Here is an 86,584-nt window from a genome sequence, read left to right as displayed (position 1 = left end):
TGGCAGGTGAGAGTCGTCTGAAGCATCCATCAAGATAACATTCACCTGCTATTTTACCACTGCCATATTTAAATATAGGAAAACGATATTGCAACTGAACATCTGTTTTCAGCAGGTGAGGGTTTTGTGGTATAAAAGATAAAGCTTATTTACAATGTGTATAGTTACGATCAATGTCATCACAAGAGGTTTTATTTAAAAAATGAAAAAATATATATTATTTTTAACTCAACAAAATTTGAGATAATAGAAAATAGAGGGGATGAAATTATATATAGAAAAGACATTGATAAACTCATGTTATTTGTGCATACTAGGCGTTAATGGCTTAGGTACTTTTGGAGCTATTACATACTTAATATAGTAAACAAAAATGGCCAGCTTCCATCTGGAAACCGGCCATTTTCAATTTAGGCAAGATGATTATTCGCCTTTCTTTTTATTATCCTTCGGCTCATCGTCGCTCGGCTCAGGTGCTTCCTCTGGCCGTTCGTCGCTGGCAAGGTTTTGCGGTTCTCCACTCTTGCTTACGGCGAAGGTCAGTTCATCAGCTCCGGCTGCGTAGTCGGCCGTGATGACATCGCCCTGCGCAATTTCTGCTTTCAGGATTTCCTCCGCAATGGGGTCTTCGATGTACTTCTGGATGGCACGGTTCAGCGGACGCGCGCCATATTTAGGATCGTAACCCTTCTCGGCCACAAAGTCCTTAGCAGCATCGGTGAGTTCCACGCGGTAGCCCAGGGTCTGGATGCGGCTCAGCAGTTTGTGCAGGCTGATATCGATGATGCGGTGGATGTCGGCCTTCTCCAGGGAGTTGAAGACAATCACATCATCCAAGCGGTTGAGGAATTCAGGCGAGAAGGTCTTCCGCAGGGCGTTGGTGATGGTGCCCTTGGTCAGTTCGTCCATATTTTCCTGACGAGCCTTGGTACCGAAACCAATGCCAGCCCCAAAGTCCTGCAAATCACGCGCCCCAATATTCGAGGTCATGATGATGATGGTGTTCCGGAAATCCACCTTGCGGCCCAGGCCGTCGGTCAAGATACCGTCATCCAGCACCTGCAGCAGTAGGTTGTACACATCCGGGTGCGCCTTCTCAATTTCGTCCAGCAGGATAACGGAGTACGGCTTGCGGCGGATTTTCTCCGTCAGCTGACCACCTTCTTCGTAACCCACGTAGCCGGGAGGCGCGCCTACCAGACGCGAGATGCTGAACTTCTCCATGTACTCCGACATGTCAATCCGCACCAGCGAATCTTCTTTGTCGAAGAGGTAGGTAGCCAGCACCTTGGCCAGTTCCGTTTTACCTACGCCAGTTGGGCCCAGGAACACAAATGAGCCAATCGGCTTCTTGGGGTCTTTCAAGCCCACGCGGGTGCGCTGGATGGCCTTCACCAATTGCTTGATAGCTTTGTCCTGGCCAATGACCTTGCCCTGCAGCTCCTCACCCATGTTGAGCAACTTGTGGCTTTCCTTCTGGGCAACGCGCGAAACGGGAATGCCAGTCATCATGGCAATAACCTCAGCCACGTTCTCCTCCTTCACCGTGTAGCGCTTCTTCTTGGTCTCCTCTTCCCAATCCTTCTTGGCCTGGTCGAGCTGATCAATGAGCTTCTTCTCAGTGTCTCGGAGCTTGGCGGCTTCCTCGTACTTCTGCGACTTCACCACGCGGTTCTTCTCCACCTTGATGTTCTCAATCTGCTCCTCGAGCTTGAGAATATCTTCGGGTACCACAATGTTGTTGATGTGCACGCGCGCACCGGCCTCATCGAGAATGTCGATGGCCTTGTCCGGCAGGAAACGGTCCGACATGTAGCGGTCCGACAGCTTCACGCAGGCCTCAATGGCCTTGTCAGTGTACAGAACGTGGTGGTGGTCCTGATACTTGTCCTTGATGTTGTTCAGGATTTCGATGGTTTCCTCGGGGGTAGTGGGGTCAACCATTACCATCTGGAAACGACGGGCCAGGGCTCCATCCTTTTCGATGTACTGACGGTACTCATCAAGAGTAGTAGCACCGATGCATTGGATTTCGCCGCGGGCCAAAGCTGGCTTGAACATGTTGGAGGCGTCCAGCGAGCCGGAAGCACCACCCGCACCTACAATCGTGTGCAGCTCGTCGATGAACAGGATAACGTCGGGCGACTTCTCCAGCTCGTTCATCACGGCCTTCATGCGCTCCTCAAACTGGCCGCGGTACTTGGTGCCAGCCACCAGCGAAGCAAGGTCCAGCGTAACTACGCGCTTGCCGAACAGTACGCGGGATACCTTCTTCTGAATGATGCGCAGGGCAAGGCCTTCGGCAATAGCCGTTTTACCAACACCGGGTTCACCAATCAGGATGGGGTTGTTCTTCTTGCGGCGCGACAGGATTTGGGCTACGCGCTCAATCTCCTTCTCGCGGCCCACAATGGGGTCGAGCTTGTCTTCCTCAGCGAGCTTGGTCAGGTCGCGGCCGAAGTTGTCGAGCACGGGCGTGCGCGACTTCTCGTTGCCTTTCTTCGGCGCCGCACCGGCCCCGGCGCCACCACGGCCCTGTCCGCCGCCGCCAAAGAGGCGGTCGTTGTCGTCGTCATCGGCCTCGGGGCCGTTGGTGGGGTTGTTCGCCGTGTTACCGTGGTAGTCCAGCGAATCGCGCACAGATTCGTAGTTCACGTTGAATTTGCTCAAAATTTGGGACGAAATATTATCCTCATCGCGCAGGATCGACAGCAGCAGGTGCTCGGTGCCGATGATTTCGCTCTTGAAGATTTTGGCCTCGAGGTAGGTGATCTTGAGAACCTTCTCGGTTTGTTTGGTGAGCGGGATGGAGCCGGTAATGCTCGTGCCCTGCGTGGCCGTGTTGCGGGTAGCTTGCTCCAGGGCGTACTTGAGCTCGTCCACCGATACACCCAATTTCTTGAGCAAACCAATGGCCGTGCCTTCCCCTTCGCGAATCATGCCCAGCAATAAGTGTTCGGTACCGATATAATCGTGCCCGAGCCGGATGGCCTCTTCCCGGCTCAGGGAGATGACCTCCTTGACTCGATTTGAGAATTTAGCTTCCATGCAGATAAGGTAGTGAAGAAAAACGGAACCCCGCCAGGGTAAAAGAAGCCACTAAAACGGGTTTGGCCGATGTAACCTGAAAACAGATTGTGTCGGGCGATGGTTCGGAGGCGGCAATAGCACTACGCAAGAAAACTGCCGGCGGCCGGGCCCTGCATAAATAGCAGGTCTAAGATGCTGAGTCCCGGTACAAAATCTTTACCAAAGGACTGCGGGTAGGGCCGAACCGACTTCCTGTCAGGTCCGGGGGGCGCTAGGTCCTTTGGTGTCAGCCAGTCGCGCCGGTCACGCACTGAATCGGGGGCTAAGGGTGAAACAAAAGCGGGTGAAAGGGGAGAAGCGTATTCCGCCGTCAGGTGGATGGGCAACCGCAACCGCAGGCAGCGCAAGTAAAACCTGATCAGCAGCAAGTTGAGGTCAAATAAAAGCAGAGGTTTCTGTACGTAGATGTCGTGCAGATAGTCGGCATAATATTCAAAATACGGCGTACCACCATACGCGGTTTGCAAGGTGCGCCAGTGTCGGTGTACCCAGTTCTGACGGTAATCAATTTCGATGGCTGAGGTCAGGACTTTTTCGCTGCGGTTGCCATCAACTACTGGCACTGTAAGAGGCTGCACGCCCTGAGCGGTCAGAATCAGGCAACGGTTGCGGTAGGTTTGCTTGCGGTAGTTGTCGTGGGCTTCCAGCCAGAGGGCATCGGCCCCCAGTAATTCAGCGAAAAAAGCGGCCGGTGGGTGGTATTGCGACTCTAGTAGGACGGAAGGCATGCAGAAAGGAAACGCGAAACGGAAAGCCCGGAAGCACGAGCTGATCAGCCAAGCAGAATAAAGTAGATGAACAAACCAGGCCGAAAGTTGCAGCAAGTCCGGCTGAGGTGGGTTTCATTCCAAATATGGGCCCAGTAAGGACAAAACTGGGATGAGACAATTGAAACGCGGCCGGGAGCCCGCGCGTTTGGCCATACACGCTTTACCCGAACTGCCGTTTGGGAAATAAGTTCTGCCTGTTACTCTGACACTATGTCGTTTTTATTTCGTGTTCTACTGACCCTAGGAATCCTGGAGTTAGGGGTAAGTTCTGTTACCGCCCAACATCAGGTGCATTTGGATGTGGCTTCCTTTCGCAACGATGATATAGCCGTGAAGGGAGGCGTGGTAGAAATGTACGTGACGGTTTCCGGCAAAAATCTTACCTACCAGCGGCGCGGGCCCAAACTGTTTCAGGCCGCGGCCAACGTAACCCTGGAAGCCGTGCGCAACGATGGCACGGCCGTTTACCAGGAAACCCTGACGCTAAAGCCGCCGGTGCTGCGCGATACTACGGCCGTTATCAAAAATCCGTTGAGCTTTCAAAAGCGCATCAATCTGCCCGAAGGCCGCTATACAGTGCGGGCCCAGATGCGCGACCAGTACCGCGCCACCAACGTAGATATTGTGGAAGTGCCTCTGACAGTGGAATTTGGAACGGGCAAGCCGCTGCTCAGCAGCGTGGTATTACTCAGCCGGCCCGCCAGCCGCTCGGCGGTAGAGGCCAATAATTTTATCCGCAATGGCTTGAGTTTGACAAGGGCGGCCGGCGGATTGTATGCGCGCGGCATGGATAAACTGTATTTTTACGCCGAGCTCTACAATGCTCCGGTCGGGCAGGCCCTGAACGTGCGCTACCGGCTCCGGACCCCAAAAGGCTCGAAGGATGTAGCTACCGGCCAGACTACCGCCACGGCCGCCCAGGGTAAGCCCACAGTAGTGACCGGGGAGCTGGACCTAAGCAAAGTGCCTGCTGGTGACTATAGCTTGACCGTCGAAATTCGTAATTCCAAAAACCAAGTGCTCAGTACCCAAACGACCTCCTTACGCCGGAACCCGGCCGATTACGCGCCCGCCGGGGCGGTGATGCCCCGATGAAAAAAGCACCTGTTCTGAAGCCCTACCCGTGGTATTACCGCCCGCTGGAGTGGCTGCTGCTGGGCCTGTCTAGCCTGCCTTTGTCGGTGCTGTACGGGGTTTCCTACGGCCTGTACCTGCTGATGGTGTACGTGGTGCGCTACCGGCAGCGGGTGATGCTCGAGAACTTGCGCAACTCATTTCCAGAGAAGTCAGAAGCTGAAATTGCGCAACTGGCTCGGCGGTTCTACCGGCATTTTTCGGAGGTAATGGTAGAGATACTGAAGCTGGCTACCATGCCCGCCGCCGAACTCAAACAGCGGGTGTTGTTTCGCAACGTGGAGGTGATGGAGCGGCACTTTGCCCAAGGGCGCACGGTGCTGGGGCTTTCCTCGCACGCCGGCAACTGGGAATGGGTCCTTACCTCGGGGGCTACCTGGCTGTCGGCTCACACCGATGGGGTATATAAGCCCCTGAGCAACCCTTTCTTCGAAAGCTTCCTGTACCGGCTCCGGACCCGCACGGGCTCCGGCCTGATTCCGATGCGGGACACGTTGCGCGACATGGTGCAGCGCAAGGGCGAAGTTCGGGTAGTGAGCATGCTCTCCGACCAAGCCGCTGGCCCTGAAGATCGGCCGTATTGGACAAGTTTCATGAACCAGGAGTCGGGATTTTACACCAGCGCTGAGCGGCTAGCCTCCCGGTTTCATTGCCCCGTGGTGTACGTGAGCATTCAGCGGCTGCGGCGCGGCTATTATGAAATTATCCTCACTGAGCTGTACGACGGTGACGCGCCGCTCCCGGCCGGCAGCTTCCCCATTACGGACGCTTTTGTGCAGCAGCTGGAGCGGGACATCCGCCTTTTTCCCGCCGATTACCTGTGGACTCACCGCCGCTGGAAGCATAAGCGGCCGGCGCTGGAAAGCAAAGCCTAGCACCGCCAAAAAGAAGCGGGCGCATCCTACTGAAAGGATGCGCCCGCTTCTTTTTGGTGCCTGGAATCCGACTACAAATACTGCTCAATATCTCCGACACCCTGCCGGACAATGTCAAAGTCCTCATTCGTGCAGTCAACAACGGTGCTGGCCACATTATTGCCGAAGCCCCCATCAATCACCAGGTCCACCAGCGGCCGATACTTCTCGAAAATCAGGTCGGGGTCGGTGCTGTACTCCAGAATTTCGTCCTCATCGTGAATGGACGTCGAGACGATGGGGTTGCCCAACTCCCGCACCAGGCCCGTGCAGATGTTATTATCGGGTACTCGAATGCCAACGGTTTTGCGCTTCACACCGCCGTAGCGGGGAGCTTTCGTGCTGGCCTCGAAGATGAAGGTAAACGGCCCGGGTAGGGCTTTTTTCAGCACCTTATATACGGGCGTCGTAATGCCGGTAGCGTAGTCGGTGATGTGCGATAGGTCGGAGCAGATAAAGGATAGATTGGCCTTTTCAGGCTGCAAGCCCTTGATACGGCAGAGCTTCTCTACGGCGCGGGCGTTATGAATGTCGCAGCCCAAACCGTACACCGTGTCAGTTGGATAAATAATGACCCCGCCTTTACGGAGGATCTCGGCAGCTTGCGCCAAGCGGTTTTGGGGCGGATTGTCGGGGTGAATGCGAAGCAAGGTTGCGGACATAGCAGAAGCGTGGGTTGGATGAGCAGTCAGCCCGGGGCCAGTCGGCGGCGGGGCGGTCAAGGTACAAGCGGAAGCAGAAACCTGCTACTCTTTTCGATAAAAACACCGGCGAGGTTGCCCCTTGACAGTAAGTAGCGCAGTAGCCCCAACAAAAAAGCTCCGGCACCTAAGTACCGGAGCTTTTTTGTTGGGGCATGGTAGCCCTATTGCTTGGTTACCTTGTGGGTCGTGAACGTGTCGCCGTTCTGCACCAGCAAAATGTAGTTACCAGCCTGTAAGGAACGTAGGCTGAAAGTACCATCGGCCGCAGCGGTGCCGCGCAGCACTACCCGACCCGTCAGGTCGGAAACGGTTACGGCGGCCTTTTCAGCGCGGCCTGCCACCTGAATGGTTACTGCCTCCGCCGTGGGGTTCGGGAAAACGGCTACGTTGCCCGCACCACTTGCCTTGCGGCTGCTCAGGGTAGTCGTGCCGGTGGACAAAGCGAAATCATCAACGGCCAATAAGGCATCGGAACCACTTTCATTGGTATCCTTCCAGCGAATCCACATAGTAGCTCCAGCGGGCCAGTTAAGGGTAATGGAGCCAGCAATGGCAGCCCGGTTGGCTGCGTCGTTGCCATTGAGGGCAGCGTTGGTGGTAATAGCATTGGCTACTTCCGTCACGTTGAGGCCGGTAGCAGCAACCCAAGTGCCGGTAGTAAGGTTAGTTGCATCCAAGCTGTACTCGAAAGCAAGCACTTCATTCTGATCGGTAAAGCTTCCCGACCGCCACTGCTCACCACGTAGCGCCACGTTTACGCGCGTTACGGCAGCACCAGTACCATTGATGAATACCGCCCCGAAAGCGGGCACTGTGGAGCCCGACGCTATGCTGCCCATAGCCCGGTCAGTAGCGTTCGTGGTACCAACACTATATACTGCTCCTGAGTTGGCGCTGCCATCCGTAATAGCTAAAGTTGCAAAGGCTTCGTTAGCAGTTCCGGTGCCAGAAAGCCGCACGCCAGCCCAACCAGCAGGATAGGCCGTAGTAGTGGCAGTACCGGTAGTAGCTGTCCCATCAAAATTCTGGGAGTAAACAGCGCCGGCAGTAACACTGATGGGAGTGGGCCCGGTGGGGGTAGTGGTTTGGGCCGAGGCCGAAACGGCGCTGGCGCTTAGGGCCAGGCCCAGCAGGCCGCGCATAAAGAAACCAAAAGAGTAAGAGTGTGCCATAGGGATGAAAGGAGAAAAAGGAGAATGAAGAAGCTGTACTTTTGAAGCTCAAAACTAGCTCGAATCTGTTGGCCAAGCCAGTTTGGTCCCGGCGAGCCATGTTACCGTTTTGTTACCACCCTCTGAGCTCATGGCTAAAACCCGCATCGACTACAAAGCCAAGGCCACGCGCCGGCGCAACCGTTTTGCCTACGTTACCGGCGTTATCGGGTTGCTGCTCATTACGTTCTCGTATTATTTCTATCAGGTTTTCTTCACGCCGAATGTGGAAACCAAGGGCCGGCCTACCTACGTGGTGGTGCGCCGCGGCGAAACGGCCAAAGCAGTACTCGATTCCATTGAGGCGACCGGCGTTATTGTCGATAAGCTGAGTTTGCACTTTGTGGCTCGCCTGCTGAAGTACGACCAGCTGGTGAAGCCCGGCCGCTACGAGCTCAAAGACGGCTACACCAACCGCCAGCTTATCAACGACCTGCGCACGGGTAGCAACAAGCTGCCCTTGATTCTGACTTTCCAGAACATTCGGCTGCGGGAGGACTTGGCCCGCAAGCTGAGCACCACCATTGATGCCCAGCCCAGCCAGTTCGACTCGCTGCTCAGCTCACCCGCGTACACCAAAAGCCTGGGCTTCGATACTACCAGTATTCTGACGATGTTTATCCCGAACACGTACGAGCTGCTCTGGAACACTTCCGCCGACAACCTCATGCGCCGCATGAAAAAGGAGTACGAGAAGTTCTGGACACCGGAGCGCGACGCCAAGCGCAAAAAGCTCGGGCTCAGCCGGGCCGAGGTAAGCGTGCTGGCCAGCATTGTGGAAGCCGAGCAGCAGCAGCACGCCGATGAGCGGCCCCGGGTAGCGGGGGTGTACCTCAACCGCCTCAAGCGGGGCATGAAGCTACAGGCCGACCCCACGGTGGTGTACGCCAACCACGATTTTACCATTAAGCGCGTGCTCAACGTACACCTAGCCAAGGATTCGCCTTACAACACGTATAAGTATGCCGGTCTGCCGCCTGGCCCTATCAATCTGCCCAGCATTGCCAGCATTGATGCCGTGCTGAACCCCGAAAGCCACGACTACCTTTATTTCTGCGCCAAGGAGGATTTCAGCGGCTACCATGCCTTTGCCCGCAACGAGCAGGAGCACCTCGTCAATGCCCGTCGCTACCAGGCCGCCCTCAGTCGGGCCGGTATCATGAAGTAAGCTTAGATGTGAAAAATGTGGTAATGATGTGAGGAACGTGCCACTGTTCCAGTCGTTGACATTTCGCGCTCCGTTACACACTTCATAACACATTCAGCCCATTTCTTCCATTACGCACATTAATCAGAATGTATCAGTCCGACACCCATATCCGCGTGCGGTACGCCGAAACCGACCAGATGGGCTACGTGTACCACGGCAATTACGCCGCCTACTTTGAGGTGTGCCGCACGGAGGCGTTCCGGCAGCTGGGTATTAGCTACAAGGATTTGGAGGCCGATGGAGTAGGAATGCCGGTAGGAGAAATTCGGACCCGTTTCCGCCGCCCCGCCCGCTACGACGATTTGCTGACGGTGCGCCTGTTGCTGAAACAGCCCGCCGAGGGCTCGCGCATCCTGTTCGAGTATGAAATCTACAACGAGGCTCAGGAGCTACTCACCGAAGGCCACACCCTGATGGTGTTCGTGAGCATGGCCACGGGCCGCCCGGTAGCTATTCCATCCGACATTCAGGCCAAGCTGGCCCCGTACTTTACGGACGACGAAACGGCCGGGCCCCTGACCCCACCCAAAGCCCCGGTAAACCCGCCCGCCCCGGCCGCTTTCCTGAAATAGAGCCGGGGAGGGGTGGCCAAGCCATAAGCCCGCCCGGAACCACTTCTCACGCCGGCGTAGTTTAGTAGCTACCCACCCTTACTTCCTGCCCCTTCACTTATGCGCCTTCCCGTTCGTCGCTACCGAATGCCCGATGTGCGCCGGCGGCGAAGCTACCGCCGGTTTATCGTGTGGCTGAAGCAGCTCCGCTTCCACGGCGGCCAGGCTTCGGTGTACGATGTGGTGGATCGGCTGCTGCAGGAAATCAAACTCGATGGTATTGCGAAACGGGCCAGCTACATGGCCTTCAACTTCACCATTGCCATCTTTCCCACCATCATTTTCCTGTTCACCCTCATTCCCTACATCCCCGTCCCGAATCTGAACCTGGACATCCTCCAGTTTCTGTCCGATTTGATTCCGCGGGAAATGTACCTGGCCGTTTCGGGCACTATTGAGGACATTGTGAACATTCCGCACGGCGGGCTGCTGAGCTTTGGTTTTGCTACCGCCCTGGTGCTCAGCTCCAATGGCATTATGGCCCTGCTGGACGCTTTCGAGAAAAAGTACCCCTCGTTCAAAAAGCGCACTTACGTTAGGAAGCGGGTAATTGCTACCCTACTAACGGTGGTGTTATCCTCGGTGCTATTGTTTTCCGTGGCCGGCATCTTCTTCGGGACCTATATCATCGACGCGCTGGTCTACCACGAAATTGTGCCCGAACACCTTACCGATCAGCTGATTGCCTTACTGCGCTACGGCTCCGTAGTCGGCCTTTTTCTGCTTACTACCTGCCTGGTGTATTACTACGTGCCCCCCGTGCACGATAAATGGCCGTTTCTATCGGCGGGTTCCGTGGTGGCCACTCTGCTTATCTTTCTGGTGTCCTTTCTCTTCATTCTCTACGTGAAGATTTTTGACAGCTACAACCACTTTTACGGCTCCATCGGCACGCTGGTGGGGTTCATGGTGTGGCTGGATTTCGTGTGCATGACCCTGATTTTGGGCTTCGAGGTGAACGTCAGCATTGATGCCGTAACGGGCCGGCTGAAGCGCCAACTGCCAGTGCCCACTGCTAAGTAAAGCCTTAATAGCTGGCAATGAGCGAGTAAGGAAATTATCGAAGAAATTTTTCAGCCGTCGTATTGTCCATTAGATGTTGATCAATACTTTTGCCATCCCAAACCACTCGGTTGGGACCCGTTAGAGAGGTGGCAGAGTGGTCGAATGCGACGGATTCGAAATCCGTTATACCTGCAAGGGTATCGGGGGTTCGAATCCCCCCCTCTCTGCACTGGTTTTTTCAAAGCGTGAAAAAGCCTTTTTTGCTTGCTGTATTCTGCAACGATGCATGTAGCTTAACTCTAGAGGAGTGGCAGAGTGGTCGATTGCGGCGGTCTTGAAAACCGTTGAGGGTTAAACCTCCGGGGGTTCGAATCCCTCCTCCTCTGCAACCGGTGCAGAAGCCAGCAAGAAAGTAACAGCCTCCTAGCCTTTGGGCCGGGAGGCTGTTTTGCTATATTTACTATTTGTTCCCAAGGACAAGAGTATCTTTCCCTTTGGTACATATTTTCTTGGTTAGTTGCTATAAACAAGCCTGTGGCGTAGTATTTGTTGAGCTTACTGCCGTACCTTTATGGTGTCTATGTCTGAACTGCTTTTCGACGTTAACCTGCAGCAACTGCCCGACGATTTTCTAACCGGGGACTGGCACGTAGCTAATCGGGTGCTCAACCGTACCAATCCGGCCACTACCCTGGCCCGCGCCGAGCGTTTTCACCTAGAGCCCGGCCGGGTAGCTATTCAGGCACCGGGGCAACAGGATGTGGGAAACTGGCAGGTGCAGCGAGACACGCTGCTGAACCGCCCGTACTTAGAATTAAATATGGAGCAGGAGAAAACCCGCGCCCTGGTTACCCGTTTGCGCCGCTCCCGCGACGGTAGCAGCAGCCAACTTTCCCTCTATTTCCAATCGGGGATGGAAATGCAGCTAACCCGCCCGTAACTCCCTTATCACCTCTGCTAACTGTATGTTTTCGTATGGCCTTTGCCAATTCTGAAACTCCGAACAGTACTTCGCGCCCCGAAGAGAACTATCAGCCCACTACTCTCCCGATTTCAACCTTGCTACTTGGCATTGCAGATGCCGCGGGCAATATCGTGTACGTCAGCCCGGAGCTGCTGGATTTCACGGGGTTAACCTTAAAGCAGATTGCTACGGGATGGGGCGCGCAAGTGCATCCGGACGATGTAGCCCGTACGACTGCCCAGTGGGAGCAGGCGCTGGCTGCCCGGCAGGCCTACCAGATAGAATTCCGGTTTCGGCGCTTTGATGGCGAATACCGCTGGGTGCGCAGCATGGGCTACCCGCAGCTTGATGAAAACAACCAGCTGCAGCAGTGGATCATTAACATGGTGGACGTGGAGCAGCTGCGCCAGAGCAACTCCGAAAGCCTGGGCTCCTGGGCTGACTTCAACTCTTTGGCCGAACTGATTCCGCAGTTGGTTTGGACCACGGACGCCACGGGCTTTCACACCTACTTCAACCAGCGCTGGACTGATTTCACGGGTTATACGCTGGCCGACAGCGTAGGGCCGGACATGTGGAACAACCTGCTGCACCCCGACGACCGTTCCCGGGCCCGGCAGGTGTGGGGGCACTCCCTGGCTACCGGCGAGTTCTACGAAATTGAATACCGTTTCAAATCCCGGCAGAACGACTACCGCTGGTTTCTGGGCCAGGCGGTACCCGTGCGCAACGAAGCGGGCGAAATCATCAAGTGGTTTGGTACGTGCACGGACATTCACGACCAGAAAATGCAGGAAATAGCCCTGCGCAAGCGGGAGCAGGACTTCATGACCCTGGCCAATGCTATTCCGCAGCTGGCTTGGATGGCCGATGAAACCGGCAGCATCTTCTGGTACAACGACCGTTGGTTCCGCTTCACCGGCACTACCCTGCCCGAAATGCAAGGCTGGGGCTGGCAGAAAGTGCACCACCCGGACTACGTAGAGGGCGTAAAAGAGCGTTTTCAGCAGGCCGTAGCGGCGGGAGACGAGCGGTGGCAAGACACGTTCCCGCTGCGCCGTCACGATGGCGAGTACCGCTGGTTTCTGACGCGCGCCCTTCCCGTGCGCGACGAAGAAGGCCGTATTGTGCGCTGGTGCGGCACCAACACCGATGTAACCGAACAAAAACAACTGCAGGAGCAGTTAGAGCGCGCCTACACCGACCTCGAAGCCAAGGTAATGTTTCGCACCCTGGACCTGGAGCGCGAAGTACAGGAGCTGCGCCAGCGGCTAGGAGAGTGAAGTGGTGATATAGTGAGATGGTGACATAGTGAATTGTATGTTCGCCTAGCCAAACAGTAGCCTGATGGTCGGCCCGTTGGGGCAACCTATCGGTGGAAAACCCGAGTGTAAAAACGCCATGCCCCAGCGGGGCAGCACCCAGTCGTTGAACGACAGTGCCGCCCCGCTAGGGCTTTGTCCATATGGTTGTTCAATGTGCTACCAACAGGTCACCTTATTGAGGCCAGCCGCACCGGCAGAACAGCAAACTCCCTTTTCACCACCTCACCACTTTATTCCTCCGCGTCTTGGCCTTTTTTCAGCTCGGCGTCCAGGAAATACGCACCGTGTCGGACTAGACGGGTAGTATCGGGTAGTTGTTCCAGGGGAGTAATGGCGACGTCGCCGTTTTCAGTGGCTCCGGTCCGGACCTTGTAGCGGCGGTAGGCACCAGGGCCGGTTTGGGCGAAAACGTAGCTGAACTCGCCGGCCTGAATCACGGCATCTTCGGGGAGGGTGCGCTGGCGGGCGCCGGCCGTCTGGATGTGGGCCGACACGTACTGGCCCGGCAACACATCGTCGCGCTCCGGCTCCAGGTGGGCGTGCACGCTTACCGTGCGGGCGTCGTCGTTGAAGGCCTTGCCCACCAGAAACACCCGGGCCCCCATGTCTTCGGTTGAGCCCCGGCTGGGAATCTTGAACAGGATGCGCTGGCCGTTCTTTACCCGGGCAATATCCCGCTCGAACACCTTGAGCTCCAGGTGCAAATCGGAGCGGTCCACGATTTCCACCAGCACATCCTGCGGATTCACGAACTGCCCCGGGTTGATGTTCACCGTCTTAACGTAGCCTTTGATGGGTGACACCAGCGGCACCGTGGGCGAAATCTCGCCCCGGTCGAGGCGGCTCATGGAGAGGCCCAGCATCCGCAGCTGCGCGGCCGTGGTACGCAGGGTGGCTTGCTCGGAAGCATAGTCGCTCTGGGCCTGCTGAAGCTTGCGTTTGGCGCCTACATCCTCGGCATCCAGGGTTTGCTGGCGCTGCAGTTCTTTCTGCAGGAAGGTGACGCGGGCTTTGCTTTGCAGGTAGTCTTGCTGCAGCTTGAGGTAGTCGGGGTGGCGGAGCACGGCTACCACGCCGCCGCGCGCCACCTGCTGCCCCGGCAGCACCGCCACCGACTGCACGTAGCCGCCCAGCACCGCCGACACGGACGCCCGGTTCTGCGGGGGCACATCAATGCTACCGTTGGCCTGCACGTCGGTGGTCATGTTCTTCCACACGAAGGCGCCGGTTTCTACGCCCGCCGCCTGCGCTTGGGCCGAACTTATGCGCACTTCATCGGGGCTGGTAGGGGTAGCAGGGGCCGCCGCTTCCGGAGCGGCCGCGGCTTCCGGTTGGTCGGGAGTATTCGTGCCGCACGCAGTCAACAGGCTGATTAGCAGCAGGGGGAGAATATATTTCATGTAGGCGGAAGGCGAAGGTATCATGCTTATGAACAAGCAAACGGGAGCGTTTTTTATGGGCAGTTGCTATGCTACAGGGAAGGCGCCAGGCAAGTAGCGGAGGCTTACGGAACGTCGGGGCCGGCCAGGTTTTGCAGGCGCAGGGCCAGCTCGTTGTACTGCCGGATTTGCTCGAGGTAGGCCGTCCGGATTTGCCAGGCCGGTTCGGTATTCACCACGTACTCCACGTACTCGATGTCACCGGCGCGGAAGCTCTTTTCGGCAGTATCCAGAATGAGGCGGGCCTGGAGCAAGGCCGTTTGCTCGTAATACGTAAGTGAAGCTTGCGCCCGCGTAAGCTGGCGGCGCAGGCCCGCTACCTGCCCGCTGAGCTGGGTAGTAGCGTAGCGCAGCTGGGCTTCGGCGGCCTGCTCCCCCAACTGCGCGGCCTGGATGCGGGCCTTCTGGATGCCGCCCAGCAGCGGCACCGCAATGCCCGCCTGGGCCACATGAAAGCCCCGTTCCTTGTTGATGGTTTGGTTGAAGTAGCCCAGGCGCACATCGGGTAGGCGGCGCAGCTGCTCCACCCGCGTCTGGCGCTTGCTCACGTCAATTTCCTGCTCGAGCAGCGCCAGGGTAGGGTTGGAGGCGGCCGTGAGCCCGGCCGTGTCGGTGGGGCTGAGCACGACCACGGGCGCCACCGTCGTGTCGATGGCGGCGGAGCGGCCCAGGTTCAGCAGGACGCCTAGTTGCTGCTGCTGCACCTGCTGGTCGGTGAGGGTGAGGGCCAGCTGATGTTGCAGCTCCCGCATCCGGGCTTCGGCCGATACTTGCTCCAAACGGTTGGTTTCGCCGGTTTGGTAGCGGATGCGGGCCGCCCGGGCCGCGCGGCGGTAAAGGCTGTCCTGGCGCCGAAGCAGGGCTGCGCGCCGGTAACTCAGCAGCAACTCGTAGTAGGTGCTGCGAATGGTGTACGTCAGCTCCCGGCGTTGGGCGCGGGCCCGTTGCTCAGCCGTCAGAATCTGGCCTTCCAGCAGCCGGCGCTGGGCCCCGTACACCCCCGGCAGCGCCGACTGCTGCACAATGTTCAGGCTTTGGTCGCGCAAGGGCCCGGAAATCTGCCCCACCTGGTAATCAACCACCGTGCGCGGCAGGTCGTAGCCGGTGCGGGACAGAACGCGCTGGCGCTCTACCTCCAGACTGCCGGTTTGAATGAGCAAGCTCTGGCGCAAGCCGGTTTGCAAGGCCTGTTGGAGCGTCAGCGGCCCGTCGGGTAGGGTGGGGGCAGCCGGGGTAGGCGGGGGCAGCGTGCGCGGCGTCGTCTGAGCGAAGAGCAGGCTGGGTGAAAAAAGCAGAAAAAAGATGAGTGAAATCCTCATGAATGGTATGGCTGTAGAGACGCCAAGCTTCGCGTCTGGTCGTTGCTGGGGTGGTTTTCCTGTCATTCCGACGCAGGAGGAATCTGAGTTCTGGTTAAGAGGCCAACCCAGATTCCTCCTGCGTCGGAATGACAAATAGCCAGCTGTCTGGTGCCGAGACGCGCACGGAAGGTCGGCGTAGCCACGTGTCGCGTCTCGGCAGCGTGCTGGCAGTAGCAAGCTAGAATTCATGGTTTTCGCGGGCATCAGCCAGGGCTTCCGGGGTGGATTCCACGGGGCTTTGCTCTCCGTCTTTGGTGAAAAGCGTGTAGAGCACCGGCAGTAGCACGAGCGTGAGCAGGGTAGCCGAAATCAGCCCCCCGATAACCACTGTTGCCAGGGGTTTCTGTACCTCGGCGCCGCCGGAGTTGCTCAGGGCCATGGGCAGGAAGCCCAGGGAGGCTACGGCCGCCGTGAGCAGCACCGGTCGGAACCGCTCGGCGGTGGCTTTCAGCACCCGCTCGCGCACGGAGGTAATGCCAATCAGGGCCAGCTCGTTGATGCTGGCCACCAGCACGATGCCGTTGAGCACGGCTACCCCAAACAAGGCAATGAAGCCTACCCCCGCCGAAATACTGAACGGCATCCCGCACAGCCACAAAGCCAGAATGCCCCCAATGGCCGCCAGCGGAATCCCCGTAAAAATCAGCAGGGCCTGCTTCACGGAATGGAAGGAGAGGTAGAGCAGCACGAAAATCAGCAGTAGGGCCACCGGCACAGCCACTGCCAGGCGCGACTTGGCTTGCTGCAGGTTCTCGAATTGCCCGCCGTACTTCAGCGAGTAGCCTTCTGGCAACTTGAGCTTGGCGGTGAGCTGCTGCTGAATATCCGTCACCAAACTTTCCACGTCGCGGTTACGCACGTTTACGCCGATGTTGATGCGGCGCCGGGCATCGTCGCGCGACACTTGGATAGGGGCGTTGCGGAAGTCCACGGTGGCTACTTCTTCCAGGGGCACTTTCTCGCCGCCGGGCAAATCCACGTAGAGGCCGCGCAGGTCCTGGATGCTGCGGCGGTTGGTGCTGTCGAGGCGCACGATCAGGTCGTAGCGCCGCTCGCCTTCGTACACCTGGCCCGCCACGTCGCCGGCAAAGGAGGCCCGCAGCAGGGTGTTCAGGTCCGAAACGCGCAGGCCGTACTGGGCCAGCTTCTGGCGGTTGTAGATCACGCGCAGCTGGGGTAGGGCCGCTATCTGCTCCACCTTCAGGTCGCCGACGCCAGCCAGGGGACGGATCAGGTCGGCGGTTTCGTTGGCTTTGTCGAAGAGCAGGCCCAGGTCGTCGCCGTAAATCTTAATGCTGATGTCGGACTTCACCCCGGAAATCAGCTCATTGAAGCGCATCTGGATGGGCTGCTGAAACTCCAGGCTGACGCCGGGCACGCCGGCCAGGGCCTCGCTCATCTTGCCGGCCAGCTCCTCCCGCGAGCCCGCCGAGGTCCACTCGGCCTGGGGCTTGAGCACCACAATCTGGTCGGAGTCTTCCAGGCTCATGGGGTCGGTAGGAATTTCCGAAGTGCCGATTTTGCCCACCACCTGCTCTACTTCGGGGAACTGCCGGAGCAGAATCTGCTGCACTTGGGTGGTGGTGGCAATGCTCTGAGCCAGGGAGGAGCCCGGCGGCAAGCCCACGTACACAGCAAAGTCGCCCTCATCCAGCTGCGGAATAAACTCGCCGCCCATGCGGGCAAACACTACCCCGGCCAGCACCAGCAACCCCACGGCCGCCCCGGCCACCAGCCCACGCAGGCGCAGGGCCCCGAGGATGATGGGGCGGTAGCCGCGGTACAAGAACTTCATGATGCGGTCGGCCAGGGTGCCTTCCTCCTTGATGTCCTTGCGCAAAGCCCAGGCCGACACGGCCGGTACGTAGGTCAGGCACAAGAGCATGGCCCCCACAATGGCGAAGCTCACCGTCAGGGCCATGGGCCGGAACATTTTGCCCTCGATGCCGGTCAGGGCCAGGATGGGCAGGTACACGATGAGGATGATGAGCTGGCCGAATAGAGCTGAGCGCATCATGCGGGTGGCGGCCGTTTCGGCTACCTGGTCCATAGTTTCGTGCTCGGCTTTCTGGCGGAAGTGCACGAGGTGGAAAATCATGGCTTCCACGATAATCACGGCCCCGTCCACAATGAGCCCGAAGTCCAGGGCGCCCAGGCTCATCAGGTTGGCCGACACGCCGAAGGTGCGCATCAGCCCCAGCGCAAACAGCATGCACAGCGGAATCATGGAGGCTACCACCAGCCCGGCGCGCCAGTTGCCCAGCAGCACCAGCAGCACTACCATCACGATGATGCCGCCCTCAATCAGGTTTTTGGCGACGGTGTGAATGGCCGTGTCTACTAGCTTGGTCCGGTCGAGGAAGGGGCGCACGTAGAGGCCCGGGGGGAGCAGCCGGTTGATTTCCTCGACCCGCGCCTTTACCCCCTTGATGGTTTGCTCCGAAGAAGCGCCCTTGAGCATGAGCACGATGCCGCCCACGGTTTCGCCCTGGCCATTGAAGGTCATGGCCCCGTAGCGCACGGAGTGGCCGAAGCGCACCTCCGCCACGTCGCGCACCAGCAGGGGCGCGGTGCCTACCTGCTTGATAACCATGCTGCCCACGTCCTGCAACGAGGCCGCGCGGCCCTCGCCCCGGATGAAGTAGGCATTGCGGCCCCGCTCCAGGTAGGAGCCGCCGGTGTTGGCATTGCCCGCTTCCAGGGCCTCAAACAGCTCGCGCATGGTCACGCCGCTGGCGTTGAGGCGCTCAGGATTCACGCTGACTTCGTACTGGCGCACGTAGCCCCCGAAGCTGCTCACGTCTACTACCCCCGGCACGCCGGCTAGCTGGCGCTTCACCACCCAATCCTGCAGTTCGCGCAGCTTAGAAAGGGAAAAGAGCTTTTCGTAGCCAGACTTGATGCCAATGCTGTACTGGTAGATTTCGCCCAGGCCGGTGGTGATGGGCGCCATTTCGGGCCGGCCCAGACCCGCGCCCAGCTCCGCCTCGGCGGTGCGCAGCTTTTCGGCCACCAGCTGCCGGGTTTGCAGGGTGCTGATGTCGTCTTCGAACACCACGGTAATCACCGAGAGGCCGAAGCGGGAGGTAGAACGGATTTCCGTGACGCCCGGAATCGTGCGCAGGCTCAGCTCCAGCGGAATGGTCAGCAGCTGCTCTACCTCCTGGGCCGCCAGCGCGGGGCTTTGGGTGATAACCTGAACTTGGTTGTTGGTAACATCGGGAATGGCATCGAGGGGCAGGTGCACGGCCGAGTAGCCGCCCCACCCCACCAGCGCCACGAGCAGCAGCACCACAAACAGCTTGTTGTGGATGCTGGCCCGGATAATACGGGAAAGCATAGTAGAAAAGGAGTGTTGCCTCCGCGGGTTGCACCGGGCGCGTATTCGCGTCTTGGCGCCAGGACAACCGGCACCGACTGTCCTGCCGAGCGAAGCGAGGAATCTGAGTTCACCTTCTGGAAACTACCCCAAATTCCTGGCTTCGTTTGGCACGAGCGGTTCAACAACATCAATGGGTGAGAAGACGCAGAACAAGGCGTCATTACCCTATGAGCGGAGGCAAAATCAGCAGAAAAAGACAATACAAACGTAGCCCCCGGACGCACTCCGTCCGGGGGCGTAGCTGTTTATGCTCGGGGTGGCTGCAGTAAGGAGCCGCTCATGCTGAACGTGTACAAGGGCCCTACCGTGCTGTGGTAGCCGGCCGTTGGCCAGCTTGGGGGAGGTGTCGGCAGCAGCACGCGGCCCGTGGGCAGCACGAAGCTGACCATCACGCAGTCGTGGTGGTGCTGTTCCAGGGGCAGCTTGTGGTGGTCCTGGGCGTCGCGCTGGGAGTAGGGGTGGCGGCGGTGGTCGGCGCCGTGGGGGCCGTAGTGCAGTACCAGAAACGCCAGGGGCGAGAGGTGGCCGCCGGATAAGGCGCGGTGGTAGCGGTAGTGGCGGGCCAGCTCCGGCAGCTTCCCCAGCTCCGACAAGTCGTTTTGCGGCACCAGGCTGCTCACGAGCATCAGGATTCCCAGAAAGAAGGCCACTACTGGTTTCATCACGACAAAGGTAACTCTTGTCGCAGGGAGTTGTTCGGAAAAACGATGAGGGGCGGGGAATTTGGAATGCGTATGAATTCAGGTCCGACGAAAAATAGCCGGGCTACGACTTCGTAAGCCGTGTTCCTATGTAGCTCAACGCCCGTCATGCCGAGGCGCAGCCGAAGCATCTCGCTCGAATCGTTGGTGTACTACCACAACCTCAGCCCGTGAGATGCTTCGGCTGCGCCTCGGCATGACGCGCTTTTTTGAATTAAAGGTTCTTCCTTTTCACACAGCCCAAGGAGTTTTGCTTTACCCCAACCCCTAGCTGAAAAAAGGAGAGGGACCTCGTCAACAACCTGAACTGCCGTAACTGAGCTTGATACGCCAACCCGTGGACGGTGGCGCTGCTGCTCCCCGGTTCCATTCGGGTTGCTACAACCAGGGGTTGCGGGCCCGCGTAAAGCCAAGGCTTGCGGTTGAGCTACTTTGCCCGGCCCGGCCTACTGTTCTATGCTGAAATGGATTGTTGGCGTAGTGCTCCTGCTGGGGCTGACTACGCAGCCGGCCTCGGCCTATTCCGTGCTTACTCACCAGGCCAACGTGGATTCCAGCTGGGCGCGCTGCCTGCTGCCGCTTTTGCAGCAGCGCTACCCCGGGGCCAGCGAGGAGCAACTTAACGAGGCCAAAAGCTATGCCTACGGGGGCTCCATTCTGCAGGACATGGGTTACTACCCCTTTGGCTCCGAGCTATTTACCAATCTGACCCACTACGTGCGCTCCGGCGACTTCGTGCGAAGCCTGCTCGATGAGGCCCACGACCGAAACGAGTACGCCTTTGCCCTCGGGGCCCTGGCTCACTACGCCGCCGATATTCACGGCCACCCGGAGGGCACCAACCGCGCCATGCCCAGCGTCTACCCCGATCTGAAAGCCAAGTTTGGCGACGTCATTACCTACGAGGAAGCGCCCATTCAGCACACCCAGCTGGAGTTTGCCTTCGATGTGGTGCAGGTGGCCGCCGGCCGCTACCGCAGCGCCGACTACCAGCGCTACATCGGGTTCCAGGTAAGCAAGCCGGTGCTGGAGCGGGCGTTTCTGAAAACCTACGGGCTGGAGTTGGGCCAGGTGGTGTTCAATGTTGATCTGGCCATTAGCTCGTTTCGGTTTGCCGTACGCAGCCTCATTCCCATTGCCAGCCGGGCCGCCTGGCAGTCCCAGAAAAAGGATATTCGTAAGCTGAGCCCCCAGGCCCGCCGCCGCGAGTACGTGTACAAGGAAAGTGAGCGGGAGTACCGCCAGCGCTACGGCACCGACTACGAGCACCCCGGCACCGGGGCCCGCATCCTGTCGTACTTCGTGCGGGTGCTGCCTAAGATTGGACCGCTGCGGCCGTTTGCCTTTAAGCTCCCGACACCCGAAGCCCAGGAGCTGTTCAAAGCCAGCTTCCGAACGGTGATGCGCAACTACTGCACCCTGCTGGAACAAGAGCCCAAGGACACGGCAGTAGCCGTGGGCCCTCAACTGTCCAACGCCGACTTCGACACCGGTAAACTCACCAAGCTAGGCGAGTACGCCCTGACCGATGAAACTTACGGCGAATGGCTCCGCAAGCTAGCCGACAAGAAGTTTGACCACCTGACGGTCCCGCAGCGCCAGCACCTGCTGGCGTTCTTCAGCACGCCCGTTCAGGAGCCGGTGGCCCAGGAAGAGAAAGACAAGGAAAAGCGCAAGGAAACGCTGGCCGCCCTGGAGCAGTTGCGGGCAACTCAGGTGTTGCCCGCACCATAGGCTCGGAATCTAGCACTACCTAGAAACAGGCCGCCCCGGCTGTCCTCCCCTTACCCTCACGCGGTATCAGGTAGGAAGCAGCCGGGGCGGCACGCTTATGTGTGTTGCACACTGGTACTCTTCTGCCTCGAAGCAGCCACAGCCGCTCCCAAGCCTGCGCTACTTAGAAGTGCCGGTTGGCCCGGTAGGGGCGGTAGTTGGGGCGGTGCAAGTGGTGCTGGCCTTTCAGCTTGGCCCGCACGGCTGGTAACAGTCCGCGGCCGCGCAGCGCCGTCGCCGACGATTCAGTGGGCAGGCAGAATGACAGTGCAAAGAAGACGAGGCAGAGGCGGAGTACAGAAGTAAACATGTGCAGTTGATGTGCAGTGGCGCTGATGATGAATCAAAGCTACTGTGCCGCTTCCCAGGCCGGGACTTTCTTCGCTAGACTATGTCATCTTCCCACTGAAAGCGTGTTTTTTGTGGCTAAAGGAATTCTCTATCCTAGAATAAGGACGCATAAACGCAACAGCGCCCCATCCAGCAAAGGGTGAGGCGCTGAGAAGCAGGGCTTATTGTGCCACTAGGTAGGAGTGGCCGCTACCAGCCACTGGGCCTAGACTTCGGTGGCGAACCAGCATGCAAACTTGGGGCTAACACTAGGGCTGAGTAGTGCCTTCCTGCACCAAGCCGCTACTTAGGCGGCGTAGGATAATCTCCGCCTGCTTAGCTTGGTAGCGGATGTCAAGGAGGCGTACTTCGGCGTCGAGCTGGGTGCGCTGGGCTTCGCGCAGGGCCAGGGGCGTGAGCAAACCCAGACGGTAGCGCTCCAGGGCAATGGCCACGTTTTCGCGGGCCAGCAGGATGTTGGCTTCCTCTAACTCCAGCAACTGCAGCCGGTTTTGGTACTGGGCCCAGGCCTGCTCCGCCTCAGCATCCAGCTGCAGCTGGGTCTGGTCGAGCTGGAGCTTGCTTTGCTCCTCGGCAATGCGGGCGTTTTGCTCCAGGCGCGTGCGGTTAAAGCCGTCGAAGATGGGCACGGAGGCCACTACCCCGTAGTTCAGGCCGAAGGTGCGGCTGGTGTTGGTAACTAGTTGGGTGCCAAAAAATGCGGCCCCGTTGATGTTGCGGTTCAGGCCGTAGCCCGAGGTAAGACCGATTTGCGGAAACCGGGAAGCCCGCACCAGTCGCCGGTCGTAGGTAGCAACTTCCGTGTTGGTCCGAGCCTGCTGCAGCCGGGGGTTGTTCTGCCGGATGGCTTGAAGCACCACGTCCCGGTTTAGGTCCTGGGCAACCACAATGGAGTCCTGGGGCTGAAAATCGAGGTTAGGATTGCGGCCTAGCAGGTTGTTGAGGGTAATTTTGGCGGTTTTCAGGGCTTCCTGCTGCTGAATCAGGGCCGAACGGTCGGCGTTGTAATCCACGCGGGCCGTCAGCACTTCCACTTTCGCGCTAACGCCCACATCCACGCGGGCCTGCGTCAGGTCGATGCGGGCCTGACCGATTTTCAGGGCTTCTTCAATGGAGTTGATCTTGCCCGACTCACGCACTACCACAAAGTAGGCATCCGTAATATCGGCCACCGTTTCCTCTACCGTCGCCCGGTTCAACTGGCGCTGGCTTTGCTCCAGGGCCTGCAGCCGGTCGTAGGCAATGAACATCCCAAACCCATCGAATATGGTCCAGGTGGCCGCTACGTTAGCGTTCAGTAGGTTAGACTGGGCCCCGTTGGCAATGCTCGGCTCGGGACGGCTGGAGGATTCCTGCCGCACGTTGTTGCGGTTGAAGTTGCGGGTAAAGTTGCCGTTGACGGTGGGCAGCTGCCCGGCGTTGCCACGCGTGACGTTATTTTCGGCAATGCGCACATCCTGGCGGGAAAGCCGGATGTTGTAGTTGTTTTCTACCCCAACCCGAATGGCCTCGGCTAGGGTAAGCGAAGGCGCGGGGGCTACGGTTTCGGGCTTTTCCGTCTGGGGTTTGCTCTGGGGCTGGGTGCTAGGCTGACGCTCGGGTAGCACCGGCTGCTGGGCCAGCAAAGGCAGGGGTGAGGTCAGCAGAAAAGCAAAAAGGAAGAAACGACGCATGGAGGAAATCAGCGGCTGAACACCGAGCGGTTGGGATAGAACGAAAGAAGGCACGATTACGCCACAACTGCTTTTTCTTCGGCGGCCGGTTGCTTGTGCTTTTTGGCCGTAGCGAAGTAGGAATACATAACCGGCACCACGTACAAGGTTAGGGCCGTAGCAAAAAATAAGCCGCCCACTACCCCAATTCCCATGGCGCGCCGGCTCAGGGCGCCCGCGCCGGTAGCCACGGCAATCGGCAGAATACCCAGAATGGCGCAGAGCGAGGTCATCAGAATGGGGCGGAAACGGGCCGTAGCGCCCTCAATCAGGCCGGTCATGTAGTCCTTGCCGTGCTCGACCTGCTGGTTGGCAAACTCCACGATCAGGATACCGTTCTTGGTCACCAGCCCCACCAGCATGATAATGCCGATCTGGGAAAACAGGTTGAGCGTCTGGTTAAAGTACCACAAGCTCAGCAGGGCCCCCGATAAGGCCAGAGGCACCGTCACCATGATAATCACCGGGTCGCGGAAGCTCTCAAACTGGGCGGCCAGCACTAGGTAAATCAGCACCAGCGCCAGGCCGAAGGCAAAAACCAAAGAAGAGGAACTCTCCTGGAAGTCGCGGGAGGCGCCGGCCAGTTCGGTGGAGAAGGTCTCGTCCAGGGTTTTGTCGGCCACGGCTTGCATGGCGGCAATCCCGTCGCCGAGGGTGCGGCCCGGGGCCAGGGAGGCCGAGAAGGTAGCCGAGTTGTAGCGGTTGAAGCGATAAAGCTGGGGCGGCGTGCTGCTTTCCTGCAACCGAATCACGTTGTCCAGCTGAATCAGCTCGCCATCAGCATTTTTCACCGAAAGCAGACGCACGTCCAGGGGCTGGCTGCGGTCCTCGCGCGCTACCTGCCCGATAATCTGGTACTGCTTGCCTTCCCGGATAAAATAACCGTAGCGCTGCCCGCTCAAACCCGACTGCAAGGTTTGGGAAATGCTCTGTACTGATACGCCTAAACTCTGGGCCTTTTCCCGGTCGATGTTCACGCGCAGCTCGGGCTTGTTGAACTTCAGGTTTACATCCACGAACTGGAAGGTGGGGTCCTGGCGGGCCGCGTCGAGGAACTTGGGCACGGCCGTGCGCAGCTTGTCGAAGTCCTGGGTCTGAATAACAAACTGCACCGGTAGGCCGCCGCCGCCGCCGCCGATACTCTGGTCCTGCGACACCGAGGTACGGGCGGCCGTCAGCTTTTTCACGCCGGCGCTGAGCTTGTCGGAAAGCTGCTGCTGGGTGAGCTTGCGCTCATCGGCGTCGAGCAGCAGCACGCGGGCCGTGCCGGAGTTGGAGCCGCCCCCGAAGCCCGGCGACGTCACGGCAAACACGCTGCTCAGGTTCTGCTCCCCGGTCGTGTCCATGGCCAGCTTGGTAAGCTGGGCCATGTAGGCGTCCATGAACTCAAAGGAAGCGCCTTCGGGGCCCGTGGCGTTGATGTTCACACGGCTCCGGTCCTCAATAGGAGCCAGCTCGGAAGGAATGGTTTTCATGAAAAACCAAATGCCCACGCCCGTGCCAGCCACCATCAGCCAGGCCATCCAGCGGTTGCGCAGGAAGCTTTCCAAACTACTCTGGTAGCCACCAATCATCCTCTGGAAAAAAGGCTCCGTCTTGCGGTAAAACCAGTTGTGCTTTTCCTGGCGCTTGAGCAGCACCGAGCACATCATGGGCGTCAGGGTCAGGGACACGAAGGCCGAAATCAGTACCGAGCCGGCCACCACAATCCCGAATTCCCGGAACAGACGGCCCGTAATACCCGTCAGGAACACCACGGGCAGGAACACGGCCGCCAGCACAATGGTGGTACTGATTACGGCCACCAGAATTTCCTCGGAGCCTTTAATGGCCGCCGTTTTGGGGTCCTCGCCTTCCTCAATACGGGAGTAAATGTTTTCCAGCACCACAATGGCATCATCCACTACCAGGCCAATGGCCAGCACGATTGCCAGCAGGGTCAGCACGTTGATGGAGAAGTCCATCAGGTACATCACGAAGAAAATACCCACCAACGACACCGGAATGGCTACCACCGGAATGATGGTGGAGCGCCAGTCGCGCAGGAAGAGGAAGATGATGATGACCACGAGCACGAAGGCCTCGATGATGGTGTGCTCTACCTCATTGATGGACTTGCGGATAAACACCGAGTTATCGAAACCCGGCTTCAGTACCAAGTCCTTGGGCAGGTCCTTGCCGTAGAGGGCAATGCGCTGGTTGAATTCGTCGGCAATGTCAATCTGGTTGGAGCCGGGCTGGGGAATAACCGCCAAACCTACCATCGGCACGCCGTTCACCTTGAAGATGGTCTGGTCGTTTTCGGGGTAGAGCTCGGCGTAACCGATGTCCGACAAGCGCACCAAGGACGATTCATCCTGGCGGATAATCAGGTTGTTGAAGTCCTCGATTGTGCTCAGGCGGCCCATGGTGCGGAGCGTGAGCTGGGTGGCCTCGCCCTGCACCGAGCCGCTGGGCAGCTCCACGTTTTCGCGGGTCAGGGCAGCTTGCACGTCGACGGGGCTCACGCCCAGGGCTGAGAGTTTCACCGGGTCCAGCCACAGGCGCATGGAGTACTTCCGCTCCCCGTACACCCGCACCTCCGACACGCCCGGTATGGTTTGCAGGCGCTCCTTGAGGGTGTTATTGGCGTAGTCGGTTAGCTCCAGCAGGTTGCGCCGACTGGAGCTGAGGTAGGTCATCACAATGGGCTGGGAGTCGGCGTTGGCCTTGCTGACTACCGGCGGGTCGATGTCGCGGGGTAGGCGGCCCTGGGCCCCCGAAACCTTGTCGCGCACGTCGTTAGCGGCAGTTTCCAGGTCGGCGTCGAGGTCAAACTCCACGGTAATCTGGGTGCGGCCGTCGCGGGAGTTGGACGTCAGGTTCTTGATGCCCTGGATGCCGTTCAGGGCTTCTTCCAGCGGCTCCGTCACCTGGCCCTGCATTACGTCGGCCGAAGCGCCGGTGTAAGAGGCCGAAACCGTGATAATAGGTGGGTCGACGCTCGGGTACTCCCGGACGCTGAGGTAACGAAACCCAATCACCCCGAAAATCACAATGACCAGGCTCATCACAATGGCGAGCACCGGCCGATTTATGCTAGTTGATGATAAGCTCATGAGTTGTTTTCACGCAGAAGTTCGCAGTGGGAAACGCAGTGGCTCGCAGCAAAGGGTAACGGATTACGCTAAACCATCACGCTTTCTAGTGCCAGACACTGGGTAGAATCTTACTTAACGACACGTACCGCGTCGCCAGGTTTAACCTGCAGGATGCCAGTTCGAATTACGGAGTCTCCAACGGCTAGGCCGTCAGTAATCTGAATCAGGCGGGAAGAGCGGACGCCAATTTTTACCTTTTTTGGGACCATCTTACCGCCTTGTACCGTGTACACACTGTAGCTGTTGGCTTCTGGTATTACAGCCTCGGTGGGAACCTGCAAGGCGCTTGAGGTTTCGCCCAGTTGCAGATTTACTTTTACGAAAGCGCCGGGGCGCAGTTCGTTGCTGCTATTGCTGTAGCGGGCGCGCACAGTTTGGGTGCGGCTTACGGGGTCAATCTGCGGGTCGAGAGCGTAGACTTTAGCCTCGTACTTCTTGTTCGAGGCCTCATCAGTAATGGTGATAGGGTCGCCGGTGCGCACCAGGTTGGAAAAGCGGCTGGGCACCGTAAAGTTGATTTTCACCGGCTTTACCTTGGAAAGCGTCGTTATTTCGGCGCCGGGGCTAACGTAAGTGCCTACGGTGGCTGTGGTTAGGCCCAGCACCCCAGAAAATGGCGCCCGCACGTAGGCCTTGGCCAGCGAGGCGCGCAAGGTTTGCAAATCAGCCTGGGCCGTGAGCAGCTGGTTGTTGGCCTGCTCGTATTCCTGGGCGCTGATGTACTCTTTATCGAGCAGGGTGCGCTGCCGCCGCTCCTGGTCGCGGTAGAGCTTGATGTTGTACTCCTGCTTACGCAGGCTGGACTGGATTTCGTCGGCGTTGATGCTAAACAGTAGTTGGCCCTTACTCACGGGCTGGCCCTCTCGAATGTTGAGGCTGGTAATCTTGCCCGAAATCTCGCTTTTGATAACTACCGACTCCTCGGCCAGAATAGAGCCCGTAGCGGCTACCTCATCGGCCAGGTTAGTGGCTTGCACCACGTACACCTGCACGGGCAGTTTCTGGCCGCCTCCTGCACCACCTTTGCCACCGGGGGCTGCTTTGCCGCCGCCAGCGCCAGCACCTTTACCACCGCCGGGGCCACTTTTGCCTTCGGCACTCTGGGAGGGGAAATACTTGATTTTAATGAAGGCCAGCGCGCCAATAACGGCCAAGGCCACCAGCACCCACACGATGCGGCGGCCGGCGCCACCGGAGCGGTTTTCAGTTACTTCTTGTTCGGTTTGTTGCTGCGTTTGCATGTAGCTACTACAAGTGAGGTGCCTGACCCAGTGCGGTGCGTAGAGGTGGGAGCAACCGTCAGAACGCTAACCATTGGCATTAAGTTGGGACAGGAGGAAGGGAAGGCGAATGATGGGGGTAAGACACAGAAAAAAAGAGTGGGTTGCTTGCCGCTACCCACTACTTACCCGTAACCAAGGCCAGTAAATGGCCCGCCGGGGCCGACCGTGCAGGCAGAAGAAGGAGGTGGTTTATTCCAGCAAAAAACCGGAAACTAGCAGCAGAAATAGAATTTTAAGCCCTATGTCCATCCCCCGTAACCCCACCGAAAAGCAGCGTAATTTCTTCCAGGAAGTGCATGAGGTAGTGCGTTTGGTGCCCGCCGGCCGGGTGACTACCTACGGCGCCATTGCGCATTATTTGGGAGCCCGGCACGGGGCCCGGATGGTAGGGTGGGCCATGATGGCCGCGCACACGGCGCCTGAATACGTGCCCGCGCACCGGGTAATAAACCGCAACGGCCTGCTTACTGGGCGTCAGCACTTTGCCTCGCCCACGGCCATGCAGGAGGCCCTCGAAGCGGAAGGCACCACGGTACAGAAAGACCAGGTAGTAGACTTCAAGCGCCTGTTCTGGGACCCTTCAGCGGAGCTGGAATAGAGCGCCCCTGCGGTAAGCAGGCCGCAGCCGCTACCGCAGGGGCAGAAAGTAAATTGCAAAAAAACGACTGCTGGCTAGCGGTAAGTGCTTCCTTAGAAAGACGCCGTGAGCAGGGTCCGGGAGCTACCCGGATTTGGGCGGTTGTCAATTACGCTCTGAATGGCCCCGCGTACTTCCTCCGGGCTAGCGTTTTTAAGCAGATACCCGTGTGCTCCCTCAGCCCGCAGAGAATCAATCAGCTCGGGCTCATCGTGCATGGAAATGATAATGGCCCGCACCTGCGGATACTGCGCGCGTAACAGGCGCACGGTTTGCAGCCCATCGAGCACGGGCATCTGCAAATCCATCAGCACCACGTCCGGAATGTTGCCCTGGTCCAGGTGTTCCAAGAGCTCTTGCCCGTCACCGGCTTCAAACAAAACCTCCATCCCAGGAAAACCGCTAATAAGGGCCCGCAACCCCTTACGAAATAGGATATGATCGTCAACTACGGCTAAGCGAATCGTGGTGGCACTCATAGGGCTGAGGAGGGAGCGGTTTGAATTGTAGAAAGGTACGGAATGGGTAAGGAAATCCAAACCCGGGTTCCCTCCCCCGGCGCCGATTCGTGGCGCAGGGTTCCCCGTAGTACGCCAACCCGGCTGCGTAAGTTGGTTAATCCCAGGCCGGTACGGGTTCCGGGCGCGGGTGGCTGATCGGGCAGGGTCGGGTCAAAGCCCACTCCATCATCGGAATAGCGCAGGGCTAGCTGCTCCGGCCCGAATTCTACCACAATATGAATATGGGCGGCATAGGCATGGCGCAACCCATTGCCCAGCAGCTCCTGCACTACCCGGTATACAATCAATTCATACTTGGGGTCGAGACGGCGGGGCTGGCCCCGTTGCTCTACCTCCACCTGGGTAGGCCCATCGGCGGGGACGGTGCGGGCCAAGGCCTCCAGGGCAAAGGGCAGCCCGAATTTCTGCAGGGCCGCCGGGAGCAGGTTCCGGGAAATGCGGCGGACCTCGTTAATGGCCTGGTCCAGCAGAGAGGAAGCCTCCTGGGTAAGCTCGGGCTGGTCCAGGGTGTTCAGGTGCAGCTTCACAATGGCCAGGGTAGTTCCAACGCCGTCGTGCAGGTCGCCGGCAATGCGGCGGCGTTCCTCTTCCTGGGCCAGCAGGGCTGCTTCCAGAGCCTGCTGCTGGGCGGCTTCGTGCAGCTGCTGCATCTCCAGCTGCTGCTGAATTAGCCGCCGTTGGTAGCGCACCACAAAGCCCACGATGCCCAGCGCCAATAGCAGCAGAATGGGCGTCACGAGGACCAATGGGATAAGCGCGTCGGGCATAGAAAGGAGCAAAAGCCAAATTTTCCTGTCCAAGATACAGGGTTTTACTTGATCAGGTGCCCTGAAAGCACCCGATACCGTGGGGGCTCAGTGGGCGGGCGCCAGCCTAACCGGAAGCGCAGCCAGCGGGGCAAGGCCTGACGAACAGAGCGGTGCCCCGGAAATAGATACAGCAAATAACATAATAGCGCAATGTGCATAATCCGAATGGGGGGATACAAAGACAAACTCAATAGCTCAAACTGAACCCCTGAGGCTGGTAACGAGATAAAGTCAGCAAACCAACCGCGTTGGTGTAGTTCCTGGGCCGTAATAAGTAGTGCCGTGCTTGTATAATAGATTAGCACAATAGAGGCGAATACTAATTCCGGATTTTTTTCAGGATAAGTATGCGTGGTTGGCTTAAGCTGCCAGGCATGAGTTAAAGCCACTGAGGCTATCAGAAAGCTACCTGTAAATCGACCTATTACATTAATACTGGTCAGGAACGGGTCAACAGTGCAGGCACTAATAATCTCGACAGTAATAAAAATAAGCCATGCTAACTTTATAATTAGTTTTCTCCCTTGGTAAATAGAGTTGAAAATTATGCATAAGATTGTAATGTCGCAGACAGTTGATATATGAAAAGCAGGGCTATTATTATGTAATATTCTGCGGCATGCAGCATCTATAATAACGCATCCTACATCCAGTAAAAAATAATAAAAAATGGGGCGGAAGGGTTTAGGAATAAACTCCCTCCGCCCCATATAAACTGCAAGCGGCACTACGGATAACATACTGCATATCCTGATTACAATAGCTAGGCAGGATAGCCAGAAGCTCACGCGCCAGTTTGCAAAGGGCTGGTAGGGTCACACACTGAAGGACACTTTGATGAACCATCTCCCACAATTCCATCATCAGTAGCCGGCTGCTCGCCCGCCGCGGGCCGGGGCACGATATCATACCCGTTTTTATCTACGCCAACTACCAACAGCTGGTATTCTGGCTGCTTGTTCTCTTCAGCTTTGGGCTTGTCAAGGCCCATGTAAAAACGCAGGCCCACGCAACCAGCCTGCTGCTTGATATCATCTAGCAGCTGGTTACTAAAATAATACGCATTGATGCGCTTGGCACCGGTAAGCTCGGCCTCGGTGGCAGGCTGCTGACGATAATTCTTAGTCCACTGCTCCGCCGTAGCGGGGTCGATGGGAGTTCCGGCGTTCGGGTCGAAGCCCGGTAGAGGATCGGTAGCGTGTTGGGCCATGCAGGCGGACGTAAGGTGTGTGGTGTAGGGAGCAAGTGCTTTTAAAGGTAGGTAAGTACGCCTAAGCCGCAAGCTGTTTTCTAAGATATACAGTACCGATCTGCGGGGGTAGCAACCGGACCTACCAGCCAAAATGCCCGAGCCAGCGTGATGCTCAGAAACAGCAGCATTACTAGATTAATAAAATAGATGCGGTAAACCGCGTCGGCATCATTCTGAGCAATGAAATTGTTTAGAAAAAGATAAATTCCTACGGTGCTGGTCATGTAAATTAAAATAGCACAGTTGGTTATAAATACTGGATTGCGTGTCGGGGAATTTAGCTTGCCTTTAAGTAGGAAATACTCAAAATATAAGAAAATAAAACTGATACACAGAAAACTTTCTACGGCATTAGTATAGGAATTTAACTTGTCAAATCCTTCCAAGTACAGCGAATCGGTTAAGGCAAAAGCAACATAAGCCGCCATCAAAATAGTGGCTACTGGTTTGTATTTTGTATTCTTAAATAAGCGCCGAAAATACCATAAATACAGAAGGCCTTCCCCAAAGGTGGTGGCATGCCCAACCGCCAGATTATATTTCCACAGGGCGATGGCCAGCCTGGAAAAGCCGAACATAACCGGGATGAATATGGTCAGTAATGCCAATACGCGAAAAGGCGGTGGCAGCCGCGGCCACCACCGCCACGCTAAAATGGCTGGCAGGAAAAAGGTAAGGTTAACGCTGATTTCAAACGCCACATACGCTTTTATCCAAGTATCTGACATGGGCAAAAGCTGACGAAGTACTGGCTTAACTGTTGAGTGGATTGCTGATGCTACAGCTGGGCGGACAGGGCGTGCCTATTTCTATCTGGGTAGATGCTACGCTGTCCAGGCTGCTTTCGGCTGGTGCCGAGGAGCTAACCATCAGCTCATCGGGTATACTTTCCAGCGACGAGGCCGTAGCCAGCAAATCCTGATCTTCCCCATCGGTACCCACCAGAATCAGCCGCCGCTCATTCTGCTCATCCCGTCCATAATACAGGCGGATGCCAGCACAGTTGGGCTGGGCCAGAATAGCTTCTAGAGTAGCACGGGAAAAATGATGGCCCTTGATCCGGTCGGTGTGTTGGTCGCGGTAACGGCGGGTCCAGTCGCTGGCCTGATCCAGCGTAAAAGATGGGGTAGGTTGTTCAGGGGAGGAAGACATGCAGGCAATAGAAGACAAAGGCAGAATTACTGGTTTCAAATATACCAGATTAGGTATGCAGCGCAAGCTGCGGCCTTTCTAATCGCCGTTCTCGTCCTCTTCTTCCAGGTTTTCGAACACCTGATCAATGGCCGATTCAGCGGAGCGCAGCTTTTGTTTGCAGAGGCGAATCAGCTCGGCCGAACGCTGCACGCGTGCCGTCAGATCGTCCACATCTACGGCATCGGTTTCCAGGGCGCGCAGAATGGTTTCAAGTTCTTCGATGGCTTGGCGATAGGTAAGGTTTTGGGGCGACATGAGAAGTGCGAGGCTAGGAAAGTAACAGGGGGAGCTGCCCCCCAATGCGGGCCGGCACTACCGCATCGGGCAGGCGCAGCAGCACTTGCTGGCCCGCGCGCAATGGGCCAGTAAAGGCCTGACCCTTAGGCGTGAGCAGGCGAATGGTTCCGGGGGCTGGCTGGGTATTCAGCTGCGCCAAACGCAGCTCGGCGCGGTGCAGCAGCCGGGTGGCGGCCAGCTGCAGAGCGTAGCGCTGGCTTAGAAGCTGCTCGCAGCGCCGCCGGTGCAGGCGCCGGAAATGGCGGGCCAGCAGGCGGCCACGCCGGCGCAGGCCCTGCTCGTGGTGGCGCACGGCCGCGCGGGCAGCGCGCTGCAGCTGGTGCCGCCGCCGAATCAGCTGATGTTCCTGCTGGCGCAGCTGGGCGCGGGGGGTAGCGGCCGCCTGCCGGATGCGCTGGTGCAGGGCCTCGCGCTGGTCTTGCAGTTGGCCGTGGGCCGCCAGGTGGGCGTGGCGAAGCAAGCGGCTTAGTCGGCCATTTTCTACCTGCACCCGGGCCTGGGCCAGCTCCCGAATGCGCAGGCCGTAGCCTTCCAGCGCGGCCTCCAGGCGGGCCAGGCGCTCAATCAGGAAGGCAGCCACGGCCGTGGGGGTTTTCAGGGCCGTGTGGGCCGTCAGGTCTAGTACTGCTTCGTCCCGCTCGTGGCCAATGCCCGTCAGCACCGGGAGAGGAAAAGCTCCTACAGCCGCCGCCAGGCCATAGTCATCAAAGGCCAGCAGATCGGTTTTCGAGCCCCCGCCCCGGATAATAACCACGGCATCGTACTCGTGCCGGCGCCCCCGGATGGCATCCAGCGCCGCCCGAATGCTGGCCGGGGCATCATCGCCCTGCATCAGGGCCGGAAACAGGGTAATGGAGAAATCGTAGGGAGCCTCCTGCAGCTGCTGCACAAAGTCCTGCCAGCCGGCGGCGGTAGGCGACGAAATAACGGCCACCCGCTGCACGCCAATGGGCAGCGTCAGCCGCTTTTGGCGCTCCAGCAGATCCTGAGCCTCCAGCTTGCGCAGGGTTTCGAGACGTAGCCGGGCCAGGTCGCCGACGGTGTACGTGGGGTCGAGGGCGAGTACGTCGAGGCTCAGGCCGAACTGCTCGTGGAATTTCACCTGCACCCGCAGCATCACCTTCAGGCCCGTGCGCAGGGTTAGGCCAGTCTGCTCCTCAAACACGACGCTCAGCTGCTGGAAGCGCTGGCTCCAGATGGTGGCTCGCGCCTGCGCTTTAAGCTGAGCGCCGCGGCCAGTAGTATGCTGGTCGGTGAGGGTGAGGTAGCAATGGGCCCCATCGAAACGCGGAAGGGTGAGGTCGGCAATTTCGGCCACTACCCAATAAGAATCCGCGAACCGCTCGCTCAGGGTTTGGCGCACCCGGGCCAGCAGCTCGCTCAGGGGCAGGGCCGCGGGTGGTAAGGCCGGCGAGTTGGCCGATGTAAGCCCCGGCTCGGGGCGGCGGTTATACAGTGGCATCAGATGCGCAAGTTACGCAGAACGAGGTGGTGAAATGGTGATGCGGTGATTTAGCGATTCGGTGATTGAGTTACTGGAAAACGCTGGTCATCCTGAGCTGGCGAAGGACCTTATGACAGGAGCACGACATCGTAGCAACAACTCGCTTTGGCGTAGTAAGACCCTTCGCCAGCTCAGGATGACCAGCGTTTTTAAATCACCACATCACCATTTCACTGCCTTGAAGGCAAGGCGCAACGATATGGTGTTGCTGTTGCGTTCCACAGCGCAAGTAGCCGCGGCCAGGAATTTATTTTACCTTGCTGTACAGAACCGTAGTTCCACCTTACCATTTCCTTTTCCATGAAAAACCGCAATAGCCTGACGTTGGCGGTCGTAGCGGCGGCCGGCCTTTCGCTGGCAGGCTGCGCCTCCAGCAAAACCGCCGCGCCCACGGCGGCTGCTACTACGCCGGCTGCCGCTACCCCCGCTCCGGCTGCCGACCCGCAGGGAGTTGGCCTCAACGTGGCAAACATTGATAACTCCGTTAGTGCCTGCGACAACTTTTTCCAGTACGCCAGCGGCAACTGGCTGAAAAACAACCCCATTCCCGCTTCCGAAGTGCGCTGGGGCTCCTTTAACCTGCTGGCCGACCAGAACAACGCCGTAATGCGCCAGATTCTGCAGGAAGCCGCAGCTAACACCTCGGCCGCCAAGGGCACCAACGCCCAGCGGGTCGGCGACTACTACGCCACGGCCATGGACTCCGCCGCCATTGAGCAGGCGGGCCTGAAGTACTTGCAGCCCGAACTAGCGCGCATCAATGCCATCAAGGACCTTAAGGGGCTGCAAAACGAAATCGTGCGGCAGCAGCTCTACAGCACTGGGGCTTTCTACAACGCCGGCGTAGGCCAGGACGAGAAAAAGAGCACGGAGTACGCATTTCAGCTCTACCAGGGCGGCCTGACGCTGCCCGACCGGGACTACTACCTCAAGGATGATGCCCGCTCAAAGGGTATCCGCACCGCCTACCAGACCTACCTCACCAACACCTTTAAGCTGCTCGGCGACTCGGAAGCCGCAGCCGCTAAAAATGCCGCAGCCGTAATGCGCCTGGAAACGCGCCTGGCCAAGGCCAGCCGCAGCCGCGTGGCCCTGCGCGACCCGCAGTCGAACTACAACAAGATGACGGTGGCTGAGGCCAACAAGCAGTTCCCGAACCTGGGCCTGCCCCAGGCCCTGCAAGCCATGAAGCTGGGTACCGTGAAAACGGTCATCGTGGGTCAGCCGGAGTTCTTCAAGGAGGAAAGCGCCATGCTGAAGCAGGAGCCAATTTCTGACCTGAAAACCTACCTGCGCTGGCACATGGCTTCTTCGCTAACCTCGGCCTTGCCCAAGGCCTTCGGCGACGAGTCGTTCCGCTTCTCCCAGGTGCTCACCGGGGCCAAGCGCCAGCAGCCCCGCTGGAAGCGCATGAATGCCGCCACCGACCGCGCCCTGGGCGAAGCCTTCGGCCAGCTCTACGTGGACAAGGCCTTCACACCGGAAACCAAGCAGAAGGCCATGGAAATGGTGCAGAACATCCGGGAGGCCATGGGCGAGCATATCCGCCAGTCGGACTGGATGAGCGAGGCTACCAAGCAGGAAGCCCTCAAAAAGCTGAATGCCTTCACCGTAAAAATCGGCTACCCCGACCAGTGGAAGGACTACTCGGCCCTGACCATTTCGCGCGAGTCGTACCTGAAAAACGTGCTGGCGGCTCGGCAGTGGGCTTCCATGGACAACCTGTCGCACTACGGCAAGCCCATTGACCGCAAGGAATGGGGCATGACGCCGCCCACCGTGAATGCCTACTACAACCCGCCGATGAACGAAATCGTGTTTCCGGCCGGCATCATGCAGCCGCCCTTCTTCGACCCCAAGGCCGACGATGCGGTAAACTATGGCGGTATGGGCGCCGTAATCGGCCACGAAATCACCCACGGCTTCGACGACCAGGGCCGCCAGTACGATGCCGAAGGCAACCTGCGCGACTGGTGGACCAAGGAGGACGCCGCCAAGTTTGAGCAGCGCGCCGACATGGTAGGCAAGCAGTACTCGGCTTTCTCGCCCCTGGATTCGGTGTTCGTGAACGGTAAGCTCACGATGGGCGAAAACCTGGCTGACCTCGGCGGTCTGAACATTGCCTACACGGCCCTGCAAAAGCAGCTCAAGAAGCAGTATCCCAACGGCAACGTGCCGAAGTACGACGGCTTCACACCGGAGCAGCGCTTCTTCCTGGCCTGGGCCCAGATCTGGCGCACCAACGCCCGCCCCGAGTACCTGCGCCAGCAAGTTATGACCGATCCGCACTCCCCGGCCCAGTTCCGCACCAGCGGCCCGCTCATGAACATGCCCCAGTTCTTCGAGGCCTTCGGTTGCAAGGACGACGCCAAAATGGTGCGCGCCCAAGCGGACCGGGCCAAAGTATGGTAGGCTACCCAGCACCCGTAAACTGAAAGCGGCCCGCACCTTGTGCGGGCCGCTTTTTTGTGGCCCGCAGCGCCTACCTTGCCGTATGCAACAGCTTCTTCGTTTGGGCAGCGCCGGTATTTTGGTTGCGCTGCTCACCGCCTGCCAGCCTTCCCTGGAAGAAAAAGTCCGTAATCCCCAGCAGGGCGACGTGTACGTGGTGCAGTTTCAGCCTCAGGGCGCCCCGGCAACCCGCTACTTTTTCTACCAGCTCTACCGCGCCACCCCCGACAGCGTGTACCTGCATCCAGCCCGCCAGGATGCCGCCTCGCCGGATGAGGCCGCCCAGGCTACGTTTGCCCCGGAAAAAAATCTGCCTTACACCCGTGCGGAAGCCCTGGAACTGCTCCGGGAACAGCCTGGCGACGTACTGCACAGCCGCCTAATTGAGGTGCGCCGCGGAAAGTAGCACCGAAAAGCTACTGAACGACTTTGATCTTAATATCCACGTCCTGGTGGGGCCAGTGGTCGGTGCCGACGGGTTCGTTAGCAATTTTGTCGATGACGTCGAAGCCTTCCACTACCTCCCCGAACACGGTGTACTCGCCGTCGAGGCTAGGTACGCCGCCCTGGGTAGCGTAGGTGCGCAGCTGAGCAGGGGTAAGCTCCCGGTTGGTGCTAGACTGGGCCTGGTAAGGCGTCAGCTTTTTGCCTTGTACAATGTAAAAATCGTGGCTGGAAGACAGCTTGCTGGGGTTCTGCTCGTCGTCGTAGCGGGCCATGCCCACGGCACCACGCTTGTGGAAGTGCCCCGCCCGGATTTCCGGCGGCAGGCGGTAGCGGCTCAGGCGCATGGTCAGGTGGTCAGAAGTACCGCCCTGAATGGCAAAGTCTTTCACTACCCGGTTAAACACGGTCTGGTCGAAGTAGCCCTTGCGGCTGAGCAGCAGAAAGTTAGCCGTGTGCAACGGGGTGTCCTCGTAGAGCCGGATGCGCATGTTGCCGTGGCGGGTTTGCAGCAGCACCTCGCGCCCGGGGTACTGCCGGCCGTAGGGAAGTAGCAGCGCGGCCGCTGTGGAGTCGGTCAGGCTCATCAGGTCGGGGCCGGGTACTACGGGCGGGGGCGGGGTAGGCGCGGCAGTCTGCGTCTCGGGTTGGGTGCGGTTGCAGGCGGCTAGCAGCAGGCCTAACACGAGCAGCGTGAAAGACCGGGACTGACGCAGGGGTAGGGGCTGAAGCATGGGAAGGCAGCACAGGTGACAGGTTGCAATGATACGAACCCGGCCGCAGTCCGATAAACTACCCTGGCAAGCTGGGGTAATACCCAAAAAACCGGCTACCCCCGTAAAGACAGGAGTAGCCGGATGAAAGCTAGGCTGGAGCTGGTTTACAGCTTGATACCCATCTTCTTGGCAATGTCAGCAAACATTTGCGGGTCGTAATCGTCGGCGCCGGGCGAGTTGAGCTGGGGCTCTTCCTCCAACACGGGGTAGGGTACGCCTTCGAAACCACCCTGGATCAGCTCCAGGGGCTGGCCATCCTCGGGGTGCTTGCCGTCCCAGATGACGCCTGCCGTCTTGTAATCGTCGGGGCTAAAAGTGTACAGCTTCAGGTGAAGCTTCTGCTGATCTTGGAGTTTCTTGGCTTCCGGGAAGGCATCGTTGCTTAGTTCTGGCACCGGTACCAGCTTGCTTACTTCCACGCCCGTTAGCTTCTCCAGGGCTTTGGCGTAGGCTACTACGTGCACGCCGCCGCGCACCAGCAGGTAGCCTACCGCGGCGCGGGCGCAGGGGTCCGATACCATTTCGTACACACGCATTTTATTAGCGCGGGCCCCGCATTCGAGGAAGAAGTTATGGAGCAGATCCAGCTTCAGGTTGCCGCTGGCGTGCACATTCTGGCCAGTCCAGGGGTTGCCCATCGAATCGACGGGTAACGCAGACTGAGCGCTGGTCAGGAAGTGGTAGCTGTTGCGGGCATCTTTGGCATCGGCCAGCGGCGCGGGCACCGGGTCTTTGCCCCGTACCGTCTGGCCAGTCAGCAGCAGATTGATGGCGTAGGAAAGAGCCTCAATGTGGCTATACTCTTCGGCGGCGATGCTGCACGTAAGGTCATAGAACGGCCGCAACCGGTTCCGGCCCCGGAAGTTGAACGACTGAAACGTGTAGTTCATCAGGGTCGACATCTCCCCGTATTTACCGCCCAGCAGTTCCTGAATGGCGGCGGCATCGTTGGGAGAGGGATTCTTCGGTTTGGGTAGCTCAACGGCCAGCCGATCATAGCGCAAGATCATAGCAAATTGTGGTTTGGTTGGAGGACAACTAATCCGTCAGTTCGTCGCCGACTCTTTTGCTAACGACATTTTTGCAGCTGAGTTAGCGCAAACCCCGAATGTTATTCAGGGATATAGTATTGATAATAAAATAGTTGCATCGGAAGAAGTGGGAGCTTTATAGCAACAAATCCAGATGGTGTAAACAGCCATAACCACCCTGGCTAAGAACCAGCTATGGTTTGTTTAAGAATGTAAAGCGATGATTACAAAGCATATGGCAGGCTAATGCATCTTGCCGCCGTACAAAAAAAGTGCGGCCCGCTTTATAGTGGGCCGCACTTAGTTAATTGCGCTTTCTGCTGAGGAGATTACCAGCCTGAGCCCGCTGGGGAGCCCCAGCCGTCATCGGCTGGTTTCTTCTTTTGCTTGGCTGGCTTTTCAGTTTTTACCTTTTCCTTCTGGGCTGGGGCGGCTACTGGCTTGCTCTTGGTTTTGACTTTGGTAGTACCAGCTGGTAGGGCGGGGGCTCCGGCTACGGGCGTCGGCATGGGGGCCGGGGAAGCTTCCGCGTCGGGGGGAAGGGCCTGCATGTCCTTGGCCGCGTTAATCATATCGGGCCGCTCGGCTTCTTTGAACTTCTGCAGGGACAGGAGCAACTGCTGATCTGCCAGCCCGTTGTCCTTCCAGATTTTCATTTCCTCGTCCAGCTTGTCCTTTTCCTCCTTGCTGGGGGCTTTTTTCAGCAGGGCGTTCAGGTCGGGGCTGCCGGCGTCCTTCCAGGCCGTCATCCACATGGAGGCCACCATGGTGGGGGCCAGCTTCAGGCGGTAAGCTACCTGGCCGCCTACTTTTTCGTGGTAAGAGTCGGCAAAAGCATCGGAGTAGGAGCGGCGGGTTTTGCCGTACTTGTGGCTGAAGATGTACTTGGTTTCGGGCGTGTACTTGCGGGTAATTTCCTCCTCCTTGTCGAAGGTGTCGCCCAGAAAACCATAGGAATCCTGTACGGCCTGCCAGACGTCCTTGAGCGCATCCTTGGAGTAGTGCCCCGACTCGCTGTCGAGCTTGTACTTGGCAATGTGGCGCTCAGGCAGCTTACTATCCCACAAGGCATGAATACCCTCCTGCTTTGAGAGCTGCCCGTCGTAGTTAAGCGTCATGTTCAGGGGCACGTAGGCATCGGCTACGTAGTGGCCCAAATCGGCAGAAAGGGCAATGATGGCGGTCGTGTCGCGCTGGCGGAATGCTTCGGTTAGTTTGGCTTTGGTTTCCAGCACGGCCCAGGGCAGGGTGCCATATTTGCGCAGGGTGTCGGCCGTATACTTGGCCTCCGCCTTGTCCCAGGCCTTGGGCATGACGCCGAACGGGTCGTCGCCGTAGTGGTCCATGCGGATGAAGTGCTTGCTGGCTTCCAGCGGGTCCTGGCTGCTACGCTCGTCGGCGGCCGTGCTTAGCCGAATCAGTTGGGGCAGGTTGCGGTAGTAGAAGTCACGCATGGCCGAGGGCAGGGCGTACACCGAAATCTGAGTGATGGTGCGGTGACCGAAAAAGCCCCAGCCCGGGGACAGAATTGGGCACAACAGCACGACAAAAAGAGTGAGTAGAAGTTTTTTCATAACGGCAGTGCGCGGCAAGAGTAACCACCTGCGAAGTTACAACGGAAGCACTTGATGTGCTGATTTTTGCCCGGAAGTTCTCTGGCTCGCGCCGTTGCGGCGCCGCGGCTGAGGGTAGCCTCTACCAGTAGCCCTGGAGCCCCGGCCCGTCCGGCGGGCGGGCCTGGTAAGTCGCGGGAGCAGCCAAGAGCAAGCCGCGTGCGTACGCCCGCTAAAGCGTAGCTTGTGCTGCCAACATCCACTTGTCTGTTTGCCCGCGTGACCCTGATTTCAAAAAAGAAGATTACGTACGCCATTGCCGAGCCCCTGCGCCGCTACCTGCACCAGTACGACCGGGAAACCCAGTTGCCCGTCACCTACCTGGACCTGACGCGCATTAGTGGGAGCTTTCCGCTGCTGGATCGGCAGGGGCGCGATACGCTCTGGGAAACTGTGTTTTACGAGCCCCAGGCCCTGCGGGAACTGGGCGAAGGCCTTACCCAGGTGTACGCCCTGCTCAAAACGGCCGGCGACCTGTCCTTCACCGACCATCTGCTGGCCGACCGGATTGACTACTGCCGCTTCGGCAACTCCAATCCATTTCGGGTGCGCATCGTCAATCAGCTCAACGACAATTATGACTACTTCTACGTGAAGCGGGCCGATGCGTCCCGCGTGTACGGCCTGGAGCTGGAGCACCTGCTTTCGCCCAACAGCATGAACTACCTCGTGCACGGCGCTACCCTGATTGAAGAGCACATTGCCGGTATTCCCGGCGACGACTTTATCCGGGACCATCTGCAGCGGCCCCACCTCAACCAGGTGCGCATTGCCAAGGAGTTCGTCAAGTTTAACGAGCGGTGCTTTGCCCGCCTGCTCGGGGATATGCGCGCCTATAACTACGTCATCGACGTAACCCCCGACTTCGAGGATGAGCAGTACCGCGTCCGGGCCATCGACTTCGACCAGCAGTGCTACGAGGGCAAAAAGAACATGTACTTGCCCCAGTTCTTCAAGGATAACCGGGCCGTAGTGCTGCTGTGCAGCCAGCTGCTGACCGCCGAAACCATTCGGCAGTACCAGACGGAGGAGCGCACCCTGATGGCCCGCCGCGCCCGCTCGGAGCGCTACCGTCTGAAAGACCTGATGGACTGCCTTCGCCGGGATGAGGTGTCGCCGCCGGAAAAAGTCAGCCAGCTCAAAGCCCAGCTCAATCAGCACCACCACACCCAGGAGTTTACCGCCTGCCGCACCATGGGCGACCTAGTACGCCTGAACCTGCTGCTGATGCTCGGCCGGGGGAAGAAGTAAGAAGCTAGGAAATAGGAGCTAAGAGCCAGAAGCCAGAAGCTGGAAGTATGTACGTCATCCAGAGCATTCCGCGCCTCAGGCAGCGACAAGGGACCTTATCACGGTAGCACGACTAGTTTAACAGCCATTCGTTCTCGCGTGATAAGGTCCTTTGTGTTGCTCCGGATGCTGGGCTTACTTCTAGCTTCTGTCTTCTAGCTCCTGTCTTCTAGCTCCTATTTCCTAGCTTCTCACTTCATCTTTTCCTCAACGGCGGAGCCGGCGTGTTGCTGGGCGTGTTCATCAAGCAAGGTGTTGAGGTAGTCGAAGATGTAGTCAGCGGCTAGTTGGCGCACTTTGTCACAGTCGCCCTCAAATTCCTGGCGAAGCTCATAGGCGCGGTTCTGGTGCATGACGGTAAAGTACATGGTCCCCACCGGCTTGTCTTCCGACTCGGAGGCGCCGCCGCCGCACAGGCCCGTTACGGCCACGCAGACGTCGGCAGTGGGCAGGTGCTTGTGCAGGCCCATGACCATTTCGTTGGTTACCTGCTGGCTTTCGGCGGTGTACAGGGCCAGCGTTTCCTTCTTGACCCCCAACAGGCGCTGCTTGGCCGTGGGGTGGTAGGTAACCACCGAGCCCAGCAAGACCTCGCTGCTCCCAAAGGCCTTGACAAACTCGGAGGCGAGTAGCCCCGCCGTGCAGCTTTCCGCAAAAGCGAGGGTGAGCTTATACTGCAGAAACTTCTGCGCAAGGGAATTCAGATCGGAAGGCTTCATAGCGAGATTATGGAACAGAGTGCCTTCTGTACGCCAGGTAGCAGCTCAAATGTTATAGTCGAGCTGGCCTTGTTTCTTGCCGGAGTAGGTGCCAAATTGGCTTAACCGGCTCCAGAAGCACTATTCCTGCCGGTACACCACACCTTGTTTCATGACAAACCGCACGCGCTGCATAGCATTGATGTCCTGCACCGGGTCGCCTTCCACGGCCACTACGTCGGCCAGCTTGCCCGGCTCCAGCGTGCCCAGGGCCGGCGACTGGCCCAGCAGCTCGGCCGCGTTTACGGTGGCGGCCCGTAGCGCCTGTAGCGGGGGCATCCCGGCCTCTACCATGTAGCGGAACTCGAAGGCATTTACGCCGTGCCGGAACACGGAGGCATCGGTACCAAACGCAATTTTAACCCCCGCTTTGTAGGCCCGCCCGAACGTACCCTGCAGCTTGGGCCCAATGGCCAGAGCCTTAGGCGTCACCAGCGGCGGGTAGTAATTCGGGTTTTTAGTGGCTGAGTCGGCTACCGATTTGCCGGCCGTGATGGTGGGTACGTACCAGGTGCCGTGCTTTTTCATGAGCTGAATGGTTTCGTCATCCATCAGGGTGCCGTGCTCAATGCTGGTGACGCCCGCCCGAATAGCCCGCTTCATGCCCTCCGCCCCGTGGGCGTGGCAGGCCACGTTCAGGCCCAAATCGCGCGCGGCCTGCACCACCGCCCTGATTTCCTCTTCGGTAAACTGGGGCGCCGAGCCGTCCTTGGCTACGCTGAGTACGCCACCGGTGCTGGCAATTTTAATTAGGTCGGCGCCGCGCTTGTACTGCTCCCGCACGGCCTGCCGGCCCTGGTCGGGGCCGTTGGCCACCCCCTCGGCGGGGCCGGGCATACCCATCAGGTCCAGGCGGTAACCGTTGGTAGGGTCCATGTGGCCGCCAGTACCCGAAATGGCCTTGCCCGCCGTGAAGATGCGCGGCCCTACTACCTGCCCGCGGTTAATGGCATTGCGCAAAGCCAGGTTTACGCCCGAGCCGCCCAGGTCGCGCACGGTGGTAAAGCCCGCCAGCAGAGTTTTGCGGGCGTGCTCCAGGGAGCCAAAGGCCACGTCGGCGGGGTTCTGGGTGAATTCTTTGAGGTAGTTGTCCTTGCTGGTCTCGCCCTCCAAATGCACGTGGCAGTCGATGAGGCCGGGCAGCACGGTGCGGTTTTTCAGGTCTACTACGTTGTCGCGGCCGGTGGCGGGGGTGGTGTAGCCGCGCTCCACGGCTACCACCCGGCCGTTTTCCACTACCACGGTCATTTCGGTTTGGGCCCGGTCCTGGCGCATGTCCAGGAGGCGGCCGCAGTGCAGGTAGGTTTTCTGGGCCAGGGCTGCCGGCCCCAGCAGCAGGGCGCCGCCCAGGGTCAGGCCAGCGAGTAGTCGGTGTAGCATAAAAGCAGACGGGTGAGAAGTGGGAGGGGAAGATACGATACAGAAAAACGCTGCATGCAGCCTAATTCACGGCCAATCCGTATCTTTTGCCACAGTTCTGCCCGCGCAGAGCTCTTACCTCACCATTTCACTATCCCCCTCTCGTCACCGTATGGCCACTTCCGCCGACTTCGAAGCTGCCCAGCAGCGCGTTCAGCAGCTCCCCAGCAAACCCGACAACACCACGCTGCTGAAGCTCTATGCCCTATTCAAGCAAGCCAGTGAGGGCGACGTAACCGGCGACCGGCCCGGGGGCTTCGACTTTAAAGCCATTGCCAAGTACGATGCCTGGGCCGGCCTGCGCGGCAAATCCCAGGACGAGGCCCGCCAGGACTACGTAGATTTCGTGAACTCCCTGTTCTAGGCATTCCGGTTCTTTTACACAAGCAAGGCCCGCTACCAGATATTGGCAGCGGGCCTTGCTTATGGCAGGGAAAGTAGGCTGCAACTACGCCAGGGGCTGGTTGCCAGCATCCGGGGTGGCCGGAGTTGCCGGGGCGGGTGCGGCCGGCGCCCCACCGGGCGTGGGCAAATCAAAAGCTACGGCGTTGTGCTCGAAGTGGCCCTTGTGCGAGCCGTCGCAGAAGGGCTTGTTGCTGGAAAGCCCGCACCGGCAGATGCTGATTCGTTCCCGGCCGCCGAGGCCGTAGGGCTGGCCCTGGGCATCAACCAGCTCGAAATCGGTGCCCTCAATCCGCAGAGAGCCGTTGCTAAGGACGGTAAGTTTGGTAGCCATATGGTGGAAAGGTGAGATGTTGACTTGCTGAAATGGTGAAGTAAGGAGCGTATGAGATAGGCCGTACGGCTAAGCAGCGAAAAAGTGGTTTTCACGACTGAAACAACGTGTCCTGCTTTGGTCTGAGGTTTGGTTGGCGGAGCATATTTCTGGCTTCGTTGCTACCCGCAAAAGCAAAATAAGTGTAGAGGTCGAGATGCTTCGCGAGGCTCCGCCTACCTTATTCTTGCGCTGTTGGTGGCGCTTTGCGGGGCCTGGTGCTATACGGCTAGCGCAGCTCTTTGCGCATGACGTAGTCGTTCATCCAGTACGGCCCGATGGCAATGTCCTCTTCGCGGTGCAGCTGAAAGCCCAGGCGCTCATAAAAGGCCAGGGCGGGGTTGTGGCGGTTTACGTTTAGCTCCAGGGTCTGCCCGCCGGCTTCGCGCACGGTTTGTTCTACGGCTTGCACCAGCTGCTGGCCTAGTCCCTGGCCCTGGGCCGAGGGGAGCACATAAATCTTGTGGAGCTTGTAGAGCCCCTCGCCCGGCTGGGCCGAAAAGGACGCGTACCCAGTGGCTTCTCCTTCCACGTACACGAGCAGAAACGTGTGGCCCTGCTCCGTCATCTGACGCTCCAGGGAGGCCGGCGTGTAAATCACGCGGTACATGTAGTCGATCTGCTCCCGCGAAATAATAAAGCGGTAGGTAGGCTCCCAAGTAGCTTCGGCCAGCCCGATAATGGTCGGGATATCAGCTAGCGTAGCGGACTGGATGCGAAGTGGAGCAGCGGCGGAGACGGACATAGCGGGCAAAAAACGGCATTATTCGGCGCAAAACCGAACCCCAACCCCTGTTTCGCTCGTTTTGGGTCGGAAATTGCGTGCATCACGTACACGACTCCGGCCCCACGGCCGTTTAGCGTTTTCCTTTATCACCCACCCCGACGCGTACCTGCCTTATGAAGCCTTTCCTGTTTTCGCTTACGCTCCTGACGGCGGCCGGCCTGCTGGCCTCCCCGGCTGCCTTTGCTCAGCAAACCCCAAAAACTGCCCCTAGAACCGCAAAAGCGCCTTCTGCTAGCTCTACTACCTCCGGTGTAGAGCAGGATTTGCGCGTGTTCAGTGACTGGGTTAATGACAAGGTAGAGCAGGCTGCTACCACGGCCCGCCGCGAGCTGCCCCGCATTACGGAGGAGTTTGACCGCCAGAGCACCCGCATCGACAAGGCTGTGGACAGCCTCACGGTGGAGGGCAAACGTGAGTACACTATCCAGAAAGGCCGTTACAAGAAGTGGGCAACCCGCCAGGATAGCCTCGACGCGGCCGCCCGTCGCCCGGCCACGGCCCAGGAAGCCCAGCGCCGCCTGCTCGGCGAGGAAGTCAACATCAGCCGGGCCCGCCCCACGGAGCTGCCCGACCTGTACTTCCGCCTGGTAGAAAACATGCGCTCCGACAAAAGAAACTGGACCCAGGCCGACTGGAGCGCCGCTAGCGCCGTGCTAAGCCGCTTGAACGCCCGCTACGAGCAAGTGCGGGAACAAATGCCCCTGGAAGAGCGCCTGCGCATTCGCAGCCTGCAGGGGGAGTTCCGCACCCTGGAAAAAGCTCGCGACGTGAAAGACGTAATCCGGGAATAATCAATAATCCCGTTGGTTTAGACTTATTTGTACGAACAAGCGCCGCGCTACCCTTGGGTGGCGCGGCGCTTACTATTTATATGCCCAGTTCAAATGTCTAATACCCTAGTGGCAGACCAACCAACTGTAAGCGAAGGTGTTGCTCACCCCTCCCCCCAGCCGTGGAGGATGACTATAAGCTCCTGATTAGGGTAGAGACGTAACGGCCGGGTCGGGGGCGTGGTGCTCGTGGGCCAGCCACTGCCAGGCCGCCGGTAAGTTGTGGAAAAGCTGGATGGGTAGCTGCTGCCGCACCCGCTCAAAAAAATCTAGGCTTACAAGCTGGTTGTGTACCTCAGGTGCGAAAACGTACGCCATGGCCTGCAGACCCGTGTCCATGGCCTGGGGCAACCATTCGTACTCCAGCCAGTCCATAGCCTCGCTCCAGTCGCCGGTGGCTTGGCTTTTATCATTGAGCAGCAGGGGGTAGCGCAGGCGGGCGTGCAGGCCCAGACCGTCGCGGGCCACCCGGATTATCTCGCGCCCCGTCAGATTGCCAAACCACTGCACGTACAGAACCTGATGGGTTGGGGAGTGATGGAACTCTACCAACGGCTGGCCGTGGGCATCGGGCAGGGAGCCCAGGAATTCAAGAGGTAGCGAATGGGTAGCCACAACAAATAGCGAAGGGTGAGGATCATGCAGTATACCCAAAAGTATATTAACTCAGCCTTATCAGGTTTCGCTATTTGGTTCGGCTGGCATCCGCTATTTTTACCGCTCCGTTTTTTTCTGCGTTTCGCTCATGCACATTGCAATCGTCGGCAACATTGGCGCCGGCAAGACCACGCTGGCCAACAAATTGGCTCATCACTTCAACTGGGAAGTATTCCTGGAGGATGTGGACCACAATCCTTACCTAAAGGATTTCTACGATGACATGCCGCGCTGGGCGTTTCACCTGCAGGTGTATTTCCTCAACAGCCGCTTCCACCAGACCCAACGCATCAAGGAACTGCAGCTGGCTGGCAAAGGGGTAATCCAGGACCGCACGATTTACGAGGACGCCCACATTTTCGCGGCCAACCTGCACCAGTCGGGCCTCATGGCGGAGCGTGACTACCAGAACTACCTGAGCTTGTTCAACTCCATGATCAGCATGGTGAACCCGCCGGACCTGCTGCTCTACCTGCGCGCCGACCTGCCCAAGCTGGTTTCCCAGATTGACAAGCGTAACCGCGACTACGAAAACAACATCAAGATTGACTACCTCAAGCACCTCAACGAGCACTACGAGGAGTGGATTAGTGGCTACAAGCACGGTAAGCTGCTGATTGTGGACGTCAATAACCTCGACTACGTTAATCAGCCCGAGGACCTGAGCGTTATCATCGACAAAATCAACAGCACACTGTTCGGGCTCTTTTAAGAGGTAGTGCAGTAATTGAGTGAATTGTTGAGGCGAGGCGGAGCGGATGCCATCGGCCCCTTGCTCGCAGTACTACCCCTCAAGCTATAACAAGCCCATACTTCCAGCCTGGAGGTATGGGCTTGTCAATTCACGGGGGTGTCTGGCAAAGGAGGAAGAATGGCTTCGGCTGCCGCCTTGCCATCATGCACTGCATCACTACCTCTTCTATTCTTCTCGCATGGCCTCGTTGAGGAAGGTGACAAAGGGGCGTGCGGCCTGCCACGCGGCTAGTACCTGGGTAGGGAAGTCGGGCCGGCGTACTTCGACATCCGGGAAAGCGCGCCACACGAAAAAGCTTTTCAGGCGCAACCACTCAATATCCGGGTCGGTGCGGTCGTACCCCTTGGGTGCCGTTTTTAGCGCCTGCGACATGTCCAAGCCTTCAGGGAACTGGCTGAGCAGCGTGGCATCCTGGCGCAGGGCATGAAAAGCAGGGGCGTTGTAGTGAATTTCCTGGCGGATGCGCGCCAGCTGGGCCGGTTCCGGCATCCAGCGCCCGGCCCCCACGTAGGTTTCGCCGCCGGGCTCTACGGCCACGAAATACCCGGCCCAGGGACTGTGCCGGCCGCCGGGCTTGAAGCCGGCGCCCATGTGCCGCTTATACGGCTCGTCGCTCTGCTGAAACCGGTCGTTTTTGTTGATGCGAAACATAACGTCCGGAGGAGTAAGGCCGCGCAGACCAGGCTCCAGTTCGGCGGAAGCGTCGCGCAGTAGGGCCGCCACAAAAGCAGTGTATTCGGCGCGGGCCCGGTGGTAGTCGGCGCGGTGCGCGTCCATCCAGGCTTTGTTGTTGTTAGCGGCGAGGTTGCGCAGGAAATCCAGAACGAGGGGTAAGTTCATAGCAGGTAGGCGAAGGGAGCGGGCAGGGCATATACAACAACGCCCCGCACCGCTAGGCGGTACGGGGCGGCAACTGCCGGGGTTGGCCTGCCTGGCCGCCCTAGCGCTTGTTCAGCGCCTGCGTGCTGCTTAGCCCAGTCCGGTCGTTCAGGGCCCAGCTAAAGGATTGGAATTCTACCTGCGCCGTGGGCAAGATGGGCGTCCGGGCGTAGCGGTTGACAAATTCTATTAGCTGCGCTTCTGAACCGAATTCGGCAGAATACGCCTCGAATAAGCCAGAAAGCTGAGCCCGTTGGGGAGCCAGTTGGTTAAACGTTGGGTCATTGATAAAACGGCGGGTCTGCTCGTCCAACTGGGCAGGTAGGCGCGGGCCACTGTACGCCTCGGCCTGCACTGGTGCCCCGGAGGCGGCGCCGTACATCAGGGCAAAATGCACGCGCGGGTCATGAAACTGGTCGCCGAGCATGCGGCGCTCAATCTGGTTCAGCGAGTAGCTTTGACCGCCCACGTTTACTACCGGTACTTCCCAGGGCGACTTCAGGCCGCCGACGGTTTTCACCCGAATATCATTGATGCTGGCTACGGGGTAGTACTGCACCACTAAGTAGGCCGCCGCCGCGTTGTACATGTTCAGCCAGAAAGCCTTCGTATCGTTCGGGCTCCAGGAGGAGGGGTCGGGCTTTACTTTGCGTACGCTTTCCAGGTAAACCAGCAGCTTATCCTCGTCTTCCAGCAGCCCTTCGTAGTTCAGGCGGCCTTCAGCGGTTACGTGCTGGTGCAGCAGTTCATTCCAAGGCTCGTGCAGGATTTGTAAAGAGTTGTTGTCTTCGGCCCGTAGGAACAGGGGAGCCAGCAAGCACAGGCAAAAAAGAAGCAATTGGCGGGTCACAGGGCGGAACTGGCAATACATGCAATAAGGGGGCGCGGAAACTACGGGTAGCCAATCAGCAGGTGCAGCTATGCCGAAAGGGTATGCCTGCTAGCGAACCACTGTACTCACCAAGGCGCTCTTACCCCAGGAAGTATGGTTTGACCAAGAAGCAATTGAATTATCAAATATATAGCATTAAGGCAATAACCTATATGTTTCTTTAAAATTTTTGCATTCTACGGAGGCTTATATCAATTATGCTACCCCGTTCTACAGGTCTGAACCACCTAAACGCGCTGAATAGGCAGACTATCCTTTCAAGGTATCTATGCTGATAACGTCTCCTATCCGCAGGGTGCCTTGGCCGGGACCGGTGACGTTCTGCCCGAACATGACGCTGTTTTTGCTGCCCTGTGAGCGGTAGGAAGCCAAGGTGCGAAGCGGTTCCCCGAGTGGGTTTCTGGTGGCCGTCTGCTGGTCAATGGTTGTCAGGATGCACCGGCCGCAGCCCCGTACGGCGCGGAAGGGTAGTTCCCCTACCCGGAAACTATGCCAGGCGTCCTCGCCGAAGGGCTGGCCGCCGCTGAAAACCAGGTTGGGCCGGAACCGATCCATACCCACCGGCTCGGCCAGGCGGGAGTTCAACTCGCCCAACGATTCCTGACCAATGAGCAGAAAGGGGTAGCCATCGGCGAAGCTAACCAACTGGCCCTCGGGGTTATGCTCGGGCTCCACGTCGCGCCGCACCATGTCCGACATATACACCAGCTTGCTGGGCTGGCCCAGGGCCTCAGAAAGCCACTCGTCGCACTCGGGGCGGGCCCGCCAGGCGAAAACCAGGTCGTCCCAGATGGTGGCAAACAGCGTCTTTTCCGGGGTGGCTTCAAACGGCACGAACAGGGGTAGCAAATCGGGGCGGGCCTGGTGGCTGAGCAGGAAGCCATTGTAGGCGGGGGCCACTTTCAGGTGGGCCATGCTGGCGGTTTGCCGCTGGGTCATGAACTGATTCCGCTCATTAACGATCAGCCAGCGCCGGTCGTGGCGCAAACCGCGGGCTTCCACAACAGATTCCGTAACGCGAATCCCGCCCAGGGACTTAACCGGATAGATATATAGGTCGGAGAGAAGTAAGGGTGCAGCCATGCTGCAAAGATGGGAAATACTGAGGTGGTGAAGCGGTGAATTAGTGAGGTAGTGCTTTAGTGAGGTAGTAATGTGCTGTCAGGGCGAGCGGCGCGACGTCATTCTTTTTAACCAACAGGCTACCCCCTGAAATGTGACAAGCCCTTACCTCCAGCACGGGCGCAAGGGCTTGTCGGGTTAGGAGGATGGTCACAGAAGAAAGGAAGGATGGCGTCGGCTTCGCCTCACCACGACAGCACTTTACAACCTTACTAACTTACCCAATCACCTAATGAAGTGGGCGTTTCTTAATCATGCCACCTTTGGTGTCGCGGACGCTGTGCATGACCATGAAGGCCTGGCGGTCAATCTGTTCTACTTCGGCTTTAAGCTTGGATACTTCCAGGCGGGTAATGACGGTGAAAACAATATCAACGGGGTTGGGCTGCTGGCCGTGGTTGCCGAAGCCGCGCTTGCCGTTGTAGACCGTGGCCCCACGACCCAACTTCTCAGTAATCATGCGGCGGATGGCATCCGAGCGCCCCGACACGATGGTGACGCCGGTGTATTCTTCCAGGCCGTCAATAATAAAGTCGATGGTTTTGGCCGCCGAGAGGTAGGCCAGGATGGAATACAGGGCGGTTTCCATGGACAAAACCCAGGCGGCCACTCCAAAAATGAGAATGTTAAAGACCAAAATGATGTCGCCGACGCTCATGCTGGACTGCTTGCTCAGGTAGATGGCCATAATTTCGGTGCCATCCAGCACGCCGCCGCCACGCATGGCCATGCCAATGCCCGCCCCCAGGAAAAAGCCCCCGAACACGGATATCAGCAGCTTGTCTTGGGTGACGATGGGGAAGGGAACCAGGGCCAGCACCAAGGCCAGCGCCAGGATGCCCAGCAGGGTACGGATGGCCACGCCGGGGTCGAGCTGCCGCCATGCCATGAGCACAAACGGCAGATTAAGCAGCACAATAAGCACGGGCAGCGGCAAGCCAAAAACCCGCGTAATCAGCAGGGAAACGCCCGTTACGCCCCCGTCCAGGAAGCCGCCCGGCAGCAGAAAACTCTCCAGTCCGAAGCCCGCCGAAAACACTCCCACTACCATCAGCAGCGAGTTGCCTACCTGCCGCCGCCACCAGCGCCGGTCCTTGGCAGGGCGGGCTCCCGGGGCTGGCCGACGCCGGCGGGGTAGCTCGCCGGCAGGCTTCGAGCGGAGCTTGCGCAGGAACATGAGTTGGGGAATTAGCATGGGCAACACGGCAAAAGGTGAACATTAGGGGTACGCCGGGCAGGCTGGGAATGTTAAAAATTCGGGTGAATTAGTATGTTACGGTTGGGCTGGCTCGGAATTTGGAAACGGCGGCTACACGGGTGACATACGGCCCAGAAACGAATTGTAGGTAATGGCATTGCTGCAGGAATATCCGGTGTTGTGGGGGCGGCAGGGGCGTAGGGAATTTGCATTTGAAATAGCACCGGCCTTGTTGCCGCTGGTGCTGGCGTACGCGCTGCCGCCGGCCGGGCATTTGCCGCCCATGTGGCTAGCCTCGGGATTGTGGTTGGTGGCCACGGCGCTAGTGGCGGTGCTAGCGGTGCGCCGCCTGCACGATGTAGGCTACAGTGGCTGGTATGCGCTGCTGCTGCTCGTGCCCCTGCTCAACGGTGTACTGCTAGTGCTGCTTTTGTTGCAGCCCAGCCGCCCCCGTCCTACCCGTCGCGTGCACAAAGCAGCCTGGCAGCCAATGGTCTAAGTATTATTCCTACCTTGCTTGACACAGAAGCCCCGGGCCCCAGCGCAAACTCACCGTGGAGTGAATTTGCGCCGGGGCCCGGGGCTATTTAGCAAGTGCCTTAAGTGGCTTCCGTGACGGGTTACGGGGTAGGCTGCTGAGCCAGCTGCAGGGCGCGGTACAAATTCACCAGCCCGCCCGTCCGCGAGAGTTCCGAGAAGTCGACGAGGGTAGTGGTGCCAGGCTTGCGCACCTTCGTGTGGTAAGGCACCGCCGAATCCAGGATGATGCGCTTGAGTTGCACGGCCGTAAGCTGCGGGTAGTACGATTTCAGGACGGCGGCCATACCCGCTACCACGGGCGCGGCCATGCTGGTGCCGCTCAGGTTGCCGTAGCGGCTGCCGGGTAGGGTTGAGTAAATCTGGTTGCCGGGGGCAAACACGTCGACCTGCGTTTTGCCGAAGTTGGAGAATTCAGCCACCAGGTTTTCATCGTTGGTGCGGGCCGAGGCGCCTACCGTAATCATGTTGGGGATGCGCTGGCCACTGAGGTACACCGGAGCCGGAAACTGCAGGGTCTTGTCGAGGTCGGCGTTTTCGTTGCCGGCGGAATGCACCAGCAGCACGTTTTTGGTGGCGGCGTACTTGATGGCTTCTTCCACGGCCGGGCGCTGGGGTGAGTAGTACTTGCCGAAACTCATGTTGATGATCTGGGCCCCGTTGTCGACGGCGTAGCGGATGGCGTTGGCTACGTCCTTGTCCCGCTCGTCGCCGTCGGGTATGGCGCGCACGGCCATAATCTGCACGTTCGGGGCTACCCCCAGTACCCCCAGGCTGTTTTCCCGGTCGGCCCCAATGATGCCCGCCACGTGCGTGCCGTGCATGGGGTCGGGGCCGTGCACGTCGCGGTTGCCGTAGTCGCGCTGCTTGGTGTCCTCGGGCCGGTCGCCGACGATGGGGCGCGGGTTGTACTTCAGGTTCAGGCCGTAGTCGAGCTGGTCCTGCGTTTCCTTCAGGCCCCGCTTCATTTCGGCCAGCACATCATCCAGGGAAGCAAAGCCGGCCTGCTGCAAATTGGAGTACAGGCCCTGGGTAATCTGGCGCAACTGCGGGTCCTGAGTGGGCGGGTTGCGCAGGGTAGCCGTATCAAGGCGACTGACGCCTAAGGCCTGCTTGAGACCTTCGGCGCCCTGGGCGTTTTCGGTGTATGCCTGGTTGAACTCCTTGAGGCGCTGGCTGTTTTCCTTTACTTTGGCGTCGTAGCTCTTCTTTACCTTTTGGTAGAGGTCGAACTCGGCCCGCTTGGCCGCCGGCACGGCCGTGCGCACCTTGCCTGCGTACAGGGGCTGAAGTTTGGCCATCAGGCGAGTTTCCTCCAGCGTCTCCACGTTGATGTTGCGCCCATCGGGCCCGCCCAGAAAGCTCCAGCCCAGCATGTCGTCTACGTAGCCATTCCGGTCGTCATCCTGACCATTGCCGGCAATTTCGCGGCGGTTGTGCCAGAGCACGCGCTTCAGGTCCACGTGGGCCGTGTCTATGCCCGCATCAATTACGGCCACAAGTACCGGGGTAGAGGCCTTGCCTTGCAGCAGCTCCGTGTAGGCACGGCGGGCACTAATGCCCATCACGCCCCCATCCTGCTCGGGGTCAAGCAGATGCCATTGGGGCGCGGCCACGGCGGCCGGGGTAGCAGCAGGAGTGGCAGCAGCCGGCGGGGTAGTCTGGGCCGAAACGAAGGCGGGGAACAGAAACGAAAAACCCAGCAGCCGCAGCCGGGAAGAAGAAGGAAACGCCATGCAAGGGAAGCTCAAAAGCAGAAAGGAAAGCAGGGTGTACGCAAGGATCGGGCCGGGGGATTGCCGTTTTCCAACTCCACTGGTATAGGGTAGTGCCAGCGTTACATTTCACTCCCCCGCGCCGGCTCTGGTCAAGCACTGCACAGACCCAAAACGAACCCGGTGGCTGCATCCGGCCAGTATCGTATCCTGCGCGAGAGCTAAACCCCAGCCTACACCGTGGTGGTCGTCTCCGTGAGTTGCGTTTGATTAACGGGCTTGGGGCGTGAGGCCCACCGCCGCCGCCGGCAGCACGTGAGCTGAAAAAGAAGCCTGCAACGAGGCTTTTTCCGCTGGAAGCGTCGCTTACCCGAACAGTGTGCCGGACGCGCGGTTATCTTCACGCTCTCAAGTTGCCTCCCCGTATGCGTATTTGCTTTTTCCGCGCCGCTCTGCTGGCCGCTCTACTCACTCATTCACTCAGCTACTCATTCAGTGTCCAGGCCCAGGCTCCCAAAACCTATTCTTCGTCCGAAATCCTGCTGGGCCTCAAGAAGCTGAACGTGCTGGGCTCGGTCATGTACATTGCCGCTCACCCCGACGACGAAAACACCCGCCTGATTGCCTACATGGCCAACGGCCGCCTGCTGGAAACCGGCTACCTCAGCTGCACCCGCGGCGACGGAGGGCAGAACCTCATCGGCCCGGAGCTGCGCGAGCAGCTCGGCGTCATCCGCACCCAGGAGTTGCTAGCCGCCCGGCGCATTGACGGGGGCCGGCAGTTCTTCACCCGCGCCAATGACTTCGGCTTCAGCAAAACCCCCGAGGAAACCTTCACCATCTGGGACAAGGAGCAGGTGCTTTCCGACATGGTGTGGGTAATCCGGCAGCGCCGCCCCGATGTGCTCATCACCCGCTTTCCGCCCGACAGCCGCGCCGGCCACGGCCACCACACGGCCTCCGCCATCCTGGCCGCCGAGGCCTTCGAGGCCGCCGGCGACCCGAAACGCTTCCCCGAGCAGCTGAAATACGTGCAGCCCTGGAGCCCGAAGCGCCTGTTCTGGAACACCGGCTCCTTTTTCGTGAAGCCCGGCGAAAACATGGACGGCTACCTAAAGGTAGATGCCGGCGCCTTCAACCCCCTGCTAGGCCAGAGCTACGGCGAAATTGCCGCCCGCAGCCGCTCCCAGCACAAAAGCCAAGGCTTCGGCTCCGCGGCTCAGCGGGGCGAAGCCCTGGAGTACCTACAATACGTGAAAGGCGACAAGGCCAAGTCTGACCCCTTCGAGGGCATTGACCTGAGCTGGAACCGCGTGCCCGGCGGCGCGGCCGTGGGCAAGCTGATTGACGAGGTTATCCGGAAGTACGACCCCAGCAACCCCAGCGCCAGCGTGGCGGGGCTGCTGAAGGTGCGGGAGGAACTTCAGCGTCTTAGAATTAATAAACAAGATGGGTTTTGGCTGGAGGAAAAGATTCAAGCCACCTCACGGCTAATATTAGCCTGTTCTGGTGTTTACGCCGAAGCCGTGACGAAAGAACCAACATTCTCCAGTGGTACTGAAGCCCAAATAGATTATGAAGTTGTAAACCGTTCCGGGCTCCCAATAAGACTCAACAAAGTCATCGTTCAGAAGCCGTACTTCCCGGGCGACCCAGTGACTATAACCGCTGATGGACCGGAAAGTAATTCTGATCAAGCAGTGGAATTATCTTACAACAAACGGGCAACTGGTAAGGTAACAGTGGCTGGCCGGAATAACTTCCTCATTTCGCAACCCTATTGGTTACGCGAAAATGGTTCTGTTGGCATGTATAGGTTGTCGACTGGTGCTGAAGTTGGAGCTGCCGAAAACTCTGCGGTTGCTTCTGCTACTTTCTTCTTGTCAACCAATGGGACTAACGTCGAACTACTCACCGTTCCCGTTCAATACAAAAGCACCGATCCGGTAGAAGGGGAGAAGTACCGCCCGCTGGTGGTGGTGCCGCCCGTGGCGGTGAACATTGGCGGGCGTGCTTACGTCTTCGCCGACAACCAACCCAAAACGATTCCCGTGACTTTGCGCGCCGGTAAGGCGGGCGTGAAAGGCTCCGTGGCGCTGACCTTGCCGCAGGGCTGGAAGTCGGAGCCGGCCAGCTTCCCCTTCGACCTCGCCAGCAAAGACGCCGAGCAAACCGTGCAGTTCCGGGTGCAGCCCGGCGTGGGAGCCGCCGAGGGCCGCGCCGAGCTGCGGGCCGTGGCTACCGTGGACGGGCAGCCGTATTCGCGCGGCTACCAAGCCATCGAGTACAACCACATTCCCACCCAAGTGCTCTTCCCCGAAGCCGTAGCCCCGCTGGTCAAGCTGGACCTCAAGCGCAAGGGCCAGGAAATCGGCTACCTCATGGGGGCCGGCGACGAGGTGCCCGACGCCCTGCGCCAGATTGGCTACACCGTAACCCTGCTCAAGCCCGAAGACCTCACCGACCAGAACCTGCGCCGCTTTGATGCGGTAGTGTTAGGCGTGCGCGCCTACAATACCGTCGACCGGCTCAAAACTCTGCAACCCACGCTGCTGCGCTACGTGGAAAACGGCGGCAACCTGGTGGTGCAGTACGTGGTGAACCGTGGCACCGTCCTGCCCCAAATCGGGCCCTACCCACTCACGCTGTCCTCGGACCGGGTGACGGTGGAAAACGCGCCCGTCACGTTCCTGAACCGCCAACAGCCCCTGCTCAACTCGCCCAACAAAATCACGGCCCGGGACTTCGAGGGCTGGGTGCAGGAGCAGGGCCTGTACTACCCCAGCGCCTGGGACCCGAAGTACCAAACCGTGCTCAGCTCCGCTGACCCCGGCGAGAAAGCCAAGGAAAGCGCCATTCTCGTCGCCGATTACGGCAAGGGCCACTACATCTATACCGGCCTCTCCTTGTTCCGGGAGCTGCCCGCCGGCGTGCCCGGCGCCTACCGCCTGCTCACCAACATGGTGTCACTAGGGAAATAGGGCGTGAGGGGAGCGGGGTAGGAGAGTAGGCGTTATCTGTTTTACTGCAACGCCACAACCGGAGGTGACAAATCCTGGCCCTGGGCGGGAGCGAAGAACTTTCAGCAAAGATGACTTTATCGGTTCAACGGCACGAGAGGTCATTCGCTCCCGCCCGGGTGACAGGCCTACATGCCGGTTCCAAGCTAGCACGACCACGTATTTATCGTTCGAATGACTATCCGTTACTACCTGCGCCTAGCAGGGGCCGCGCTGCTGACTATTCCGGTTATCCTGCTGCTGCTGATTGAGTGGGTGGATGTCCCGCTGGCCACGTGGCTACACCAGTACGGCGAACCGGTACGGCCGTTTTTTAGCGCTGTAATGGTGGCAACTGATTACTTGTGGGGGCTTTTACATGTGCCTAGTCCGGTAGGGGTACCCTGGGCTTGGCTGTTGCTGCTCCTGCTTTTTGTACTGAGCTGGGCGCGGCGCTGGCCCCAGGCTACCATCTGGCTGGTTGTGTTCCTCTCAATGGTGGGAAGCGAAGGCCTGGGCAACTTCCTGAAAATCTACTTCAACCGCCCCCGGCCGGCTGCAATAGGGCTTCATGCTGCGCCCAACGCCGGTTTCTGGCAGCCGGTGGGCCGGTTCGATGCGTTTCCTTCGGGGCATACGGCCTGGGTGGCGGGGCTGCTGCTGCCGCTGGCGCTCCGGTTCCCGAGGCTGCGGCCCGTCCTGCTCGGGCTGATTGGGCTGGTAGCGGCCGGTCGGGTGGCCCTGGAATTTCACTGGCTCAGCGACGTGGTAGCGGCCGGGTGCCTAGGGCTGGTGCTTACCTGTGGCTTTGAAATCGGGACGTGGTGGCTGCGACCCAAAGCTGCCGGAGTTGCTGCGCTGAATGCCCGTTGAGTACGTATCTTTCGTTTTTCAATTTCCTGCTTTCCCCACCCGTGTCCTTGCCTTCCTCTGTTTCCGAACCGCAGCACCCTAAGCCCCCCGGCCTACCCTCGTGGCGCGCCTGGTACTGGCTGGTGCTGGCCGCCCTGGGGGCGGAAGTAGCCTTCTTTACCTACCTGACGCGGCTGTTTGCATGAGTGGACTGGACTGGCTGGTGCTGGGCGGCACGCTGTTGTTTATTGTGGGCTACGGCACCTGGCGCACGCGCCGGGCCGGCGACACCCTGGATGGCTACCTGCTCGGGGGGCGGCAGGCTTCGTGGTGGGGCATCGGGCTGAGCATCATGGCTACCCAAGCCTCCGCCATCACCTTTCTGAGTACGCCCGGCCAGGCTTACGACGACGGCATGCGCTTTATTCAGTTCTACTTTGGCCTGCCCGTGGCCATGGTGCTGATTGCCATTTTCGCGGTGCCCATCTACCACCGTCTGCGGGTGTTTACGGCCTACGAGTATCTGGAAGGTCGCTTTGATAGGCGCACGCGCACCTTCACGGCCCTGCTGTTTCTGGTGCAGCGCGGACTTAGCAATGGCCTTTCCCTGTACGCGCCAGCTTTGGTGCTGTCAGCCATTCTGGGCTGGAATATTCACCTCACGGTCTGGCTGCTGGGCATTGTCATGATTGCCTACACCGTGGCGGGTGGCACGCGGGCCGTCATGGTGACGCAGCAGGGGCAGGTAACGGTTATTTTCGTGGGCCTGCTGGTGGCGGGCTACCTGCTGGTGCATTACCTGCCCGCCGAAGTGGGCTTTGCCGATGCCCTGCGCCTGGCCGGTCACCAGGGTAAGCTGAACCTCGTCGATTTTCACTTCGACCCCAAGGACCGCTACAACTTCTGGTCGGGCATGACGGGCGGCTTGTTTCTGGCTCTCTCGTACTTCGGCACCGACCAAAGCCAGGTGCAGCGCTACCTCACGGGCCGCGACATTACCGAGAGCCGCCTGGGCTTGCTCATGAATGGCCTGCTCAAGATTCCGATGCAGTTCGGGATTCTGCTGCTGGGCGTGCTGCTGTTCGTGTTCTACCAGTTCAACCTGGCCCCGCTTACCTTCAACCGGCCCGTGTACATTCAGGTAGCCCACTCCGAGCAGTACGGCCCTGCCCTGCGCGAGCTGGAGCGGCAGCACGCTACCCTGTTTCAGGCCCGGCGCCAAGCCACCAGCGCGCTGGTAACGGCCCTGCAAGCCAACAACTCGGAGGCCGCCGCTGCGGCCCAAACCCACGTGCAGGCTACCCAGGCCGCCACCCAGGGCTTGCGCATCGAGGCTCAGGCCCTGCTGAAAAAGGCCGTGCCCTCCACCGAGGCCAAGGACACTGACTACGTATTTCTGACCTTCGTGCTGAATTACCTGCCCCGGGGGCTAGTAGGCTTGCTGATTGCTGTGGTGCTGAGCGCCGCCCTGGGCTCCGCCGCGGCCGGCCTTAATGCCCTGGCTTCCACTACGGTAGTTGACCTGTACAAACCCCGCCGCCCCGACCGCTCGGAAACGCACTACGTGGGCGCGTCCCGGCTGGCGGCAGTTTCGTGGGGCGTGTTGGGTATTGGTTTCGCCACCTTCGCCGCCCGCCTCGAAAACCTTATTCAAGCCGTAAACATCCTAGGTTCCTTGTTTTACGGCACCATCCTGGGGATTTTCATGGTGGCTTTTTTCCTGAAATCAGTGGGAAGCAAGGCGGTGTTCTGGTCGGCGGTGGTAGCGCAGCTGGTGGTGTTGGTGCTGTTTTTCACCACGGAAATCGGCTACCTCTGGTACAACATTCTCGGGTGCGGCGTAGTGGTGCTGGGCGGCTTGGTGTGGCCTCGCCAAACCGCTGCCCCGGCTAGCAGCACTCCGCATCCGGGGTAGGCTCAGTTTGCGCGCGCTGCCTGGTATGGCCGCACGGGTAATATGGTAAAGGCGCCTTCTGCCCACAAAAAAGCCCGCGACTTCAGGTGAAGTCGCGGGCTTTTTTGTGGGCAGAAGGCGCCAGTGATTAGAGTTTGCCAGCTTTCTTGGCTTCCATAATCAGGTCCTCGTTCATCTTCACGTAGTCAGCATTTTTAGCGTCGAGAGCCAGCTTTTTAGACTGCTCGGCGGCCGTGATGGTGCCTTTGTAATCCTTCATCTTCATGCGGATTTTAGCCTCGGTCAGTACGTTCCAGAACTTCGGGTCGGTGGCGTTGGCTTTCTGCATCCAGGCCAGGGCCTGCTTCAGATCTTTGTCGTTGTCGAGGTAGTACACGGCGGCAGCGGCCATGTCGCCGGTGCTGGGGTTGGCGTTCTTGATGACTTTCTCGTCAATCTGCGCCATCACCTTGGTTTCTACGTCGGTGGCAATTTTAAACTTGGCGCCGGTCAGCTCCCATTGCATGTCCAGGTTGGCAGTGGCGGGAGTGAGGTCGGTGAAGTTCATGGTGAAGGTTTCCACCTTGGAAGGCAGCTTGTAGGGCTTGATGGTGAAGCGAGCCACATCCTCATCATCCTTGAAGCCGTCTACATTGGCGCCCATCTTGGTGCTTTTGTTCAGCACTACAATCCACTCGGTTTTGCCGGGAATGGTGTAGATGCCGTACTCGCCGGCCGGCACCTTTTTGCCCTCTACCGTCACATCATCGGAGAATTTGATGCTGGTAGTGGCGTTAGCTCCGGTGCGCCACCGCTTGCTGAAGGGCACCAGGTTGCCGAAGGCCGCGCGGCCGCGCAGGTTGGGGCGGGAGTACACCAGCGTTACGTCGGTGAGGCCCACGCGCTGCTGAATGGTGCTTTTGGGGCTGGCGGCGGGCGTGCTGATCTGGGCCTGGGCGGCGCTGGCCAGCAGCAGGCCGCTTACCAGCAGCGTGGCGCTCAGGGAGCGGGAAGAAGACGTTAGAAAAGTCGAGGTTGACATGGCAAAAACGGCAAGTGAGAGAGAATGGATTCCGGAGTAAAAATAGCTAAAACTGGCACATAGCTCAGAAATTTAGCCAAGTGCTAATTTCGGCGGTTTGCATTACACGCGCTGGAGCGCAATCTGGTGCCGGGCTAGCAGCTGCTCTATATCGGCCGGGGTAGCCGGGGCTTGCAGGCGGCGCAAATCAAGGTAGTAGCAGGCAGCTTCCGAGGGGTAGAGCAGCAGCCAGTTAGGCTGCACCCATACCGCCCGCTTAACGCGGGACCAAGAGCTAGTAAAGGTGCCCTGGTTACTACACCCCCGAACTTCCGCAAGGCTCAGCGTAAAGTCAACTGGCTCCTGAGCAGCCGGGTTGCGGCTGTACCCCCGGCGCAACTGGTAGCGCACCAGCGCCAGCCGAAACGCAGCGTATAGGCCGGCCACCGTTAAAAACGCCACCGTCGACCAGTTCTGAATGCGGCCCAACTCCCGCACCTCCAGCCCCACGCTCAAGGCCAGCAACGCTATGGCCGCGACCAGAATCCACTGGGCCCGCCGCGTAGCCGGCCGGGCCCGCCACAGCCGGAAGTTCACGGTCACGTAGTCCTCCGCCGTCATCCGAACGTTGGGCAGGACCAGGGCAGGCAAGTTGGTGGAGGCGGCAGCTGGCATAACCCTGCGAAAGTAGCTTACACCACGGCAACTTCCTGATGCGGTAGGGCATGAAAAAGGGTGAAGTCCTGCTTCGCCCTTTTAAACCACACTTATTTAAATAAACACGGGCCTAGGTCAGCTCAAACTGCAGTTTCAGCAGGTTGGCGTAGAGGCCGTTTTCGCTGTGGGCTAGTTCCTCGTGGGTGCCTTGCTCTACGATGCGGCCACCGTCGATAACCAGGATTTTATCCACTTTACGGATGGTGCTGAGGCGGTGGGCAATGATGATGCTGGTGCGGTTCTGCATCAGCTCATCCATGGCCTGCTGCACCAGCTTTTCTGACTCGCTGTCGAGGGAGGAAGTGGCTTCGTCGAGGATGAGGATGGCGGGGTTTTTCAGGATGGCGCGGGCAATGGCAATGCGCTGGCGCTGCCCCCCGGACAGCTTGATGCCCCGCTCGCCCACCAGCGTGTCCAGGCCCTCGGGGAAGGAGCTGATGAACTGCCAGGCGTTGGCCTTGCGGGCGGCCTGCACAATTTCCTCGTCGGTGGCGGTAATTTTGCCGTAGGCAATGTTTTCACGGATGGAGCCCCCGAACAGGATGGTTTCCTGGGGCACAATACCAATGTGGCGGCGCAGCTCCGTGAGGTCATACTGCCCAATGTCGCGCCCGTCAACCACAATGCTACCCCCGCTCAGCTCATAGAACTGCATCAGCAGCTGCACAATGGTCGATTTGCCCGCCCCCGAGGGGCCTACCAGCGCAATCTTCTCGCCGGCCTGAATTGCAAAACTGATGTCCTGAAGAACAGGCAGGTCGGGGCGGGTAGGGTAGCTGAAGGCGACGTGCCGGTACTCAATGTTGCCGTGTACTTGCAGGGGTAGGGCGCCGGGCTGGTGGGTTGGCTCGGTGGGCTCGTCCAGGATTTCCAGGATGCGCTCCGAGGCGCCCAGGGTGCTTTGCACTTTGCCGTACAGCTCGCCCAGGCCAGCCACCGAGGCCCCGATAAACATGGTGTACAAGGCAAACTGCGTTAGGTCGCCGATGGTCATCTGGCCGGCTTGCACCAGGGTAGCAGCCCGCCACAGCACCAGCACAATGCCGCCGAACAGGCCAATAATCACGAAGGACACAAAGCCGCCGCGGTAGAGGTTGCTTTTCAGGGCGGCCCGCACGGTGTTGGTGAGCGAGGCAGTGTAGCGGCCCGTTTCGAACTGTTCGTTGGTAAACGCCTTCACCGTATTGATGCCCTGCAAGGTTTCCTCCACAATGACGTTGGTTTTGGCCAACTCGTCCTGGGTGGTCTTGGCTAACACTCGGATCTTCTTGCCAAACACCATGGCCAGCACCACAATGGGCGGAAACGTCAGGAGCATAAACAAGGACAGCTTCACCGATACCACCATGATAAACACGATGCCCGCCAGCAGCGTCATCACCTGCCGAAACAGCTCGGCCAGGGTCAGGGAAAACGAGTCCTGAATGATGCCAACATCGGAGGTAATGCGCGAGGTAATGGCGCCCACCCGGTGTTTCTCGAAGTAAGGAATGGGTAGGGAGACGAACTTCTGGTAGAGCGCCTGCCGAATATCACGCACCGTAAACTCGCTCACCTGCGTGAAAAACCAGATGCGACCGAAGGAAAACAACCCCTGCAACAGAATAAGAACCGCGAAGCCCAGGGCAATCTGGTTGATGGTAACCACCGTGCCATTGGGTAACACCAGGGGGTGGCCGCTGGCCGCATCAGCTAGCTTGCCAATCAGCCAGGGGAAGGCCATGGTGCTGGCGCTGGACAGGGTCAGGAGTACCGTGCCGATGCTGAACTTGGCGCGGTAGGGTAGGGTGAAGCGAAAAATCCGCAGCCCCTGCTGGAAGCTTTGCTTGGTTAGTTTCTTTTTGGGCAGTTCCGAATTCACATCGGTACCACTACTGTTGAGTCCACTTCGGGCCATTGTGTGTTAGAAGTAAGAACGGAGAAGTGAGAACGGAGAAGGGCTCGGGAACTGCCGGAACGCTTCTGAGTTCTCACTTCTCAGCTCTTATGTCGGTAAGAATCAATCAATTATTCAAATTTTGGTTTGCCCTGCTCTACTTTAAGCCCCTCGGAGTTGCCGAACGGGATGGGCAGGCGCACCTGGGTAGGAATAGCCTGGCCCTTGCGGGTAGCCGGCTTCCAGGAAGGCATCTGGCCCAGCACCCGCAGCGCCTCCGTGTCGCACTCCGGCGAGAGGGGCTGCACTACGGAGGGGTTGGTCAGGTGTCCGTCGGCTTCCACAGTGAAGGTCATGACCACGTTGCCGCTGATTTGCTTGACGCTGGCCGCTTCCGGATACTTTAAATTCTGCTGGAAAAACGTGTTTAAGCCCTGGGCACCGCCCGGAAACTGCGGGGGCGCGTCGGGCCGGTTGGGGGCTGGCTTGGCCTGGGCCTGCATCCGGCCCGGCTTTAGCTCAATCGGCTGCTTGGCGATGCTTGAGCCGGCCGTGGTTTGCTGCGCCTGCGCCGCCCCGGCGGTGAAAGCTACAAGCAGAAAGAGGAAGAACAGATGTTTCATAGGGTTGGTTGGGTAGGTCGTAGCGTAGTAGGAAAGTCAAGCCCTAGCACAGCATGTAGAGGCGCAGCCGAAACACCTTGCTTACTCAACGTCAGCCTCAGACGATATGCTGTGGCTGCGTCTTTGCATGACGCTCAACAAACTCTTACAACAGGCAAAGGTACGTTCCCTTAACAACCCCTATGCAACAGGGTTCAATTCCAGATTGCGGGCGCGCGAAATTGCTAGCAGGCCTAGGAAGGTAAGGAATCCGTTCAGAATCAGAATCTCAAACCCAAACTCGTAGCCCCACCAGGTTTTAGAGTTGGCGTTAATGAACCAGGTGAGCAGGGGCGCCACCACGCACACGGGCAGCACCAGCTTATCGTGCAGGCCCCGGCTGGTGAAAATGCCAAAGGAATAGAGCCCCAGCAGTGGCCCGTAGGTGTAGCCAGCGGCCTTGAACACGGAGGTAATCACGCTCTGGTCGTTGATGGCCCGGAAAATCAGGATAATCACGATGAGGACCAGTGAGAACCCGAAGTGAGTAGCCTGACGGATGCGCTTCTGCTGGGCCTCCGGGTACTTGCTGATTACCAGCATGTCTACGCAGAAGGAGGTAGTAAGCGCCGTCAGGGCGGAGTCGGCGGAGGCGTAGGTGACGGCAATGATGCCCAGGATAAACACGATGCCCGCAAACAGCGAGAAGTGGTTGGTGGCCAGCAGCGGAAACACATTGTCGCCGATGACTTTGCCGGTAGTCGGGTTGGTAGGCAGACTGATGCCTTTGGCGGCCGCAAACTGGTAAAGCAGCACGCCCAGCGACAGGAAAAACACGTTCACCAGCACAATGGCAATGGTAAACCAGAACATGTTTTTCTGGGCGTCCTGCAGGTTGCGGCAGCTCAGGTTTTTCTGCATCAAATCCTGGTCGAGGCCGGTCATGACAATCGTGATAAAGGCCCCTGAGGCAAACTGCTTCCAGAAAAACTTGTCGTCCTTGGGGTCAGAGAAGTACACCTGCGACATGGCACTTTCCTTTACCGTTTTCACCAGCCCGGCAAAGCCCAGATTCAGCTCGTCGGCCATCAGGTAAATGCTCACGGCCACGCACACAAGCATGGCCATTGTCTGGAAGGTATCGGTCCAGAGAATGGTTTTAAGGCCTCCCCGGAAGGTGTAGAGGTAGATCAGAAAGATGCTGACCGACACGGTCACGGCAAACGGCACGCCCAGCTGGTCGAACACGGCAAATTGCAACACGCCTGCCACCAGAAACAGCCGAAATGCGGCCCCCACCGCCCGGGAAATCAGAAAGAACAGCGCCCCGGTTTTGTAGCTCCAGAAGCCGAACCGTTGCTCCAAATACGTGTAGATGCTCACCAGCCGCATGCGGTAGTAGAGCGGCATGAGTACTGTGCCAATGACCACGTAGCCAACGGTATAGCCCAGCACCACGGCCATGTAGCTCCAGCTCTGGGAGGCCACCATGCCCGGAATCGAAATAAACGTAACGCCCGAAAGCGAGGTGCCAATCATAGCAAACGCCACCATGTACCAGGGGGCGTTGCGGTTGGCAATAAAAAACGATTCGCTGGTGGCCTTCCGGGAGGTGAGGTAGGCAATGATGATGAGGACCACGAAGTAGCCCGCAATCAGGCTCAGCACAAGGGTAGGGGACATTCGTTAGTTGTCAGTTATTGGTTTGCCAGTTGTCAGGCGAAGCGTGGACAGCTGACCCAATCAAAAATAAAACGGTATCAAAGCTACCAACTAGTCACCAACAATCGGCCAGTTACGGCTAACTGTTGCTCGTTAACCCGAAACCCGCCTAACTCCGCTACGCTCGGCCCAAGGGGCTTACTCAGGCAATCCGGAGCCCGCCTGGCCTGTCTACCACGACTTGACAACCGACGACCACCAGCCCGCAGCCACTGCCTACTCCCACTCCGCCCAGCGCAGGACCTCGCCCACGGCCGGCACGTGCAACTCGCCCCGCAGCATCTGGCCGTGGGCTACCATTTGCAGCTCCCGGATGGGCTCGGAGGCCGGCTCATCGGAGAGGTCGAAGGTGCCGTAGTGCATGGGCACGACATGGCCGGCCCGCAGCAGGTTGGCCGCTTTAGCCGCCTCGTGGGGGTTCACGTGGCTCATCTGCATCATATAGGGCGGTTTGTAGGCTCCAATGGGCAGCAGCACAATATCCAGGGGGCCAAACTGCTTTTCGATTTCCTCGAAATGGCCGGCCAGGGAAGTATCGCCCATAAAGTAGATGGTGCGGCCGTCGGGTAGGCGCAGCAGGAAGGAGCCCCACAGCACCCGGTTCATATCGAATAAGCCGCGGCGGTGCCAGTGCGAAGCGGGCAGGTAAAACAGCTCAAACGGCGCCTCGGGCCCCAAATCGAACTGCTGCCACCAGCCGGCTTCCTGCACGGGTAGGCTGCGGGCCATACCCCGAACCAGCCGGCCCATACCCAGGGGCCCAAACGCCCGCAACTGCGGATTCTGCCGGGCCAGCTGCTTGATGGATTTCTCGTCCAGATGGTCGCGGTGGCCGTGGCTGAGCAGCAGGTAGTCGAGGCCCGTGAGGTCCTCGGGCCGGCAGGGCAGAGGGTGGCGGTGGCGCAGCCCCAGGGACGAAAACAGCACCGGGTCGAAGAGCAGAGTTTTGCCGGCTACGCGCAGCAGAAACGAGGCGTGCCCCAGCCACACTAGGCCGTCTTCCTGACTTTTCAGAAAAGCCGTGCAGTCTACTACGTCGGGTACCCAGGTATCGGCCTTCTTTTCCTCCTTCTGCGGATTTTCGCTTAGCTGCCACCGAATGACGGTGCCGAAGTTAGGCTCGTACAGCTCCTCTCCGTTGCAGTATTCGGCTCCAATCATCTTGTTGCCGGGGTAGCCCTTCCTGATGATGGGTAGCTGGGGGTTACTGACGAAGTGGGGAGTGGGGGCCATAAGGCGCGGCAGAAAAGAAGCGGTAAAAATCGGTCAAAGAAACGCTAAAAAGCCGTCATCCTGAGCGGGAGCGAAGGACCTTATTACGTTAGCCCGGTAATCGTACGAACGACTTGCGCTAACGTGATAAGGTCCTTTACTCCCGCTCAGGATGACAGAGGTTTACGGTCGGAATGTTAAAATCCGGAAGGTGCGCCCGTGCCGTACAGCGGCGAGTAGGCTCCCGGGTAAGCCGTAGCCCCGTTGCTGACGCGCACCCCACCCGAAACGGAAAAGTTTTCGGTGATGTGGTAGTCGGCGCGCAGATTAACGCCGGAGCCCAGGTTGCCGCCGAAGCCCGCGTACGGATTCACCGGCAAGCCGGCACTAGGCGAAAGGTCCTTCCAGGCGGAACCCGTGAGTAGCAGCCGCGGCGACAAGGCGTACTGTCCGCCGCCCTGAATAAGGTAGCGGTTCTGAGCGGCGGCCAGGCGGTTGCCTTCGCCAAAAGCCGCATAAGCCGTGCCCGGCATGGTGCGCAGGAAAATAACGCCCCCGAACACGGACAAGCGCGGCGTAACCGGCACCGATACGGTTGGGCTGAGGTAAGTAGCCGAACCGTAACGGCCCGCAAACATGGCGCCGGCGTTCAGGCTGTAGGAAGGCCGCAGCCCCAGGCGCGGCGCTGGCGCCTGGGGCTGAACCTGTGCCTGCGCGGCCCCGGTCAGAAGGGCGCCAAAAGTCAGAAGGGAGAGGAAACGAAGCATAGCGAGGCGGCCGGAGCCGTTGGGTGAACCGGCAACTAAGGTACGAAACGCCGGGCGGCCGGTCAGCGTGCCCGGATCCGAAAAAACAGCCAACTTCGCCGGCAAGTTATTGTCAAGGTTATGTCTGAATTTCAATCCTACCAGCGCTTTCCGAACGTGGAAGTGGCGCAGCCCCTGCTTCAGCTGCTGCACCAGCATAATATTCCCTACGAAACCAAGCTCGACCAGCCCCGCATCGATCCGTCGTTTGCCTTTAATCCCACTAATTCCTACTTCGTGGTGCAGCTGCGGCCCGAGGATTTCGATATTGCGCGCACCCTGGAGCTGGACGCCAACGACGCCCTAACGGTCAGCGCCGCCCCCGACCACTACCTGTTCAGCTTCTCCGACGAGGAACTGCTCGACGTGCTACTCAAGCCTGATGAGTGGAACAGCTTCGACGTGGCCCTGGCCCGCCGCATCTTGCGCCAGCGCGGCCACGACGTGAGTCCGGCCCTGACGGAGCGCCTGCGCCAGCAGCGCCTCCAGGACTTGGCCCGGCCCGAACCGCCGCAAAAGGCCTGGATTCTGTTTGGTTATGCCATGGCCTTGCTGGGCGGCATTGTGGCCGTGTTCATTGGCTGGCACTTGTATTCACACAAAAAGCAGCTACCCAACGGCCAGCAGGTGCTAGCCTTCCAGCCCCGCGACCGGGCCCACGGCCTCCGCATTGTGGTGTTGGGCGGCGTGTGCTTTTTGCTGGCCCTGGCATCCCGGTTTCTCCTGGGTAGCTAACAATGGCAGAAACGTCTAGCATCTTTGGTCGAATAATAGTGTAAAACTTGTACTTTGAGCCGAGTAACTGCATTATCCTAACCTTTCATTTTAACTGCTTCCATGGAAGAATTTGTACCCCAAGAGCAACAAGACGCTCAGCCTACCCTGCGCATCAGTGCCGAAGATGCGGCCCGGATTCAGGGCGCTTTTATGCAGCAAGTGTACGGCTGGATGGCCGGTGCCCTGGCCCTAACCGGCGGCGTTGCTATGCTGGTAGCTTCTTCGGAGCTGGCGCTGGAATTTATTTTCAGCCACATCGGCGTTTTTCTGGGCTTGTTCCTGGTGGAGGTGCTGCTGGTGAGCTTTCTTGCCCGCAAAGCCCTGGAGTGGTCGGTGGGAGTTACCTCGGGCGTGTTTATGGCCTATGCGGTAGTAAGCGGCGTGACACTGAGCGTGATTTTCATGGCCTACACCATGGGCTCCATTGCCTCCACTTTCTTTATCACGGCCGGCACGTTCGGCGTCATGAGTCTCTACGGCTACTTCACCCGCACCGACCTTTCCCGCTGGGGCAATATCCTGATGATGGGGCTGGTTGGGCTGATTCTGGCCTCCGTGGTAAACTTGTTTCTGCACAGTGAGGTGCTTTACTGGGTGGCTACCTTCGTCGGCGTCATCGTCTTCGTGGCCCTCATTGCCTACGATACTCAAAAGCTGAAAATGCTGGCCTTCATGGGCCTGGAAGACGAAGCCACCGACCGCAAAGCAGCCGTGCTGGGTGCCCTCATCCTCTACCTCGATTTCATTAACCTGTTCCTGCTGCTACTCCGCATTTTTGGCCGTCGGCGATAGTTGTGAGGTAGTGAGGGGGGGAGCCTCGGCAGCTGCCCGCTCACCTTTTGCCTTGTATACCGAAATAGAACAAGCCCCTACTCTCAGCGCGAGGGTAGGGGCTTGTTCGGTGTAGTCCGCGGCAGATACCGGCGGCTAATTGCCAGGCGCTGGTTACTTGGCTTTGCTAGCTAGCCAGGCCGCCCGGAATTTTTTCTGGGCCTTGGACAGCGGCCGGCCCGCCTGCTCGAATGGTACTACCTCCAGGTCGGAGTTTTCCTGGAGGGTAATGGGTAGGGTCCGCACCCCGTCCCGGGCCCGCACTTCCGCCTGTATCACGTCGCCGGGCTTGTGGGTGGAGAGGAAGGTCTGCACCGTTTTGGCATTGGTGGGCTTCTGGCCGTCCAGCTTCACTACCACATCCTCCCGGTCGAGGCCCGCCAGGTAGCAGGGGCTGCCCAGCAGCGTAGTGCCCAGCGTGGCGCTGCTGTCAGGGTTGAACTGTAAGCGCGCCTCGAAGCTAGCCTGCCCGGCGTGGGCCCGGCGCACCAGCAAGCCGGCCGGGGCCAGCAGCGCATCGTAGTTGGGCAACGCATGCCCCGTGATGTGCTGGCGGAAGAACTGGCCGGCAAAGGTGGTATCCTTGGTTACTTCGCCTAGCACCCGCTGGAGGTCGCGCAGGGTGTAGGGCTTGGCCGGGGCGTAGTTCTGCTGAGCGCCGTGCTGCTGCCACAACGTGCGCATGTACGTGTCAAGGTCGGTCTTGAAACGCTGCCGGAGCTCCAGATCCAGCGCCAGCGCGTTGCCCGCCCCAATGTAGTAGTAGCTCAAATAGGTATTCGATCGGTTGCTGGGGTCAATGGCGGCGGCGGCATCCACGAAAGGGGCCTGCTGGCTCATCTGCACCGGGGAGTAGCGCTTAGGTCCGGGCATGGTCAGCATGGCATCCACAATACCGCTGAGGGCCTCCTGGCAGTACTGCTCATCGGTGTACACGCCGGCCCGGCGCAACAGCAGCTCGCCGTAGTACTGGGTAAACCCTTCAGCAAACCACAGGTTGCTGCTCATGTTGGCCCGCTGAAAATCAAACGGCTCCAGGTCCTGCGGGCGGAGGCGCTCCACGTTCCAGCTGTGGAAAAACTCGTGCGACACGGTGCCCAGGTTGTCCAGAGCGCCCGGGCCGCGCAGGGGGCGGTTGCTGGTAAGGCTAGTAGAGTTGCGGTGCTCCATGCCGTCGGAGCTGGTCTGGGGCAGGTAGTTGGCCACGAAGGTGTAGCGCCCAAAATCGTACTCCGGCAAGCCCCCGAAGATGGCGGCGGCTTCTTTTACTACCTTCTTGGTTTGGGCTACGTAGGCGTCCAACTCGGCCGGCGTGCCTTCGTGTAGCACCTGCATTTCAATGGTTTTACCCTGTTCCTGCCAGGAGCGAACCTGCTGGGCTCCCAGGGAGGTAGGCGAGTCCATGAGGTATTGCAGGTTGGGAGCCATCCAGACCTCGTTGGCCGCATTGGGCCGCAGCTGGGAGGCCACCGTCCAGCCCTGAGGAAGGGCAAACGTCACCTGGGCCGGGCGTTGCTCCAGCCCCTGCGCGTAGGCCAGGGTAGCCGGTATGTTCAGGTGGGCGTGGCGGGCATCAATGCCGGCGTAGGTACCGTCGGTCCGGTCGCCGAACAAGGTATAGGTGAAAATCACCGTGCCATCGTGCCCGGCTACGGTCCAGCCGTAAGGGTCGGGGCGGCTTACAGTCAGGGTGTTGCCCTTGGAGTCGGTGGCCTGCACGTCGTACACATTCTTGGCGAATTCGTGGAGGGCGTAGCGGCCGGGCGAAGAGCGGGCCATGCGCACTTGCAGGGGGCCGGCGGGTAATTCCTGAAACGTAGCAATGATGCGGGCTTCGTGGTGCACCGCATTCGGGAAAGCAAGTTTGTACTGAACCGGAGCCTGGGCCTGAACCTGAATCGGTTGGCTGAACGCTAGGGGCAGGGCCAGCAGCCACAGCGCGGCGGATTTCCGCATGATCATACGCAAAGAAATAGAGGAGGAGAAAGGAACTGCTAACCTAACAGGTCTTGGCCAGAGCTGAGAAAGTTATTTATCAGAATCCAGCAAGGTCAGCCTTGAAATACCAGGTAACCAGGCTACTCCTCGTTTTGCAAGGAGCGGCTACCGCCAGACGCTGGCCGCTACCATGCCGCCAAAAAACTGACCCGCGGGAGTAGAAACACGCCCCAGCCGGGCTAGCTCGTCCTCAATTGGCGGGCGGCGGCGGGCCCTAATGCCAGTGGTAAGCCCGAAAAACCAGTACATCAGCGTAAGCAACACGTGCTGCCACCACGTCCGAGGTCGGGCAAAGTCGGCCAGCAACCACCGGCCGCCGGGAGTCAGCAAGCTGCCTAGCCGCTCCGTGATGCTACGAAGGCGGACGGGTTCAAATAAATCGAGAAAAAAGAACGTAACGACGGCATCGAAGCAAGAACTTGGCGGCAGGCTGGCTTCAGTGCCCAGCCGGAACTCAATTTGGCCGAGGTGCTGGGGCAGGTGCCGTCGGGCCCAGGCCTTGCTGCGGGCCAGCATACGCGCTGATGCCTCCACGTACACCACCCGCGCCTTGGGCTGCAGCCTTAGCACCTGACCCAGCACCCAGCCCGTGCCCCCGCCGATAATAAGCACGTGGGGCAAACCGTCGGGTAGGCCGGTATAGAGCGCTGCCTGCTGGGCCCGTTGCAGGCTCCGGCCATACACCAACCGGGCCAGCGGGTCGTAGAAGGAAGCCACGAAATCAAAACCTGAATCAGGCAGGTAAGGCATGCACAAAGCTAGCTGCCAATTCGGGTAGCAAAGCGGAGCTGGCCGCCAAACCAGCGCTGACTTCGTATGTAAGGGCTATGACTAGTCATTTGCGCCGGTTGCTGGCCGGCATTACCTTGTTTCTGACGGAATTTGCCATTACCCTGGCCCTAGGTACGCTGGGCGTCGTCATTTTTCTGGCCCTGGGCCGGGAAGTGTTCGACCAGGACGCCGCTACCTTCGACGCGCAGGCGTTCCGCTGGTCGCGGCAGGTGTTGGGGGCCGAGCGCCAGCAGTGGGTAGAAGGCGTGACGTTTCTGGCCTCCCGCAACTTTATTTCCGGGGCCGCCAGCTTGCTCATCAACTGGTTTCTGCTGGTGCAGCGCCACCGGTGGTATTCCCTGCTGATACCGGTGGTTGCCCTGGGCAGCATCACGCTGAACTTGGTGCTCAAGCAGCTTTACCAGCGGCCCCGTCCGCTACTGCCGCTCACCTCGGCCTCGGGCCTGAGCTTTCCCAGCGGGCACGCCATGATATCAGCCTCCTTCTACGGCCTGCTCATATACCTGGTCTGGACGCACGTGCGCCGGCCGGCTTGGCGCTACGCCTTGGTAGTGGCACTGCTGGCCCTGATTCTGCTCATTGGCCTGACGCGCGTGTACTTGCGGGTGCACTACGCTACCGATGTACTGGCGGGCTTCACGGCCGGGGCGGCCTGGCTGGTAGTGGCCATTCCACTGCTGAAAAAGGTGGAAACGATAGTAAAAAAGCAATTCAAAAATCGGTTGCAATCAGCTGAAAAACAGCCTACATAGAGCAGAATCGAAATATTTGAGCAGATATTTTTCGGGTTTTTTTGTAGAAAAGCTTGACACACGTCAAAAAAGCCTCCTATCTTTGCAGCATCAAATGACCCCCACACGGGCAGTCAAATGATAAAAGTGCTGCGCTTGTGGCGAAATTGGTAGACGCGCTGTCTTCAGGCGGCAGTTCCGAAAGGTGTGAGAGTTCGAGTCTCTCCGAGCGCACGAAAGCCGATCCAGTAATGGGTCGGCTTTTTTGTTTTAGCCTTTCTCAGCTTCTGGCCGCAGCTAATCGGGTTTTGGTTTGCGTACTTTCAGGCAGCTTGCTACCTCAGTGCTTTATGAAGTTCCTACCTACTCGGCTCGTTGCGCTTTTTGGCTTCCTGACGGTTGAGGTGGCGGTAGTCGGGGGCGTGTTTTTGGGGGCAGCCCTCCTGTTTTTCTACATGACCCGCGTCGTGTTCGTTGCACACTCAGTGCAGTTTGATGAGTGGGCTTTCCAGCAGATGGATGCCCTACGCGCGGCCAAACCCACGCTGACGCCGCTGGTAGCGGGCCTCACCTTCTTTGCCTCCCTGCCGTTTCTGGTGACGGCCGGAATCGGTATTCCGGTTGCGCTACGCCTGCGCGGGCACCGCCGGGAAGGACTGGAAATATTGTTGGCCGTAGCCGGAGCGGCCCTGTTCAATCAGCTCCTGAAAACGCACTTCCAGCGCGTTCGGCCCAGTTCGGCCTTGGTGTTTCAGCAGGGCCTGAGCTTTCCCAGCGGCCACGCCATGATTGGGCTAGCCTTGTACGGCTGCCTGGCCTGGCTGCTGTGGCGGCACCGTCGTCACCCCGTCTGGGCGGTTCTGCTCCTGCTGTTCGCCATCCTCATCGGCCTGACGCGCGTGTACCTGCATGTGCACTACGCCACCGACGTGGCCGCCGGTTTCGCGGCTGGTCTGCTCTGGCTTATCCTGTTGCGCACCGCCCTGCGGCTCTGGTGGCGGGAAGAAGCGAAGTTGTGATGTAGTGAGTTACTACATGCTGACATGGCGAGCAAGGCGCGGCTACCCTTCCCCTCCGCAGTGCTACCCCCTGAAATGCAACAAGCCCTTACCTCCGTGCTGGAAGTAAGGGCTTGTTACTTTGTAGCGCTAGGTACAGAAGCAAGAAAAGATGGCGTCGGATCTGCCTTGTCCTGGCAGTACTAACCACTCACTTAATCACTGAATCGCCAACTCATAGTTTTACCTGCACCCGCAGGGCTAGTAGGCCCTTTACGCCTTGCAGTTCCTCCAGTTCCAGATGCTCTACTTCGGGCTCCAGCATGCCCCGGTCCTGGAGGTAATCGATGTATTCCACATACTCGTCGGCTTCGCGCTGCTGAGAGTACACCAAGGCAATTTTCCCGGGTTGGGTTAGCCGCTCGCCGGTACCCTGGATGGTGGCCTTATCGATGCGCTTCTTGATGATTTCGTAGCGAATGTTATAGGCCCCGTCCACATCAAATTGGCGCTCATCCTGGCGGAAGCGGATGCTCAGGGGCTGGCTATGAATGAGGATAAGCTGGGTGGTTTCCAGCGGCACGGGTAAGGTAGGCTTGAGCGCGGCGGTGCGGCGGGTAATTTCAACCATAACCAGCAGCTGCCACAGGCGCAGGTTTTTCAGGAAAACTAAGTCAAAGGGCTTATTTTCTACCAGAGAAGCGCCCACGTAAATGTTGTGCTCCACGCCATCGGTTTTAAACCGCTGGAAGTAGTGCGGGAACATGGCCTGAGCCTTGGCATCTTCCTCATCCAGGTAGCTGCTAACGGCGTCGTTGAGCAGGGTAGTGGTTTCCTCGAAGGCCTTGCGCCGCTTATAAAGGATGCCCAACTCGGGGTCAATGTTAGACCAATACTGAGTGATAATGGGCCGCAACTCCGCGTTGTTCTGGCTCAGGTACTCGAACAAGGGCTCTACTTCCGTTCTGAGCGACTCGAAAATACTTACTTCGTCGCCCGTCAGGATGCCCTGGCGCAGGCGGCGCAGGTTTTTGTTAACGTAAAACTTCAGCTCGTCGAGGATGGGTAGCTGCTGAAACTCGGAGGCCTTCTTCAGCACTTTTCCGGCCAGGGTGAGGTGCTCAATCAAGTCGCCCTGAATGGCCTCATTCCGGGCCGTGCTGCTGCCGCGGATGTCACTGGAACCGTGGAGCGGGTATACATCATGAAACACGATGTCCTCCATTTCAGCGCCTTTGTTGCCGTCCTCCAGCTTTTGAAGCAGATTTTGGGCCGCATCCGTGAAGCGCCATTCCATGGTGGGGTGAATGGCCGTGAACTTCTCCTTGATAATGGCCTGCACCCGGGTCTGGATGTCCTCGGCGTTGCGCTTTACCGCCACCGCAAACAAGGGCACAAACTGGTTCACGTTTTCCAGGCTGAACTCGTTCAGGTCGCTTACGTTGGGCGAGCCCAGCTCCAGCAGCCCCACAATATCGTCGCCGTAGGGCAGCAGGGCCAGAATGGCGGAGCGGATGCCCAGGCTCAGAATCTGCTGGCGCAAGTCTTCCGGAATGTCGGCTTGCTCCACGTCTTCCAGCACCAGGGGCTGGCGGTCGGCCCAGAGGCGGCTATAAATCTGGCGGAAGCCAGAGCCGGCGTCGGGGCTGTGGAGCTGCTTGGTCAGGAAGCTGTGGTTGATTTTGCGGCCGAAATCCACGAAAGCTCGTTTCTTTTCGTCATAGGCCGCTATGCCCAACTGCAAAAACGGCCGTCCGAACAGCACCCGCAGCTTTTCCTGAATCTGCTCCAGCCGGTCGGAGGCCTGCAGCACGTCCCGCTCCAGCAGGTCGTATTTCAGCTCCGAGAGAATTTCCTGCTCCGTCACATCCACCAGGTGCAGAATGTTGAAGCCGACCAGCTCAAAGTGCTCCGGCGGTAGCATCTGCTGCCATAAATCGGCGCGGTGGGGGTTGCGGGCCAGCTGGTCGAGCTGCTGCGGAGTCAGCTCCGGCTTATCGCCGTGTACCCGAATCTGGACGAAAGTAGAGTTAAATTCTACCCCGTAGTGGCGGTAGAGGCCAATGCTGTAGTCGGGCACGGTAAAGATGATGGTGCCCTGCAAGGGTAGGTGCACCCCATATACCTTCTCCAAAATAAGCTGATAGGCCATGCGGGTGGTGTACACCTCCAGCGTGCGCATATCAATATTCAGGGGCTGCTTAATGGATTTGGACGGGTTCAGCAAGACCTCCGCAAAGCGCGGAGTATGGTAAAAGCTGTGGCGCTGAAACGGCGCAATGGCGCCGGCAATGTCCGTATCGAAGGAAGCGGGCGGAAATACGGCCAGCATCAGTGCCTCCACCAAGTCGCAGTTGCACTCCAGCAGCTTCAGGTCCGTGATGTTGCCACGCGACCAGTCGGCGCTAGCTACCTGCTCGCTCACGGCCCGGGCCAGCATGGCTACCCCTACGTTCTGAGATTCCTCGCCGGCGCGCCAGTAATCAATCAGCGGCTCCAGGCTGAGCGTGGTTTTAAACGGAAAAGTAGGCGTGACGGCCGCAGTAGGTTCTTTCAGCATAATACACAACGGCGCTATTCCCGGGCTACTGAACAGGTACGGCAGAGAAATAACGCTGCCGGTTATACGGCTGTTGCGGCCGGTTGGTCGTGCTCAGGCTGGCCGAACACTATTAGAATTATCAATAGGAAGTTGAATAGCTTCCGGCGGTTACTGCGGAGCCTACATGTGGCTACCGGCGGGTAAGCACAATGGGAATTAATTGATTGTTGGCAGCCGGGTCCGTCAGGTAGAATTGCTGGCTAACGCCCTTGTTATCGGTTGTTACTACCCGCTTGCCCGTGTTCAGGTAGCAAGTGCAGCAGCCATCGGCCTGGTAGTCTGTGGTCAGCTCAACCTGGTTTATCTGATACCGATAAATAGGAACCGCCCGCCGGCTTTTGGCCAGGTACAGGGTATAGGTGTACTGGTCGAGCTTGCGGTTGCCAACCTGGCTGAAAGGAGTGGCGTTGTTGATGACCAAGGGTTGGGTTAACACTGCAACGGAGTCAGTGCCGCGGGCAATGAAGGTAGTGTCAGCGCGGGGCTGCTGTTTCGGGTCTCGCGGCACCCGGGTTACAAACACGGTGTCGATATCAGCAGCGCGAAAGCCCGCAACGGGGTCCGACGAAAACCGGAACCCAATGGCGTCGGCGTAGGCATCCTCGCACTCACAGGATACGGAGCCGCAGCAGGCCGCTACCAGCACGGTAGTAGCCACAAGCAATAACCAGGTAACAAAACAACGCAGCATAGAGCGTAAAGATAGTGGGCCGCCCTTGAGCCACCCACGGCCGCCAGCGGAAAGGTGGCGCCACGGCCCCCTCCAACAGGAAAATAAGCCGGTCGGCCCAGGCCAACCGGCTTATCTAACGGCAGCGCAGCCCAGATATTGGCTGCCCGCGTATCTGGCTACTGCTTCACAAAGCGGCGGGTTTCTGAGCCGGCTTGGGTGGTAATTTTAAAGTAGTAAGTGCCCGCCGGCAAGTCAGCTACGTTTACTGCCAACGTGTGCTGGCCCTTTTCCACGTTGGCCTGCTGGGCCACTGTGCGCAGGGTATTGCCGCGGCCATCGAGCAGCTCGACGGTTACCGGACCGGCCTTCTTTACGGCGTACTCCAGCTGGCTGGTGCTCACCGCAGGGTTAGGATACACGCCCAAAGTGTTACCCCGCTCAGCGCCAGCGGAAGCATTAACGGGTGCATTGGGGTTGAGCAGCAGGAAGGTAACGGGCTGGAAATACCGGCGGGCCCCAGCATGGCGCTGGCGCTTGCCCGCCCACGCAGTGCGTTTCTGCGGCTGCTCAGGGGTAGCCGTGCGAGCCAGAATGGCCTTGGTATCGGCCGCCCATTTTTCGCGCTGGGGCTGTACTTCCTGGGCCAGCTTGGCAATGTCGCCTTCGTACTTCTGGGCCAGCTGGGCTACGTTCTGCAGAATGACCTTGGTTTCGGCGCGCAGCTGCTGGAGCTGCTGTTTCTGGGTTTCGGTAAGCTCGGGGCGGGTGCTGGCGGGCGTACCAGCGGGCCGGAAGCTCTGGCGCAGCGCTTTGCCTTTCTGGCGGGTTTCCTTAAGCTGGGCACGGTAGAGCGTGAGCTGGGCTTTGTCGGAGGTAGTCAGCTGCGCCTCCAACTTCTGCCGCTGCTGGCGCACCGTGGGCAGCACATTCAGCTGGTAGTATTCGCGGAGTTCTTTGCGAGCGGGAGAAGCCTGGCGGGCCTGTTGCGTATTCTGGGCTTGCACAGCCGAGCCCCCCAGAAGCAGGGACAGGGCCAAAGCGAGCGTAATGGCTTTCATACGAAGTGAAATGGTAGTGTGGGAAAAATGAAGGAGTATCCGGATGCACTGGCATAGATGCCGCCGCTGAGGCAGGGTTTAATCAGGGCACGAAAAAACCGCTTTAGATGGCTCTACAGCGGCTCATTTTTATGGTACACTTACATATCACTTCGAGCCGCGCGAGCAATCTGGGGCGTTCTAGCTTGCTCATCACCAGCCTGATGCGCCACATGCTCAGGAGAACAGGCGTAGAAAGTCTGAATGGTAAGCAGAAAGCAAGCACGCTAAACCGCTCTTGAGCTTGCGCCGACAGCAGAATCTGGTAAAAGCAATTCCCCGCGCACTCCACCAGGTAGGCCGGGTGCGCGGGGAATGCGCCTGACGTTCAAAAGAAACCTGCCAGGTTAGTTTACGCCGGTTGAGTCGGTTGACTGGGCTGACTGCCCGATAATTTCTTCCAGAGGCCCGGAGCTTACGAGCTGCTGGCGTAAGGTGTCCGCATCGGCGTCCAGCTGGGGTCGAATCTGGTCGAGGGCGAGGCGCAGGGCCTGCACGTCGGAGAGGCGGGCTGCTTTGGTTTGGCTGTAGCCGTGGTACATGGCCACTCGCACTTTGCTGCGGCCGGTGCCGGCATACGTGCCAATCACTTCGCCCTTGGAATTGATGACCTGCACTTCCGCTTTCACGTTCGTGCGGTACCACTCCAGGGGTATACCCAACAGGCTGGGAGTCATGAGGGTAAGCATCTGGAAGGCCTGCAGAACCCGGCCGGTACGCTGCACCTCAGCCTGGGTAACCACCAGCTTGGCAAAGCCAAACTTAACCGTATCAGGCTGCGGCTCGGCGAAGTGAAAGGACAACTCCTGCCGGAACACTTTGCTGGCGTCGTCGGGCAGGGCGCCTTCCGTAGTATTGAGTGGGCCGGGCTCCACTACCGCATCTAGTTTGGGCAGGCGGCCCAGGGCCACGGAGTTGTTGGAGCGTACCGTGTGAAACACTGCCTTCTCGGCGGATTTACAGCTGCCCAGGCCTAAGCCTAGCATCAGTATAAAAGCATGGGGGTAAAAACGAGTCATGTGTATCATTATCAAATTCCTACCGCTCCAGCGGAATACAAAATTACAGCAGAAGAACGCCAGAAGAATAGGATTTGATTTATGATATAAAACTAAAATATATAAATTTTCCTGTATTAAGAATTAAGTTATTGCAGGAGTGTAAACCAATGCCGGCTTAATGCAAAACGCCCCATCGCCAATTACGGCGGCGGGGCGTTTTGTTGCTACTATGTAAAGCAACGCAGTGAGGTGAGCTGTTTGTCTAGCCTCAGCGCCTCATGCGGCGCCAGCAATAAACTACACTGGCCTTTTTCTACCTGCTCACTCACTTCAGCAAATAGCTACAACGGGCCTACTGCAAGTTCACCCCCGTGGGTTAGTGGGTATGATGAGCCAAGGAACTGTCGGCTTCTGCCAGGTCCAGCACTGGGTCGGGGGCTACATAATTATCCACGAATTCGCCTTCCCAGCGGGCTACCACGGCCGTAGCCAGGCAGTTACCCATTACGTTTACGGCCGTGCGGGCCATGTCCATCAGGGCGTCAATGCCCAGAATGATGAACACGGGCCAGGCTGGCAGGTTAAACGAAGCCACCGTGGCCAGCAAAATCACCAGCGAAGCGCGCGGTACGCCCGCCACACCCTTCGAGGTCAGCATCAGGGTAAATACCATCACCAACTGCTGGCCAAACGACAGCTCCACCCCCGCGGCCTGGGCCACGAATACCGCGGCTAGGGATAGGTAGAGCGTGGTGCCATCCAGGTTAAACGAGTAGCCCGTTGGCATTACGAAGGCCACAATACGGCGCGGCACCCCAATGCTTTCCATGGCTTCCATGGCCCGGGGCAGGGCCGCTTCCGAGGAAGTAGTGGCAAACGCAATGCTCACCGGCTCGGCAATGGCTTGCACGAAGCGCTTGAGCGGAATGCGGGCAATCAGGGCAATGGGTACCAGCACCAGCAGCACAAAGACGGCCAACGCACCATACAAGGTTAGCAGCAGCTTAAAAGCGTTGAGCAGGGGCGCGAAACCCATTTTGCCCACGGTATATGCCAGGGCGCCGCCTACCCCCAGCGGGGCGAAGAACATGACCACGTTGGTGAACTTGAACATCACCTCCGACAAGCTTTCCGTCACTTGCAGCAGGGGCTGGCGGTGCTTCTGGTGCACCATGGCCAAACCAATGGCGAAGATGATGGCAAAAACTACCACCTGCAGCACCTGCCCCTCAGCCACCGATTTGGCAATGTTTTCCGGGAAAATGTGCAGGATAATGTCCGAGGTGCTTTGCTTCACGGTTTGTAGCTGCTCCGTGTCGGCGGCAATGCCGCTGCGGTCCACGCCTTCGCCGGCCCGGGTCAGGTTAATGGCGCCCAGCCCAATAAACAGGGCAAAGGTGGTGACCACTTCAAAGTAGATCAGCGCCTTCAGGCCCATTTTGCCTACCTGCTTCAGGTCGGCGTGGCCGGCAATGCCCACTACCAAGGTCGCAAATACCAGGGGCGCAATAATGGTTTTTACCAGCCGCAGGAACACGTCGCTGAGCACTTTAAGCTGCACGGCCTGGGCCGGGAAGTCGTGGCCGAGTTCAGCACCAACCAGCATGCTGACAACAATCCAGAAGGTGATGGAGCGCCGCTGCACGGCCAGGGCTACCGTAGCCAGAATGGCCAGCCAGCGGGCAGTCATGGGAATAACGGGGTCGAGGGCCAGCCAGCCCTGGGCGGCGGCAACCGTCAGGAAGGCAGCCACCAGAAACAGAATCAGAACAAGGGGGGCGAGTCGCGAAAACTTCATGCGCGGCAATTCAGGGAAAAGGAAATGGCGGGAATGCCACAAAGATAGGTTTCTGCAGGCGGAGTAGTGCGGCCTACCCCGGAGCTTCCGGAGGGCAGCCAAAAAAAGGCCCTGCCATAAGAGGCAGCACCTTGCTGACCTGCCAAAACGGCCCCAAATGGTGGCTGCGTACGCGTACTCTTGCGGCGAAGTAAACCTGATTTGCGCGTTATCTTCCGCCAAACTTTGCTTTCCTGCCGCTTATGCCCACCTGGACGCTTACCTCCCTGCCGCTACCCTTGCGCTACACCTGGAAAATCTCCCGCAATGCCTCCGACGCCAAAACCAACCTGATTGTGCGCGTGGTAGATGCCCAGGCCAGCGGAATGGGCGAAGCCGCGCCCAACGTTCGTTACGGTGAAACGCCGGAGGGCTTGCAGGCTGAGTTTGAGCAGCTCCAGGCGGCTGGGCTCAGCCAGTGTGCTACCCTGCCTGAGCTGACGGACTTTCTGGCGGCCCGCCCGCCGGCCCACGCCCTGCGGTTTGCCCTAGAATCGGCTTGGGTGCACTGGGAAGCCAGCCGGCAGCAGCAGTCGGTGGCCCAGTGGCTCGGGCTGGCGCCGCCGGCCCAGCAGGTGCCCACGGCCATGACCCTGCCCATCATGGAGCCGGGCAAGGTGGCTGATTTTGTGCGGGAGCAGAATCTGGGGCGCTTTCCCTGGCTCAAAATCAAGGTGAACCGCGAAGGGGCGGTGGAGTTGCTGCGCGAGGTAACCCGCCTGCTGCCCGGCCGCGAACTGCTTATCGACGGCAACGAGGCCTGGCCCGACGCCGACAGCCTGCTCCAAAGCTGGGAAGCCATTCGGGCCCTGCCTGGCCTGCAGGTGCGCCTGCTCGAACAGCCCCTGCCCGCCGCCCGTGCCGACGATTACCGCTACCTGAAAGGCCGCCTGGGTACGCCCGTATTCGCCGACGAATCGGTGACGGATGAGGCTGACTTCGCCGACATTGCCCGCCAGTTCGACGGGGTAAACATGAAGCTGATGAAAGCTGGCGGCTACTTCAATGGCCTGCGGATTCTGCGCGAAACGCGCCGCCACGGGCTGCAAACCATGCTCGGCTGCATGGTAGAAACTTCCCTGGGCATCTGGTCGGCCCTGCAGGTAAGCTCCCTGGCCGACGTCTGCGACTTGGACGGCTTCCTGGTGGTGCGGGACGAGCCGTTTGGACTGGTGCAGGAAACGCAGGGCCATTTGGTTGCCAAGTAGGCCGGCCAGGTCCGAAACGGCACCGGCCCGCTGAACACTGTTCAGCGGGCCGGTGCCGTTTCAACTAGCTTATTTCAGCTTGGCATCAATGGCCTGGATCTGCTTGTCTAGGGCTGCCGTATCGGCCGGGCGCTGGCTGTTGTTGGTCAGGAGGCTGATTTTCTGGTTGAGCAGCTGAATCTTCTCCGCCATCAGGCTGATTTTCGTGTTCATCTCCGACAGGCGGGATTCCATGGCCGCCGGGGTGGAAGGAGCCGGGCGCGGGTCCAGGTAGGTTTCGAACTTGGCTCCGGCAGGTACGGAGTTGTCGCCGCGGGCCTGGGCCGCGCTGGCAGGGGTAGCAAACACGATGTCGCCATTAGGGCGCACGTAGTCACCCTCTTTCAGGGTGGTGATTTTGCCGCCTGGCAGCTCCACAATGCCGCTCTTATAGTTAATCTTAGTGCCGTTGGAGAGCAGCACGTTTTTGTTAAGAGGCGTTGGGCGTTTGCCTTGCACCAGCACCACCTCACCGTTTTGCATGACAAAACGGTCGGAAGGGGCCGTGGCAACCGGACCAGCTACCGTGGATCCGGAGCTGGTTTGGGCAGTGGCCACTGAGGCCATCAACAGGCTTAGGGACAGGGCGGGCAAGAGCACGAAGTTCTTCATGGCAAATAGGGTAGGAGAGAGGTTTCCGCCTATTTACGCGGTTTACCCGCTGGTGTTCACTCCGGCAGCTTAACCGTGCACCTGAACCAAGGAAGACCGAGAGTAGCTATTTTTGAAGAAATAAGGCTACTGGTGTTGCAACATTAAATGTATGTACATATATTTGCAGCGTCATTCAGCCTTGCTATGCAACTCATGAAGATAGAAGACGAAATCAAGCAACCAGCCTTCAAGGACGATTTTCAGAAAGCCTATATCAATCTGATTTTTACGGCCGGATGGTTGCAGCTGCGCCAGAGTGCCAAGTTCAAGGAATACGGCCTGACCCTGCCTCAATTTAACATTTTACGCATTCTGCGCGGCCAGCACCCCAAGCCGGCCACGGTCAATCTGCTGATTGAGCGCATGTTGGACAAAACCAGTAATGCCTCTCGCATTGTCGATAAGCTGGAAACCAAGCAGTTGGTGACCCGCAAAGTATGCCCTAGCAACCGCCGGGCCGTTGACATCCGCATTACGGAAGCCGGTCTGGAGCTGCTGCAGCGCTTAGATGCCCTGATGGATTCCCAGCACATAGGCTTGCATAACCTTACCCCGCAGGAGGCCGCGCAACTCAGCGCCCTCCTCGATAAAGTCCGCGACTGACGGTTTCAGTTTCTTTCGATTTCCCTATTCCCTTTTTGCTTTTACGTCATGAAAAAAATGATTCTGCCAGCCCTGCTGGCTGCCTCCCTGTTCGCCGCTCCGGCTTTCGCTCAGAAGCCCGCCGTGAAGAAAACCAATCCCGGCACTGAGAAAGCGGCCAGTGTGGCTTACGCCGTGCAGCCCCAGCTAAGCACCTTGGGCTGGGTAGGCAAAAAAGTAACGGGCCAGCACAACGGCAACATCCAGTTTAAGGATGGCAATGTGCTCGTGCGCGGCAACCAGATTGTAGGTGGTACTTTCGTGGTGGATATGAACTCCCTGAAAGTGGAAGACATCAAGGAGCAGGAGTACAACGGCAAGCTGGTGGGCCACCTGCGTTCCGAGGACTTCTTCAGCATCGACAAGAACCCCACCTCAACCTTCAAAATCACCAGCCTGACCCCGCTCAAAGGCGATGCGAACGGTAACAACGCTACCGTAAACGGCGACCTGACCATTAAAGGCATCACCAAGCCGATTTCCTTCCCTGCCAAAGTGGGCGTGAAAAACGGCGTGGCTTCGGCCAGCGGCACCGCTACCATCGACCGTACCAAGTACGACATCAAGTACGGCTCGAAGTCGTTCTTCGAGAGCATCGGCGACAAAGCCATCATGGACGAATTCACCATGAGCTTCAACGTCATTGCCAAGAAGTAATTCTTGAGCTTTGGTAAAAGAAAACCCCCGCTGGCAGCGCCGGCAGGGGTTTTCTTTTAGCGTTAAATAGCGTCGTCGCCGAGGCCTAATGTCCGCCACTGGTGCTGGTTGGGGCCGGGCTGGCAGCCGGCGCCGAAGTAGGAGCCTGAGTAGGCACGGGCGTTACGGCAGCGCCGTTGCGTAGCGTAAGTTTGAGGGGCGCTACCCCGGTTTCGCGCAGGGCTACAATGCCGTATACGGTTTCGCCAGGATGAATTACCTTGTTGGTGAGGTCATACTTGGTGAATTCGTTGCGCATGTTTTTATTGGCCGAGCTAGCCCCGATAATGTTGCCAGCTGCCACAAAAGGACCCCAGGGAAACAATGTGCCGCCGGTTGTCTGTCCAGTGTAGGGGTCACGGGTGCCGCCAATTTGCCCAATACCCAGCACATACAGCAGATAGATGGCCACGCCCTGCTTCAAGTCGTTGGCAGCCTGCACCGACGGCACAGGCATAATGGGCCGGTCACTGAAGGTTAATTCCAGGTCGCGGGAGAAATTAAGATCGGCTCCGGTGTTATTCTTAATTTGCACAGCCACCACTTGATAGCCCTGCTTGCGCTCCTTCTTGACGTATTTCTATTTGAGCCGCCGTTGAGTAGGGCGCTGTAGCGGTAGCTAAAATCGACGGGTGCCCCGGCCACATTGCTGGCTTGGTAGGAGCTGATACGCTCAGGACGGATAGCAGAGTAACTGCCAGCACAGCTGGATAGGAGCACCGTAGCTGAGGCCACAGCCGCAAAATGGGTAAAGAGTTTTTTTCATAGAATAAGTGAACTGAAACGGCTTTGCGCTAAGTCAAATCTTGGCTTGCTCAACAAAGCTATTGGTCTCGTGCACGTGCTGTATGCTGGAAATGAAAGAATTATGAATTATCTTCTCTAAGTCCAGAACTTTATCGGAAATGCTGAACTACAGCACATTATAACTTGCTTCATGTCGTACTATAAACCGGCCTGGGTAAGATGAATGGCCAGCCTTCCGTTTTTCTCCTACGTGTTGGCAAAACGGTTTTACTCTGGTAGCTCCAGCTCCCGCGGTAGCTCAAATTTCAGACTGCGGCTTTTGGCGCGGGCGTGCAGCTGTTGCAAGAAATCATCCATTTCTGCCTTGTATTCCAGCCACAAATCCTCGTGCAGGTTTTGCAGAATCAGCTGAGCGGTGCGCGCCGCCAGCCGGGCCGTGCTGGTGTAAAACCCGGCGTACACACTCTCAAACTGGCCCGTATAGTTCTCGAAAATGTGGCGCAAGGTAAATAAGTTGAGGTCTACCTCCAGGCGCTTATCCTTGGTGATGCGGCGGGCGCGGGCTACTTCCTTGGTGGCTTTCTGCAGGGCTTTGGTAAGGCTACGGTTAAGCAGGCGGCCGGTAGCACCCACGGCAAATAGCTCGTGAATCTGGTCAGAGGCCTGCTCAAACACGGTTTCACTGGTTACCTCCGGCAGCAGCTCAAAGCACAGCGTATCGTACAGCTCAGCGTCGCGACGGGCTGCCCGCAGCAGCAAGGTTTCCTTTTCCTTGTCAGATAAACGTTTGAGGGCACGCTTGAATTCGGCAGACGGGACGGGCATGGAACAGGGGTAGGCGGCAGATAAAAGTCAAAAGTAGCCCGGAAACGGCGCAGATAGGAATCAGCACTAGCGTAGACGTTGGCAGCCCGGTTACTGTTTTGCTTTCCTTTGTCCTACGTATGACCTTGCTAGCTGTCAGCGGCTCATAACCTAAACGTAGCGAAAACAAAAGCCAGTAAAGGTGATAGGGTTGCTACTGTACGTATCTTATTCATTTTGATTTACATAGGGGCAGCAGCGGCTTCTAAAGCAAACTTTCCAGGCTGCGGAAACGATTCAGCGTCTTAGCAGGTTATACGAGGCCAGTCGGGACGATGAAATCCGGCTTTTTGGTTGCTTCTCCGTATTTTTGTGCCATGAACAGCAAACCGCAAATCGAGTACGACGAGGACGTTCTGCTCCTGGAAGAAACCATTGACGTCCGCGACTTGGTCGTGTACAACGACGACATCAATACGTTCGACCACGTCATCAAAACGCTCATGGACGTGTGCGGCCACCAGCCGGAGCAGG

77 protein-coding genes and 3 tRNA genes (1 of these 80 cut by a window edge) are annotated in these 86,584 nt (G+C 58.8%); 31 read left to right on the top strand and 49 right to left on the bottom strand.

Annotation, left to right across the window (positions count from 1 at the left end):
- Nucleotides 1–423: 423 nt before the first annotated feature.
- Both IEW18_RS05870 and IEW18_RS05865 read right to left on the bottom strand, forming a co-directional pair.
- The gene (locus IEW18_RS05870) at nt 424–3,048 is read right to left on the bottom strand and encodes an ATP-dependent Clp protease ATP-binding subunit (protein ID WP_188556881.1); all 2,625 of its coding nucleotides are present in this window, start codon (nt 3,046–3,048) and stop codon (nt 424–426) included.
- A gap of 122 nt (nt 3,049–3,170) precedes the next feature.
- Nucleotides 3,171–3,818, bottom strand: coding sequence for a WbqC family protein (locus IEW18_RS05865; RefSeq protein ID WP_188556880.1), 648 nt, complete (start codon nt 3,816–3,818; stop codon nt 3,171–3,173).
- A 252-nt stretch (nt 3,819–4,070) separates the two neighbouring features.
- On the opposite strand from IEW18_RS05865, the gene IEW18_RS05860 reads away from it, so the two are divergent.
- Nucleotides 4,071–4,955 (top strand): hypothetical protein, encoded by an 885-nt coding sequence (locus tag IEW18_RS05860; protein WP_188556879.1) that lies wholly within the window; start codon nt 4,071–4,073, stop codon nt 4,953–4,955.
- Nucleotides 4,952–5,869: a lysophospholipid acyltransferase family protein gene (locus IEW18_RS05855; RefSeq protein ID WP_188556878.1), complete on the top strand. Its 918-nt coding sequence runs from the start codon at nt 4,952–4,954 to the stop codon at nt 5,867–5,869. Before IEW18_RS05860 ends, IEW18_RS05855 begins: the two co-directional genes overlap by 4 nt.
- Before the next feature lie 71 nt (nt 5,870–5,940).
- On the opposite strand, the gene IEW18_RS05850 is transcribed toward IEW18_RS05855, so the two are convergent.
- Both IEW18_RS05850 and IEW18_RS05845 read right to left on the bottom strand, forming a co-directional pair.
- Nucleotides 5,941–6,570, bottom strand: coding sequence for an L-threonylcarbamoyladenylate synthase (locus IEW18_RS05850; protein WP_188556877.1), 630 nt, complete (start codon nt 6,568–6,570; stop codon nt 5,941–5,943).
- A gap of 203 nt (nt 6,571–6,773) precedes the next feature.
- The gene (locus tag IEW18_RS05845; protein WP_188556876.1) at nt 6,774–7,784 is read right to left on the bottom strand and encodes a T9SS type A sorting domain-containing protein; all 1,011 of its coding nucleotides are present in this window, start codon (nt 7,782–7,784) and stop codon (nt 6,774–6,776) included.
- A 130-nt stretch (nt 7,785–7,914) separates the two neighbouring features.
- On the opposite strand from IEW18_RS05845, the gene mltG reads away from it, so the two are divergent.
- From mltG to IEW18_RS05810, 7 genes are all read left to right on the top strand, one after another.
- A complete protein-coding gene (gene mltG / locus IEW18_RS05840; protein ID WP_188556875.1) occupies nt 7,915–8,991 on the top strand; it encodes an endolytic transglycosylase MltG in 1,077 nt (358 codons plus the stop codon).
- Nucleotides 8,992–9,119: 128 nt separating this feature from the next.
- Nucleotides 9,120–9,605 (top strand): acyl-CoA thioesterase, encoded by a 486-nt coding sequence (locus tag IEW18_RS05835; RefSeq protein WP_188556874.1) that lies wholly within the window; start codon nt 9,120–9,122, stop codon nt 9,603–9,605.
- Between the two features lie 99 nt (nt 9,606–9,704).
- Nucleotides 9,705–10,667, top strand: a complete 963-nt coding sequence (locus IEW18_RS05830; protein WP_188556873.1) for a YihY/virulence factor BrkB family protein — start codon at nt 9,705–9,707, stop codon at nt 10,665–10,667.
- Nucleotides 10,668–10,789: 122 nt separating this feature from the next.
- Nucleotides 10,790–10,876, top strand: a tRNA-Ser gene (locus IEW18_RS05825).
- Nucleotides 10,877–10,950: 74 nt separating this feature from the next.
- A tRNA-Ser gene (locus IEW18_RS05820) sits at nt 10,951–11,035 on the top strand.
- Nucleotides 11,036–11,229: 194 nt separating this feature from the next.
- Entirely contained in the window at nt 11,230–11,589 is a 360-nt protein-coding gene (locus tag IEW18_RS05815) for a hypothetical protein (RefSeq protein WP_188556872.1), read from the top strand.
- A 35-nt stretch (nt 11,590–11,624) separates the two neighbouring features.
- Nucleotides 11,625–12,896, top strand: coding sequence for a PAS domain-containing protein (locus IEW18_RS05810; RefSeq protein WP_188556871.1), 1,272 nt, complete (start codon nt 11,625–11,627; stop codon nt 12,894–12,896).
- Nucleotides 12,897–13,168: 272 nt separating this feature from the next.
- Here the strand turns inward: IEW18_RS05810 and IEW18_RS05805 are convergent, their stop codons facing one another.
- The 4 genes from IEW18_RS05805 to IEW18_RS05790 form a co-directional block, all read right to left on the bottom strand.
- Nucleotides 13,169–14,338 carry an efflux RND transporter periplasmic adaptor subunit gene (locus IEW18_RS05805; protein ID WP_188556870.1) on the bottom strand — a complete coding sequence of 390 codons (1,170 nt, stop codon included), beginning with the start codon at nt 14,336–14,338 and terminating at the stop codon, nt 13,169–13,171.
- Between the two features lie 104 nt (nt 14,339–14,442).
- Nucleotides 14,443–15,696 (bottom strand): TolC family protein, encoded by a 1,254-nt coding sequence (locus tag IEW18_RS05800; protein WP_188556869.1) that lies wholly within the window; start codon nt 15,694–15,696, stop codon nt 14,443–14,445.
- A gap of 220 nt (nt 15,697–15,916) precedes the next feature.
- Nucleotides 15,917–19,078, bottom strand: coding sequence for an efflux RND transporter permease subunit (locus IEW18_RS05795; RefSeq protein WP_188556868.1), 3,162 nt, complete (start codon nt 19,076–19,078; stop codon nt 15,917–15,919).
- A gap of 287 nt (nt 19,079–19,365) precedes the next feature.
- Nucleotides 19,366–19,782: a hypothetical protein gene (locus tag IEW18_RS05790; RefSeq protein WP_188556867.1), complete on the bottom strand. Its 417-nt coding sequence runs from the start codon at nt 19,780–19,782 to the stop codon at nt 19,366–19,368.
- Nucleotides 19,783–20,277: 495 nt separating this feature from the next.
- Between IEW18_RS05790 and IEW18_RS05785 the strand changes: the two genes are divergently transcribed.
- Nucleotides 20,278–21,555: a zinc dependent phospholipase C family protein gene (locus IEW18_RS05785; RefSeq protein WP_188556866.1), complete on the top strand. Its 1,278-nt coding sequence runs from the start codon at nt 20,278–20,280 to the stop codon at nt 21,553–21,555.
- Between the two features lie 163 nt (nt 21,556–21,718).
- Here IEW18_RS05785 and IEW18_RS05780 read toward each other — a convergent pair whose 3' ends face one another.
- The 4 genes from IEW18_RS05780 to IEW18_RS05765 form a co-directional block, all read right to left on the bottom strand.
- Nucleotides 21,719–21,904 carry a hypothetical protein gene (locus IEW18_RS05780; RefSeq protein WP_188556865.1) on the bottom strand — a complete coding sequence of 62 codons (186 nt, stop codon included), beginning with the start codon at nt 21,902–21,904 and terminating at the stop codon, nt 21,719–21,721.
- A gap of 289 nt (nt 21,905–22,193) precedes the next feature.
- Nucleotides 22,194–23,618 carry a TolC family protein gene (locus IEW18_RS05775; protein WP_188556864.1) on the bottom strand — a complete coding sequence of 475 codons (1,425 nt, stop codon included), beginning with the start codon at nt 23,616–23,618 and terminating at the stop codon, nt 22,194–22,196.
- A 56-nt stretch (nt 23,619–23,674) separates the two neighbouring features.
- The gene (locus IEW18_RS05770) at nt 23,675–26,755 is read right to left on the bottom strand and encodes an efflux RND transporter permease subunit (RefSeq protein WP_188556863.1); all 3,081 of its coding nucleotides are present in this window, start codon (nt 26,753–26,755) and stop codon (nt 23,675–23,677) included.
- Nucleotides 26,756–26,865: 110 nt separating this feature from the next.
- Nucleotides 26,866–28,038, bottom strand: a complete 1,173-nt coding sequence (locus IEW18_RS05765) for an efflux RND transporter periplasmic adaptor subunit (protein ID WP_188556862.1) — start codon at nt 28,036–28,038, stop codon at nt 26,866–26,868.
- A gap of 283 nt (nt 28,039–28,321) precedes the next feature.
- On the opposite strand from IEW18_RS05765, the gene IEW18_RS05760 reads away from it, so the two are divergent.
- Nucleotides 28,322–28,678 (top strand): MGMT family protein, encoded by a 357-nt coding sequence (locus IEW18_RS05760; RefSeq protein ID WP_188556861.1) that lies wholly within the window; start codon nt 28,322–28,324, stop codon nt 28,676–28,678.
- A 92-nt stretch (nt 28,679–28,770) separates the two neighbouring features.
- Here the strand turns inward: IEW18_RS05760 and IEW18_RS05755 are convergent, their stop codons facing one another.
- From IEW18_RS05755 to xseA, 7 genes are all read right to left on the bottom strand, one after another.
- Nucleotides 28,771–29,196 carry a response regulator gene (locus tag IEW18_RS05755; protein WP_188556860.1) on the bottom strand — a complete coding sequence of 142 codons (426 nt, stop codon included), beginning with the start codon at nt 29,194–29,196 and terminating at the stop codon, nt 28,771–28,773.
- On the bottom strand, nt 29,193–30,005 hold the full coding sequence (locus tag IEW18_RS05750; RefSeq protein ID WP_188556859.1) for a sensor histidine kinase: 813 nt from the start codon (nt 30,003–30,005) through the stop codon (nt 29,193–29,195). Before IEW18_RS05750 ends, IEW18_RS05755 begins: the two co-directional genes overlap by 4 nt.
- A gap of 826 nt (nt 30,006–30,831) precedes the next feature.
- A complete protein-coding gene (locus IEW18_RS05745; protein ID WP_188556858.1) occupies nt 30,832–31,257 on the bottom strand; it encodes a hypothetical protein in 426 nt (141 codons plus the stop codon).
- An 80-nt stretch (nt 31,258–31,337) separates the two neighbouring features.
- The gene (locus IEW18_RS05740; RefSeq protein ID WP_188556857.1) at nt 31,338–32,027 is read right to left on the bottom strand and encodes a hypothetical protein; all 690 of its coding nucleotides are present in this window, start codon (nt 32,025–32,027) and stop codon (nt 31,338–31,340) included.
- A 25-nt stretch (nt 32,028–32,052) separates the two neighbouring features.
- The gene (locus tag IEW18_RS05735; RefSeq protein ID WP_188556856.1) at nt 32,053–32,451 is read right to left on the bottom strand and encodes a hypothetical protein; all 399 of its coding nucleotides are present in this window, start codon (nt 32,449–32,451) and stop codon (nt 32,053–32,055) included.
- 78 nt (nt 32,452–32,529) lie between these two features.
- Nucleotides 32,530–32,748, bottom strand: a complete 219-nt coding sequence (gene xseB, locus IEW18_RS05730; RefSeq protein ID WP_188556855.1) for an exodeoxyribonuclease VII small subunit — start codon at nt 32,746–32,748, stop codon at nt 32,530–32,532.
- A gap of 13 nt (nt 32,749–32,761) precedes the next feature.
- Complete coding sequence (gene xseA / locus IEW18_RS05725) at nt 32,762–34,252, bottom strand: exodeoxyribonuclease VII large subunit (RefSeq protein WP_188556854.1); 1,491 nt, start codon at nt 34,250–34,252, stop codon at nt 32,762–32,764.
- Between the two features lie 342 nt (nt 34,253–34,594).
- Here xseA and IEW18_RS05720 point away from each other — a divergent pair, with 342 nt between their 5' ends.
- Nucleotides 34,595–36,706: a M13 family metallopeptidase gene (locus IEW18_RS05720; RefSeq protein ID WP_188556853.1), complete on the top strand. Its 2,112-nt coding sequence runs from the start codon at nt 34,595–34,597 to the stop codon at nt 36,704–36,706.
- 82 nt (nt 36,707–36,788) lie between these two features.
- The gene (locus IEW18_RS05715) at nt 36,789–37,151 is read left to right on the top strand and encodes a hypothetical protein (RefSeq protein WP_188556852.1); all 363 of its coding nucleotides are present in this window, start codon (nt 36,789–36,791) and stop codon (nt 37,149–37,151) included.
- A 10-nt stretch (nt 37,152–37,161) separates the two neighbouring features.
- Here IEW18_RS05715 and IEW18_RS05710 read toward each other — a convergent pair whose 3' ends face one another.
- The 3 genes from IEW18_RS05710 to IEW18_RS05700 form a co-directional block, all read right to left on the bottom strand.
- Entirely contained in the window at nt 37,162–37,923 is a 762-nt protein-coding gene (locus IEW18_RS05710) for a peptidylprolyl isomerase (RefSeq protein WP_188556851.1), read from the bottom strand.
- Nucleotides 37,924–38,069: 146 nt separating this feature from the next.
- Complete coding sequence (locus IEW18_RS05705) at nt 38,070–38,975, bottom strand: manganese catalase family protein (protein ID WP_188556850.1); 906 nt, start codon at nt 38,973–38,975, stop codon at nt 38,070–38,072.
- A 350-nt stretch (nt 38,976–39,325) separates the two neighbouring features.
- Nucleotides 39,326–40,570, bottom strand: coding sequence for a zinc dependent phospholipase C family protein (locus IEW18_RS05700; RefSeq protein ID WP_188556849.1), 1,245 nt, complete (start codon nt 40,568–40,570; stop codon nt 39,326–39,328).
- Nucleotides 40,571–40,828: 258 nt separating this feature from the next.
- Between IEW18_RS05700 and IEW18_RS05695 the strand changes: the two genes are divergently transcribed.
- Nucleotides 40,829–41,860, top strand: coding sequence for a hypothetical protein (locus IEW18_RS05695; protein WP_188556848.1), 1,032 nt, complete (start codon nt 40,829–40,831; stop codon nt 41,858–41,860).
- 230 nt (nt 41,861–42,090) lie between these two features.
- Here IEW18_RS05695 and IEW18_RS05690 read toward each other — a convergent pair whose 3' ends face one another.
- Together IEW18_RS05690 and IEW18_RS05685 are read right to left on the bottom strand one after the other, a co-directional pair.
- Nucleotides 42,091–42,618: a CinA family protein gene (locus IEW18_RS05690; RefSeq protein WP_188556847.1), complete on the bottom strand. Its 528-nt coding sequence runs from the start codon at nt 42,616–42,618 to the stop codon at nt 42,091–42,093.
- 120 nt (nt 42,619–42,738) lie between these two features.
- Nucleotides 42,739–44,037: an amidohydrolase family protein gene (locus IEW18_RS05685; RefSeq protein WP_188556846.1), complete on the bottom strand. Its 1,299-nt coding sequence runs from the start codon at nt 44,035–44,037 to the stop codon at nt 42,739–42,741.
- Nucleotides 44,038–44,188: 151 nt separating this feature from the next.
- Here IEW18_RS05685 and IEW18_RS05680 point away from each other — a divergent pair, with 151 nt between their 5' ends.
- Nucleotides 44,189–44,440: an acyl-CoA-binding protein gene (locus tag IEW18_RS05680; protein WP_188556845.1), complete on the top strand. Its 252-nt coding sequence runs from the start codon at nt 44,189–44,191 to the stop codon at nt 44,438–44,440.
- An 84-nt stretch (nt 44,441–44,524) separates the two neighbouring features.
- Here IEW18_RS05680 and IEW18_RS05675 read toward each other — a convergent pair whose 3' ends face one another.
- Entirely contained in the window at nt 44,525–44,812 is a 288-nt protein-coding gene (locus IEW18_RS05675) for a CDGSH iron-sulfur domain-containing protein (RefSeq protein WP_262891883.1), read from the bottom strand.
- 268 nt (nt 44,813–45,080) lie between these two features.
- Nucleotides 45,081–45,596: a GNAT family N-acetyltransferase gene (locus IEW18_RS05670; protein WP_188556844.1), complete on the bottom strand. Its 516-nt coding sequence runs from the start codon at nt 45,594–45,596 to the stop codon at nt 45,081–45,083.
- 155 nt (nt 45,597–45,751) lie between these two features.
- On the opposite strand from IEW18_RS05670, the gene IEW18_RS05665 reads away from it, so the two are divergent.
- A complete protein-coding gene (locus IEW18_RS05665; protein WP_188556843.1) occupies nt 45,752–46,429 on the top strand; it encodes a DUF6565 domain-containing protein in 678 nt (225 codons plus the stop codon).
- 186 nt (nt 46,430–46,615) lie between these two features.
- Here IEW18_RS05665 and IEW18_RS05660 read toward each other — a convergent pair whose 3' ends face one another.
- Nucleotides 46,616–47,083, bottom strand: a complete 468-nt coding sequence (locus IEW18_RS05660) for a hypothetical protein (RefSeq protein ID WP_188556842.1) — start codon at nt 47,081–47,083, stop codon at nt 46,616–46,618.
- 130 nt (nt 47,084–47,213) lie between these two features.
- Between IEW18_RS05660 and IEW18_RS05655 the strand changes: the two genes are divergently transcribed.
- A complete protein-coding gene (locus IEW18_RS05655; protein WP_188556841.1) occupies nt 47,214–47,837 on the top strand; it encodes a deoxynucleoside kinase in 624 nt (207 codons plus the stop codon).
- Nucleotides 47,838–48,044: 207 nt separating this feature from the next.
- On the opposite strand, the gene IEW18_RS05650 is transcribed toward IEW18_RS05655, so the two are convergent.
- The 4 genes from IEW18_RS05650 to IEW18_RS05635 all read right to left on the bottom strand — a co-directional run bounded on the left by IEW18_RS05650 (nt 48,045) and on the right by IEW18_RS05635 (nt 51,967).
- The gene (locus IEW18_RS05650) at nt 48,045–48,719 is read right to left on the bottom strand and encodes a DUF2461 domain-containing protein (RefSeq protein ID WP_188556840.1); all 675 of its coding nucleotides are present in this window, start codon (nt 48,717–48,719) and stop codon (nt 48,045–48,047) included.
- 100 nt (nt 48,720–48,819) lie between these two features.
- Nucleotides 48,820–49,575, bottom strand: a complete 756-nt coding sequence (locus tag IEW18_RS05645) for a DUF547 domain-containing protein (RefSeq protein WP_188556839.1) — start codon at nt 49,573–49,575, stop codon at nt 48,820–48,822.
- Nucleotides 49,576–49,899: 324 nt separating this feature from the next.
- Nucleotides 49,900–50,733 (bottom strand): MOSC domain-containing protein, encoded by an 834-nt coding sequence (locus IEW18_RS05640; protein WP_188556838.1) that lies wholly within the window; start codon nt 50,731–50,733, stop codon nt 49,900–49,902.
- A 268-nt stretch (nt 50,734–51,001) separates the two neighbouring features.
- Nucleotides 51,002–51,967, bottom strand: coding sequence for a YitT family protein (locus IEW18_RS05635; RefSeq protein WP_188556837.1), 966 nt, complete (start codon nt 51,965–51,967; stop codon nt 51,002–51,004).
- Nucleotides 51,968–52,121: 154 nt separating this feature from the next.
- Between IEW18_RS05635 and IEW18_RS05630 the strand changes: the two genes are divergently transcribed.
- Nucleotides 52,122–52,469: a DUF805 domain-containing protein gene (locus tag IEW18_RS05630; protein WP_188556836.1), complete on the top strand. Its 348-nt coding sequence runs from the start codon at nt 52,122–52,124 to the stop codon at nt 52,467–52,469.
- A gap of 121 nt (nt 52,470–52,590) precedes the next feature.
- On the opposite strand, the gene IEW18_RS05625 is transcribed toward IEW18_RS05630, so the two are convergent.
- Nucleotides 52,591–54,258 carry a S8 family peptidase gene (locus IEW18_RS05625; RefSeq protein ID WP_229728608.1) on the bottom strand — a complete coding sequence of 556 codons (1,668 nt, stop codon included), beginning with the start codon at nt 54,256–54,258 and terminating at the stop codon, nt 52,591–52,593.
- A gap of 389 nt (nt 54,259–54,647) precedes the next feature.
- Between IEW18_RS05625 and IEW18_RS05620 the strand changes: the two genes are divergently transcribed.
- The 4 genes from IEW18_RS05620 (at nt 54,648) to IEW18_RS05605 (ending at nt 59,988) form a co-directional block, all read left to right on the top strand.
- On the top strand, nt 54,648–57,203 hold the full coding sequence (locus tag IEW18_RS05620) for a PIG-L family deacetylase (protein WP_188556835.1): 2,556 nt from the start codon (nt 54,648–54,650) through the stop codon (nt 57,201–57,203).
- Between the two features lie 213 nt (nt 57,204–57,416).
- On the top strand, nt 57,417–58,094 hold the full coding sequence (locus IEW18_RS05615; RefSeq protein ID WP_188556834.1) for a phosphatase PAP2 family protein: 678 nt from the start codon (nt 57,417–57,419) through the stop codon (nt 58,092–58,094).
- 41 nt (nt 58,095–58,135) lie between these two features.
- Nucleotides 58,136–58,279: a hypothetical protein gene (locus IEW18_RS05610; protein ID WP_188556833.1), complete on the top strand. Its 144-nt coding sequence runs from the start codon at nt 58,136–58,138 to the stop codon at nt 58,277–58,279.
- Nucleotides 58,276–59,988 (top strand): sodium:solute symporter family protein, encoded by a 1,713-nt coding sequence (locus tag IEW18_RS05605; protein ID WP_188556832.1) that lies wholly within the window; start codon nt 58,276–58,278, stop codon nt 59,986–59,988. Before IEW18_RS05610 ends, IEW18_RS05605 begins: the two co-directional genes overlap by 4 nt.
- Nucleotides 59,989–60,115: 127 nt before the next feature.
- Here the strand turns inward: IEW18_RS05605 and IEW18_RS05600 are convergent, their stop codons facing one another.
- From IEW18_RS05600 to IEW18_RS05570, 7 genes are all read right to left on the bottom strand, one after another.
- Nucleotides 60,116–61,009, bottom strand: a complete 894-nt coding sequence (locus tag IEW18_RS05600; protein WP_188556831.1) for a DUF2911 domain-containing protein — start codon at nt 61,007–61,009, stop codon at nt 60,116–60,118.
- 102 nt (nt 61,010–61,111) lie between these two features.
- Nucleotides 61,112–61,663, bottom strand: coding sequence for a hypothetical protein (locus IEW18_RS05595; protein WP_188556830.1), 552 nt, complete (start codon nt 61,661–61,663; stop codon nt 61,112–61,114).
- Nucleotides 61,664–61,775: 112 nt separating this feature from the next.
- Complete coding sequence (locus tag IEW18_RS05590) at nt 61,776–63,602, bottom strand: ABC transporter ATP-binding protein (protein WP_188556829.1); 1,827 nt, start codon at nt 63,600–63,602, stop codon at nt 61,776–61,778.
- A 110-nt stretch (nt 63,603–63,712) separates the two neighbouring features.
- On the bottom strand, nt 63,713–64,204 hold the full coding sequence (locus IEW18_RS05585; RefSeq protein ID WP_188556828.1) for an energy transducer TonB: 492 nt from the start codon (nt 64,202–64,204) through the stop codon (nt 63,713–63,715).
- Nucleotides 64,205–64,384: 180 nt separating this feature from the next.
- Entirely contained in the window at nt 64,385–65,866 is a 1,482-nt protein-coding gene (locus IEW18_RS05580) for a sodium:solute symporter (protein ID WP_188556827.1), read from the bottom strand.
- Between the two features lie 255 nt (nt 65,867–66,121).
- Complete coding sequence (locus IEW18_RS05575; protein ID WP_188556826.1) at nt 66,122–67,138, bottom strand: MBL fold metallo-hydrolase; 1,017 nt, start codon at nt 67,136–67,138, stop codon at nt 66,122–66,124.
- Between the two features lie 176 nt (nt 67,139–67,314).
- Nucleotides 67,315–67,884 (bottom strand): hypothetical protein, encoded by a 570-nt coding sequence (locus IEW18_RS05570; protein WP_188556825.1) that lies wholly within the window; start codon nt 67,882–67,884, stop codon nt 67,315–67,317.
- Nucleotides 67,885–68,004: 120 nt separating this feature from the next.
- On the opposite strand from IEW18_RS05570, the gene IEW18_RS05565 reads away from it, so the two are divergent.
- Together IEW18_RS05565 and IEW18_RS05560 are read left to right on the top strand one after the other, a co-directional pair.
- The gene (locus IEW18_RS05565; RefSeq protein WP_188556824.1) at nt 68,005–68,658 is read left to right on the top strand and encodes a hypothetical protein; all 654 of its coding nucleotides are present in this window, start codon (nt 68,005–68,007) and stop codon (nt 68,656–68,658) included.
- A gap of 102 nt (nt 68,659–68,760) precedes the next feature.
- Complete coding sequence (locus tag IEW18_RS05560) at nt 68,761–69,492, top strand: Bax inhibitor-1/YccA family protein (protein WP_188556823.1); 732 nt, start codon at nt 68,761–68,763, stop codon at nt 69,490–69,492.
- 153 nt (nt 69,493–69,645) lie between these two features.
- Here IEW18_RS05560 and IEW18_RS05555 read toward each other — a convergent pair whose 3' ends face one another.
- Nucleotides 69,646–71,493: a M61 family metallopeptidase gene (locus tag IEW18_RS05555; protein ID WP_229728607.1), complete on the bottom strand. Its 1,848-nt coding sequence runs from the start codon at nt 71,491–71,493 to the stop codon at nt 69,646–69,648.
- A gap of 141 nt (nt 71,494–71,634) precedes the next feature.
- Nucleotides 71,635–72,279 carry a class I SAM-dependent methyltransferase gene (locus IEW18_RS05550; RefSeq protein ID WP_188556821.1) on the bottom strand — a complete coding sequence of 215 codons (645 nt, stop codon included), beginning with the start codon at nt 72,277–72,279 and terminating at the stop codon, nt 71,635–71,637.
- 77 nt (nt 72,280–72,356) lie between these two features.
- On the opposite strand from IEW18_RS05550, the gene IEW18_RS05545 reads away from it, so the two are divergent.
- The 3 genes from IEW18_RS05545 to IEW18_RS05535 all read left to right on the top strand — a co-directional run bounded on the left by IEW18_RS05545 (nt 72,357) and on the right by IEW18_RS05535 (nt 74,071).
- Complete coding sequence (locus tag IEW18_RS05545; RefSeq protein WP_188556820.1) at nt 72,357–73,073, top strand: phosphatase PAP2 family protein; 717 nt, start codon at nt 72,357–72,359, stop codon at nt 73,071–73,073.
- 131 nt (nt 73,074–73,204) lie between these two features.
- A tRNA-Leu gene (locus IEW18_RS05540) sits at nt 73,205–73,286 on the top strand.
- A 116-nt stretch (nt 73,287–73,402) separates the two neighbouring features.
- Nucleotides 73,403–74,071 (top strand): phosphatase PAP2 family protein, encoded by a 669-nt coding sequence (locus IEW18_RS05535; RefSeq protein ID WP_188556819.1) that lies wholly within the window; start codon nt 73,403–73,405, stop codon nt 74,069–74,071.
- A 214-nt stretch (nt 74,072–74,285) separates the two neighbouring features.
- Here IEW18_RS05535 and IEW18_RS05530 read toward each other — a convergent pair whose 3' ends face one another.
- From IEW18_RS05530 to IEW18_RS05510, 5 genes are all read right to left on the bottom strand, one after another.
- Nucleotides 74,286–76,610 carry a GAF domain-containing protein gene (locus tag IEW18_RS05530; RefSeq protein WP_188556818.1) on the bottom strand — a complete coding sequence of 775 codons (2,325 nt, stop codon included), beginning with the start codon at nt 76,608–76,610 and terminating at the stop codon, nt 74,286–74,288.
- A 172-nt stretch (nt 76,611–76,782) separates the two neighbouring features.
- The gene (locus IEW18_RS05525) at nt 76,783–77,343 is read right to left on the bottom strand and encodes a hypothetical protein (RefSeq protein ID WP_188556817.1); all 561 of its coding nucleotides are present in this window, start codon (nt 77,341–77,343) and stop codon (nt 76,783–76,785) included.
- Between the two features lie 158 nt (nt 77,344–77,501).
- Nucleotides 77,502–78,383: a T9SS type A sorting domain-containing protein gene (locus IEW18_RS05520; protein WP_188556816.1), complete on the bottom strand. Its 882-nt coding sequence runs from the start codon at nt 78,381–78,383 to the stop codon at nt 77,502–77,504.
- Nucleotides 78,384–78,769: 386 nt separating this feature from the next.
- On the bottom strand, nt 78,770–79,408 hold the full coding sequence (locus IEW18_RS05515) for a hypothetical protein (RefSeq protein ID WP_188556815.1): 639 nt from the start codon (nt 79,406–79,408) through the stop codon (nt 78,770–78,772).
- A 391-nt stretch (nt 79,409–79,799) separates the two neighbouring features.
- Nucleotides 79,800–81,221, bottom strand: a complete 1,422-nt coding sequence (locus IEW18_RS05510) for a dicarboxylate/amino acid:cation symporter (RefSeq protein ID WP_188556814.1) — start codon at nt 81,219–81,221, stop codon at nt 79,800–79,802.
- A gap of 242 nt (nt 81,222–81,463) precedes the next feature.
- Between IEW18_RS05510 and IEW18_RS05505 the strand changes: the two genes are divergently transcribed.
- Complete coding sequence (locus IEW18_RS05505) at nt 81,464–82,468, top strand: dipeptide epimerase (RefSeq protein ID WP_188556813.1); 1,005 nt, start codon at nt 81,464–81,466, stop codon at nt 82,466–82,468.
- 69 nt (nt 82,469–82,537) lie between these two features.
- On the opposite strand, the gene IEW18_RS05500 is transcribed toward IEW18_RS05505, so the two are convergent.
- Nucleotides 82,538–83,119, bottom strand: coding sequence for a DUF6799 domain-containing protein (locus IEW18_RS05500; protein WP_188556812.1), 582 nt, complete (start codon nt 83,117–83,119; stop codon nt 82,538–82,540).
- Nucleotides 83,120–83,314: 195 nt separating this feature from the next.
- On the opposite strand from IEW18_RS05500, the gene IEW18_RS05495 reads away from it, so the two are divergent.
- Together IEW18_RS05495 and IEW18_RS05490 are read left to right on the top strand one after the other, a co-directional pair.
- On the top strand, nt 83,315–83,764 hold the full coding sequence (locus IEW18_RS05495; RefSeq protein ID WP_188556811.1) for a MarR family winged helix-turn-helix transcriptional regulator: 450 nt from the start codon (nt 83,315–83,317) through the stop codon (nt 83,762–83,764).
- A 48-nt stretch (nt 83,765–83,812) separates the two neighbouring features.
- Nucleotides 83,813–84,460 carry a YceI family protein gene (locus IEW18_RS05490; protein ID WP_188556810.1) on the top strand — a complete coding sequence of 216 codons (648 nt, stop codon included), beginning with the start codon at nt 83,813–83,815 and terminating at the stop codon, nt 84,458–84,460.
- A gap of 85 nt (nt 84,461–84,545) precedes the next feature.
- On the opposite strand, the gene IEW18_RS05485 is transcribed toward IEW18_RS05490, so the two are convergent.
- Complete coding sequence (locus IEW18_RS05485; protein WP_188556809.1) at nt 84,546–85,034, bottom strand: hypothetical protein; 489 nt, start codon at nt 85,032–85,034, stop codon at nt 84,546–84,548.
- Between the two features lie 479 nt (nt 85,035–85,513).
- On the bottom strand, nt 85,514–86,071 hold the full coding sequence (locus tag IEW18_RS05480) for a hypothetical protein (protein ID WP_188556808.1): 558 nt from the start codon (nt 86,069–86,071) through the stop codon (nt 85,514–85,516).
- A gap of 356 nt (nt 86,072–86,427) precedes the next feature.
- On the opposite strand from IEW18_RS05480, the gene IEW18_RS05475 reads away from it, so the two are divergent.
- On the top strand, nt 86,428–86,584 hold the 5' portion of the coding sequence (locus IEW18_RS05475) for an ATP-dependent Clp protease adaptor ClpS (RefSeq protein WP_110979647.1). 125 nt of this gene lie beyond the right edge of the window; only the first 157 of its 282 coding nucleotides appear in the window; its start codon is at nt 86,428–86,430; its stop codon lies beyond the right edge, outside the window.

Origin of the sequence: Hymenobacter glacieicola (assembly GCF_014640315.1) — a bacterium.
Classification (GTDB): Bacteria; Bacteroidota; Bacteroidia; order Cytophagales; family Hymenobacteraceae; genus Hymenobacter; species Hymenobacter glacieicola.
This window is presented reverse-complemented; position numbering and strand designations above follow the sequence as displayed.

Coding starts and splice junctions, on each gene's coding strand:
- IEW18_RS05870 (WP_188556881.1), bottom strand. CDS start 3,048: ATGGAAGCTAAATTCTCAAATCGAGTCAAGGAGGTCATCTCCCTGAGC.
- IEW18_RS05865 (WP_188556880.1), bottom strand. CDS start 3,818: ATGCCTTCCGTCCTACTAGAGTCGCAATACCACCCACCGGCCGCTTTT.
- IEW18_RS05860 (WP_188556879.1), top strand. CDS start 4,071: ATGTCGTTTTTATTTCGTGTTCTACTGACCCTAGGAATCCTGGAGTTA.
- IEW18_RS05855 (WP_188556878.1), top strand. CDS start 4,952: ATGAAAAAAGCACCTGTTCTGAAGCCCTACCCGTGGTATTACCGCCCG.
- IEW18_RS05850 (WP_188556877.1), bottom strand. CDS start 6,570: ATGTCCGCAACCTTGCTTCGCATTCACCCCGACAATCCGCCCCAAAAC.
- IEW18_RS05845 (WP_188556876.1), bottom strand. CDS start 7,784: ATGGCACACTCTTACTCTTTTGGTTTCTTTATGCGCGGCCTGCTGGGC.
- mltG (WP_188556875.1), top strand. CDS start 7,915: ATGGCTAAAACCCGCATCGACTACAAAGCCAAGGCCACGCGCCGGCGC.
- IEW18_RS05835 (WP_188556874.1), top strand. CDS start 9,120: ATGTATCAGTCCGACACCCATATCCGCGTGCGGTACGCCGAAACCGAC.
- IEW18_RS05830 (WP_188556873.1), top strand. CDS start 9,705: ATGCGCCTTCCCGTTCGTCGCTACCGAATGCCCGATGTGCGCCGGCGG.
- IEW18_RS05815 (WP_188556872.1), top strand. CDS start 11,230: ATGTCTGAACTGCTTTTCGACGTTAACCTGCAGCAACTGCCCGACGAT.
- IEW18_RS05810 (WP_188556871.1), top strand. CDS start 11,625: ATGGCCTTTGCCAATTCTGAAACTCCGAACAGTACTTCGCGCCCCGAA.
- IEW18_RS05805 (WP_188556870.1), bottom strand. CDS start 14,338: ATGAAATATATTCTCCCCCTGCTGCTAATCAGCCTGTTGACTGCGTGC.
- IEW18_RS05800 (WP_188556869.1), bottom strand. CDS start 15,696: ATGAGGATTTCACTCATCTTTTTTCTGCTTTTTTCACCCAGCCTGCTC.
- IEW18_RS05795 (WP_188556868.1), bottom strand. CDS start 19,078: ATGCTTTCCCGTATTATCCGGGCCAGCATCCACAACAAGCTGTTTGTG.
- IEW18_RS05790 (WP_188556867.1), bottom strand. CDS start 19,782: ATGAAACCAGTAGTGGCCTTCTTTCTGGGAATCCTGATGCTCGTGAGC.
- IEW18_RS05785 (WP_188556866.1), top strand. CDS start 20,278: ATGCTGAAATGGATTGTTGGCGTAGTGCTCCTGCTGGGGCTGACTACG.
- IEW18_RS05780 (WP_188556865.1), bottom strand. CDS start 21,904: ATGTTTACTTCTGTACTCCGCCTCTGCCTCGTCTTCTTTGCACTGTCA.
- IEW18_RS05775 (WP_188556864.1), bottom strand. CDS start 23,618: ATGCGTCGTTTCTTCCTTTTTGCTTTTCTGCTGACCTCACCCCTGCCT.
- IEW18_RS05770 (WP_188556863.1), bottom strand. CDS start 26,755: ATGAGCTTATCATCAACTAGCATAAATCGGCCGGTGCTCGCCATTGTG.
- IEW18_RS05765 (WP_188556862.1), bottom strand. CDS start 28,038: ATGCAAACGCAGCAACAAACCGAACAAGAAGTAACTGAAAACCGCTCC.
- IEW18_RS05760 (WP_188556861.1), top strand. CDS start 28,322: ATGTCCATCCCCCGTAACCCCACCGAAAAGCAGCGTAATTTCTTCCAG.
- IEW18_RS05755 (WP_188556860.1), bottom strand. CDS start 29,196: ATGAGTGCCACCACGATTCGCTTAGCCGTAGTTGACGATCATATCCTA.
- IEW18_RS05750 (WP_188556859.1), bottom strand. CDS start 30,005: ATGCCCGACGCGCTTATCCCATTGGTCCTCGTGACGCCCATTCTGCTG.
- IEW18_RS05745 (WP_188556858.1), bottom strand. CDS start 31,257: ATGGCCCAACACGCTACCGATCCTCTACCGGGCTTCGACCCGAACGCC.
- IEW18_RS05740 (WP_188556857.1), bottom strand. CDS start 32,027: ATGTCAGATACTTGGATAAAAGCGTATGTGGCGTTTGAAATCAGCGTT.
- IEW18_RS05735 (WP_188556856.1), bottom strand. CDS start 32,451: ATGTCTTCCTCCCCTGAACAACCTACCCCATCTTTTACGCTGGATCAG.
- xseB (WP_188556855.1), bottom strand. CDS start 32,748: ATGTCGCCCCAAAACCTTACCTATCGCCAAGCCATCGAAGAACTTGAA.
- xseA (WP_188556854.1), bottom strand. CDS start 34,252: ATGCCACTGTATAACCGCCGCCCCGAGCCGGGGCTTACATCGGCCAAC.
- IEW18_RS05720 (WP_188556853.1), top strand. CDS start 34,595: ATGAAAAACCGCAATAGCCTGACGTTGGCGGTCGTAGCGGCGGCCGGC.
- IEW18_RS05715 (WP_188556852.1), top strand. CDS start 36,789: ATGCAACAGCTTCTTCGTTTGGGCAGCGCCGGTATTTTGGTTGCGCTG.
- IEW18_RS05710 (WP_188556851.1), bottom strand. CDS start 37,923: ATGCTTCAGCCCCTACCCCTGCGTCAGTCCCGGTCTTTCACGCTGCTC.
- IEW18_RS05705 (WP_188556850.1), bottom strand. CDS start 38,975: ATGATCTTGCGCTATGATCGGCTGGCCGTTGAGCTACCCAAACCGAAG.
- IEW18_RS05700 (WP_188556849.1), bottom strand. CDS start 40,570: ATGAAAAAACTTCTACTCACTCTTTTTGTCGTGCTGTTGTGCCCAATT.
- IEW18_RS05690 (WP_188556847.1), bottom strand. CDS start 42,618: ATGAAGCCTTCCGATCTGAATTCCCTTGCGCAGAAGTTTCTGCAGTAT.
- IEW18_RS05685 (WP_188556846.1), bottom strand. CDS start 44,037: ATGCTACACCGACTACTCGCTGGCCTGACCCTGGGCGGCGCCCTGCTG.
- IEW18_RS05680 (WP_188556845.1), top strand. CDS start 44,189: ATGGCCACTTCCGCCGACTTCGAAGCTGCCCAGCAGCGCGTTCAGCAG.
- IEW18_RS05675 (WP_262891883.1), bottom strand. CDS start 44,812: ATGGCTACCAAACTTACCGTCCTTAGCAACGGCTCTCTGCGGATTGAG.
- IEW18_RS05670 (WP_188556844.1), bottom strand. CDS start 45,596: ATGTCCGTCTCCGCCGCTGCTCCACTTCGCATCCAGTCCGCTACGCTA.
- IEW18_RS05665 (WP_188556843.1), top strand. CDS start 45,752: ATGAAGCCTTTCCTGTTTTCGCTTACGCTCCTGACGGCGGCCGGCCTG.
- IEW18_RS05655 (WP_188556841.1), top strand. CDS start 47,214: ATGCACATTGCAATCGTCGGCAACATTGGCGCCGGCAAGACCACGCTG.
- IEW18_RS05650 (WP_188556840.1), bottom strand. CDS start 48,719: ATGAACTTACCCCTCGTTCTGGATTTCCTGCGCAACCTCGCCGCTAAC.
- IEW18_RS05640 (WP_188556838.1), bottom strand. CDS start 50,733: ATGGCTGCACCCTTACTTCTCTCCGACCTATATATCTATCCGGTTAAG.
- IEW18_RS05635 (WP_188556837.1), bottom strand. CDS start 51,967: ATGCTAATTCCCCAACTCATGTTCCTGCGCAAGCTCCGCTCGAAGCCT.
- IEW18_RS05630 (WP_188556836.1), top strand. CDS start 52,122: ATGGCATTGCTGCAGGAATATCCGGTGTTGTGGGGGCGGCAGGGGCGT.
- IEW18_RS05620 (WP_188556835.1), top strand. CDS start 54,648: ATGCGTATTTGCTTTTTCCGCGCCGCTCTGCTGGCCGCTCTACTCACT.
- IEW18_RS05615 (WP_188556834.1), top strand. CDS start 57,417: ATGACTATCCGTTACTACCTGCGCCTAGCAGGGGCCGCGCTGCTGACT.
- IEW18_RS05605 (WP_188556832.1), top strand. CDS start 58,276: ATGAGTGGACTGGACTGGCTGGTGCTGGGCGGCACGCTGTTGTTTATT.
- IEW18_RS05600 (WP_188556831.1), bottom strand. CDS start 61,009: ATGTCAACCTCGACTTTTCTAACGTCTTCTTCCCGCTCCCTGAGCGCC.
- IEW18_RS05595 (WP_188556830.1), bottom strand. CDS start 61,663: ATGCCAGCTGCCGCCTCCACCAACTTGCCTGCCCTGGTCCTGCCCAAC.
- IEW18_RS05590 (WP_188556829.1), bottom strand. CDS start 63,602: ATGGCCCGAAGTGGACTCAACAGTAGTGGTACCGATGTGAATTCGGAA.
- IEW18_RS05585 (WP_188556828.1), bottom strand. CDS start 64,204: ATGAAACATCTGTTCTTCCTCTTTCTGCTTGTAGCTTTCACCGCCGGG.
- IEW18_RS05580 (WP_188556827.1), bottom strand. CDS start 65,866: ATGTCCCCTACCCTTGTGCTGAGCCTGATTGCGGGCTACTTCGTGGTC.
- IEW18_RS05575 (WP_188556826.1), bottom strand. CDS start 67,138: ATGGCCCCCACTCCCCACTTCGTCAGTAACCCCCAGCTACCCATCATC.
- IEW18_RS05570 (WP_188556825.1), bottom strand. CDS start 67,884: ATGCTTCGTTTCCTCTCCCTTCTGACTTTTGGCGCCCTTCTGACCGGG.
- IEW18_RS05565 (WP_188556824.1), top strand. CDS start 68,005: ATGTCTGAATTTCAATCCTACCAGCGCTTTCCGAACGTGGAAGTGGCG.
- IEW18_RS05560 (WP_188556823.1), top strand. CDS start 68,761: ATGGAAGAATTTGTACCCCAAGAGCAACAAGACGCTCAGCCTACCCTG.
- IEW18_RS05555 (WP_229728607.1), bottom strand. CDS start 71,493: ATGATCATGCGGAAATCCGCCGCGCTGTGGCTGCTGGCCCTGCCCCTA.
- IEW18_RS05550 (WP_188556821.1), bottom strand. CDS start 72,279: ATGCCTTACCTGCCTGATTCAGGTTTTGATTTCGTGGCTTCCTTCTAC.
- IEW18_RS05545 (WP_188556820.1), top strand. CDS start 72,357: ATGACTAGTCATTTGCGCCGGTTGCTGGCCGGCATTACCTTGTTTCTG.
- IEW18_RS05535 (WP_188556819.1), top strand. CDS start 73,403: ATGAAGTTCCTACCTACTCGGCTCGTTGCGCTTTTTGGCTTCCTGACG.
- IEW18_RS05530 (WP_188556818.1), bottom strand. CDS start 76,610: ATGCTGAAAGAACCTACTGCGGCCGTCACGCCTACTTTTCCGTTTAAA.
- IEW18_RS05525 (WP_188556817.1), bottom strand. CDS start 77,343: ATGCTGCGTTGTTTTGTTACCTGGTTATTGCTTGTGGCTACTACCGTG.
- IEW18_RS05520 (WP_188556816.1), bottom strand. CDS start 78,383: ATGAAAGCCATTACGCTCGCTTTGGCCCTGTCCCTGCTTCTGGGGGGC.
- IEW18_RS05515 (WP_188556815.1), bottom strand. CDS start 79,408: ATGCTAGGCTTAGGCCTGGGCAGCTGTAAATCCGCCGAGAAGGCAGTG.
- IEW18_RS05510 (WP_188556814.1), bottom strand. CDS start 81,221: ATGAAGTTTTCGCGACTCGCCCCCCTTGTTCTGATTCTGTTTCTGGTG.
- IEW18_RS05505 (WP_188556813.1), top strand. CDS start 81,464: ATGCCCACCTGGACGCTTACCTCCCTGCCGCTACCCTTGCGCTACACC.
- IEW18_RS05500 (WP_188556812.1), bottom strand. CDS start 83,119: ATGAAGAACTTCGTGCTCTTGCCCGCCCTGTCCCTAAGCCTGTTGATG.
- IEW18_RS05495 (WP_188556811.1), top strand. CDS start 83,315: ATGAAGATAGAAGACGAAATCAAGCAACCAGCCTTCAAGGACGATTTT.
- IEW18_RS05490 (WP_188556810.1), top strand. CDS start 83,813: ATGAAAAAAATGATTCTGCCAGCCCTGCTGGCTGCCTCCCTGTTCGCC.
- IEW18_RS05480 (WP_188556808.1), bottom strand. CDS start 86,071: ATGCCCGTCCCGTCTGCCGAATTCAAGCGTGCCCTCAAACGTTTATCT.